General features: G+C 62.1%; 53 protein-coding genes and 1 other RNA gene (1 of these 54 cut by a window edge). 27 read left to right on the top strand and 27 right to left on the bottom strand.

Going from position 1 to position 92,001, the window contains the following annotated elements; translation table 11 throughout:
• The first annotated feature begins 160 nt into the window (after nt 1-160).
• A complete protein-coding gene (locus tag AC6R19_RS10090) occupies nt 161-418 on the top strand; it encodes a DUF6624 domain-containing protein (protein WP_500579693.1) in 258 nt (85 codons plus the stop codon).
• Between the two features lie 144 nt (nt 419-562).
• Here AC6R19_RS10090 and AC6R19_RS10085 read toward each other — a convergent pair whose 3' ends face one another.
• From AC6R19_RS10085 to AC6R19_RS10055, 7 genes are all read right to left on the bottom strand, one after another.
• Nucleotides 563-1,453 (bottom strand): SMP-30/gluconolactonase/LRE family protein, encoded by an 891-nt coding sequence (locus AC6R19_RS10085; protein ID WP_500579692.1) that lies wholly within the window; start codon nt 1,451-1,453, stop codon nt 563-565.
• Between the two features lie 143 nt (nt 1,454-1,596).
• Nucleotides 1,597-4,044 (bottom strand): GH36-type glycosyl hydrolase domain-containing protein, encoded by a 2,448-nt coding sequence (locus AC6R19_RS10080; RefSeq protein WP_500579691.1) that lies wholly within the window; start codon nt 4,042-4,044, stop codon nt 1,597-1,599.
• A gap of 114 nt (nt 4,045-4,158) precedes the next feature.
• Nucleotides 4,159-5,580, bottom strand: coding sequence for an MFS transporter (locus AC6R19_RS10075; protein ID WP_500579690.1), 1,422 nt, complete (start codon nt 5,578-5,580; stop codon nt 4,159-4,161).
• A gap of 245 nt (nt 5,581-5,825) precedes the next feature.
• Nucleotides 5,826-7,430: a lytic polysaccharide monooxygenase gene (locus tag AC6R19_RS10070; RefSeq protein ID WP_500579689.1), complete on the bottom strand. Its 1,605-nt coding sequence runs from the start codon at nt 7,428-7,430 to the stop codon at nt 5,826-5,828.
• A 272-nt stretch (nt 7,431-7,702) separates the two neighbouring features.
• The gene (locus AC6R19_RS10065) at nt 7,703-8,791 is read right to left on the bottom strand and encodes a glycoside hydrolase family 11 protein (RefSeq protein ID WP_500579688.1); all 1,089 of its coding nucleotides are present in this window, start codon (nt 8,789-8,791) and stop codon (nt 7,703-7,705) included.
• Nucleotides 8,792-9,172: 381 nt separating this feature from the next.
• Nucleotides 9,173-10,705, bottom strand: a complete 1,533-nt coding sequence (locus tag AC6R19_RS10060; RefSeq protein WP_500579687.1) for a tryptophan halogenase family protein — start codon at nt 10,703-10,705, stop codon at nt 9,173-9,175.
• A 102-nt stretch (nt 10,706-10,807) separates the two neighbouring features.
• Nucleotides 10,808-14,029, bottom strand: coding sequence for a TonB-dependent receptor (locus tag AC6R19_RS10055; protein ID WP_500579686.1), 3,222 nt, complete (start codon nt 14,027-14,029; stop codon nt 10,808-10,810).
• A gap of 537 nt (nt 14,030-14,566) precedes the next feature.
• On the opposite strand from AC6R19_RS10055, the gene AC6R19_RS10050 reads away from it, so the two are divergent.
• The 3 genes from AC6R19_RS10050 (at nt 14,567) to AC6R19_RS10040 (ending at nt 19,870) form a co-directional block, all read left to right on the top strand.
• Nucleotides 14,567-17,191: an endo-1,4-beta-xylanase gene (locus tag AC6R19_RS10050; RefSeq protein WP_500579685.1), complete on the top strand. Its 2,625-nt coding sequence runs from the start codon at nt 14,567-14,569 to the stop codon at nt 17,189-17,191.
• Between the two features lie 88 nt (nt 17,192-17,279).
• Nucleotides 17,280-19,202 carry a sialate O-acetylesterase gene (locus tag AC6R19_RS10045; RefSeq protein ID WP_500579684.1) on the top strand — a complete coding sequence of 641 codons (1,923 nt, stop codon included), beginning with the start codon at nt 17,280-17,282 and terminating at the stop codon, nt 19,200-19,202.
• A gap of 368 nt (nt 19,203-19,570) precedes the next feature.
• Nucleotides 19,571-19,870, top strand: coding sequence for a beta-xylosidase family glycoside hydrolase (locus AC6R19_RS10040; protein WP_500579696.1), 300 nt, complete (start codon nt 19,571-19,573; stop codon nt 19,868-19,870).
• Between the two features lie 172 nt (nt 19,871-20,042).
• On the opposite strand, the gene AC6R19_RS10035 is transcribed toward AC6R19_RS10040, so the two are convergent.
• Nucleotides 20,043-20,771 carry a FadR/GntR family transcriptional regulator gene (locus tag AC6R19_RS10035; protein ID WP_500579683.1) on the bottom strand — a complete coding sequence of 243 codons (729 nt, stop codon included), beginning with the start codon at nt 20,769-20,771 and terminating at the stop codon, nt 20,043-20,045.
• 347 nt (nt 20,772-21,118) lie between these two features.
• On the opposite strand from AC6R19_RS10035, the gene AC6R19_RS10030 reads away from it, so the two are divergent.
• From AC6R19_RS10030 to AC6R19_RS09975, 12 genes are all read left to right on the top strand, one after another.
• On the top strand, nt 21,119-23,545 hold the full coding sequence (locus AC6R19_RS10030) for a glycoside hydrolase family 95 protein (RefSeq protein ID WP_500579682.1): 2,427 nt from the start codon (nt 21,119-21,121) through the stop codon (nt 23,543-23,545).
• A 64-nt stretch (nt 23,546-23,609) separates the two neighbouring features.
• Nucleotides 23,610-26,582: a TonB-dependent receptor gene (locus tag AC6R19_RS10025; protein WP_500579681.1), complete on the top strand. Its 2,973-nt coding sequence runs from the start codon at nt 23,610-23,612 to the stop codon at nt 26,580-26,582.
• Between the two features lie 69 nt (nt 26,583-26,651).
• On the top strand, nt 26,652-28,181 hold the full coding sequence (locus AC6R19_RS10020) for a tryptophan halogenase family protein (RefSeq protein WP_500579680.1): 1,530 nt from the start codon (nt 26,652-26,654) through the stop codon (nt 28,179-28,181).
• Between the two features lie 278 nt (nt 28,182-28,459).
• Nucleotides 28,460-30,139 carry a DUF5597 domain-containing protein gene (locus AC6R19_RS10015; RefSeq protein ID WP_500579679.1) on the top strand — a complete coding sequence of 560 codons (1,680 nt, stop codon included), beginning with the start codon at nt 28,460-28,462 and terminating at the stop codon, nt 30,137-30,139.
• Between the two features lie 162 nt (nt 30,140-30,301).
• Nucleotides 30,302-33,214 carry a TIM-barrel domain-containing protein gene (locus AC6R19_RS10010; protein WP_500579678.1) on the top strand — a complete coding sequence of 971 codons (2,913 nt, stop codon included), beginning with the start codon at nt 30,302-30,304 and terminating at the stop codon, nt 33,212-33,214.
• 94 nt (nt 33,215-33,308) lie between these two features.
• Nucleotides 33,309-34,811, top strand: coding sequence for a tryptophan halogenase family protein (locus AC6R19_RS10005; protein ID WP_500579677.1), 1,503 nt, complete (start codon nt 33,309-33,311; stop codon nt 34,809-34,811).
• 37 nt (nt 34,812-34,848) lie between these two features.
• A complete protein-coding gene (locus AC6R19_RS10000; protein ID WP_500579676.1) occupies nt 34,849-37,032 on the top strand; it encodes a WD40/YVTN/BNR-like repeat-containing protein in 2,184 nt (727 codons plus the stop codon).
• Between the two features lie 70 nt (nt 37,033-37,102).
• Nucleotides 37,103-38,680 carry a sodium/sugar symporter gene (locus tag AC6R19_RS09995; protein WP_500579675.1) on the top strand — a complete coding sequence of 526 codons (1,578 nt, stop codon included), beginning with the start codon at nt 37,103-37,105 and terminating at the stop codon, nt 38,678-38,680.
• A gap of 129 nt (nt 38,681-38,809) precedes the next feature.
• Entirely contained in the window at nt 38,810-41,563 is a 2,754-nt protein-coding gene (locus tag AC6R19_RS09990) for a glycoside hydrolase family 2 protein (RefSeq protein ID WP_500579674.1), read from the top strand.
• A 109-nt stretch (nt 41,564-41,672) separates the two neighbouring features.
• Entirely contained in the window at nt 41,673-43,403 is a 1,731-nt protein-coding gene (locus AC6R19_RS09985) for a glycoside hydrolase family 43 protein (RefSeq protein WP_500579673.1), read from the top strand.
• Between the two features lie 43 nt (nt 43,404-43,446).
• Nucleotides 43,447-44,295: a DUF6597 domain-containing transcriptional factor gene (locus AC6R19_RS09980; protein ID WP_500579672.1), complete on the top strand. Its 849-nt coding sequence runs from the start codon at nt 43,447-43,449 to the stop codon at nt 44,293-44,295.
• 104 nt (nt 44,296-44,399) lie between these two features.
• Entirely contained in the window at nt 44,400-45,833 is a 1,434-nt protein-coding gene (locus tag AC6R19_RS09975) for a ThuA domain-containing protein (protein WP_500579670.1), read from the top strand.
• Here AC6R19_RS09975 and AC6R19_RS09970 read toward each other — a convergent pair whose 3' ends face one another.
• From AC6R19_RS09970 to AC6R19_RS09890, 17 genes are all read right to left on the bottom strand, one after another.
• A complete protein-coding gene (locus AC6R19_RS09970) occupies nt 45,834-47,804 on the bottom strand; it encodes an alpha/beta hydrolase family protein (RefSeq protein WP_500579668.1) in 1,971 nt (656 codons plus the stop codon).
• A 179-nt stretch (nt 47,805-47,983) separates the two neighbouring features.
• A complete protein-coding gene (locus AC6R19_RS09965) occupies nt 47,984-50,737 on the bottom strand; it encodes a cellulose binding domain-containing protein (RefSeq protein WP_500579666.1) in 2,754 nt (917 codons plus the stop codon).
• Nucleotides 50,738-51,070: 333 nt separating this feature from the next.
• Nucleotides 51,071-52,459 carry a methyltransferase family protein gene (locus tag AC6R19_RS09960; RefSeq protein ID WP_500579664.1) on the bottom strand — a complete coding sequence of 463 codons (1,389 nt, stop codon included), beginning with the start codon at nt 52,457-52,459 and terminating at the stop codon, nt 51,071-51,073.
• A 136-nt stretch (nt 52,460-52,595) separates the two neighbouring features.
• Nucleotides 52,596-55,403: a glycoside hydrolase family 9 protein gene (locus tag AC6R19_RS09955; RefSeq protein WP_500579662.1), complete on the bottom strand. Its 2,808-nt coding sequence runs from the start codon at nt 55,401-55,403 to the stop codon at nt 52,596-52,598.
• A gap of 71 nt (nt 55,404-55,474) precedes the next feature.
• Complete coding sequence (locus AC6R19_RS09950; protein WP_500579660.1) at nt 55,475-56,854, bottom strand: cellulase family glycosylhydrolase; 1,380 nt, start codon at nt 56,852-56,854, stop codon at nt 55,475-55,477.
• Nucleotides 56,855-57,016: 162 nt separating this feature from the next.
• Entirely contained in the window at nt 57,017-58,750 is a 1,734-nt protein-coding gene (locus AC6R19_RS09945) for a glycoside hydrolase family 6 protein (protein ID WP_500579657.1), read from the bottom strand.
• 119 nt (nt 58,751-58,869) lie between these two features.
• Nucleotides 58,870-60,792, bottom strand: a complete 1,923-nt coding sequence (locus AC6R19_RS09940; protein WP_500579656.1) for a cellulase family glycosylhydrolase — start codon at nt 60,790-60,792, stop codon at nt 58,870-58,872.
• 270 nt (nt 60,793-61,062) lie between these two features.
• Nucleotides 61,063-62,373 (bottom strand): endo-1,4-beta-xylanase, encoded by a 1,311-nt coding sequence (locus tag AC6R19_RS09935; RefSeq protein WP_500579654.1) that lies wholly within the window; start codon nt 62,371-62,373, stop codon nt 61,063-61,065.
• 209 nt (nt 62,374-62,582) lie between these two features.
• Nucleotides 62,583-64,823 carry a glycoside hydrolase family 9 protein gene (locus AC6R19_RS09930; protein WP_500579653.1) on the bottom strand — a complete coding sequence of 747 codons (2,241 nt, stop codon included), beginning with the start codon at nt 64,821-64,823 and terminating at the stop codon, nt 62,583-62,585.
• A gap of 207 nt (nt 64,824-65,030) precedes the next feature.
• Entirely contained in the window at nt 65,031-65,618 is a 588-nt protein-coding gene (locus AC6R19_RS09925; RefSeq protein ID WP_500579652.1) for a hypothetical protein, read from the bottom strand.
• Nucleotides 65,619-65,621: 3 nt separating this feature from the next.
• Entirely contained in the window at nt 65,622-66,623 is a 1,002-nt protein-coding gene (locus AC6R19_RS09920) for a TolB family protein (RefSeq protein WP_500579650.1), read from the bottom strand.
• Between the two features lie 818 nt (nt 66,624-67,441).
• Nucleotides 67,442-70,723: a TonB-dependent receptor domain-containing protein gene (locus AC6R19_RS09915; RefSeq protein ID WP_500579648.1), complete on the bottom strand. Its 3,282-nt coding sequence runs from the start codon at nt 70,721-70,723 to the stop codon at nt 67,442-67,444.
• Nucleotides 70,724-70,867: 144 nt separating this feature from the next.
• Nucleotides 70,868-71,047: a hypothetical protein gene (locus AC6R19_RS09910; RefSeq protein ID WP_500579647.1), complete on the bottom strand. Its 180-nt coding sequence runs from the start codon at nt 71,045-71,047 to the stop codon at nt 70,868-70,870.
• A 358-nt stretch (nt 71,048-71,405) separates the two neighbouring features.
• Entirely contained in the window at nt 71,406-71,978 is a 573-nt protein-coding gene (locus tag AC6R19_RS09905) for a gluconate 2-dehydrogenase subunit 3 family protein (RefSeq protein WP_500579645.1), read from the bottom strand.
• A 98-nt stretch (nt 71,979-72,076) separates the two neighbouring features.
• The gene (locus AC6R19_RS09900) at nt 72,077-72,319 is read right to left on the bottom strand and encodes an NAD(P)-binding protein (protein WP_500579644.1); all 243 of its coding nucleotides are present in this window, start codon (nt 72,317-72,319) and stop codon (nt 72,077-72,079) included.
• Nucleotides 72,320-72,412: 93 nt separating this feature from the next.
• Nucleotides 72,413-73,285, bottom strand: coding sequence for a sugar phosphate isomerase/epimerase family protein (locus AC6R19_RS09895; RefSeq protein ID WP_500579643.1), 873 nt, complete (start codon nt 73,283-73,285; stop codon nt 72,413-72,415).
• A 306-nt stretch (nt 73,286-73,591) separates the two neighbouring features.
• On the bottom strand, nt 73,592-74,605 hold the full coding sequence (locus tag AC6R19_RS09890; RefSeq protein ID WP_500579642.1) for a LacI family DNA-binding transcriptional regulator: 1,014 nt from the start codon (nt 74,603-74,605) through the stop codon (nt 73,592-73,594).
• A gap of 241 nt (nt 74,606-74,846) precedes the next feature.
• Here AC6R19_RS09890 and AC6R19_RS09885 point away from each other — a divergent pair, with 241 nt between their 5' ends.
• The 7 genes from AC6R19_RS09885 (at nt 74,847) to AC6R19_RS09855 (ending at nt 82,691) form a co-directional block, all read left to right on the top strand.
• A complete protein-coding gene (locus AC6R19_RS09885) occupies nt 74,847-76,010 on the top strand; it encodes a Gfo/Idh/MocA family protein (protein ID WP_500579641.1) in 1,164 nt (387 codons plus the stop codon).
• Nucleotides 76,007-77,077, top strand: coding sequence for a sugar phosphate isomerase/epimerase family protein (locus AC6R19_RS09880; protein WP_500579639.1), 1,071 nt, complete (start codon nt 76,007-76,009; stop codon nt 77,075-77,077). The genes AC6R19_RS09885 and AC6R19_RS09880 overlap by 4 nt, the downstream gene beginning before the upstream one ends.
• Before the next feature lie 277 nt (nt 77,078-77,354).
• On the top strand, nt 77,355-78,617 hold the full coding sequence (locus AC6R19_RS09875) for a nucleoside permease (RefSeq protein ID WP_500579638.1): 1,263 nt from the start codon (nt 77,355-77,357) through the stop codon (nt 78,615-78,617).
• 1 nt (nt 78,618) lies between these two features.
• Nucleotides 78,619-79,518, top strand: coding sequence for a hydroxypyruvate isomerase family protein (locus tag AC6R19_RS09870; RefSeq protein WP_500579637.1), 900 nt, complete (start codon nt 78,619-78,621; stop codon nt 79,516-79,518).
• A 96-nt stretch (nt 79,519-79,614) separates the two neighbouring features.
• Nucleotides 79,615-81,303: a GMC oxidoreductase gene (locus tag AC6R19_RS09865; RefSeq protein ID WP_500579636.1), complete on the top strand. Its 1,689-nt coding sequence runs from the start codon at nt 79,615-79,617 to the stop codon at nt 81,301-81,303.
• Nucleotides 81,304-81,305: 2 nt separating this feature from the next.
• Entirely contained in the window at nt 81,306-81,875 is a 570-nt protein-coding gene (locus AC6R19_RS09860) for a gluconate 2-dehydrogenase subunit 3 family protein (protein ID WP_500579635.1), read from the top strand.
• A gap of 36 nt (nt 81,876-81,911) precedes the next feature.
• Nucleotides 81,912-82,691: a 3-keto-disaccharide hydrolase gene (locus tag AC6R19_RS09855; RefSeq protein ID WP_500579634.1), complete on the top strand. Its 780-nt coding sequence runs from the start codon at nt 81,912-81,914 to the stop codon at nt 82,689-82,691.
• Nucleotides 82,692-82,744: 53 nt separating this feature from the next.
• On the opposite strand, the gene AC6R19_RS09850 is transcribed toward AC6R19_RS09855, so the two are convergent.
• Nucleotides 82,745-82,888: a hypothetical protein gene (locus AC6R19_RS09850; RefSeq protein WP_500579633.1), complete on the bottom strand. Its 144-nt coding sequence runs from the start codon at nt 82,886-82,888 to the stop codon at nt 82,745-82,747.
• Nucleotides 82,889-83,485: 597 nt separating this feature from the next.
• Between AC6R19_RS09850 and AC6R19_RS09845 the strand changes: the two genes are divergently transcribed.
• The 3 genes from AC6R19_RS09845 (at nt 83,486) to AC6R19_RS09835 (ending at nt 90,004) form a co-directional block, all read left to right on the top strand.
• On the top strand, nt 83,486-84,667 hold the full coding sequence (locus tag AC6R19_RS09845) for a helix-turn-helix domain-containing protein (RefSeq protein WP_500579632.1): 1,182 nt from the start codon (nt 83,486-83,488) through the stop codon (nt 84,665-84,667).
• A gap of 598 nt (nt 84,668-85,265) precedes the next feature.
• Nucleotides 85,266-86,834, top strand: a complete 1,569-nt coding sequence (locus AC6R19_RS09840) for a GH39 family glycosyl hydrolase (protein WP_500579631.1) — start codon at nt 85,266-85,268, stop codon at nt 86,832-86,834.
• A 257-nt stretch (nt 86,835-87,091) separates the two neighbouring features.
• Nucleotides 87,092-90,004, top strand: coding sequence for a TonB-dependent receptor (locus tag AC6R19_RS09835; protein ID WP_500579630.1), 2,913 nt, complete (start codon nt 87,092-87,094; stop codon nt 90,002-90,004).
• A gap of 129 nt (nt 90,005-90,133) precedes the next feature.
• Here AC6R19_RS09835 and AC6R19_RS09830 read toward each other — a convergent pair.
• A non-coding RNA gene (locus AC6R19_RS09830) (sX9 sRNA) lies at nt 90,134-90,211 on the bottom strand.
• 257 nt (nt 90,212-90,468) lie between these two features.
• Between AC6R19_RS09830 and AC6R19_RS09825 the strand changes: the two genes are divergently transcribed.
• Nucleotides 90,469-92,001: the 5' portion of a glycoside hydrolase family 97 protein gene (locus AC6R19_RS09825; protein WP_500579629.1), read on the top strand. It continues 441 nt past the right edge of the window; 1,533 of the gene's 1,974 nt are visible here — the first part of the coding sequence; its start codon is at nt 90,469-90,471; its stop codon lies off the right edge, out of view.

Genomic DNA, 92,001 nt, shown 5'->3' with positions numbered 1-92,001 from the left:
TGCCCTCACGCAGCGCCTTGACAGCGGCATCCATATCGAACGTAGGTTTGGTCATGAGTCATCTCTTTTTTGCGTATGGTAAAGAAATGACACAGAATTCTGAACACTACCGCTTCAGGGCGCGGCGCAGTCTGGTGAGGCTCCGCTATGGCAAGCGGCAATGCTCGAAGACCGGATAAGGATGTTCGAGGGTAAACCGCAGATCTACGGAACCCAGCTCGAAACCGACAGTGAGGGCACGGTACGTCCATACCTGCTCGAGGATCCGGAGCAGGTGGAAGAACGCCGGAGTAAAGTCGGCCTGGAGCCTCTCAGCACAAGGCTTGCTCGGGAGAAGCCGTCTCCAGGGCCCGATGACCCGGAACGCTTCGAGCGCGAGTATCAGGCATGGCTGCGTCGAGTGGGGTGGAGGTCATAAGCAGGTTGAAGAAGTGCCGGGCAGGCGGGGAAGGCTCACTCGGAGCCCAGAGCCCCCTAGATTCCGGCCTGCGCCGGAATGACGATATTTTAAGGGGCGCAGGAACGCCGGGTTTTTACCGAGCCTCGAAATCGCAGCCTGCCGCTAAAGACCGGCAACTCGCATTTCCAGGGTGTAGACGGAAGTGCCGGCGGTGATAAACAGTGCCCTGCGCTGTTCACCGCTGAAGGTGACATTGGCAGTCCAGTCCCCGGGCACTTGGATATGTTCTACCTGCCGGCCCTCGCTGTCGAACACGGTAACGCCCTTGCCGGTCAGATACAGGTTGCCCTCCGCATCCAGGGTCATGCCATCGGAGCCCATTTCCGCGAACAGCTTTTTGCCGGACAGGCGGCCGTCTTCCGCCACCGAGTAGACGTAGGTTTTGTCCGCACCTATATCGGCCACATAGAGTTTCCTGCCGTCGGCGCTGCCGATAATGCCGTTGGGTTTCACCAGATCCCCGGCGACGCGGACGGGCTGCTTGCGGCCCGGCGGGAGATAGTAGACGGCCTCGGCTTCTATCTCCTTTTCGCTCCTGTCCCAGTAGTCGCGCAGGTAGAAGGGATCGGTAAAGTAGATGCCGCCTTTGGGGTCGACCCAGAGATCATTGGGGCCGTTCAGGCGCCGTCCGTCGAAGTTGTCCAGCAGTACGCTGACATCCCCATCCGGGCCGATGCTCCATAACTGTCCCTTGTCGTCGGCGCATGCGAGCAGCCTGCCGTCGGCGGCGAAATAGAGGCCGTTGGCGCGGCCGGCGTTATCCATAAACAGGGTGAGTTTTCCGTCGACGCCGTACTTCCAGATTTTGTTGTTCGGTTGGTCGGTGAAGAATACATTGCCCTCGCTGTCCGCGGCGGGGCCTTCGGTGAAGGCAAATTTGTCCGATACCAGGGTGAGTTGCGCCCCTTCGGCAATCACTGGGCTGGCCGCGGTGGCCCCCTTTGCAAGCAAGAGCAGTCCGGCGAGCAGCGTCGCAGTTTTATTCCACATCATTTTCTTCCTCTTCTGATAACCATTCACTCTCGGGGCTCGCGGGGATTGTAGGAGCGGTTCGTGGCCGTGATCGGAGTGCGGGTTAGCCGGGGGGATCGATCGCGGCCATGGGCCGCTCCTACAAAAATACCCGGCGATAAAAACTATAACGGCGTCAATTCAGTCTCGCAGGGGTGCGCCGTGCGCGCGGCGCACCCTACGGGTGAGGGGGCGACAGCGGGCAATAGTATACGCAGCCGGTAGCTGCGCCCGGCCTCCACCGGGCTGACCAGAGGTTCGGACAGGGGCTCCCCGTCCAGCTCCACCTGCAGATCTACTGTGTCCTCCGCGCGGATAAATGTCACCTCGAAGACGGCGCCGCGGAAGCGGCGTTCCACCCGCGCCCGCTGCCAGTGCGATGGCAACTGCGGGGCTATGCGCAGGCCCGCCGGCTCCCCTTTCAATCCGAACAGCTGCTCCAGCACGCAGCGGTACAGCCAGGCGGCGGTTCCGGTATTGAAGAGTTGGCTGGAACGGCCCGCGTGCTCGGGGTACTGGTGCCAGGCGCCGCGGTAGTAGTTGGGTACGAATACCGGCAGCTGGCCGCGCCGCAACAGGTCCTGTGGATCGGGGCCGGGGATCATTTTCCGCAGCAGCTGCCAGGCTTTCTCTCCCTCGCCGCGGGCGCTATCCCCTTCACCGGTTTCGTAGAGGCTGTAGATATAAAAGACCGCCGCGTGATTGTACACGGAACCGTTTTCCGCGCTGCCCGGGTGTTTCTGGGTGAGCCGGCCCACGTCCTCGCGCATGGTGGTGTAGGCGGGCGCGAGCATCATGGGGCCGAAGGGGGTTTCCAGTTGCGCTTCCACGGCGTGCAGTATGCGTGCGCGCTGCCCGCTGTCCGCGGCGCCGGAGAGCAGTGCCCAGCTCTGCGGGTTGAGGTAGATGCGCCCCTCGCGGTCTTCACGCACGCCGAAGGCGACACCGTCGTCGGTAATGCCCCGCGCGAACCAGTCGCCGTCCCACAGGTGGCGGTTTACCGCGCGGTTGATTGCCTCCGCCGTGGAGAGATATTGCTTCGCGAGCGCGCCCTGATTCCGCTGCGCACAGATTCCGGCCCAGAGTTTCAGGGCGTAGGCCGCGGCCAGGGACAGCCAGCCGGAGACCCCCTTCCCCCGATAGCCGGCCATATTCATCGGGTCGCACCAGTCGCCCTGACCGATATAGCTGAGGCCCCGCTCGTCCCGCGCCGCCGCCAGGTGATCCAGGGCCCGGCAGACGCACTCGAAGACACTGCGACCGCCCTGCCCGGGCACGGCTTCGTCGAGCAGGGTATGGTCGCCGGTCTCGTCCAGGTAGGCATCGAGGGATACCGGCAGCCATACGCAGTGGTCCGTGTGCGGCACCTGGTTGATGTATTTCAGTTCCGCATTCGCATCGAGCAGTATGCCGTCCGGCATGGCGCCGTCCGGTTCCTGCTGGCCCAACGCGTGCAAAAACGCCGCGCGCGCGGCGTGCGGGCGGATGTAGGCCATGCCCAACTGGTCCTGCAGGTAGTTGCGGGTCTGCGGGTCGGTGGTCAGGCGGTTCACGTCGCCGTGGTAGAAAACCTGGCGCGGCAGCCAGTGGTTGACGAAATCATCCAGCGCCCTGTCCGGCGTATCGATCTGGAGGCAGCCGCGCGCCGGCTCCAGGTAGCGCCGGTAGTCCTCCGCGGCCGCGGCGAAACCGCCGGCGGACAGGTACCGCTTGCGCAGCGCGAGCATTTCCCCCTCGTCGCGCGCGGGGCCGAACAGGAAGCGCAGGGTGTGGCGTTCGCCCGGCTGCAGCTGCAGGCGGTATTGCAGCACCGCCGCCGGTACCTGGTAGCGCGCGTCGCCGCAGCCGAGCAGTGACTCCCGGATCGCATCCGGATTGTGCAGGCCGCCCTCGCCCTCGAAAACCTGCTGGCAGGCTTCCCAGGCATCCGGTGCGGTTTCGTGCAGGAAGAAGGTCTTGTCCTTGAAATCGCGGTTTTTAAAATAGTCCTCCACCTTCTGGTAGGGGGTCACGCTGGAGCAGACGATGCCGCCCAGGTCGGCCCGGTATTCGGCGGACTGGTTCATCCAGCTCATATAGCCGACGGGGAAATAGGGATAGACGGAGACTTGCCGCAGCTCTGCGGATTCGTTGGCGATTTCGCACTGCCACAGCTCGACTGCGTCATCCACCGGCAGGGTGAGCCGCATGGCCGCGCGCAGGCCGTGCTTCTGCACCTCCCAGTTGATTTCTTCCGGCGCGGCGGTGAAACAGAAGCTGTCGGGGACCGCGCGCACCGGCTCGTGGGGCGCGGAGAAGAGCGCTCCGCTCAGCTCGTCCTTGATATACAGGAAGCGGCCGGGGTGATGGGCGTAATACGGCTGTTCCGGCTGCATGAAGGTGGTGGCTTCGATGTTGGGTCCGCGGGCGTAACTGGCCGGTTCCGGTTGCATAAACCGCGCCACCGCAAAGCCGCGACAGCTGGCCTGGATCATCATGCGCCGGTTCCACAGGAAGGCGCCGGCGGCGGGCATGGCGGTGGGGCTGTGCAGCCTGCAGCGGCTGCCGTCCTCGCTGCTGGTGATAATTTGCATGGATACCTCTAAAAATGGCTATTCGGGTCTGTGCTGGATTTTTGCGCTGGAGCCTGCTTGCAGGCGAACAAAGGCGCCGCCTTGCCGCTCCACAATTCGCCTGCAAGCAGGCTCCTACGGTGTGAATTCGGCTCCGCTTCGTGCGCCTTCCCTCTCCCGGATCTGGGCCTGGATTTTTTCCAGCCTGGCGTTATTCAGGGGATAGAAACTCACCAGCAGCGCGGCCAGCAAGGCGAAGACGCCGGGCAGCACTGTCTGCAGCAGGGCGATGCCGGTCTGCGAGGCGTGCGCCTGCGCCTCGTTGGCCACATAGCCGACCGCCGCCAGTATCCATAGCATCAGCGCCGAGCCCAGGGCGCCGCCCAGTTTCTGCGCGCAGGTGGCGGCAGAAAAAGTCATGGCGGTGGCGCGCCGGCCGGTGCGCCACTCGTTGTAGTCGGCGCTGTCGGCGTACATGGACCAGGCCAGAGGTGATTTCGGTCCCAGGGCCAGGCTGATCAGTGTATTCAGGGTAAACATCAGCCCGATGGCATCTTTCGGCACGAAATAAAAGGCCATCGATAAAGTGCCCACAATCGCCATCAAGATCACCAGCAATCGCGTCTTGTCCACATAGCGGGTCAGCAGCGGCGTCAGCGCCGCGCCGGCGGCCAGCGCCAACGCCTGCACCGCCAGGTAATCGGAGATCAGTTCCGGCCGCTCCACGTAGTATTTGAAATAGTAATAGGAGGAGCCGCCGCGCAGGGTAATGGTGAGCATGATCACCATCGCCAGCCCGATCAGGATCAGCCAGGGGCGGTTGTGCAGCAGATCCCGCAGGTCGTCCCGCACGCGCGTCTTCTGTGTCGGCGGTGGCGCTATGCGCTCCCGGGTGGAGAAAAAGGTGATGGTGAATATCGCACAGGCGGCGGCACCGTAGAGCGCCATGGTCAGCTGCCAGCCCAGTTGCTGGTCGCCCCGCCCCAGCCATTCCACCAGCGACAGTGTGTATTTGTTGACGAAGGTCATGCCCGCGAAGGCGGCGATAAAACGGAAACTGATCAGGGTGTTGCGCTCCTGCGGGTGCGCGGTCATCACCCCGGACAGGGAGGAATAGGGGGTGCTCAACACCGAGTAGGCCAGCATCATGGCGCTGTAGGTGAGATAGGCGTAGACGATCTTGCCGCTGTCATCGAGGTCCGGGGTGGTGAAGGTCAGCACACCGGCGGCGGCCATCGGCAGGGCGCCCAGCAACAGCCAGGGGCGGAACTTTCCCCAGCGGCTGCGGGTGCGATCCGCCAGGGCGCCAACCACCGGATCGGTGAGCGCGTCGATGATTTTGGTCACCAGCAGCATGGTGCCGGCGACGGCGGCGGGCAGGCCGAAGACATCCGTGTAGAAAACAGCGAGAAAGGAGGCGATGCTGGTCCAGTAGAGGTTGAAGCCGAAATCGCCGATGGCGAAGCCGGCTTTTTCCCCCAGGCCCAGGCGGGCGAGGCGGGGGTTGTCCGCGATTTCCCCGTCCGGGACTGCGCTCAGTGAAGCTGTCTGTGACATGGATACTCCCGTTTTTTGTTGTTTTGTTGTTATGTAACTACTCGCCCACGGGAAACCCGCATCGATTTACGGGGAGTCCCTCTGTAGGAGCCTGCTTGCAGGCGATCATCGCCTGGAGCGATTTGACGCAGCGAAGCTGCCCGAAGGGCCGGGCACAGGGATGTGCCCGGCGAATGGCTACGGAGCTCCGTTCTTGTTCGCCTGCAGGCAGGCTCCTACAAGGGTGAGCAGTTGCGAATCCGCTTTTAGTCCGCGGAACAGGTCGGCGTGCCCACGTTGCCCGGTGCGCCCTGCATACCGAAGCTCACGCTCTGGCCCGGCTGCAGTGTGCTGTTGTGGTCCACGTTGCTACCCACAAGGGTGCTGCCGCTGCTGTTTTCCAACTCGATATTCCAGGGGTTGGTGATCTCCACCGGATTCTGGAACTGGAGCTGTATCGTCCAGCCGCTGACCGGCGCGCTGCCGTTATTGGTCACCGTGTAGTTGTTCAACACGAAACCCGCACCCCAGTCGTCCACCACTCCGACGCTGCATTCCAGGCCATCGCCACCGTTGGAATTTTCCTCGATCTGCAGGAAGGCGCTGGAGTAGGCGGCGGGCGCCTGGGCGTAGACCCGATTGTCGGTGGCGCTCTGGACCGGCTCGACATTGCCGCCGTTCAGCACGCCCACGTGCACGTCGGTGTTTTCGGCGTTCACCGCCTGGGCGAATTCGTAGGTCCAGGCGGAGGCAGCGCCGTTGTCGACCACAAACGGAGTGGACGGCAGGTAGACATCGGAGCCGCCTGTGGTCACCAGGCGCAGCTGTACCTGGTCGCCGGTGTCCAGTATCCGGGCGCTACCGGTCAGCGCACCCAGGTCCGCCCAGCTGGCGCCGCCCGCCGGGGTGTGGGTGAAGGTGAAGGCGTCGGTGCTGCTGGTGGAGCCGTCGCTCACCTGCAGGCGGACAGTGACCTCACCTTCCGACTCGGGATCGGCCAGGCTCAATACCGTATCGACCGCACTGGTGCTGCTCAGGCTGTAGAGCGCGCTGTCGGCGGCCTCCAGGCTCCAGGCATAGCTGAGGTTGTCGCCCTGGGAATTGGCCGCGCTGAGCGCTATCTCCCCAGCGCCGGTAAACACGCTGCTGTCCGGGGTCGCGGTGATATCGGCAACCACCGGATCCGGGCCGGTTCCGCCATCGAAGGCCACGTCGATACAGCCGTGGAAGCGCTCGTAGGTCCACTGGTTGCGGCCCCACTCGCCGTAGATGACATGGCGGCCGCTGCGCTCCGGAACCACGCACTGGGTGTGGAAGAGGCTGTTGTCCTTGTCCGGGGTGATATTCGGGGTCGCGCCCGGGTTGGTGTCGTCGTAGCCGGTCAGGTTGCAGAAGGGTTCACTTTCAAAGTCGTCCCAGGTGAGGGGCTGGCCCACCTGGTACTGGAAGTCGGGCTTGGTGATGTAGTAGACGAATTCCTCGGTGTCGTCGAAGTGCGGGCCCCAGGAAATATTCCAGGTGATGGTCAGGGGGCCGGAGCTGATGGAGTGGGTGGGCCAGTCGATGGATTTGTCCCAGGGGGTGGCGCCGCCGCTCCAGGTCTCGCTGTCGAAGCCGCACACATTGGTCGGCAGCGGAGTCACGCCCTTGCGGCCCACATCGTGGGTCAGCACGCTCATAAACTGGTAGCCGCCATTGAAATCGTCGGCAAAGGCCTCGGCGCAGGCGCTGCCCGGCTCCGCCGTATCGGGTTTGGTGATCGCGCCGCAAAACCAGTTGCGCGCTGCCGGCTCGGACATCAGGCCGTGGCCCATTGCTCCGGCGGATAACATCAGGGTTAACAGACCGAACCACATTTTTTGATACCGCATGACTTCTCCCTCCTATTGTTGTTGAGAAGAATGTGATGCGGTGCGAGAGAAAATTATCGTTATAGTTATTTATTAAAGGGGGCAGACGAACCGCTCCCGGGCTTTTACCGCGGAAGGTAAGCGCTCCCCCCCTACTACCAATAAGAAGAGTCCTGGGCGGCCCTGCTACCGGGGGCCAATTGGGAAAAAGCCTCATCGGCAAACATTTCCCAATTGCCCCCCGGTATCAGGGCCTTAGCATTGGACTCTGGTATTCTTTTCCGAGTTCCAACTCACGGCGTATTGCCGAAACCGATCACCCCGTCGCAGTGCATATAGGACGTATGGGAGCCACCGCCACACTCACCATTCCCCCAGGCGGCGGTGTTGTAGCTCTGGTCCGCCCCATAGCGCCGGTCGCCGTCGATCTCCACAAAATCGATCTGTGCATCCCAGCCGCCGCCCTGGTCGCCGTAGTGCTCAACGGTGACACCGCCACTGGCGCTGGTCTGGACCGTGAAGGTCTGCCAGTAGTTCTGCAGGGTCCAACTGCCCACGATATTGTTCCAGTCCACCCGCAGGCGGATGGTCTCGCCGCCGGCCGTGCCGCGGGCGCGCACCTGTATGGTGTGCTGGTCACCGCCTCCGGAGGAGCCACCGCTGGAAGAACCACCGCCGGAGGAACCGCCGCTGGAAGAGCCACTGCCCACCGTGATATTGGAGTTGCCGCTGCTCTGGTAGCCCTCGGTGGCGAGGACCATGTAATCGTGGCTGCCGAGGTTCAGGCCGTGGCTGGCCCAGGCGTCGAAGTGGTTGCCCGTGGTGATGGTGCCGCCGGTTCTCTTCTGCTGGCGGACGCTCCAGTACTGGTAGAAGGTCGCGTTGCCCTCGATGGAGGGCTGGTTGACGCGCTGGGTGCGGTAGATGTCGTAGGTACCGCCATCGGTGGTCACGGTACCGTAATAGGTGCCGCTCTGGCCGGGCCGGTAAGTGCCCCAGTTCTCGACAACGTAATATTCAACCAGCGGATTTCTCGTCCAGCCGTACAGGGCCAGGTAGCCGTTGCCGGAGGGATTGAAGGTGCCCGAGTAGGTTACGGTTCTGCGCCCGCCCGGATTCCAGCCCTTGCCGCCGACCCAGTTGCCGGTATTGCTCCAGGAGGAACTGTAGTTGCCTCCCGATCCCAGTGTCATGGAGACGGTTCCGGGGGCATCGGTCCAGAAGGTATAGAAGTAGCCGTCGTGGGTACCCGTCTGGTTCGAGGTCAGGGTCTGGGCATGGGCCGCGGCCATGCAAATGGCGGCAACCCAGAGCAGCGCCGCGACAAGCAGCCTGCCGGGAGCCCCGGTTCCGCCAGTGGTTCTTGTTGTGATTTCTTTCATCATCGTCTCCTGAGCCGGTGCCCTTCCGCGAACCGCCGGCCGGAGCTGCCCGGCATTTATTATTGGATGTTGTTTTTTGGGTAGCGCACTGCAAATCACACCGGCCGAAATCTTCTCCACGCCGTCCCGGAAAATGGTAACGCTACCATTTTCGATCCTGATGCCATTGAATGTCCCTGTCAAGACAGCGAGGGTAAAGCAGAGTCGAATTGGGCGACGGATGGAGATAAATATGATATCGGTACTATTCCAGCCCGACTGTCATTCAGGAGCCTTAACCTAGAACTTGTGTTCGCCATGTAGGTCAGGGGGAAGCGGGGAATCCGATCGCGGCCGTGGACCGCTCCTACAGGGCAGCAGAGCGAAAAGGGGATCAAGCCATTAGGCAGGGGCGGCGCAGCGGGTGCGGATAAATTCCGCATGGCTGGGCATATAGTCCACGGATCGGGCGACCACGCCGCGGATCTCTTCCAGGCGGCGGTGGATTTCCGCCTCCGGCATTACGTCCACCAGCGGGTGGTAGCCGAGCGGCTCTATGCCCTGCCCCGCCATCACCTCGAGCCAGCTCAGTTCGTTGAACAGTTCGTCGGCGTCGCGGACTATGCGCCCGCTCTGGCGGAACTGTTCGATCTTCTGCGCGAGGGTTGCGGGGATTTCCATCTCGCGGCAGTGGCGCCAGAAATCGGAGTCGTCGCGCTTGTTGGCGTGGTAGTGGAGTATCAGGAAATCGCGGATGCGGTCGTACTCGAAATGGGAGCGGCGGTTGAAAGAATCCATGTCCGCGGGGGCGAAATCCCGGTCCGGGAAATGGCTGAGCAGCCGCGCTATGGCGGACTGCACCAGGTGGATGCTGGTGGATTCCAGCGGTTCCATAAAGCCGCCGGCGAGGCCGATGGCCACGCAGTTCCTGTTCCAGAATTTCTTGCGCTTGCCGGTGGTGAATTTCAGCAGCTTCGGCTCCGCCAGGGGCCGGCCGTCCAGGTTGCCCATCAGAATATCCACGGCCTCGCCGTCGTCCATATGGGCGCTGCTGTAGACGTGGCCGTTGCCGAGCCGTTGCTGCAGCGGTATGCGCCACTGCCAGCCGGCGCGGCGCGCGGTGGCGCGGGTATAGGGAGGTATCGCGGGCGGGTATGAAGAGGGGGAAGGCTCGCCGGGGGACTCGCAGGGGACGGCCAGGGCGCGGTCGCAGGGCAGCCAGTGGGTCCAGTCCTCGAAACCGGTGTGCAGCGCCTGCTCGATCAGCAGGCCGCGGAAGCCGGAGCAGTCGATAAACAGGTCGGCGCCGAGGCGCGCGCCGTTTTCCAGCACGACTTCCTTGATAAAACCCTTTTCGTCCAGCTCGCTGCCCAGCACTTTTCCCTCGCTGCGGCGCACGCCGCGCTGCTCGGCGTAGTCGCGCAGGAAGCGCGCGTAGAGGCCGGCATCGAACTGGAAGGCGTAGGCGATATTGGAAAGGGGCGAGTTGCCGGCGTCGATGGAGCGCATGAATTTGCCGCGGTAGGCGGCGCGGGCGCCGAGGGTGTACTCGGACAGGTCCCGCGCCCTGCGAAGGGCGCGCATCTTCAGCCAGTAGTGGTGGAAGTGGATACCCTCCATATCCCGGCCCACGTCGCCGAAGGCGTGGATATAGGCACTGCCGGGGCGCAACCAGTCCACGAATTCTATGCCCAGCTTGAAGGTGGCGCGGGTGCGACGCACGAACTCGTCCTCGTCCAGCGCCAATAGTTTGTTGAACAGCAGTATCTGCGGGATGGTGGCCTCGCCCACCCCCACGGTGCCTATCTGCTCGGACTCCACCAGCTGGATTTCACAGTAGCGGTTGCGCAACACCTGCGACAGGGCGGCGGCGGTCATCCAGCCGGCGGTGCCGCCGCCGAGGATCAGGATTTTTTTTATTCTGTTGTCGGGCATGGTGCTGTGTTACCGCAAGTGATTGAATCGTGCCTGTAGGAGCCTGCTGTGACCGCCATGGATGGCAGTCACAGCAGGCTCCTACAGAGTGGCCGCGCGGCTTTAAAAATTCGCGCGGGCGATCAGCGCCAGGCGCCGGTCGTTCACGAACCAGGAGCGCGGCGCCTCGGTGCCCTCGTCGTCCAGGATCATGATGGTCTCGGTCTGGGTATCGAGCAGGTTGCTGGCCTGCAGGCCCAGGGTGAGGCCGTTGTCGAAGTTGTAGAACAGGGAGCCGTCCAGGAAGCCGGCGTCGTCGTTCCACAGCGGGTACTTGCTGATCACGTCGCGGGTGGTGAGCAGGTACCTGGAGCGCCAGTTGTAGGCCAGGCGCGCGGACCAGGGGCCCTTCTCGTACATGCCGACGATATTGAAGGTGTTTTCCGATACGCCCTTCAGCGGCAGCTTGGAAATATCCGGCAGCGGGTAGCGATCCGGGTCCGGCTCTTCGCCGGTGACCGGCGTTTCGAGTCCGGACAGGGCGCTGTTGTCCAGGCCGGAATCGATCCAGGTGTAATTCAGCTGCAGGCCCAGGCCGTCCCAGGGCGCCGGCAGCATGTCGTAGAACTGCTGGTAGGCCAGCTCCACCCCCTGCATAAAACCGTCGCCGCCGTTGATGGTGGATTCAAAGTCCACCGTCTGCACCTGGCCGGTGAGCGGGTTGGCGAAACTGCGGGGGAAGGCGCCATTGATAAAGGTATCGCTCAGGTCCCTGTAGAAGAGCGAGGAGGTGAAGGAGCCGACGTCGGCGAAATACCACTCCAGCGACACGTCGTACTGGATGGACTCCATCGGCCACAGGTAGGGGTTGCCGCCGGAGCCGGTCCAGTGGACCGGGGCCACCGATTCGATCATCTGGCCACCGTCCTCCTCCTCGTCCTGCGGTGGCGCATCGGGGGGCAGCTCCTCCTTCGGCAGGTAGGTTACCCCCACCGGGCGTGCGCCGAGTACCGCCTGATTCTTTACTTCCGACATGTCCGGCAGCGCTATGGCCTTGGATACCGCGAAGCGCGTCAGCAGGTCGTCGGTGAGTTCCACCTTGAGGTTGAGGCTGGGCAGCACAGTGCTGTATTTGCTGCGCCCCTCTTCCAGGGTGAAGGCATCGTTGCCGAAGGCCTTTTCCGCAGGGGTGAGCCAGTTCTTGGCGTCACGGGCGTAGGCGATGGCGTCCGGCAACGTCTCGAACCGCCCATCGGCCACTGCCTGCTCACCCCAGGTGATAATGGCATCCTGGTCGCTGAGATCCGTGGGCGCACCGTCCGGATAGGGCAGGCCGACAAAATCCGGGTACTGCACCGATCCCAGGGCCTCGCGTTCCAGCTCCACGTAGCGCAGGCCGATATTGCCCTGGAAGCGGTAGCGGGTCTCGTCGGAGCCGAAGTCCAGACGCAAGTAAGCCGCGCGATTGGTTTCGGTGGTTTCGTAGATCTCCGGCGACTGGAAGAGTCCTTTCGCCACCAGATCCTCGCGCGCGTAATAGGGTATCCACGGATCGCCATCCGGGTCATTGTTGAACAGCTCCCGGCGTCCGGCGAGCACATCTTTCACCAACTGCTCGGTGGGAAAGAGGAAGCCACCGCCGGGCACGCTGAGCACATCGCCGCGGTGGAAATCGCTGAAGTCTACGAATTCGTAACCTTGATCAGCCACCCGCGGATCGCTCAGGGGGACAATAGGGGCATTCCATTCGGCGCCGATGGTGCCCCAATTGTAGGAAGTAGCGCGCACCGTCTGCTCGCGCTCGGCCAGGCGCGCGCCGAACCTGGCGGTGCGCAGCAGGCCGAGGGGTTCGTCGCTGAAATGGTAGGAGCCGTCGAAGCGCCCGGCAATGGATTCACCCTCCGAGCGCTCGTAGTGATCCAGAGCGGAGCGCCACCAGTAGTTGTCCGGATTCTGGAACCAGTTGGGAGCCGCCTCCTCCCCCCGGGCGGTCCAGGGGTCGGACAGCGCAAGGGTGGGCGTGCTGCCGCTGGCATCGTAGTCCTGTACCGCGTATTGACCGAGGGCTATCTGCAGATCGTCATCGGATGTCTCGGCCTTGATGTACTGGAAGTCGAAGCCGTACTCCCAGCTGTCGTTGGGGGTGAACTGCAGATTGACAGCGTAGTCGTCCACTACCGTGTGGGTGTCCTTGTGGCGGGTGTCGGTCTGGAACTTGTTGCCGAACTGGCCCACGCCAGAATAGTCGTCCGGGGCATAGCCGTTGTCACCGTCGCGCCAGCCGGCCTCGTTAACCATCACGCCCTTTTCGAAGACGCCATCACTGGTGAAAGAGAACTGGGTGTCCTCCAATGGCCCCACGCGCCGCTCCGCGTCGTAGGCATCACCCTGGTACTTGACCGCGTTCTCGGTCCAGGAAAGGCGTGCGTCCGAGCGCATGAACTGGGCGGTGGCCAGCATCGTCTCTTCGGTATTGGCCCACTGGAAGGCGCCGGCGTAGCCCTTGCGGCTGCGGTCGTCATTCTTCATGAAGAAATTCGAGCCGTTCGGCAGCCACACGGTATCGAAACTCTCGGCGCCGGCTATTCCCTCGGCATCGTGCTGAATAAAGGCATCCGACTGTATGCCGTGGGAAGCGCCCTTCAGCTCGGAGTCGGCCAGGTTCAGCAACAGCCCGAATTCGCCGACAGGGGTTTGCCAGCGATCGCTGTAGAGGGCGGAAAGCGTCGGCGTGGTCTCCTCCGCCATGTCGCCCCAGGAGACATCCCCGGACACCGCGAAGCTCCGCTCGGCCATGTCGAACGGCTTGCGGGTGCGCAGGCTCACGGTGCCGCCGATACCGCCCTCGATCATATCCGCGGACTGGTTCTTGTAGATGTCCACGCCGCCCATCAGCTCCGGCGGCACATCCTGCCAGGAGAGGCCGCGGCCGGAGTTGGCGGTGAAGGAGTCGCGACCATTGAATTCGGAACGGGTGGCGGTCATGCCGCGGATGATGGCGCCGGAGCCCTCCACACCGAAGTGGTCCGGGTCCTCGGAGGCGGCGAAGCGCTCGATGGAGACGCCGGGCATGCGCTGCATGGCCTCCAGCACACTGCGGTCCGGCAGCGAACCCATGTCCGCGGCGGAGATGGAATCGACGAAGGTGTCGGCATTGCGCTTGATGTCCTGGGCGTTCTCCAGGTTGATGCGCGTACCGGTGACGGAGATCTCCTCGATGGCTTCGGATTTTTCCTTTTCCGTGGATTCCGCCTCCGCGGTGTCCTGGGCCAGGGCCTGCTGGGCGCCCAGTGCGGTGGCCGCCAGTGCGATGATGACTTCTGACAATTTATTTTTCTTGAACACGGGAATTCCCCCATCTCGCGTGGTCCGCGGGTTTGCCCGACTGCCCAACTCCAGGGTGTTCCCAGCGGTTGTAATTATTCGTTGGTGACTGTTTAGCTACCGATTTGTTACCGCTACCATTTATAAGAATCCGGCAACTCCCGGGACCCTGTCAAGATTTTTCCCCTCCGGTAACCGAAGGATGATTTAGGCGCAAGAGCAGCAGAAGCACGATCTCCGGTGAATCCGCCACCCTGTTGTAAACGTTTACATTAGGTGTTAGCGTTATCGAAAATATGTAGCAGCAAGTGGCGGCGCGGCAGGCGCCATTTCGCCAACAACAATAAAACTTGCGCGATATCAGCGATGACACAGCCTTCACCACCTCCCGGTGTGTGCCCGCACCCGCGCCCAGATCCTCGCAGGATGGCAGAGGTGGGTGGAGCGGCAGCCCCGCGGCTGCCGCCCACCTCACGCCTCTCCGGCCGGCGATTTCCATACCAGCGCTTTAACAACAAGAAAGTCCGGAACACCGGACAAACGGGAAGGGTATCGACCATGAAATTTGACCTGTTTCGAGCGGTTTTCCTCGCCACAGCGCTGGCCGCGGCCGGCTGCACCGACAAGGAGATAGAGGGTCCGGACGAATCGGCGCCCGACATCAACGCGCCGCCGGTGGCCGACGCCGGCGCCGACCTGACGGTGGCCGCGGGGGACGCCGTCACCCTGGCGGGCTCCGGCAACGATTCCGATGGCAGCATCGCCGGCTACAGCTGGAGCCAGGTCTCCGGCCCCTCTGTGTCCCTGTCCGCGGACGGCGCCGAGGCCGGCTTCACTGCACCGGCGGTGGAAGAGTCGGCGCAACTGGTGTTCGAGCTGCGGGTCACCGATGACAGCGGGGCCACAAGCGAGGCGGACCCGGTGACCGTGACGGTGCTGCCGAAGCAGGAGAAATTCTTCGGCACCGCGGTGGAACAGGCCGACGACTACAACCAGCTCACCGTCTACTTCGACCAGGTCACCCCCGGCAACGCCGGCAAGTGGGGCAGTGTCGAGTCCAGCCGCGATGCAATGGACTGGACGGCCCTGGACACCGCCTACCAGTTCGCCGCGGATAACGGCCTGCGCTACAAGCACCACACCCTGATCTGGGGCCAGCAGCAGCCCGCCTGGATGGATGGCCTGAGCACCGAAGAGCAGCTGGCGGAAATCGAGGAGTGGATGGCGGCGCTGAAAAACCACTACGACGGCGAGATCGACATGATCGACGTCGTCAACGAGCCCCTGCACGCCCCGCCCTCCTACAAGGAAGCCCTCGGCGGCGACGGCGACACCGGCTGGGACTGGGTGATCACCGCCTTCGAGATGGCGCGCGCCCATTTCCCCGATTCCATCCTGATCCTCAACGACTACAACATCCTGCAACTCAGGGAATTCACCGAGGATTACCTGGAAATCATCGAACTGCTGCAGGCCCGGGACCTGATCGACGGCATCGGCGTGCAGTCGCATTTCCTGGAGCAGACGCAGGCGCAGCAAGTGCGGGACAACCTGGACCGGCTGGCCGCCACCGGCCTGCCCATCTATGTGTCGGAACTGGACATCAACTTTATCGACGACGCGCGCCAGGCCAACAAAATGCGCGAATTGTTCAGCATCTTCTGGCAGCACCCGGCGGTGGCGGGCGTCACCCACTGGGGCTACCGCCAGGGCCACACCTGGCGCACGGAAGCCTGGCTGCTGAACAGCGACGGCACCGAGCGACCGGCGCTGGAATGGCTGCGCTGTTATATCGCCGAAGAAAGCGGTTGCGACGCGCTGGTGCCAGAGTATGTACCCGCCGGCTGGAGCGGCGGCGCCTCCGGCGTGAAACTGGAGGCGGAACTCCACGACCGGGGCGAGGGCGTGCTCGCCTCCGGGGACATCGTCTCCCACACCGACGTGGGCGACTGGATACTGTTCCAGGGCGTGGCATTCCAGCCGGAATGGGACAGCTTCTCGATCAACTACGCCAAGGGCAGCGGCGCGGAGGGCGGCGTCTCGGTGCGCCTCGACAGCCTGGAAAACAGCAATACCCTGATTGTGCCGCTGCCGGTCTCCGGCGGCTGGAGCGAGTTCGCCACCGCGGAAGCCGAGTGGCCGCCAATCGAGGGCAGCCGCGATGTGTACCTCCGCTTCAACGAGGTGGCCGGCGTGGGCAATATCGACTGGCTGCGCTTCGCCCCCGCCGGCACGGCGGTGGAAGTGAACCTGGTGGAAGGCGAATTCGAGCAGGGTATCGGCGACTGGTACGCCTGGGCCGGCGGCACCCTGACCTCCTCCGACGAACAGTCCCGCAGTGGCGGGCGCAGCCTGAAGGCCTCCGGGTTCAGCGGCGGCGGCTACGCCGCCCACGAGATCACCGCGCTGGTGGAGCCCGGCACCAGTTACCCGGTGAGCCTGTGGGTATGGCTCAGCCAGGCCGGCCGGGTCACCCTGACCCGCGAATTGGCGGGCTGCGAGGGCACCGACCAGTGGAGCTGGCTCGCCGACAACGCGGATATTCCGGCGCAGACCTGGACCCAGCTCAGTGGCGAACTGGCGATTCCCGAGGGCTGCACCCCGAGCAAGGTACAGATCTACCTCGAGGGCACCGCCGACGGCACCGATGTGTATATCGACGATGTGAAAGTCATCGCCACAACGCCGGCGGAGCCGGGCGACAACCTGATTCCCGACGGCGGCTTCGAGGGCGCGAGCCTCGACTCCGGCTGGGCCTCCTGGTGGGAGGCCGACAAGGCGAGCCTGTCGCTCACCACCGAGCAGGCCGCGGCGGGGCAGCAGAGCCTCAAGGTGTCCGAGCGCCAGGATGGCGGCAACCGCCCCTCCTACAACCTGGCCGGCACAGTGGAAGCCGGCAAGACCTACGCGATAAGTGCCCAGGCGCTGCACACAGGCCCGGATGCGGCGGCCATGGGCCTGGCCTTCAAGCTGCGTTGCAACGACGTCCCCGACGGCGACTCCACCTATGTGGACATACAGAACCACTGGGAAATGCCGGCCGACACCTGGACCGGCTTCAGCGGCAGCGTGCAAGTGCCCGCGGACTGCGCCGTGATCAACGAAGCCCGCATCTACTTCCAGCACACACCGCTCGAAGTCGAAACGATTTATATCGACGAGGTCTCGGTGACCGAACAGTAAGTTTCCCCGTTGTGCTTCTTCGGGCGCCGCGAGGCGCCCGCTTTTATTTAGACATTTTTATAGAGACTTTTTACAGAGGTACAGGCCGATGCGGCAAAAATCCCTTCCCGCTCTCATCTCCGTCTGCCTGCTGTCCGCTAGCGCCCTTTTTTCCGCTAATGCTTTTGCCGAAGTGCGCCTGCCGAAACTGATCGGCGACGGCATGGTGCTGCAGCGGGACACGGAGGTAAGAATCTGGGGCTGGGCGAACCCGGGCGAAAGGGTATCGGTAGATTTCCGCAACGGCAGCTACCAGGCCAAAGCCAACGGCGAAGGTGAGTGGGCGGTAAACCTGCCGGAAATGCCGGCGGGCGGCCCCTACTCGATGGAGGTCCGCGGCGACAACACCATCTCCATCGACGATATCCTGGTGGGCGATGTGTGGCTGGCCTCCGGCCAGTCAAATATGGAATATCCGATGCGGCGGATACTACCGCCCTACGGCCCATCGCTGGAGCTGGAAAATATCCCGGCCATCCGCCAGTTCCTGGTGCCCCAGCACTACAACTTCGACGCGCCGGAAACGGATTTCGAGTCGGGCCAGTGGCAAAAGGCCACCCCGGAAACCGTGCTCGACTTTTCCGCAGTGGCCTACTTTTTCGCGCAGGAAATCCACAAGAGCGAGAGCGTGCCCATAGGCCTGATCAATGCCAGCCTGGGCGGCTCCCCGGCGGAGGCCTGGCTCAGCGAGAGGACCCTGAAACAGTTTCCCGATCACTTCGCCGAAATGCAGCGCTTCAAAAGCGACAAGCTGATCGCGGAGATAGAACGGGCGGACCGCAAACGCATCGACGGCTGGTATCGGAAGGCCAACGACAGTGACTTGGCCCCCCGCGACGCGCAAACGCCCTGGCACAAGATGCAGGTCCCCGGCTACTGGGCGGATACCGAGCTGGGGGAAACCAACGGCATCGTCTGGTTCCGGCGGGAATTCGAGGTGTCCCACAGCGCCGTGGACAGGGAGGCCACCCTGGTACTCGGCCGCATCGTCGACGCGGACACCACCTACATCAACGGCGAGCAGGTGGGCAGCACCGGCTACCAGTACCCGCGGCGCAGGTACCGGCTGCCGGCGGGGCTGCTCAAGGCCGGAAAGAACACCATCGATATCCGCGTGACCAGCGAGCGAGGCCGCGGCGGTTTTGTGCCGGACAAGACCTACGCTGTCTTTGCCGGGGACGAACGCATAGACCTGACCGGCGAGTGGCAGTACCGGCTGGGTGCGAGCATGCCGCCACTCGCCGGCCAGACCTTCGTGCGCTGGAAGCCCGGCGGCCTCTACAACGGCATGATCCACCCGCTGCTGAACTACCCGATCAGGGGCGCCATCTGGTACCAGGGGGAATCCAATACCGGTCGGCCGCGGGAATATGCAAGCCTGTTCCCGGCCCTGATCCGCGACTGGCGCCGCAGCTGGAAGCTGGGGGATTTCCCCTTCCTGTACGTGCAGCTGGCCAACTTCCTGCCGGCCAAGACACAGCCCTCGGAGAGCGACTGGGCGCTGCTGCGTGAAGCGCAGTTGAAAACCCTGGCCGAGCCGAATACTGCCATGGCGGTGACCATCGATATCGGCGAGTGGAACGACGTGCACCCGCTGAACAAGAAAGACGTTGGCGCGCGGCTGGCGCTGGCGGCGCGAAGGCTCGCCTACTGCGACAAGGAAGTCGTTTTTTCCGGGCCCGCTTTCAAATCCCTGCGCCGGGAGAAAAACAGGCTCACCCTCGACTTCGCCCACACCGGCAGCGGACTCACCGCCCGCGGCGGTGAACTCCGGCAGTTTGCCGTCGCCGGCAAGGACCGGCGCTTTGTCTGGGCCGAGGCCGCCATCGAGGGCGACACAGTCGTCGTCTGGAGCGACGAGGTGCCGGAACCGGTAGCGGTGCGCTACGCCTGGGCGGACAACCCCGAGGGCGCCAACCTGTACAACCGCGAGGGGCTGCCGGCCTCGCCCTTCCGCACCGATGACTGGTAGCGGCACAGTGCCTACGGCAAGAGGGTGAACACAAGGTTCGCCCCTACGCGTCCAGCACAGAGGTTGTAGCGAGCTCGCAAATCAAATTTGTAGATACTCTGTTTCAAATCAAGCATTCATTGGCTCGTCATACCGGCGCAGGCCGGTATCCAGTTTCGGGGACGTCTGGATTCCGGCCTGCGCCGGAATGACGAGAAAACTCTTCTGTAGGGGCGAACCTTGTGTTCGCCCGAAACCAGCAGGAAATATAAAAATGCACAAAAGTTTTCTGGCAGCGCTGCTGTTATCGGCCACCGCCCACGCCAGCTTCGACTGGTTCGAATAGAGCGGCCGCGACCCGGTCTTCGAAAAACCGCTCGGCGAAAAAAATTACCGCAACCCGCGGGCCACGGCGGCCATGCGCTACCGGCCGGTGCGACCGCGCCGGGCTGGCGGCCTTCCAGGGCGACGACTATTTCTATTTCTTCGGGCTCGAGCGGGGTGAGGGGGGCAAACCGCAATTGGTGGTCAGACGCCGCGCGGGCGCCAGGGAGAGTGTGCACGGGGAGCCGGTCGCCTCAACGCCACTGGAGGCCAGCGACGACGGGCCGATCCATCTGCGCATCGAGGCCCGCGCCGACCGCTATGATTTTCTCTACAGCAGGGATGGAGATAAGTGGACGCGGTGATGGGAGTCTACGCCTACCGCGCGGCGCAATAACGCGGCAACCCGGGTTTAGGGTTTTGGGGGACCTGTAGGAGCCAGCCCTGCTGGCGAAGCGGCCGCCGCCGCTATTCCAATCGCCTGCAGGGCAGGTTCGCACAACGCGCTGCGCCACAAAGCATTTTCAGACCCGTCGCTCAGGCCGTCGCCGCCGCGGTCCGACCGGCCAGCTCGCCCTCGATCAGGGCCAGGGCCTCATTCTGCATGGCGGCGGAGGCGTCGCGCGCGGCCCGGACGTTGCCCCGGTCAATGGCATCGTAGAGTTTCTTGTGGTTCCGGTAGCTGGCCGTCTCCACGCCCTTGATGCGGTTGGTAAAGCGGATGCTCACCCGCAGCGCCGTCTCGATAAAGCTGCCCAACTGGATATAGAAGGCGTTGTTGGTGGCGTTGAGGATATTGATGTGGAAGGCAATATCCGCCTCCACCGGGTCGTCCAGCCCCTCCTCCGCGCGTTTCATGCACTCGAGGGACTCACCGATGGCCGCAATCCCATCCCTGTCCTGCTCCGCCGCCGCCAGTGCGGCCGCCTCCTTCTCGATGGCCGTGCGCAGCTGCAGGAACTCCCGCAGCATCTCCAGCGACGGGCTGGCGCGGAGTATCCAGCCGAGCACATCCGGATCGAACAGGTTCCAGCGGGCCCGCGGCTGCACGCGGATCCCCTGGCGCGGGCGCGACGTGACCAGCCCCTTGGCAGTCAGCATCTTGATGGCCTCGCGGGTGGCGCTGCGGCTGATGCCGTATTCGTCGCAGAGGCCCGCCTCCGAGGGCAACCCCTCACCACTGCGGTAGCGGCCGTCGACGATGGCCGCGCCCAGGGTGTGCACCAGTTGCTGGGTCAGGTTGTGTCCGCTGTGCTGTCTGTTCACGAGTGTTGAGTTCCTATTGTTATGAACACCGGGGCAAAGATAACCCGCATTGACTCCGATCGCAGCCCCGGAAGGCCCCAAAGGCCCGATACCGCCTGCCCCGACGCCCAATTAGCATATCATTGTGATTAATATTGTAAACGTTTACATTTGTTGGTAATGTAACCAGCAAGCTGCAGCCAAAGCCTCCCCGGAGGCGGCGTAGAAAGCCGGCCGCAGCGGTAAAACGAGAGAAAAATGAGCGGGAGCACCCCCGCCAAGCGCTCGACAATAAACAACGACTTGCGCCGACAATGATGAGAAACCCAGCCGTCACACGGGCTCCAGCGGCTCCGCGCCGCGCCCTGATGCACCTGCTGCGACCCTGCGCCGCGGCCGCCGCTTGTCTTTGCGCGCCGGTGCAGGCGCAAGGCCCCCTCAATCTCTGGTTCGACCACCCGGCACAGGACTGGGAGCGCGAGAGTCTGCCCATCGGCAACGGCGCCCTGGGCGCCGCCGTCCAGGGCGGCGTGGCGCTGGACATCCTGCAGTTCAACGAAAAGACCCTGTGGACCGGCGGCCCCGGCTCCAGCAGTGGCGACTACGACTTCGGCATCCCTGCGGAATCCCAGGCGGAGACCCTGGACCAGGTGCGCAGGGCACTGAATGAGAAAGGCAGCCTGGCCCCCGAGGGCGTCGCCGAACAGCTGGGTCGCAAGGCCGAAGCCTACGGCGACTACCAGAGCTTCGGCGAACTGCAGCTGGACTTTTCCCAAACCGAGCCGCAACCGGAAGCGGTCAGCGACTACCGGCGCGAGCTGGATATCGCCGATGCCCTGGCCCGGGTCAGCTACTCCGCTGACGGCGTGCGCTACACACGGGAATACTTCGCCAGCTATCCGGACGGCGTCATCGCCGTCCACCTGGAAGCCGACCGCGAGAAGCAGATCAGCTTCACCGCCAGGCTGAACATTCCGGACAACCGCAGCGCGCTGATCACGGTCGACAAGGGGCGCATCACCGCCAGCGGTGAACTGAACGATAACGGCCTGGGCTACGAGACCCAGCTGCAGGTGATCGCCGAGGGCGGCAGCATCGCCCGCACGAAAGACGGTGGCATCCGCGTCACCGGCGCCGACAGCGCCACCCTGCTGCTGGCCGCGGGCACCGATTACGCCCCCGAATACCCCCACTACCGGAATTCCAATCCTGCTCACAGGATGGTGCAAGGCCGCATGGACCGGGCCTGCCGCAAAGGCTACCCGGTCCTGCGCGCCGCCCATATTGCCGACTATCGCCCGCTGTTCGGCCGCGTGGCCCTAGATCTGATTGAGCCCCCTCACCTTGTAGGAGCGGCGGATGGCCGCCCCGCCGCTCCTACGGATAAACCCATAGACCTGTGGCTCCAAAGCTACGGCACCGGCAACGCCGCCGCCGACCGCGCCCTGGAGGCCCTCTACTTCCAGTACGGCCGCTACCTGCTGATCGCCAGCTCCCGCCCCGGCTCCCTGCCCGCCAACCTACAGGGGGTCTGGAACAACTCCGCCACCCCGCCGTGGAACGCCGACTACCACGCCAACATCAATCTGCAGATGAACTACTGGCCGGCGGAAGTCACCAACCTGGCCGAGACCACCGCACCACTGTTCGACTTCGTCGACAGCCTGCAGGAGCCCGGGGCCCTGGCCGCGGAAAAACTCCTCGGCACCCGCGGCTGGACCCTGTTCCTGAACACCAATATCTGGGGCTTCTCCGGCGTCATCGACTGGCCCACCGCCTTCTGGCAACCGGAGGCCGGCGCCTGGCTGGCCACCCACTACTACCAGCACTTCCTGTTTTCCGGTGACAGAGCATTCCTGCGCGATCGCGCCTACCCGGCCATGAAGGGCGCCGCCCAGCTGTGGCTGGACGCACTGGTACCCGACCCGCGCGACGGCCTGCTGGTGGTCACCCCCAGCTACTCGCCGGAGCACGGCGACTTCACTGCCGGCGCCGCCATGTCCCAGCAGATAGTGTCCGAACTGCTGCACAACACCCGCGATGCCGCCCTGCTGCTCGGCGATCGGAAATTCGCGGCAAGGCTGGACGATACCCTGGCCAACCTGGACCCGGGCCTGCGCGTCGGTGCCTGGGGACAGTTGCAGGAGTGGAAGGCGGACCTGGACGACCCGGAAAACCGGCACCGCCACGTCTCGCAACTCTTCGCCCTCTACCCCGCGCATCAGATAGACACGCCGCAGCTGCTCGAGGCCGCGCGCACCTCCCTCGAGGCCCGCGGCGACGCCGGCACCGGCTGGAGCCGCGCCTGGAAAATCAACCTGTGGGCGCGCCTGCAAAACGGCGACCGCGCCCACAAAATCCTCGCCGCCCAGCTGCGCGACAGCACCCTGCCGAACCTCTGGAGCAGCCACCCGCCCTTCCAGATAGACGGCAACTTCGGCGCTACCGCCGGTGTCGCCGAGATGCTGCTGCAGTCCCACGGCAACGAGATCCACCTGCTGCCGGCACTGCCCCGGGCCTGGAAAGAAGGCTCGGTAAAGGGCCTGCGCGCCCGCGGCAATGCCACCGTGGATATGCAGTGGAAAGACACAAAGCTGCAGAGCGCGCGCATCGCCGCCGGCAGCGACGGCAAACTGCATTTGCGCCTGCCGCAGAACAGCGAATTCACATTGCGCCGGATCGGCGATAACAAAATTCTCAACCTGCATCGAGAAGGCAAAACAGGAACCTTCGACGCGCGGGTGGGGGAGACCTACCTCCTGACCAACAGCGAACCGGCGGTCGCATGGAGATAGTTTCAAGTAGTACAAAAAATGTGTCTTTGGGTTACAAAACGACCAATGTGACGGGAGAAGAGCGATGAGAGATAAAAATAACGGTGCATTTGCCAGGAAAAAACTGCCGCACTATATCCAGCGGGCCACCGGCGTTATCCGGCTGGCCTCGGGCATTTCACTGATGGCTGTGGGTGCAGTCGCGTTCGCGCAGGAAGAGGCCGCCGAAGAGAATAACAAGTTCGATGCGGAGGCACTGGAAGAGGTTACGGTTACCGGCCAGCGCGCCAGTATCCTCTCGGCCCAGGCCATCAAGCAGGATGCGGAACAGGTAGTGGATGCCATCAGTGCCGTGGATATCGGTGCACTGCCGGACCGCTCCATTTCCGAAGCGCTGCAGCGGATTCCCGGTATCCAGCTGCAGCGCACCAATGAGGCTCGCGATCCCGCGCGACTCGCCGCCGAGGGCGGCGGTGTCTTCGTGCGCGGCCTGAGCTGGGTCCGGACCGAGCTCAACGGCCGCGATATCTTCTCCGCCTCCGGCGGCCGCAGCCTCAGCTTCGAGGATGTCTCCGCCGACCTGCTGGCGGGAATCGACGTTTACAAAAGCCCCACTGCGGATCAGGTGGAGGGGGGCCTCGGCGGCACCGTCAATCTGCGAACCCGCCTGCCACTGGAGCAGAGAGAACAGCTGCTGGCCTTCTCTGCCGACTACAATTACGCGGACCTCTACGATGAAGGTTTCACCTCCGGCAACGCCCTATACAGCAATCGCTGGGATGTCGGCGAAGGTGAGATTGGCGTGCTCTTCTCAGTCAGCCTCGCCGAGATAGGCAACCGCACCGACGCCATCCAGTCCGGCCGCTATGAGCCCCAACAACTGGAAGACGGCAGCACCGTCTACCTGCCAACCGGGCTGGGCTTCCGCCGCGTGGACTGGGAACAGGAGCGTAACGCCTATAACGGCGCCTTCCAGTGGGCGCCCAACGACCAGCTGACGTTTACCGCCCAGGCTTTCTATTCCGAGGCCAACCCGGAGGATATCGAGAGGGCCGTGGGTATCAACGGTCCCGGGGGCAGCAACCTGAACCCGGGCAACGGCGACTACCAGTACGATGGAAACGGCGTGCTGGAAAGCGGCACCCTGCACGATTCCGCCGTCGCCTACAACACCCGCTACGGCAAGCGGGAGAGCAGTGTCGGCGACTACTCGCTGAAATTTGAGTACACGCCGAGCGAGCGCTGGGCCTTCAGCGGCGACCTGCAATATGTGGAGTCCAAGGCCGAAATACTGAGCATGACCGCCTATACCGGCATACTCGCCGATGAAAACGGTGACTATCCGGATACCACTTTCGATTTCTCCGGCAGCGATCCCGCCCTGTCCGTTTCCGACCAGGCCCGACTGTCGCAGGCAGATCAATACTGGTGGGGCGCGGCCATGGATCACCTGGAGGACAACGAGGCGGATTCCCTGGCCGGGCGTTTAGACGCCGAGTACACCTTCGAGGACGACAGCTTCCTGAGATCGTTCCGCTTCGGCGCACGCGCCACTGACAAGGACACCATCACCCGCCAGACCGGCTGGAACTGGTCCCTGCTGTCCAACCAATACTGGCTGAACAACAGCGCGGACAACACCGCCTTCCTGCACGAGTCCGCCGTCGGCCAGAGCGAGCTGTACACCTACGACGACTTTATGCGCGGCGATGTCAACGTTCCCTCGGTTGGCTGGCTCCCCACTGAGAGCCTGGTGAGTAGCAATACCGGCGCCTACGAGCATTTCGAAAGCATCGTCGCCAACAACGGCCAGTTCTGGGGCTGGGCACCGCTGATAGCCCCCGATGCCTACGACCTGGACCCGCGCGGCGACAACGTCAGCGCCGGTATCAACGAGCAGAACGAAAAGACCCGGGCCATCTACGCCAGCCTGCGCTTCGGCGACGGCAGCGGCGAAATGCTGGGCTTACCCTTCGACGGCAACTTCGGCGTGCGCGTGGTGGAAACCGAAACCACCGCCTACGGCCGCTCTGTGGCCGGCGGTGTCGGCGAGAGCTGTAACGGCTCCTCGTCAGCGGATTGCGCCGGCGCCCAGGCATTCGTCGACGCCTATCTGGCTGAACTGGGCGAGTACAAGGGGTTCACAAACAGCTACACCAATGTGCTACCGAGCCTGAACCTGCGCTTTATGCTGCAGGACGATCTGCAACTGCGCTTCGGCCTGTCCCGCGGCATGGTACGCCCAAGTTTCAGCCAGACGCGCCCCTACACCAGTCTCTCATTTGACTTCGAGGGCGAGCAGTTCAACCCGAACACCAGTACCCACGGTACAGCCACTGGTGGTGCACCGAACCTGAAGCCGACCGTCGCCGACCAGTTCGACTCCAGTCTCGAGTGGTACTTCAACGACTCCGGCAGCCTGACGTTTGCCGCCTTCTACAAGGATATCCAGGACTATGTCGCCCTGGTGACCAGGGTGGAGCAGTATACCTATGGTGGGCAAACCTACGAGTTCGAAGCAACCCGCCAAACCAATGCCGCCAGCGGCAAACTGAAGGGCTTCGAAGTCGCCTACCAGCAGTTCTACGACATGCTGCCAAGCCCCTTCGACGGCCTCGGACTGCAGGCCAACTTCACCTATATCGATAACGAGGGTGGAGTCAACACTGCAATCAACCCGTTCGAGGAAGCCCAGAAGAATGGCGCTACTGACGAGACGTTGCCCATCGAGGGCATGTCCAAGACCAGCTACAACCTGGCGCTGATGTATGAGAAGTACGACATCTCCGCGCGCCTGGCCTACAACTGGCGGGAGCGCTACCTGCTGACCACCTCCGCGGCCAATATTAACCGTCCGGTGTGGTTCAACGACTTTGGCCAGTTAGATGGCTCGGTGTTCTACAACGCCACCGACAACCTGAAGTTCGGCCTGCAGGTAACCAATATTCTCAACGAGAGAACCGAGCTGGACGTGCTGTCTGAGGGTGGGCAAGACACACAGTACAGCTGGACCGACACCGACCGCAGAATCGCCTTTGTAACGCGATACAGCTTCTAGTCCTCATAGAAGTTTCCCGGCCCTTCGGGGCCGGGCTTTTTCGCATCGATAACAGCGGTAAAAAAAGTCATGCAAAGCAACCAGATACGCAGTGTAGTGATCCTCGGCGGCGGCACGGCAGGCTGGATGTCCGCTGCGTTGCTTGCGCGTTTTCTAAGCAAGCTGGACATCGATATCCAGTTGGTTGAGTCCGAGCAGATCGGCACCGTCGGCGTCGGCGAAGGCACAGTGCCAATCATGCGGGAATTCAACGGCGTACTCGGGATCGATGAGAGGGAATTCATCCACAGGACTCAAGGCAGCTTCAAGCTTGGTATCGAGTTTCGCGACTGGGGATGCAAGGGCAACCGCTTTTTCCATGCCTTCGGCGATTTCGGCGAATATATAGAAGGTATATCACCCCATCACCACTGGCTGAAACTGAGAAACCTCGGCGATACAACACCCGTCGACGACTACAGCTTTTCCCAGGTTGCGGCAAAGAAAGGCCGTTTCGCCCCGCCGCCGCAGGAAATGCGGCCAGGGCTGCCATCTTACAGCTACGCCTATCATTTCGACGCTGCTCTCTACGCGCAGTTCCTGCGTGAGTATGCCGAACAGCGAGGCGTGAAACGCCGCGAGGGCATGGTCGCAGACGTCGAGCTGCGTAGCGAGGATGGTTATATCCGCGCCCTCCAATTGGAAGACGGGACCTACCTGGAAGCGGACCTGTTTATCGATTGTTCCGGATTCCGCAGCCTGCTGCTGGGCCGGGCACTGAACACCGATTTCATTGACTGGAGCCACTGGCTTCCCTGCGATAGGGCGGTAACTGTCCCCTGCGCGAGAGCGGGAGAATTCTCCCCCTACACCACCGCCACCGCCCGGGAGGCCGGCTGGCAGTGGCGCATCCCCCTGCAACACCGCACCGGCAACGGCCATGTCTATTGCAGCCGATTTATTTCCGACGAGGCTGCGGAGCAGACCCTGCGGGACAACCTGGATGGAGAGCTGCTCGCGGAGCCCAACCTGCTGCGCTTTTCCACCGGCCACCGCGAAGTGTTCTGGAAAAACAATTGCATTGCCATCGGGCTTTCCGCCGGCTTCATGGAACCACTGGAGTCCACCAGTATCCAGCTGATCCAGACAGGTCTGGCACGCCTGATAGAGATGTTTCCGGATCGCGAATTCGACCCGGTCATCACCGCCGAGTACAACCGCGTCGGCCGCCTCGAGTTCGAGCGCATCCGCGATTTCCTGATATTGCACTACTGCGCCGGCCAGCGTGACGACGGCGATCTGTGGCGCTACTGCCGCAATATGCCGCTGCCGGATTCCCTGCAGCACAAGATCGATGTCTTCCGGAGCTGCGGCCGAGTCGCCCTGCAGGCAGAGGAGTCCTATCGGGAACCCAGCTGGCGAGCCATGTTCCTCGGTCTCGGCGTCTATCCGCGTCGCTACGATCCAATGGTGGACAAAATCCCGGAAGAGGCACTGCGCGAGAAGATGGCCAAGCGGGTGGGGAACAATTACCGCATTGCGGATACCCTGCCCAGCCACGACGAGTTTATCAACCGCCACATACTTGCAACCCACGAGAAACTTGCAGCGGTAAAATAACGATGTTGAGAGCTCCCCTATTAATTCTTGCACTGTTTTCTGAAATATTTCTGGCTGCACCCGCAACGGCCAAAGGAAAGTATCGTCGACCTGACGGGGCAGGGAGATATCGGCAATCATCACGCCTACACCCACTCCCAGGCCAGCGTCAGGATCAATTTCTAGACTCGTCTAGGTGGTGCAAATCCGATCCCCGTTGGATTGCACCACCGCATGCTTGCGGGGCTCGCAAGAGCCCCCTTTTTTCCCAATTTCTTATGTCTATGCCAATGAACAGAGTGAATTATCAAGTCATTTTGTCTGCGCTTTTCCTGCTGTTCGCCAGCTGCCTGGCATCGGCTAAAAGTGACAGACCCATCCCCCAACTTATCAATGAAAGTGGCCGCCACGCCCTGATGGTGGACGGCGCACCCTACCTGATTCTCGGTGCCCAGACCAACAACTCCGCCAACTACGTCGCGGCCCTGCCCGATGTGTGGCCGGTGGTGGAGAAGATGCAGGCCAACACCCTGGTCATTCCGGTGGCCTGGGAACAGGTGGAGCCGGAGGAAGGGGAATTCGATTTCTCCTTTGTGGATACCCTGCTGGCGCAGGCGCGGGAAAGAGATGTGCGCCTGGTGCTGCTGTGGTTCGCCACCTGGAAGAACAACGGCCCAGCCTATGCGCCGGAGTGGGTCAAGCTGGACAACAAGCGCTTCCCGCGGGTCATCACCGGGGAAGGCAAGACCCTGAACTCCCTGTCGCCGCACTTCCGCACCACCCTGGAGGCGGACAAGAAGGCTTTCGTGGCACTGATGCGGCATCTGAAGAAAGTGGATGAGCAGCGCACCGTGATCATGGTGCAGGTGGAAAACGAAGTGGGCACCTATGGCTCCGCCCGCGACTTCTCCACTGCGGCACAGAAGGTGTTTGAGCAGGCGGTACCGGAAAAACTGCTCGCGGATGTGGGTAAAAAGCCCGGCAACTGGAAATCCGTGTTCGGCAAAGACGCCGACGAGTTCTTCCACGCCTGGCATATCGCCCGCTATGTCGACGAAATCGCCGCGGCCGGCAAATCGGTCTACGCGCTGCCCATGTACGTGAACGTGGCCCTTCGCAACCCGTTCAACCCGGGCAAGCCCGGCCAGTACTCCAGCGGCGGAGCCACCGACAACGTCATCCACATCTGGAAATCCGCCGCTCCCAGTATCGACATGATCTCGCCGGACATCTATTTCCGCGACCACAAGACCGCCGCCAGGGTGATGGAGCTATACACGCGTGATGACAACCCTCTGTATATCGCCGAGATCGGCAATGACCAGCCCTACGCCCGATACTTCTTCACCGCCCTGGGCCACGGCGCCCTAGGTTTTGCGCCCTTCGGCATGGACTACACCGACTACACCAATTTTCCGCTTGGGGCGGAGAAAATGGACGATGAGACCATCGGCCATTTCGCCGAGCTGTACGGCTTCTTTGGGCCCATGGCGCGGGAGTGGGCCGATATCAGCTACCGGAAGCGCACCTGGGGCGTGTCCGAGCCGGTGGACACCTACAAGGACAATAACCTGTGGAATGCCCAGACCACTGAGGGCGAAGAAGGGGACAAGAACGGCGAGGCCTACACCCAGCGCCTGGACCTGGGGGACTGGACCGCCGAGGTCACCTACGGCCGCCCCATGTTCTGGATAGCCCCGCCCGAGGGCAATACGCCCTCTTCCGGCGGCGCCGTGATCGCGGAACTGGGCAATAACGAATACCTGGTAACCGCCTTGCGCGCGCGAGTGAGCTTCTCCCCCAAGCGCGAGCTGGAGGGCGAGCAGTTCATGATGGCCCGGGTTGAAGAGGGCCACTTTGAAAACGGCGAATGGATTTTCGAGCGGGTATGGAACGGTGACCAGACGGACTGGGGGCTGAATTTCACCAGCAGACCCCATGTGCTGAAAGTGAAGCTCGCCACTTACAAGACGGAGTAATTCGGGACTCGGGACTTGCAATTGTAGGGGCCTGCTTGCAGGCGAAAAAGAGCGGAAGTCCGTAGCTTTTCGCCTGCAAGCAGGCTCCTACAGGCACAGATTCGTAGGATGGGAAAATCCAGAATTACAGAATTTGATAACAAATTGAGTACGGACAGGACCATGAAAAAATACAAAGTTCACGCACGCCCCCTGATGGCACTGGCTCTCTTCCCCTGGCTCTACGCCTGCGACGGCGGACAGGAGCAGAGCCTGCAAACCCACGCCAGCTGGCAGCAGACCAAAGACGGTGCCGTGGTGACCCCGACTGGCGGCGACTTCAAAAAAGTCCGCCTGCAGGTCATCGACGAAGACATCATCCGCATCACCGCCACACCACAGCAGGACTTCAACAACCTGCCCGACACCCTGATGGTGGTGGCCGAGCCGCAGCAGACAGAGTTTTCCGTCACCGAGGCCGACGGGGAGCTGATCGTTAAAACCGCAGGGATTGCCGCGGAGATCTCCCTTGTGAACGGCGCGGTGGAATTCAAGGGCGCAGATGGCGAGACACTGCTGACAGAAGCGGGCCGCAGCCTGGCGCCGGTGGTCGGCGAGCCGGGCCCGGTGGACGCCGATTCCTACTCCGTGCGCCAGCGCTTCCAGCGCCTGCCCGGCGAGGCCTTCTACGGCCTGGGCCAGCAGCAGGACGGCCGCGTCAACTACGCCGGCGAGAATATCGAACTCACCACCTACAATCTGGAAATTGCCATACCCTACCTGGTTTCCAGCCGCAACTACGGCCTGCTGTGGAACAACACCGGCATCAGCCGCCTGGGCGATCCGCAGCCGCCGCAGCCGCTGGCCGCGGAGTTTGAACTCTACGATGCCGAAGGCAACAAAGGCGGCCTCACCGCCCGCTACTACGACGGCGACGAACTCAAACTCACGCGCACCGAGGCGGACCTGAACTACCAGTTCCTGTCCCACGGCAGCGTGCGCGAAGTCCCGCTGCCGGAAGAGGTGGCCGACGCAAAGGACCTGCGCATCGAGTGGAGCGGCCGCATCGAACCGAAGCACAGCGGCGAGCACGAATTCAAGATGTACTCCAGCGGCTACGCCACCCTGTCCCTGGACGGTGAGGAGCTGCTGGACCGCTGGCGCATGAACTGGAACCCCTGGTACCACAACGCCAAAGTGGAAATGCAGGCGGGCCGCAAGTACGAGCTGGACCTGGACTGGAAGGTCGGCGGCGGCTACCTGCGCCTGCTGCAGTATGCGCCGCGCCCGGCGGAGGAAGCACAACAGCTTTCCTTCAGCGCCGACACCGGCAAGGCCGTCGACTACTACTTCGTCGCCGGCGACGACAAGGACGAAGTGATTTCCGGCTACCGCCAACTCACCGGCAAGGCCACCATGCTGCCCAAGTGGGCCTTCGGCTTCTGGCAGAGCCGCGAGCGCTACAAGTCCCAGGACGAACTGGTGGACGCACTGGAGGAATACCGCGAGCGCGAGATCCCCATCGACAATATCGTGCTCGACTGGTCCTACTGGCCGGAGGACGCCTGGGGCAGCCACGATTTCGACAAGGCGCACTTCCCCGACCCGAAAGGCATGGTGGACCGGGTCCACGAGCTGGATGCCAATATCATGATCTCCGTGTGGCCCAAGTTCTATCCCACCACGGAAAACTACAAGGTGCTGAATGAAAAAGGTTGCATGTTCAACAAGAACATCGAGCAGGGAAACCTCGACTGGATAGGCTCTGGCTACCTGAACACCTTCTACGACGCCTACAGTCCCGAGTGCAGGGAGATCTACTGGGGCCAGATCAGGGACAAACTCAATGTGCTCGGCTTCGACGCCTGGTGGCTGGATGCGGTGGAGCCGGATATCCACTCCAACCTCTCCTTCGAGCACCGCAAGGACCTGATCACCCCCAATGCCCTGGGCACCGGCGCCGAGGTATTCAATGCCTACGCCCTGCCCCACGCGGAGAGTGTCTACCAGGGCGAGCGCGAAACCGATGGCCACAAGCGCAGCTTTATCCTCACCCGCTCCGGCTTCGGCGGCATACAGCGCACCGGTTCCGCCATCTGGAGCGGCGACGTGGTCTCCCGCTGGTCCAACCTGAAGGAGCAGATCGCCGCGGGCGTCGGCGTCGGCATGGCGGGCATGCCCTACTGGACCTTCGATATCGGCGGCTTCACGCCGGAGGACCGCTACCGCTACAACGGTGACACCGTCGTCGGCCACTACACGCAGATGGCGGAGAGCGAAAAGCAGGAGTGGCAGGAACTCAACCTGCGCTGGTTCCAGTTCGGCGCCTTCACCCCGCTGTTCCGCGCCCACGGCCAGAACCCCTACCGGGAAATCTACAACGTCGCCGACGAGGGCAGCGAGACCTACGACAGCATGGTCTGGTACACCAAACTGCGCTATCGCCTGATGCCCTACATCTACACCCTGGCCGGCGACGCCCATCACAAGGACGGCACCATGATGCGCGGCCTGGCGATGGACTTCGGAGCCGATCCCAACGTGCGCGACATCAACACCCAGTTCCTGTTCGGCCCATCCCTGCTGGTGAACCCGGTGTACGAATACGGTGCCCGCTCCCGCGACGTCTACCTGCCTGCGGGCAGCGACTGGTACGACTTCGACAGCGGCGAGAAATACTCCGGCGGCCAGACCATCGACACCGCCGCGCCCTACTCGCGCATGCCGCTGTTCGTCAAAGCCGGCAGCATCCTGCCCACCGGCCCGGAAATCCAGCACACCGGCGAGAGCCTGAACCTGCCGCTGACCCTGAACGTGTTCACCGGCGCGGACGGCAGCTTCGAGATCTACGAGGACGACGGTGTGAGCTACGGCTACGAGAAGGGCCAGTGGTCGCGGATTCCGGTGCGCTACGACGACGCCAGTGGCGAACTGGTAATCGGCAAGCGTATCGGCAGCTTCGAGGGCATGGCCGAGACCCGGAAGATCAGCGTGCGCTGGATCGCCGAGGGCGACAGCGCGGCGGATTTCGAGGCCGAGCCGGCACAGTCTGTGGAGTACAAGGGAGAGAAGCTGGTCCTGAAAAAGTCCGCTTGATCCCTGGGAGCGCCGAGCTCCAGCTCGGCAAGGCGGGCCGCGGGCCCGCCCCGCCGCTCCTACAGAAATGCCGGCTGTGAAATAAGAGCAAGATATGGCAGCTACACCTATAAACAAAATCACCATCGTCGGCGGGGGCACCGCCGGCTGGATGGCCGCCGCCGTTCTATCCCGCCACTACCGCAACCACCCGTTGAAAATCCAGTTGGTGGAATCGGAACAGATAGGTACCGTGGGCGTGGGCGAGGCCACCGTGCCCGGGATCATCCGCCTGAACCAGTACCTGGGCATTCACGAGCGGGACTTTGTCGCAGCCACCGGTGCCACCTTCAAGCTGGGCATCGAGTTTGCCGACTGGCACAGGCGCGGGGAGAGCTTTTTCCATCCCTTTGCGGACTTCGGCGCGCCTGTCGGCGGCCTGCCCTTTTTTCCCTGCTGGGTGAAACTGCACAAGCTGGGCCGCGCGGCGCCGTTAGAGGACTACTGCCTCTCCATTGCCATGGCCAGGGCCGGACGCTTTGCACAGCCGGACGACAATGCCAGCAATCCCCTCGCCCTCTATAGCTACGCCTACCATTTCGATGCCGCGCGCTACGCCCGCTTCCTTCGCAACTACGCGGAGGCGCGCGGCGTGGAGCGCATCGAGGGCAAAGTCGAAAATGTGTTGCTGAAAAGCCACAGCGGAGACATCGAAGAGCTGCAGTTGGCGGACGGGGGCCGGCTCGGCGGCGACCTGTTTGTCGACTGCTCCGGCTTCCGCGGCCTGCTGATCGAAGGCGCCCTGGCCACCGGCTACGAAAACTGGAATCACTGGCTGCCGGTGGACAGCGCCCTGGCGGTACAGAGCCAGCGCGAAGGCGAAGCACCGCCCTACACGCGAGCCACGGCGCTCGATGCGGGCTGGCGCTGGCGGATACCCCTGCAACACCGCAGCGGCAACGGCTACGTCTTCTCCAGTGCCCACACAAGCGAAGAAAAGGCGCGGGCGGCCCTGCTCCAAGACCTGGACGGCGATCCCCTGGGCGAGCCGCGGTTGCTGCGTTTTACCGCCGGCATGCGCAAGAAATTCTGGCACAAAAACTGTGTCGCCCTGGGTCTGGCCTCGGGCTTTATCGAGCCCCTGGAGAGCACCAGCATCTCCCTGATCCAGACCGGCGTGGAGAAACTGGTGCAGTTCCTGCCCGATCTGGTTCCCGATCCAGCGAAAACCGCCGAGGCCAATCGCCTCAACCGCGCGGAGTACGAGCGCATCCGCGATTTTATCATCCTGCACTACAAGCTCAGCGGCCGCGACGACACCGACTTCTGGCGGCAGATGCGGGAAATGTCGGTACCCGACACCCTGCAGGCAAAGCTGGACGCCTTCGCCGACGACGGCCGAATGCTCGTCTACGAGCAGGAGTCCTTCAGCGAGGCCAGCTGGCTGGCCATCTACAACGGCCTGCATTTCCGGCCCCGGCGCTACCTGGCGGACGTAGATAGCCTGGATACGGATCAGCTGGCACAGGTGCTGGAGAAAATGCGCCGCGCGGTGGCCGCGGGCGGTGCGCATGCGCCGCGCCACGAGGAATTCCTGGCGCAACTGGGCGCAAGTTAAATACTCCCGTAGGAACGGCGGGAATAGCGGATTCGAGATGTTGAAGAAACTGATTGCCACATTTCTTATGGCTGTCGCCACCAACGGTGCCGTAGCCGAAGAGAATTACCACTGGCGCAATATCACCGTTGGCGCCGGCGGCTTCGCGCCGAATATTATTTTCAGCGAGGCGGAGGAGGGCCTCGCCTATCTGCGCACGGATATGGGCGGCGCCTATCGCTGGGACAAGGATCGGCAGTACTGGATTCCGCTGCAGGACCAGATGGCGGAATCCAGCTATTTCGGCATCGAGAGCATCGCCGCGGATCCGCGGGATCCGGATGTGGTACATATGGCGGCGGGGATGTACAAGCGCAACCCGGCCGCCATGCTGCGCTCCTTCGATCGCGGTGAGCACTGGGAAACAGTACCGGTACCCTTTCGCATGGGCGGCAACGAGGATGGCCGCGGATTGGGTGAGCGGCTGGCGGTGGATCCGCGCAACACCGACATCCTGTATTTCGGCTCCCGCCACGACGGCCTCTGGCAATCGCGCGATCGCGGCGCCAGCTGGCACCGGGTAAAGTCTTTTCCGCACAAGGGCCTGGGTCTGCCGCAAAGGCGCTGGGCGACCAATGCCGGTATCAGTTTCGTGATCTTCGCGGAAAAGTCCATCTTTGCCGCCGTGGCGGACAGGGAGGGAGCCGGTCTCTATCGCTCGGGTGATGGTGGCGAGAACTGGAAAAAGATCGAAGGCGGCCCGCAGTTGCTGCCGGTCAAGGCAGCCCTCGGCGGTGACGACCTCTATATCGCCTACAGCGACAGTATCGGCCCCAACGGCATCAAAGCCGGTGCCGTGTACAAACTGGATATCCGCACCTCGACGTGGAGCGATATCACCCCGCCGCCTAAGGGCGCAGAGGGCGGTTTTATGGGAATCTCCGTCAGCCGACAGAATCCGGATATCGTCGCCGTCTCCACGGTCAACCGCTGGCGCCCCCACGACACCATCTACCTGTCCCACGACGGCGGCGACAGCTGGCGCGAGCTGGAGTCCCGCAGCCGGCGCGACGTCAGTGCAACGCCCTATCTCTACTGGGGCGACGGGGACTCGGATTTCGGCTGGTGGATCGCGGGCCTGGCGATCAACCCCTTCGATGAAAAGGAAATTGCCTACACCACCGGCGCCACCGTCTACCGCACGGAGAATGCGAGCGCGGACAGGCTGCTGTGGCGCCCCTGGGTAAAGGGCATCGAACAGACTGCGGTGATTGCACTGACCAGCCTGCCCGAAGGCCCGGAACTGCTGTCCGGCTTCGGCGATATCAGTGGCTTTGTACACGAGGATTTCGATCGCTCACCCGGGACCATGCTTACCGGCCCGCTGTTCGCCAACACCAACCAGATCGATTACGCCGGCGCGGCTCCCAATATCGTCGTGCGCAGCGGCACACCGCCGCACCGGGCAAAGGGGCCTGTGCCCACCCTGGCCTGGTCGGAGGATTACGGCAAAAGCTGGCAACCACTCACAGTGCCGCCCCTGGACTTCGGCGGCATCGCCAAGCGCTACGACCTGAGCGGCGACAACGCCATCACCGTCTCCGCCGATGGCAACACTTTTGTATTTGTGGCCCCGGTGCCGCAGATCAGCCGCGACCGCGGAAATAGCTGGCAGCCGGTAAAAGGGCTGCCGCTGCAGGCGCGGCCGGTGGCCGACAGAGTGGATGCCATGAAATTCTACGCACTGGATTTCGCCACGGGCGAAATCCATAAAAGTGTAAATGGAGGGGCCAGCTTTTCATCGGTGGGAAGCCGAGGACTCCCGGAAGACCTGCACGCGGATGAACCCACCAATCGCGAACAGCCCTGGCCCCTGCTGGCGACGCCGGGTAGCGAGGGGGAGCTGTGGCTGGTATCGCGGAAGGGGCTCTATCGCTCCACCGACAGCGGCCGCAATTTCAAACGCGTGGAAAGCGATATCGCCGTGGAACAGATGGCCTTCGGCAAAGTACCCCCGGGGAGAAACGAGCCGGCGCTCTTCGCCATCGGCAACCGCGAAGGTGTCCGCGCCATCTGGCGCTCCGACGACGGCGGCCACCGCTGGCTGCGGATCAACGATGAGCGACACGAGTACGGCCGGCGCTTTCGTACCATTGCCGGCGACCCGCGCCATTTCGGCCGCGTCTATGTGGCCACCGACGGGCGCGGCATCGTTATGGGCGAACCGCAGACTCCGGGATAGAAAGATCGAAAGCCGTAGCGCTTATCCGCCCTACAGAACCAAATAATAAATTGCAGAAAAGGTGAGAACCATGCAACTAGCAACCGTCGACCTGCTGATCTTTATCGCCTATGTGGCGATGCTGGTCTCCATAGGCTACCTGGTTTCCCGGGAGAAAAGCGGCCACCAGAAAAACACCCAGGACTACTTCCTCGCCGGCAAGGGCCTGCCCTGGTGGGCGGTGGGGGCCTCGCTGATCGCGGCCAATATCTCCGCGGAGCAGATTATCGGCATGTCCGGTTCCGGCTATGCTATCGGCCTGGGCATCGCTTCCTACGAATGGATGGCGGCGATCACGCTCATACTCGTCGGCAAATATTTCCTGCCGGTGTTCGTGCGCAAGGGCATCTACACCATGCCCCAGTTCCTTGAACAGCGCTACGACCATCGTGTGAAACTGGTAATGGCCATTTTCTGGCTGGGCGTCTATGTCTTTGTAAACCTGACCTCGGTGCTGTGGCTGGGAGCCCTGGCCGTCAACGCCATCGCCGGCGTCGAGCTGCTGTTCGGGCTGCTGTTCCTGGGCCTGTTTTCCGCGGCCTACTCCCTCTACGGTGGCCTCAAGGCGGTGGCACTCACCGATATCATCCAGGTGGTGCTGCTGGTGATGGGCGGGCTGATGCTCTCCTACCTGTCGCTGGATTTGATTTCGGAAGGGCAAGGGATTCTCGCCGGCTTTGCGGAGCTCACCCAGAGGGCTCCGGAGAAGTTCGATATGATCCTCTCGGAAGACAACCCCCATTATATGAGCCTGCCGGGTATCTCGGTGCTGCTCGGCGGCATGTGGATTGTGAACTTCGCCTACTGGGGTTTCAACCAGTACATTATCCAGCGGGCGCTCGCCGCGAAGTCCATAGAAGAGGGCCAGAAGGGTATCGCCTTCGCCGCCTACCTGAAACTGCTGATGCCTGTAATCGTGGTGCTGCCGGGCATCGCCGCAGTGTTGTTGATTCCCGACCTTGAGCGCCCGGACCAGGCCTACCCCCAGCTGATGAACCTGATGCCGGTGGGCTTCAAGGGGCTGGTATTTGCGGCACTGGTGGCGGCCATCGTCTCCTCGCTGGCCTCCATGACCAACAGTATCTCCACCATCTTCACCATGGACATCTATTCCCGCTACCAGCCGCAAAAAAGTGAGCGGCATTATGTGAAAGTGGGGCGCATCGCCAGCCTGGTGTCGCTGGCCCTGGGCATGCTCTGCGCGCAGCCGCTGCTGGGTCAGTTCGAGCAGGCTTTCCAGTATATCCAGGAATTCACCGGCTTCTTTACTCCGGGCATCGCGGTGCTGTTCGCACTCGGTGTCTTCTGGCCGCGCGCCACCGCCAACTCGGCACTGGTGGTCGCCATTGGTTCGGCGGCCTTGTCGCTGGCACTGAAACTCGGATGGCCGGCGCTGCCGTTTATGGACCGCATGGGCCTGGTATTCCTGATCTGCCTGGCGCTGGCGGTGGTTATCTCGCTACTGGAAAACCGCGATCGCACTGCCGTTGGCAGCGGTGGCGATGTGATATCCCTGGGTGAAGTCAGTTTCGCCACCAGTCAGAGTTTCAACCTGGCCGCCATCGGCGTCACCCTGATACTGGTTGCACTCTATACGACCTGGTGGTGATTTTGGGGACCCGTGACTCACAACATTGTGCCTTAGGGGCCTGATTGCAGGCTCCTACAGAAAATCTCCTGCAAATAGAAAAATATGAGGCAAGCCGTGACCTGCCGGGCGACATCCACGTTATTCCTTTTGATTTTCTCCGCGATGGCCTTTGCCGTTTCGACGGAAATCCAATACCTAAGCGGCACCGACAAGGACCATACCGTCGACTGGCAGTTCAAGATCAGCGGCGGCCGCAACAGCGGGCACTGGACCACTATTCCGGTACCCTCCAACTGGGAGACGCAGGGCTTCGGCAGCTATCACTACTGGAGCGACTGGGAGGAACCGGCGGCACCGGACCGGGAGGGGCAGTACCGCCACACCTTTAGCGTGCCCGCCGACTGGCGGGACAAGGATATTGAAATCGTCTTCGGCGGCGCCATGACCGACACCGAAGTGCGTGTCAATGGCTCTCTGGCCAGCCCGGTCCACCGGGGCGGATTTTATGAATTCCGCTACGATATCGGCGAACACCTGAAATACGGCGAAGACAACCTGCTGGAAGTCAGGGTCACCCGCTATTCCGACGACGAGTCCGTCAATCTCGCCGAGCGCCGCGCGGATTTCTGGATGTTCAGCGGCATCTACCGGCCGGTGTGGCTGGAGGCCAGGCCGGCGGAGCATATCCAACGCGCGGCCCTGGACGCCGGGCATAGCGGCGATTTTCGCGGCTCGGTTTTCCTGGGCGGCATCGACAGCGCCGATTCACTGCGTGCGGAGATCACCACCCTCGACGGCAAGCGCATAGGCCGGCCGTTTTCGGCAAAAATCTCTCCGGGACAAAAGCAGGTTTCCGTGGAAACCCGGGCGAAAGGCATCCTTCCCTGGAGCGCGGAAAAACCCCACCGCTACAAAGCCATCTTCGAACTCCGCAGCCGCAACAAGACTCTGCACCGGGTGGAGGAGATTTTTGGTTTCCGCACCATCGAAGTCCGCCCGCGGGACGGACTCTATGTCAACGGCCGCAAGGTGCGCCTGAAAGGCGCCAACCGCCACTCCTTCTGGCCCGATTCCGGGCGCACCACCAGCCCGGAAATCAGCCGCCGGGACGTGGAGCTGATGAAGGAGATGAACATGAACGCCGTGCGCGTGGGGCACTCCCCGCCAGACAGGCATTTCCTGGAAATGACCGACGAGCTGGGACTCTACGTGATCAATGAACTCACAGGCTGGCAGAATGCCTACAGCACCCAGGCGGGCCGGCCGCTGGTGAAGGAACTGATCCTGCGCGACCACAACCACCCCTCGGTAATTATCTGGGCCAACGGCAACGAGGGCGGCTGGAATACCGAGCTGGACGGGGACTACCACCACTGGGATATCCAGCGCCGCCCGGTGATCCACCCCTGGGAATTGTTTGGCGGCATCAATACCGCCCACTACGAGCGCTACGACTGCTGCACCGGCAGCCTGTTCGGCGGCAACGAGGTATTTATGCCCACCGAATTCCTGCACAGCCTCTACGACGGCGGCGCCGGTGCGGGCCTGGACGACTGGTGGAAACGCATGCTGCAAAACCCCCTGTCCGCCGGCGGCTTTATCTGGGCCCTGCTCGACGAGGGCCTGGTGCGCGACGACTGGGACGGAGCCATCGACACCGCGGGCAATTCCGCCCCCGACGGTATCCTCGGGCCCTACCGGGAAAAAGAGGGCAGCTTCTTTGCCATCCGAGAAATCTGGTCACCGGTGTATTTTCCGCAGAGCGAGCAGAGCCGCCTGTCGGCCGCTTTTGACGGCGTGCTGCAGGTCGAAAACCGCTACGACTTCACCAACCTGCGCGAGCTGGATTTCCGCTGGGCACTGATCGATTTTCCCGGCCCGGCTCAAACCACGGTGGCTCACAAAGTGGCAGAGCGGGGCAGCGCCAAAGCGCCCGATGTGGCCCCGGGTCGCTCCGGCAGCCTGCGGCTGGCACTGCCAGAAGACTGGCAATCCCGGGACGCACTGGCCCTGTCGGCGACGGACGCCAGCGGCCGGGAGATCTATACCTGGACCTGGATGATCATCTCGCCTGCGGCCATGGCCGGGCGCCTGGTGCAAATCAGTGAGGGCGCGGTAACCGCAGAGGAAACCGAATCGCAGATCCGCCTCGGCACCGGCGACCTGCAGCTGACGATCGACAAGAATAACGGGCGCCTGGCCGGAGTCAGCCGGAATGGCAAAAAACTCTCCCTGGGCAATGGCCCGCGGCTGGTTTCCGGCGGTGGCAAGCTGTCGACTATTTCCCTGCGGCAGGAGAACGGTGCTCAGGTAGTCAGCGCCCAATACGAGGGCGAACTGCGCCGGGTCGAGTGGCGCCTGCACCCGGGCGGCTGGCTGCAGCTCGGTTACGCCTATCAATTCCCCGGACAGGTGGAAAAGGACTACCTGGGCGTAACCTTTGATTACCCGGAGGAAAAGGTCACCGGTGTCCGCTGGCTGGGCCGCGGCCCCTACCGGGTGTGGAAAAACCGCCTCAAGGGCGTGACCTTCGATACCTGGCACAAGAACTACAACGACACGGTCACCGGGCAGTCCTGGGAATACCCGGAGTTCAAGGGCTTCCACCGCGATCTCTACTGGGCGCAACTGGAAACCCAGGAAATGCCCATCGCCCTGGTCACTACCGCGGAAGATACATTCCTGCGACTGTTCACCCCGAAGGAGGCCAAGGACCCGATGCAGACGAGTGTCGCGTTCCCCGCCGGGGATATCTCACTGCTCAGCGGCATAGCCCCCACAGGCACCAAGTTTCACCCGCCGGAGGCGCACGGTCCCCAGGGCGGCCCCAACCGGGTGCGCAGGCTGGGGCAGTGGTACCAGGGCGAGGTTTATCTGTTCTTCGGGGCCGTCCCCGAGTAGACAACCGTTCATGAACACCAGCTGGTCGGTAACCGAGAACGCGAACGGATACCAGATGGCTTATATCCAGCTTCTTGCGCGCTACGTGCAGTAATAAAGGTACAAGAATATGAAAGCAAAACTTTTGATCGGCGCCGCATGTATGGCGCTACTCCTGTCCTGTGCGCAGGACGACAGCCAGAAAGCGCCAGCCGATGGCTCGGCCAGCTTTTCGTGGTTTGAATATGCGGGGGACGACGAGGTGTTCAAGACACCCCTGGCGGACGACGAGTACCGCAACCCAATCCTGGCCGGCTATCACCCGGACCCGAGTGTCGTTCGCGTGGGGGAGGACTATTACCTGGTCAATTCGACTTTCGGCTTCTTTCCCGGCATTCCCGTATTCCACAGTCGCGACCTGGTCAACTGGACCCAGATAGGCAACGCCCTGCACCGACCGGAGCAGGTGTCGTTCGACGGACTTGCACTGCCCAACAACGGTGTCTATGCGCCGGCGATCGAGTATCGCGACGGCACCTTCTATGTGATCAACACCTGTGTCGGCTGCGGCGGAAACTTTGTCGTCACGGCGAAAGACCCGGCGGGCCCCTGGTCGGATCCCATCTGGATACCGTACATGGGTGGCATAGACCCCTCCATCTTTTTCGATGACGACGGCAAAACCTATGTGGTGCACCACGGTGAGCCGGCGAACAAGCGCTACCCCGCCCACACCGACATTCGCGTCGTGGAGGTGGACCCGCGCACTTTTGAGCCGCTGTCCGAAGACGTGCAGCTGGTGGACGGCGGCGAAGTGCCCCAGTGGAATACGGATTACCTGGAAGGGCCACACATCTACAAGGTGAACGGCACCTATTACCTGTCTGCTCCGGGCGGCGGCACAGGCTATTACCACCAGCAGCTGCTGTTCAAATCCGAAAATATTTTCGGGCCCTACACCGCCAATCCCGATAACCCGGTGCTGACCCAGTACGGCCTGCCCGATGACCGGGAGCACCCGGTGACCGCCACCGGCCATGCCGATATGTTCCAGGATACCAACGGGGACTGGTGGGCCGTGTTCCTGGGCACGCGGGTCTACGACCTGGCTACACCGCCCCAGGACCCGGGCAACTTCCATACGGGCCGGGAGACCTTCATGTTGCCGGTAAGCTGGAAAGACGGCTGGCCGGTGATCCTGGAAAAAGGCCGCGCACTGCCCTATGCGGTGAAAAAGCCCAACCTCCCGCAAGGCAAGCCCGCCGCACGCGCAATGACCGGAAACTTTTCCGTGCGCGAAGAGTTCACTGAAAATGCTCTCGGCCCACACTGGCTCTTTGTCCGCACGCCGCATTCGCAGTGGTGGAGCACAGGGAACGGCTCGCTGAATCTGGAGGCGAGAGAAGACCGCATCGGCAACCGCGTACAACCCTCATTTGTCGGCCGTCGGCTGGCCCATATGAAGGCCTCATTCGGGACAGAGATGCGCTTTAGTCCCCGCACCGAGGGGGAGGAAGCCGGATTGCTTGCCCTGCAAAGTGACGACTACTTCTACGCCTTCGGCGTGGGCAGGAATGCCTCCGGCGATACTGTGCTCCGGGTGCGCAAGAAGGCCGGGAAAGACAACGCGGCCAGGGGCGAGACCATTGCCGAAACCAAAGTCTCGCTTGCCCCCGGTGCGCCCATCTACCTGCGCATGGACGTGGACAAGGCCGAGTTGGACTTTGCCTACAGCCTGGACGGCAAGAAGTATTCAACCGTCGTCGATGATGCAGACTCGAAAGTCCTGACTTCCGCTGTGGCCGGCGGCTTCGTGGGTGCGGTCGTGGGTATGTACGCAGAGGGAGGAGCCGAAAAGTAGCCGCAAAGCGGTTCGGCGACGAGTCGGCGGAACTTATGGAAGAATGTCCGTGATCAACTACCGCGAACAGGCACCCAGGACGGAACTGCGCCCCTATATCAACTGCTTCTGGGAGATAGACGCCGCCCGGCCGGGAAGCCTCTGCGACCGCACCCTGCCGGACGGCTGCCAGGAGATCATCTTCAATGTGGAAACGCGGGTACTGCGCGACGACGGCCGCGGGCCCAGCACCAATCCCGCGGCGGAGCTGGTGGGACAGATGACCCGGTCCTACGAGGTTTTCACCCAGGGGCGGCAGCGCTACTTCGGGATCAAGTTCTATCCCCACAGTTTTTCCCCCTTTACCCGCGAATCCATTGACGACCTGAGGGACCAGTCGATCGACCTGTGCGCGCTGTTTGGCGGCGATCTCGGGCGGATTGTCGACGGCGTCTTCGAGCAGCCGCTGTTTTGCCGCTTTGTGCAACAGATGGAAGGCTTCCTGCTGCAAAGGCTGCAATTCCCGGCCGCACAGGGGCGCGGCTACCGGCTGGTGGAGCGGGCGGTGCGCGAACTGTTTATGCCGGAACCGCCGAACATCGACAGCCTCTGCGCGCAACTCGGCGTGAGCGACCGCCACCTGCAGTCCCAATTCCGGCGGCACACGGGCCTGACGCCAAAGCAGCTGGCAAAGATGATCCGCTTCCAGAAGAGCTTCCAGTACCTGGGCGATCCCCGCCTCTCGTTGACGGAGGTGGCACAGCGCTGCGGCTACTACGACCACGCCCACTTCGACCGGGACTTCAAGTCCCTCGCCGGTGTCAGCCCCTCACAGTACTGGAGCATGGACAAACCCCTGACCGGCTTTTTCCTAGACGAGGAAAGCCGCGCCTATCTCTGCAATCTGCGTTAAACCCTTCGGATTTTTACAAGACCGGATCAGGCTCCGCCGTTAGTTTCTCCTCTCACTGTACCGACTCAGCCAAAACCATTGTCCCGATCACAGAGGGGGAAACCGTGAAATATCTTGTATGCCTATTACTGATTGGCCTGTCTGCCGCGGCCCAGGCGTCGGCGCCGCGGGTGCTGCTGATTACCGGCAACGGCAACAGCGAAGAGCGCAACCCTGCCTATCCGCCCTGGATACACGAATTCCACAACGACAGGATTGTGGAAATACTGGCCGGCATCGCCGAAGTCACCGTGACCGAGGATCTGTCATTGCTCAACGACCGGGACCTCGCGCACTACCAGCTGATCCTTAACAACTCCATGTTCCTGACTCCCACGAAAAGACAGCTGGACGCCTTCTACCGCTTTGTCGGCGAAGGAAAGACCTACCTGGCGATGCATTCCGGCCTGGTAACCTTCCTCAATTCGGAGCGCTACCCGCAGATGATGGGCGGCCGCTTTCTCGGCGGCGACGACCTGAGCGAGCGGATGGTGTTCACATTCGACGCCTGGTACGGCTATGACTACAACGACCAGGCACAGCATCCCATCGTGCGCGGTCTGGCGAATTTTTCCATTCGCGACGAACTCTATTTCGTGCAGACCAATACCGATGACCTGGAGGTAATCGCCCGCTCCGAACACCACCCGGTGCTCTGGCAGCGCCGCTGGGGAAAAGGCAGGGTGATGGGCCTGGCCCTGGGGCACGGCCGGGAGGCGGTGGACAACTCCGGTTACCGGGCGCTGTTGCAAAACAGCGTGCGCTGGCTGCTGGGCTATCCGCTGCTGGAGAGGATCAGCGACGGCGTCTTTGCCGCCGGTAGCGAGACCGCGGTGCACTACGTCGACCTGGATGAAATCGGCCACCACCCATCCGGGGCATCGCTCCGCTATCGTATAGCCGGGAATTCCAATGCCGATCTGGTCAGCGCCAGCATCGACGGGGAAAACCGCATCCGCCTGGATTTCGATGCCGGAGAAACCGGCTCGACGGCGATCCGGGTCAGCGCCGAGGGTCCCGGAGGCCTGGCGGACACAGCGGAATTCAATGTTTCCGTACGTGAGAAAGGCAGCGGCGACCTGGCGCGCTACCACGGGGTTTCCGTGCACACTTCCTCCAACGAGGAACGCAAGTTCACCGCCGACCCCAATTACGTGCGAGACGGCGACCCGGGCAGCCGCTGGTCCAGCGACTACCGGGACCCCAGCTGGATAGCCCTGGACCTGGGCGAGCCCTACCGCATAGACAGGGTGAAACTCTCCTGGGAAGCCGCCCACGGCCGCGACTACGAAATCCAGGTATCCATGGACGGGGAGAACTGGAACACCGTGTACGCCCGGAATGACGGCGAGGGCGGCATGGAAACCATAAATTTCGATCCGGTTGACGCCCGCCATGTCAGGCTCTACGGCAGGGAGCGCGCCACCCGCTGGGGCTACTCCCTGTACCAGTTTGAGGTCTATGGAGAGGATGCGGCGCTGCACGCCATGAACGAATGATTACCGTTGCAAGTGCTTGTCCACAAACGTCACCATGGCCTCCATCGCCTGCAGGCGAGTCTCCCCCTGCAGCAGGTGGTGGTTCTCGTCGTCCAGCTTGATGAACTCTACCGTTTTTTTCGCGCGCTTGAGCTTTTTGTACATGGTTTTCGACTGCCCGATGGCCACAGTCTTGTCATGTTCGCCGTGAATCAGCAGCACCGGTGCGCGGAAGTTTTCCGCGTGTTGCGCCGGAGACATATCATCCAGCTTGTCTTTGGAGGTTTCCCCCTTGGCAATGGCGTTCTCCCAGAATGCCACCGCCCAGTGGTCCCTGCCGTGTTCTCTCTCCTCGTATTTGAGCATGTCGCGCAGGTCGGCCACGCCATTGATGGAGACCACGCAGCGGTAGAGTTCCGGCGTGAAGGCACCGCCGGCCAGGGCCGCGTAGCCGCCGTAACTGGCGCCGGCGATGCAGACCCGCCCGGGGTCGACCATACCCTTTTCAACCAGGAAGTGCACCGCGTCGGTGACGTCGTCCTGCATCTTCCGCCCCCACTCGCCCTGGCCCGCCCTGTAGTGGGCCTGGCCAAAGCCGCGGGAGCCGCGGAACTGCGGCTGGATCACCAGGTAGCCGCGGTTCGCCAGCGCCTGTGCCATCCAGTTGAAGCCGATATGGTCGTAGGCGCCCGGGCCGCCGTGGGGCATCATCACCGCAGGCAGGTTCTTCATGTCGCCCAGCTTGCCCCGCGGAATGGTCAGCAGGGTAGGAATCTGCAATCCGTCCCGGGCGCGATAGGTGACCTTGCCGATGGGGTGGATATCCGCCTCGCTGATCTGCGGCCGCGCCGCCGCCAGTTGCACCGGCTCCGCACCCCTGCTGAATTTGTAATAGTTGCCGGAAAAGTTGGGCCCCTCGACGTAGACGACAAGGTCCCTCCAGCCGTCACTCCAGTCGTGCAGCCACACGGATTGTTCGGGAAAAATCGCCTGGATCTCCGCCATGCGCCTGTCCAGCTTCGCATCGAAGAACTTGTAGCTGGGTGAGAAGCCGGAATAGCGCACGCCCCACACGACCCGGTCGAGACCGGTAATGACCTCTTCGATATCCGCATCGGCGCGCCCGAAGCCGGCATTGCTGATTTCGCCATCCACCAGCGACAGGGTGAAGTAGTCCTCGCGGCCGGTAGCGCCGTTGTTGCCCAGTATTACCAGGGATTCCCAGTCCGGGGAAATTCCCACGATGGAAATTTCCGGCACCTCGGTGTCCCGCTGATAGATTTCCTTCCAGTCGTCACCCTGCCTGGCCAGCAAGGTGTGCCTGTTCCTGCGGTTGTCGAAAATCTCGTGGGCGATCACTTCCCCCTGCCTGTCGAGAAAGAAATCCAGCGACTGTTTTTTTCCGTCGAAGTGGACCCTGGGTCGGCGCGGGGAATCCAGTTTCACCCGCAGCACCGACATATCCGGGTTCTGGTCGTAGGACTCCCCGACATAGGCCGGCATATAGACATATTTACGGTCCGGGGAAAGACCGAGAATGCGCCCCAGCCCGGTCTGGCCCTTGTATATCACGTCCCCCGGCGTCAACAGCTGGCGGAGCTCGCGCTCGCGCAGGTTGTAGGCGTAGGCGGTACTCAGGTCCAGGGTGCCGCGGTAACCGCGCACGCTGCGTACCTCAGAGACCACCAGGATCAGCTCGTCTTCGGTGGCGAAATAGAGGTTGCGCGGCGTTATCTCGCTGATATCCAACGCCGCCACACTTTTCCTGTCTTTCAGGGAGACGACAAGGACGAGATCGCGGTGCCCGCCCGCCTTGCGGAAGGCGACCATATCGCCGTTCGGCGAGATGCTCATCATACTGATGGTGGGCAAGGCGCCGTAGTCGCGCGCGCTGAGCGGTTTCTCTGCGGCGGCAGTAGATGTGGAAATCCAGCAAAACCCGAGTAAAAAGACAAGGCAGGTCTTCAGCGATCGGAATACAAATTTGGCCATCGGATAACTTTCCCTATTGTCATTGCCGTGTCTCTTCGTGTGTATACGGCCTCCGGTCACTGAGGATACCCAATCGGGATACCAGTGTCCCGCCAAAGCAGGAAAAGAGAGGGAATCACAATGGCAAAACCGGGGCCGGCATTGCGCCGGCCCCGGACTGCTTTATTGCGGTTACAAGCTCACTGGGCGGTGCAAGTCACCGCACCCAGGTTGCCCGGTTCGCCCTGCATGCCGAAACCGGTACTGGCGCCCGGCTGCAGGTTGCCGTTGTAGTCCACATTGCCGCCGCTCAACAGGCTGCCGTTGGTGGAGTCCAGGCTGACGCTCCAGGAGTTGGTGATGGTCACGGCCTGGCCGAAATCCAGCTGCACCGTCCAGCTGCTCACCGGCGCGCTGCCGTTGTTGGTGACGGTAAAGTTCTGCACAAAGCCGCCACCCCAGTCGTTCAGCGAGTCGACGGTGCAGGTGAGGTCGCCGGATCCGCCGGAGCTGGAAGACGAGGAGGAGCTGCTACTCGATGAACTGCTGGAGCTGCTCGAAGAGGAACTACTCGAGGAACTCGAACTGGAGGAACTGCTGGACGAACTCGAGCTGGAAGAGGAACTGCCCGACGAACCGGAGCTGCTGGACGAGGAGCTGGAACCACCGCCCACCGGGTCCGCGTACAGCAGGCCGCGGCCGTTGGTGCCGAGATAGACGCGGCCGAAAATGCGCGGATCGCCGGTGATGGCCTCGCCCATATTGCCGTACTGGTGCTGGTCGTCGTTGATGCGCGCCCAACTGGCCCCCTCGTCGGTGGAACGGAATACGCCGGTGACGCCGTCCACGGTGCCGACCAGGTAGAGCGTCTGGTAATCCGCACCCGGCGCCGGGGCGCCCAGGCCGATATTCACGCCCTCCTCCACGCTGGCAATTTTACTGAAGCCGGCACCGCCGTCGGTGGAGCTCCACAGGCCGGTGACCGCACTGCCATCTCCACCGACACCGCCACCGGCGAGCCATAGGTGTCCCTCGCGGCCGGACGCGGCGAGGAATTTGCCGGACTCCGGCAGGCCGCTGGCGGCAGTGGCCGCAAAATTCGCGCCGCCGTCAGTGGAAATATAAAAGCTGCCGCTGCTGAAGGCGTAGAAGGTCTGCGGGTTGACCCTGTCGCTCTCCACCCGCGCGCCCTGGGGCACGCCGCCGGACTGGCTCCAGGAACTGCCGAGAGTAGTGGAGTAATGCACCGCGGCGCCTTCCGGGCTCCAGACGATGGTGCCGCCGTTCGCGCTCATGGCCACATTGCCGCCGCCGGTAACGCCGCCCGGTTCCTGCGGTTGCCACCAGCTGTCACCGGCGGAAGTGGAGACGCCGATATGGACCTCGTCGGCATTGCCCACCCGCACCATGGTGTTGGGATCCAGTTCGGCGAAGTCGATGCCGGTGGTGCTGGTCAGATAGGGCGCGGTGTACATCAGGTCCGGCACCGCATCCGGGTCCAGGTGTTTGAAGCCGCCGATATCTCCCAGTGCGGAAAAAATATTCGCGGCGCCGCTGGGGGGACTGGCCAGGTCGAGCACCGCGGTCTCCTCCAGGCCCTCGATCATCGGGCGGATGGTGACAGTGCCGCCGCTGTCCCAGTTGGTGAGGTCGGTGGCCCCGTAAATGGTGGCGCCGGTGCCGTACATAAAGCGGTTGGAATCGTGCGGATCGATTTCCACCGACTCGTTCATCCAGCCCAGCTTCGGTGTCTCCTCCGGGAGTTGCGGATTCTGGCCGAAGGTGAGCCAGGGCACGCTGCTGATATCCATCGCGTAGCGCTTGCTGCGGTTCGGGTAGCCGTCCCAGTCCCAGATGCGGGTCCAGTTGGCACCGCCGTCGGTGGAGCGGAACAGGATCATGTCCGGCCACCAGGAATTCAGTGAGGCCACCATGATGGTGTCCGGGTCCTGGCGGTCGATGGTGAGGCCGGAGAAGCCGAAGTAGAGATCGTCGCCGCTGACCGGGGTGATATCGGTCCAGGTCTCGGTTGCGGCGTCGAATTTCCACACCGCGCCTGTGCCGCCGTCGTAGGGGCCGCCGGTATCGCTGGTGGCCACGTAGAGGACGCCGTTCACTTCGTCATAGACGCCCTTGTGGGGAATGGTTCCGCCGGGCGCGCCGGGAATGGTCTCCCAGGTGGCGCCGCCGTCGGTGGAGCGGTAGAGGGATTCATTCAGGTCCGCCACCCCCACGTAGATGACGTCGCTGCCCTGGCCCGGCGTGCCGGACGACGGATCGAAAGTGACCCAGACAACCCCCTGTAGCTGGTTGAGGTAGTTGTTGGGATCGTTCGGGTCCTGGGCGTAGGTGCCGGGGTTGGGGAAGTTGCTCACCTCCAACCAGGTGACACCATAGTCGGTACTGCGCCAGAGTCCGTTGCCGCCCTCCGCACCGAAGTAAATGGTGCTGTTGTCATTGGGGTCTATGCGCAGCCGCTCGCCCATGCCGCGCCCGGGCATATTGCCGCCGATATGGAACGGCAGCTCGGTAACGGCCCAGGTTTCACCGCGATCCGCGGAGCGCGCAATGCCGCCGTTGTTCGGATCCCAGCCGTTGGTGTACATGCCCAGGGCTGCATAGACGCGGTCGGGGTCCACCGGATCCGTGGCCAGGCTCATGACGCCGTTCCAGCCCCACTTGTCCCAGCCGACCCAGTCGAGCAGCGGAATCCATTTCTGCGCGCCCTGGTCCCAGCGGTAGGCGCCGCCGATATCGGTGCGCGCGTAGATCAGGTTGGGCTCGGCTCGGTTGAAGATGATTCCCGGCACAAAGCCGCCGCCGTCGATGCGCACGTTTTTCCACACGTACTGCTCGCTGGGTGCGGCCATTGCCGACGACGAAAGGCTCAGGGCCAGCAGGCCGGCCGCCATTCCCGTCGCCACTCTTGCCATCGATAGTTTTCTGAGGTCCATCGTTTTCTCCTCTCGCTGATTTTCAGTTTTGTAGCCGTGGAGGAGGGGTAACTCTGCGGCGCGCTTCCACGGGGCGCGGCGCAACTGCGAAAATCAATTTCCTGAGATAAATATGATTATTTTTTTCGTTTCAAAAAAAATTCCCCGTGTGAGGAAACTTTTAAAGCCATGTAGGGTGGATAAGCGTCCAGCGCATCCACCGACCGGCGCGGCGGATGCGCTGGACGTTATCCGCCCTGCATACTGTTGGGCTTCGCAGAGCTCAGCCCAACCTACGTGGGCCTGATCGAGTCCCTGTAGGTTGGAGTGAGCCCCGCGAACTCCAACAATTCACTACCAGAGCCCCGGCACGAAGCGGTAGCGCACCTGCTGGCAGTATTCGCGGTAGTCCGGGTCCGCACTCAAATGCCGCTCCTCGGTGATCGCCCGCCAGTAGTAAATCCAGGTCATCAGCAGCAGGCCCAGCACCTGCGCCAACGCCAGTTCCCAGTCGCCGTTGAAGCCCCGGTACGCGATCACCGGGAACATCACGCACCACCAGGCGAAATTCTTCGCCGCGTAGGCCGGGTGGCGCACCAGGCCGTAGAGGCCAGTGCGGATGATTCCCCGGTGGGTCAGGTTCGAGAAGCGCACGCCGAAGTGGGCGGTCGCGGCCATATACACCAGGTAGCTGGCGAGCATCATCGCCGTGAACAGGGTCGCCACCCAGGGCTCGCCCAGTTGCAGCACCTCCCGCTCCCCGGGCGCGCCGTAGTAGAGGCCCAGGAACATCTGGAAGGGCGGGTAGCACACCAGGCACACCAACCAGCCGAGCAGCGTCGGCTCCGCGGAAACCGTCTGGTTGCCGAACCAGCGGCTGGACACCATATAGCCGCACCAGGCCAGGGCCACGTCGATGGAAAACACCAGGGCCACTGAAAGGTTGAAGAAATCCAGGTTGAACTGCCGGTGGCTGTAGCGGTTCTCGGCGATGGCCGCGGGCAGGCCGTCGAACAGGTAGCCGATATTGTTCACCAGGTGCGGGAACTGGTCGGCGAAGAAGACCGTCATCAGCGGGGCAAAAAACAGCTTTACCAGCAGCGCGCGCAGGTTCTTGCGATCGGCGTCGTCAAAGGCCGGGCGCCTGAATACCAGCAGCGGCGACAGTTTCAGCAGCGTGTGCGCCAGATCCAGCCGGTCCGCCTCCCGCGAATACTTGAGGGCGCGGGTCAGCAGCACATAGGGCAGGCCACCCCAGAGCCAGGCGCTCCAGGCCAGTTCCAGCAGGCGGAACCAGGGCTGGTAGTAGGGGTGCTTGCGCGCGAAGCCGTACTCGCCGGCACTGTGGAAGAAAAAGACCACCAGTCCCAGCAGGGCCAGGTAGACGCCGTAGTGCAGCAGTGAGGCCAACAGGAATTTCAGCCAGTCGCCGCGCCGCAGTGCCGGATCGACGCAAAAGAACTGCCGGCCATACCAGAGGCGCAGGCGCATAAACTCGACCAGCAGCATTATCGCGGTGCAGAAAACCAGCGCCGCCAGTATGCTGTCCAACCGGTTGTCCGCGACTTGCCAGCCGCCGATGGAGACCCCGCGGCTCAACACCTGGCGGCTGTTGAACCAGGCCGCGCACAGGACCACCGCCAGCGCGCCGGCGAGGCCGGAGAGCCAGGCGCGGTCGGTAATCCATCCCCCTGCCCTCTCTGCGGCGGCCAGCGCCGCCGGATCCGCTACGCGACCGTACACGGAAAGTCTCCCCATTCTCGAAAAAGCGCTGGTGTGTACACTCTGAATTTCCTCTTCTTATTGCTCTGGTAGTGAAATATCTGGCTGAGCCAAATGATACCTGTAGGAGCCTGCCTGCAGGCAGGCTCCTACAGAGCTACTCAGCGATGCAAGTCACCGTTCCCAGATTGCCCGGCGAGCCCTGCATACCGAAGCTGGCGCTCTCACCCGGCTGCAGCAGGCCATTGTAACCGGCGTCGCCGCCGCTCAGCTGGCTGCCGCTGGTGGACGACAGGCTCAAGTTCCAGTAATTGCTGATACTCACCGGCTGGCCGAAGTCCAGCAGCACCGACCAGCCGTTTACCGGTTCACTGCCGTCGTTGGTGACGGTCACGTTGTTGAGCACAAAGCCCGCGCCCCAGTCGTCCACCTGGCCGACACTGCAGCTTAGGCTGCCCGCCGGCGCCTCGTAGACTTCCACGGTGACGCTGTCGCTCGCACCCAGCTCCTGGCCGCCCTCGGTGGCGATGATTTCCAGCTGGTAGAAGCCGGGTTGCGCGGGTGCCGGTGCCGTCAGGGTTCCGGAGCCGCTGCCACTCGCCACCAGCGCGCCATCCAGGTACAGATTGACGCCCTCGGCGTTCTGCAGGCTGTACTGCACCGGAATGTCCGCCCCCAGGGTAAAGCGCGCTCCGTCCGCGGGACTGGAAATATTGACCGCGGGAATTTCCGGCGCTTCCACCTCGATGGAAACCGTGGCCGGCGACGAAGTCGCGCCCTGGTCGTCGGTGACGGTGAAGGTGAAGCTGTCGCTGCCGAAGAAACCCGCCGCCGGCGTGTACAGGCGGCTGGCGCCGCTGCCGTCGAGGCTGCCGTTGGCCGGGCCGCTGGCCAGGGTGTAGCCGGCGATGGTGCCGTCGCTGTCGCTGCCGCTCAAAGTAATGGACAGGGCCGTCTCAAAGGGGGTGGACAGGCTCTGGCCATTGGCGCTGGGTGCGCAGTTGACCCCGGTGTCGCCGCCGCAGCCGCCGCCCGGCTCCTGGCCCCACACCAGTTGCCCCTTGTCGTAGAGGGCGATCAGCGGCGCCTGTTTGTGGCTGCCGGTGTAGTCGTCCCAGGAGGGATCGTTGTCCGGATTCCAGGGCGCGCCCTCGGGTACGGCGACGCGGTACTGGGTTTCCTTTTTCGACGCGGACTGACCGCCGGGATAGATGTCCACGCCGGCGAAGGACACTTCCACGTAGAAAATATTGTCTGCCGGATCGCCCCAGGGATGAGGGCCTGTGTAATCGGTGCCCTGGCTGTAGGCGCTGGTGAGGATCAGGTCTTCGGCGCCGTAGCCGGCATCCACCAGTTCGGAAATATCAATCCAGTAGCGCAGGCTCAGGTTGTCGGTGACCCGCGCCGGCCAGGCGGTGTGGTTGTGCACATAGGAGCTGATCTCGGTGTGGCGCGGACCGCTGGAATTCAGCTTGGCATCCGCGAAGAGTTCCAGGTCCCGGGTTTCCGGTGCCGGGAACTGCGCCTCCGGAATGGGGCTGCCGCCGAAATCCAGCCACAGGCGCGCGAGCGCGGAAGTAAATCCGGCGTTGTAGTCGGTGGCCACTTCGTTCAGCACATAGTCGCCGCGGTCGTTCTGGAAATTGTCATTGGCATCGGGCCCGCCGACCAGGGCGCCGACCAGTGTGTGGCGGTTGTCCACTGGGTCCTGCAGGCTGTCGTTCCAGGAGCCGTGGGCGGTGCGGTGGTGCGGCGATAGCGGATAGACGCTGCCGTAGCCGATCTGGTAGCTCATGTTCATCGGGTTGTCGCCGAGCAGGTATTCCATCTGGCTGACGGCAAAGTCGTAGTAGGTCTGCGCGCGCGCATTGCCGGGATCCGCCGAGGCCAGGTAATCGGAATACACCAGCGCGATAAAGGCGGTGTTGGACGCGTAGCGGGCAGCGCCCCACTGGTCCAGGTGGGCGAGGCCGCCAGGGGTGTAGGTCACGCGGTTGCCCTCGTAGCCGCTGGTCCAGAAATCCAGCCAGCGCTCGGCGTCGGCGCGGTACTCGGCGTCGCCGGTGAGCTGGGCCATCAGCACATAGCTGCCGTAGCTCTTGTCGTCCCAGGCGTGGGTCCAGCGGTAGGATTTGATCGACTGCTGGGGTTCAGTGGACAGGTTCGCGTAGTAGCTCTGCGCCTTATTTAAATAACCCTGGTCGCCGGTGGCGCGGTAGAGCCAGGCGGCGCCCCACACCAGTTCGTCGTTGTAGCCACTCCAGGAGTTGTAGTAGCTGCCGGCATCGGTGATGCAGTCGCTGTATTTGCCGCGGTAGTTGTCGGCAAAACTGTACAGCTGCTCGGCGTGATTGAGCAGACTGGCCGCGTAGGCAGCGTCGGTGGATTCGAACACCATGGCAATGGCGGCCAGCGCCGCGGCGGTTTCGCCGGCCAGGTCGGAGCCGGGGCAGTTGGCGTCGACCTTGTACGAGGGCCGCGCCATGGGCATGACTTCCGCCGCGCCCCACCAGGCGTGGTCGGTTCCGCCGTTGCCCACCTGGCCCCAGAGTTCATTCGGCGCGGTGTGCGCCTTGACGAAATAGTCAGCCACGAAACGCAGGTTGTTCTGGATGTGCGGCAGCTGGTCGGTCTGCTCGTAGGCCTCGCGGTTTTCCAGAAGACCCCAGGCGAGCATGGTCGCAGTGGCGGCCATCGGGAAACCGAATTTCACATGGTCGCCGGCATCGTACCAGCCGCCCAGCAGATCGACATTGTTGTCGGCGCCGTCGCTCATGCCGGAATCGCCGCGCCACTCGTTGCGATTCCACCCCGGGATGGGGCCTGACTGCTGGGCCTCGTAGAAATAAATGGATTTCTGCAGCGCCTCGCCGTAATTCGGCGCGGCCTGTAATTCTGTCGCCAGGGTCGCAACCGCGAGCAGCGCGCACCCTGATTGGAGTATTTTCGCTGTTGTTTTTTTCATACCGCCCTCTCTTTTCGTGATTGGGATGCCCCTTCCCCGCAATCGGGAGAGGGGAGCAGGATGGGGAATGGCTACTGCACAGTGCAGGTGACAGTGTCGAGGCTGCCCGGTGCGCCCTGCATGCCGAAGCTGGCGCTCTGGCCCGGTTGCAGCTGGCCGTTGTAGTCGACGTTGCTGCCGGTCAACTGGCTGCCGCTGGTGGACGACAGGTTGATGCTCCAGGCGTTGGTGATGGCCACCGGCTGGCCGAAGTCCAGCTGCACCGTCCAGCCGTCAACCGCGGCACTGCCGTTGTTGGTGACGGTGACGTTGTTGAGCACGAAGCCGGAATCCCAGTCGTCCAGGCTGCCGGCACTGCAGCTGAGACCGCCGCTGCCCCCGGAGCTGGAAGAACTGCTGGAGCTCGAAGAACTGGAGCTGGAGGATGAGCTGCTGCTCGATGAACTGCTGCTGGACGAGGAGCCGGTGCCGCTGCAGCCGGGAAAAACAGTGGCGCACTGGGCGGTTTCGGCGATGCCGTTTTCACCGTTGATCAGGCGGTCTCCCCAGGAAGACAAGTTGTTCCGGTCCCAGTTGATGACCATATCCAGGTTGGTGCAGCAGCCGCCGTTGCCGGACCAGGACCAGCCCAGGTAGCCGATACCGCGGGCCTCGGCCTCGGCGAGAATGGAGTCCTCGTCCACCGGGTTGCCGTTGTGGTCCGGCCCGAACTCGCCGATGATCAGCGGCAGGTTCATGTCCTGGAAGGCCTGCATATAGCTGGCCACCGCATTGCGGTCCGGGTAGACCTCGTACATATGCACCGAAAACAGCAGGTTGCCGAGAGGATCGGCGGCGGCCAGCGTCCCGGCGTTGTCGCGCATAAAGCCCTGCCAGTCCTGTCCCCAGTTGGCCGCGTCCACGACGATGGTGTGGGTGAGGCCGGCGTCGCGCAGGGCCTGGATCGCCGCGCTGGTGTCGTCCACGTAGCTGTTTTCCGGCACATTGTTGCCGAAGGGCTCGTTGGCGATATTGATCAGCACATAATCCTCTTCACCGCTGATGGCCTCGAGGATATCCGGGCTGGTCCAGTACTGCGCGGCCTCGGAAATGTGAATCGCCGCACTCTCCTCGCCCCAACCTGTGGCATCGTGCACTTCCAGCATGCAGATGAGCGCCAGGGATTTGCAGTGGGCGATCACATCGGCCACATCGGCGCCGTCATTGCGGCTCCAGCGGCCACCGGTGGCGAGCACTATGCGCACCGCGTTGACGCCGGTGGCGGCGATATCCTGCAGCGCCTGCGGGGTTCTGTCGCGGTACCAGGTGTGGGCGTGGTTGACGCCGCGCATCACAAACGGGTTGCCGTTGGCGTCGAGCAGCTGGCCGTTTTCTATCGTGAAGCCGGCCCAGGTGTTGGTTCCGGCCAGCAGCAAGCCGGCAGCGCATAGTCGGCGGAAAAATTTTTTCACTTTTCTATCCTTCATCTTTCGTATCCCTGTAGGAGCGGCGGGACGGCCATCCGCCCCGCCGCTCCTACAAGGGAAAATTGAATGGCTCCGCGAGGAGCCCCCTCCCCCGGCCCCTCCCCCGCAAGCGGGGGAGGGGAGAAACGAGGGCTCCGTGCTTTCAGGTCAATCCAGCGGCGGGTAGGCATTTTCCACCAGCACCTGGAAGGCCTCCGGGAACCAGCGGCCCGCGTGGGGGGCATTGGGCAGGGCGCCGGTAGCGCTGTTGCCGTTACGCTCGTTGCCGCCGTAGTTCGGGTCACACATGGGATCGTGCTTCTTGTTGGGATCATTGGGATCCTGCTCGAAGTTGGGATCCGAGATGCCGTCCGACTCGCCCTGGGGCTTGACCCACACGTAGGCGTCCACGCCCGGGTGCGGATTGGCCTGGGGCCGGAAGCCGACGCCGCCGGGCTGGTTGCACCAGTTGCCGCGGTGGAAGCGCCGGTCGATGCGCGACTCGTTGACGTAGGTGTTGAGGTCGCTGCTGGTGGAGGTTCCGGTGGGCCTGTCGGCGCCGCCCCAGCCGTTGCGGCCGGTGTCGATCAGCATGCCGAGGGTGCTGGGCGCTCCGCGGTTGATCATGGCCTGGCGCCAGTCCTGCACGAAGTCCAGTTCCTCGAGGTAGTCGTTCCACTCGTAGAAATCCGCCGAGCGCACCGGCTGCCCGCCCACGTTCAGGGTGGGATCAGGCAGGTAGGGTTCCTCAACCGGGGTGTAGTTGGCGGAGTTGGAGACAAAGCCGTTTACGCTGTCCCAACCGGCGTTGGTGCTTTCCACCACATCGGCGATCAGGTCCACCGCGGGACCGAAGTTGCTGCTCCAGCCGAGCCAGCCGGAGTGCGCGATGTCCACGTAGGAATGCACATGGGGCAGTACGGACAACTGGTTCAGCGCGTAGCGGATGCCGTCGCGGTAACCGCCGGGGCCGTTGGCCTCCTGACACTCGGGAATGCTCAGGTTGGTCACCAGGTTGGGCAGCGAGTCCACTTCGATGATGGCGACGATATTGATGTCGCTGAAATCGGCGAGGATATCCGCGATCGGATCGATGTACTCCTCCTGGTAGCGCTGGAAGCCGTTCTCGGCGATCAGCAATTCGCCGTTGGAGGCCAGCGCCGAACAGTCGCGGTTGGGCAGGTCGTAGACCACGAACATGAACAGGTCGTCGCCGTTGGCCCGCGCCTGCTCCAGGTGGCCGCGCAGGCCCACGCCGTCGGTGATGGCGCCGATGCGGTCCATCCACACCGCGGAGCTCTCATTGGCAATGGCGCTGCCGCCGGGCTCGGCGGCCGCATTGGCGGACCACTCGGGGTTGACGTACCAGCTGCTGGAGGCGGCGAAGGGGTTGTCGTGATGCTCACCGGGGTTGCCGCTGGAGCTGGAGCTACTGCTGGAGGAAGAACTCGAAGCACCACTGCTCGAGGAGCTGGACGAACTGGAGCTGCTGCTCGAAGAGCTGGAACTCGAACTGGAAGAACTGCTTGACGAGCTGCTGGACGAACTCGAGGAGCTTCCGCCATCGCCGTATTCAAACATTACCGTCACCGGCGCTGGAGATACGCTGCCCGGCGTCGCGGTAAAGCCGAAACTCACCTGGCCGCCGGGGGCGATGACGCCATTGTAGTTCGCGGCCTCGACCACATAGTGGTCGCCCACATGGGACACAATGGTGCCGTTCCACAGGTTGTTGATATCCACCGCCATATCGAACTCGACAGTCCAGCTGGTGGTCGCGGTACTTTCATCGTTGACCACCAGTACCTCACCCTGGAATCCGCTGCCCCAGTCGTTGACGATATTCATCGTGGCCTGGGCGGCTAAGGCCGCCGGCGCACACAGCAATAGAATTGGAAGCACAAGGCTTCGCTTGATTAACCGGTACATGATCTTCCCCTCATCACAATTTGAAATTTATTAGTAATGGAAAACACACGTTGTAGGAGCGGCCCACGGCCGCTCCTACAAAATCGGCGCCTTTATTGGTTGTTCCACAGCTGGTTCAGCAGGTTGGTCTTGCGCTGGTCGAAGTCCTGCCACTCGCCCCAGCCGGTGGTGTTGGTGATGGGGTCGTAGGCGTGGCCATACCAGCCGCCGGTGTCGCCGGACTCGGGGTTGATGGACCAGTAACAGCCCTGGATATTTTTCTCCACCATGTAGTCGACGAAGGCCTGCTGCCACTGGCCATCCACCACACCCGGCTGGATGTGATCCCAGCGGTTCTGGTCGCGCACAGCGCCCTTGTCGGGCCAGTCCAGGTTGCCGCCGAACTCGCCGACTACCATCGCGTAGCCCATATCGCGCAGGTAACCGAAGTGCTCTTCCCAACCCTGGCGCAACAGGTCCGCATCGATCACGATATTGCAGTCGGCATCGCCGGCGGCGTCGCCCTCCAGTCCCTCACACTCGGGCTGCGCCGGGTCCATAAACATCTTCTGCACGAACACGGACGGGCCGTAGGTGTGGGGCGAGTAGACCAGCCGCTCCTTGGGAATATTGGGCGGATTGCTGCCAGCCTCGTAGAGGTTCTCGCCCCAGTTGGGGTTGGTGAACTCGTCGCCGTGGGGCACCTGGGTCACCGTCTCCGGCGTGCCATCCTGATTGTCCGCGGTGGCGGAAATGCCCTGTACGAACAGCAGCAGGTTGGGGTTCACTTCGTCGATGGCCGCGTAGGCATCCTCGATATGGGTCTTCCACTCGTCCCAGGTGTAGTCCCAGGGCTCGTTAAAGATGTCGATGCCGATGATGTTGTCCACACCCAACTGCTGCTCCAGCCCGGCCAGCTCGCGCAGGTTGTCGAGCCACTGGGCCTTGTCGTAGGCCTGGACGCGGGTCACACCGGCAGGGTTGTTGGTGGCCGCGCAGGAGCTGTCCTCACGGTAGAAGTCGTAGTTGTCCCGGTCCGCATCCGCGTAGGGTGGGCGAGCATCGAAGCGACCGGCCCGCCAGCCTATGTAATTGGAGCAGGAGTGGATATCCAGCATCACCTCGATATTGTTCGCGTCCGCGGCGAGGATGAATTCCTCCAGCGCCTGGCGCGAGTTGGGCACGCGCACCGACTCGTGGTTCTTCAGGTAGGGGGCCTGACCCTGCGGGTCGCTGGCATCCAGGGTCTGCGGCACCACCGGGAAGCGCACCACGTTGATGCCCATGCCGGTGATCTCGGTCATCGTCTGCTGGATGGTGCGGCCGGTACCCTGGTTGTTGTTGGCCCAGAAAGTGTTGCCGATGTACAGCTCCATCGGTGCGCCGCTGGGGTTGGTGGGGTCGTCGGACGGCTCGTGCCGACCCTCGAGCCCGAACCAGGAACCGCACTGCACAGGGAATACCTCGCCGTTCTTGGTGATATTGCCGCTGGCGTCCACGCGGAAACGGCCTCCGCCACTGGATGAGCTGGAGGACGAACTGCCGCTCGAGGAGCCGGACGAACTGGAGCTGGACGAACTTGATGAACTGGAACTGCTGCTCGAAGAACTGGACGAGCTGGAGCTGCTGCCCGAAGAGCTGGAACTGGACGAACTGGAACTGCTGCTAGAGGAACTGGAACTGCCGCCGTCACCGTTCACCGTTACCGGCACAGCCACCAGGCCGCCCGGGTTGCCGAGAAAACCGATATTCACGGTACTGTTCGGTGGGATCACCTGGTTATAGTCCTCCGGCCCCATCACATAGTGGTCGCCCTGGTGGGAAATCACCACCGCGTTCCAGTCGTTGTAAATATCCGTGGGCAGGTCGAACTCCAGGGTCCAGTTGGACAGGGTCTCGCCCGGCCCGGTGCTGAGGACAATCTCCCCCTGGAAGCCTGCGCCCCAGTCATTGGTGATATTCATGGTCGCGTCCGCCGCATAGGCGCCGGGTACTGCCAGAGAAATCCACAGCGGCAGAAGTTTCGGTTTAAACATTCGGTACATTATTTTTTCTCCCTCATCGCAGAGTGATTGAATGAAAAGCCATTCCGTCGGCTCGGCCACTGCTTCAATGCCGGAATACTCCTGTTCCTGGGTGCGAGGGCTGTGGATAGCCTCGCGGGGCTGTCCTTTTTTATTTTTTGTAACATAACTACATATTCCTGTAGGTTGGGTTGAGCGCAGCGAAGCCCAACGAGTCCGAGCCCCGGATGTTGGGTTTCGTGAGACTCACCCCAACCTACACGCTTGCCGAGTGCCCAATTTTCACGGTGCGGCGGTACACACCGGTGTGCCCACGGAACCGGGCGAACCCTGCATGCCGAAGCTGGCGCTCTGCCCCGGAGCCAGGTTGCCGTTGTAGGGCATATTGGTGCCACTGATGGCACTGCCGCTGCCCGATGCCAGTTCCAGGTTCCAGGCGTTGCTGACGGATACCGAATGCGGGAAGTCCAGCTGTACCGCCCAGCCGTTCACCGCCTGGGTGCCGTTGTTGGTCACGCGGTAATTCACCACGAAACCTTCTCCCCAGTCGTCGATGCTGTCCGTCGTGCAGCCGAGCGGACCGCCGCCCCCGGAACTGGATGAAGAACTGGAAGAGCTGCTGCTCGAGGAGGAGCTGGAGGAACTGCTAGAGGAACTGGAAGAGGAGCCCGCCCCCAGGTAGTCGCGCAGCCACACCATTGCCGCGCGCTCATTGGCGCTGTCCAACAGCCAGGCGTCCTCCTGCCACATGATGCCGCGCAGGTAGCCCCAGAGGGTCACGCCGGCCACCGCGGGATGTTCCCACAGCACCGGAAACTTCTGCTGGTATTCCGCCAGCTGTGCCTGGTCGTCGGCGTTGTTGATATCCAGTTCGGAGACGTAGATCGGCAGGCCGGTGGCGGCGAGGCGGTCCAGGTTCTGCCGGATGGTCTGCGGCGAAGCGGGCACCACGTTGAAGGTGTGCGCCTGCACCCCTATGCCGTCGATCAGTCCTCGGGCCTGCAACAGCTCGATGATTTCCAGGTACTGGGTGGTGGCGTTGCCGTCGTTGACGATGCCGTACTCATTGATCAGCAGCATGCCGCTCACGTGCTGGCGCGCCAGCTCGAAGGACCTGATCACCCAGTCCCAGCCGGTCGCCCCGGCGCCACCCAGGGCCGCGGCGTAGGAGGGTGGAGCGTGCAGCGGCTCGTTGACCACGTCCCACATGTCCGACTGCGGGTAGCGGGCACCGATTTCCGCTATCCACTCGGTCACCTCCTCCAGCTGCTCCTGCTGGCTGAGGCCGGAGATCCAGCCCGGCTCCTGGTTGCCCCACACGAGGGTGTGCTGCTTGAAGGGGATGCCGTTGTCCAGCGCGTAGTTGTAGGCGGCGTCGAGACCGCTCCAGTTCATGCTGTCGCGGCTCCCCTCCACCGAGCCCCACTTGCCGGCGTTTTCCGGTGTGACTTGGTTCCAGTAGTTGCCGAAACCGCCCGGTACGCTGTTTTGCGAAACATTGCCGAGGAATTTGTTGTGGTTCTCCGCCAGCTGCGCGCTGGCGCAGAGCGGTGCCAGCAGCAGAGCCGCGGCGATTGTTTTTACGAGTTTCATGGGTTTCTCCCGAATTGGCTTTTTATTTTTTTACGCCCTTCTCTCTCCATTTTTCCCCTCTCCCCCCCTCACCCCGGAGGGGCGAGGGGTCGGGGAGAACTGCGTAGGTTGGGCTGAGTGCAACGAAGCCCAGCGGACCCGGCGCCGTGGTGTTGGGCTTCGCGGAGCTCAGCCCAACCTCCGAAAATTTTCCGGGTTCCGGACCCCGCTCAGGGCAGCACCGTACAGTCCGGCGTGCCCACACCGCCCTGCTGCCCCTGCATGCCGAAGCTGGCGCTCTGCCCCGGCTGCAGGCTGCCGTTGTAGCCCACGTCGCTGCCGGTGAGCTGGCTGCCGCTGGTGCCCTGCAGGGAAATATTCCAGGGGTTGGTGATAGTGACCTCGTGGGGAAAATCCAGCCGCACCGTCCAGCCGCTTACCGCCTGGCTGCCGCCGTTGCTCACCGTGTAGTTGTTGAGCACGAAGCCCCCGCCCCAGTCGTCCACCGGTCCCGGCGTACAGGTGAGTCCGCCGGTGCCGCCGGAACTCGACGAACTGCTGCTGGAAGAGGAACTGCTGGAAGACGAGCTGCTGGAGGACGAACTGGAAGAACTGCTCGACGAGGAACTGCTGGAAGAAGAACTGGAGGAACTGCTCGACGAAGAGCCGGAACCGGCGCCAGCATAGTCGTCGTAAAAGGCCAGCGCCCAGGCCAGGGCGCCGTTCCAGTTGATGGTGACCTCGTTGGTGGACCAGGAATCGATATGGTCGATAAAACAGCTCTGCGGCCGGCTGACACAGCCCCCCAGTTGCTGCTGCGCCACCGGGTCCTGCAACTCCGCGTTGGGACCGCCGGCCAGGGCGCCCGGCGGCGCCCAGGGGAAGCTGCCGTTAATGGCGCCGGCCCAGAAGCGGTGGTGCGGCTGCGCAACGGCGTTGCTGCCGTGACCGGTGACATAGGAAAGCGACAGCACGTTGCGCCCGAAGATGTAGTCCAGCGCCTGGCCGAAGGCCTGCGCATAGCTGTCGTCACCGGTGAAGTCGTAGGCCAGGCCGACGATGGAGAGCTGGTTCAGCAACTGGTTGTTGGAACCCCAGAAATATTCCTCGCTGTCCATCGGCACCCGGTAGCCATTGGCCCCTATGTCCGCCACATGGATATCGGCGATGTCCACCAGCGCCTGGCGCGCGGCGGCGCGGCGAGAACCCGTGTGCCCGGCGGGCACCGTGGCCATGGAGATCAGCCCCGGCAGTTCCGTGTCCGGCCAGCCGTAGTCGGTGCGGGTGATGCTGTAATTGTCCAGCGTGGACAGGTACTTGTCGTCGCCGGTGGTGATATGGAGTTCGGACGCTGCCCAGTAAAACTCGTCCGCCGCCTCGTCGTCACCGTAACCGCCGCCGCCGTTGTCACAGCAGCCGTCGTAGAGCATGTTCGGGTTGGCCGTCGCCGCCTCCCAGGCGCTCTCCGCCGCCTCCAGGCAGCGGTCGGCGAAAGCCGCATCCACGCCCGCCCAGATACGCGCGCACTGGGCGCCCACCGCCGCCAGGTTCAGGGTGGCGGTGACGCTGGGCGGCACCAGGTTGCGCTGGCGGTCGTCCTGGTGCGGTGCCAGCGGCAGGCCTGTCCAGCCGTTGTCGTGCATCTTGTGGTGGACCATGCCCGCCAGCGGCTGCCCCGCGGGCACCTGCATGGTGAGCATGAACTCCAGCTGCCAACGCACCTCGTCGAGAAGATCCGGCACACCGTTACCGCTCTCGGGAATATTCAGCGCACCGTCGGAAAAATCCCCGGCGCCACCGCTGAGGTGTTCCAGGCGCTCGTAGAGATTCAACAGTTTCCACACGGAAATACCGCCGTTGACGACGTATTTGCCGTGGTCGCCGGCGTCGTACCAGCCCTTGGTCACGTCGAGGGAATAATTGCAGCTGCCCGGCCAGCAGGGCACCTGGAAGTCGCCCTTGTTCACTCCCTGGTTCAGGTGCCCGGCGGGACGCGCCAACTGCGCGCTCGCCGGGTAGCTGCCGTTGCCACTGCCGCTGTACTGCTGCGCTATCTCTATGCCGGAACGGTTGTGGTAGAAGTAGCGCAGCGCGTCATATTTGGGCGCGCGGAACAGGTCGGCGCCTATGGCGAAGGGGTAGCTCATGTCGCCGCCCACGTGCAGGCGGTAGCCGCTGCCGGGCTGGTCGAAAGCCGAGAAGTCGATCAGGTGCAGGCTCTCCCCGGAGGCGGCGTCGAAGCCCAGGGGCTGGCTGCTGCCGGAGGCCAGCAGATTTCCCCCCTGGCGCAACTCCCAGTTCATCGGCGAGCCCGTATCGCTGGCCAGCGTCGCCACCTTGCCCGCCCCCGGCAGGTAACCGATCTGGTTGACCCGAGGGTTACCCTCCTCCGCGCAGGCCGCGCCCGCGCCAAGCAACAGCGCGAGGGCGCCGCCGCGCCAGGCCGTTTTCGCTCTCGAAAAAAAATTCATGGGATTCTCCATCATCTTTTATTCATTATTTTTCGTAACCGCTCTCCCCTCCCCTGTTACCAGTAAGAGAGGCCTGGGCGGCCCTGATGCCGGGGGCCATTTGGGAAGCCTCATCGGCAAACATTTCCCAAATGGCCCCCGGCATCAGGGCCTTCGCATCAGGTCCAGCATTCTTTTCCAAGTCCCGAGTCCCGAGGAGAAGAGCAGTTACCTGGACGGCAGCGAATAGACTTCACTGACGGCGCGTCCGCTCCGCCGCACTTCAACCTCGAGCGCGTTTTCCGCGGGGAAATGCTCGAAAGCGAAAACCGCCTGCAAGCCGCTCCCCAACACCTGGTAGTCGCTGCCATCCGGGCGGCTCACCGCCACTTCTATGCCGTCTTCGGATGCGACCTGGTATAACATCCACGCGGTCGACGCGCCGTAGCCGACGCTGTTGCGGTGCAACTCGTCGTAGCGCAGTATGCGGCGCCCGTCCGCAAACAACCGCCGCGGCAATATTCCCTGCCGGAACACGAACTCCAGGTTTTGCAGTTCACCGCTGTCCGCGTCGCGGATCTCGCGCAGGCGGACCTTCTGCCCGAGGATGGGTAGCTCCTCGCCGCTGACCATCTGCGGCGCGGATTCCCCGGGTACCGCTTCGGGTGGCACCGCCGTTGCGGGCGGCTCGGGTGCCGCCGCCCGCGGGGGTAATTGGGTTGCCGCCGCAGCGGCGGAATCCGGTTGGAGATCGCGCGCTGTCAGCAGCGCGATTGCCAGCAGCAGTGCTGCGCCGATTGCCATCCAGCTGCGCATTGCCTATTTCCCGCCGCCGTCTCGAAACCAGCGCAGCCCGGAGCGCTGCGCCACCGCCCCGTAAAGCTCGCGCTGGTCGCCGCCATCGGGATTCGCGATGCGCAGCGCCAGGGTGCGCGCGTCCAGCTCTGGGGCGTAGAGGTAGGCGATGCGACTTCCATCCGGCGAGTAGACCGGCGCCCGGTGCTGGCCGTCGCCGCTGGTGATCTGCCGGGTGTCGCCGCCGGGCGCCGACTCGAACAGCTGCATGGCCCCCCGGTAGACTTTTTTGTGCACGCGCTCGTCGTAGAAAAATTCGTAACCCACCAGCCCCGCGTACAACAGGCGCACGCCGTCCGCGGACCAGTCCGGGGGGCCCTGCACCTGGACGCCGGGTGGCGACAGTCGCCGCTCGTGCCCGCTTTCCAGTTCCAGCAGTGTCAGCCTGCGCTCCCCGTTTTGCTGCGGGTGTCGGATCAGGGCGATATGGCGGCCATCGGGCGACCAGCGCGCGGCGACGATCCAGTCGCCGCCGCGCGCAAGCACCTCTTCCCCCCCTACGCCCACGCCCCCTTCCCCGCCATCGATACCCACTGACAGCAGTACTGACTCGCCGCCGCGGCGCGTCGCCAGGCACAGGCGCTTGCCATCTGGTGCCCAGGAGAAGTCGAGGATTTCCTCTGTTGAATAGATGGACCGCTCGCCGCCCCACGCTGACAGCACCAGATGCTGGCGATGGCCGTTGCGGCGGATAAAGGCGACGGTTTCGCTATCGGGAGAGAAGCGCGGCATGCGCTCGTCACCCTCGCCAGAAGTCAGCGGCGCTATTTCGCCGTTGCCATCGGTGAGATAGATATGGAAGTTTTCCGCGCGCCGGCCCAGATCGATTTTCGCATCCGGCTCGCGGTTGGAACTGAAAACGATGCGTCCGTCGGGGGCGATATCCGCATCCATGTCCCGCCAGCGGATATTGTCGGTAACCTTGCGCAGGCTGCCGGCGGAGTCCATCGAATAGAGATTGGTCACGGGACCCGCGACCTTGGCACTGAACAGAAGCTCCGCATTTGCCGCGGACGCGGGTCCGAGCAAGACCAGAGCCGCGCTCAGGACGCGAAGAAGGCCACGCGCTACCTGTTGCGCTGCAAGAGTTATTCCGACGATCTTTTTCGGCACACACACCTCACTATTTGTCCACAAGGAAAACCAGGGAACGGAACCCCTAAACCAGGTCGCGCGGCGACAGCCGACAGCACTGAAACTGCTCGAGGTGGTGCGAAAAAAATCTTTATGGCCGGGTTTCAAACTACATCGGGACAGCCTGGACCACTGTGGAATCCGAACCCGTTTTTATTATTTGTGCGGGATAGCTCCCCGCTGCGCCCCGCTCTCAATCCAACCGGGAGGAATAAGGCCGGCGCCCGGGCAAAAAGCCCCCGAGCACCGGCGAAGAGAGAGAACGCTCGGTAACGCTACCAACAAATGTAAACGTTTACAATACGAATACGAATCAGGTAAGAAATACGACGCCAAATAAATTAAAAATTAATACCTGGTTCTCAAAAATCATGCCGCGTTAATCCAGTTTCGGAGTTCACATCGAGGCAGGAAGCCTCCGGGCAGCGGGACCTTAAGAAGCCATGCCAGCAGGCACTTCCTGACAGATAGAAACATTCCTGTTTCTTCCATCACCGCGAGTTTTATTTTTCTACCGCAATGTTTCGCCCGATAAATTCGGACCCTACTGGCGCGCCCAAATGCTCCTGTAACAACCTCTCCAGGTTCAAACAAAAAACTGGCGGGAGCACAGCTCCCGCCCAAGCTCGCACCACATTTTCAAAAGACGATTACATCCGATACAAAAGTCCGAGCACTACACGAGGTTCGGACATGCTGTAAGTCATGGGGTTGCTCTCGAACTCCAGATAACTGGTCTGCTCCTCACCGGTGATGTTGATGGCCTCCGCCGTGAAAGACAGATTGTCCAGCGCGTTCCAGGTGATATTGGCATCCCACTGGCCGTAGGCGTCATAGAATTCCGACATCGCCGGAGTTTCCACCGTGCCCAGCACGTGGTTTACCAGGCCGAAGCTGGCACGGTAGGGGGACAGGTATTCGTCCCGCCAGGTGTAGGCCAGGCGCGCGCTCAAGAACTCATTCTCGAAAAAGCCCATCAGGTTGAAGGCGTTTTCCGAGACGCCCGGCAGGCCCAGCTCGTCGTGGGTCATGGAAGTGAGCGAGGTCTTGCTGTCGGAGTAGGTGTAGTTGAAGGCGTAGCCGAGGCCGTTGTCGAAAGCCTGCTGTAAAGCGAACTCCAGGCCCTTGACGCTGCCGCCGTCGCCATTGATCGGCCGGGTCACACCGCCGGTGCCGGAACCGTCCGGACTGAAGTCCGGATGGGTTTCGGTGAGCGTCTCGACGATGATGAAGGAGTCCACCGCCTTGACGAAGGCACCGATGGAAATGAAGCCCAGATCACCGAAATACCAGTCGTGGGCTATGTCCGCCTGGGTCGCACGGAAGGGTTCCAGCTCCGGGTTGCCGGAGCTTCCGCCGGTGAAGGCGAAGAAGTCCTCACCACCGGTTTCGGTGCGGGTGTAATTCTTGGAGAATCCGTGGCCCAGATCCTGCAGATTGGGCCGCGCTATCACCCGCGCCGCGGAGAAGCGCAGCTTGGTGTCGTCGCCGGTGTCCAGTGCGAAGTTGGCGCTGGGCAGGAAGTCCCAGTAGTCCTGCTTCACTTTCTCCCTGGTGTAGGTGCCGTCCAGCAGCACGCCCTGGCCGTTCCAACCGTCGGTAGCCAGTGAGTAGAGGTTCGCCTCGGGGCTGGTGACCACGGCCGTGGTTTCCACTTTGGTGTTCACCACGCGCAGCCCCAGGTTCAGGCTGTAGGGCACTGTCTCGCCGACGAAATCCGCCTCGGTGTAGAAGGCAGTGGTCTCCTGCTCCACGTCCCAGGACTCCAGCGGCACCTCCATCAGCACCGAGGGGGTATTGGGGGCGAGACTGTCGTGCCAGGCGGCCACATCGCGGGTGATGAGACCGGCATCCGGCATGATCACGCTACCGAGGTAACCACCGGAGGGAAAGAAGTCGCTGATTGAGCGGTAGGCGCCCGGGTTCATACTGAAGTTCTGCCACGGAATTACGCCCGGGGATCCGGAGGCTGCACCGGGCCAGCGGCCGAACTCCACGCCGTAGAGCGCGAGCGACATGGGAGTGCCATCGGAGGTGGTGAGGTCACCAGCCTTGGAGCCGATGGCGGCATCGTGGAAGTAACCGAAGGGGCCGAAGGGCTGGTTGTCGTCCAGGCCGTCGCCGTCGATGTCACAGCTGTTGCCCGCGGGAATACCACCGTTGCCGCACAGATCGTAGTAGACCGCTTCCTGGATACCGGGGTTGCCGGCACCGGGGTCGGCTGCGGGGTCGAAAGTGCTTCCAGCAATCAAATTGCCATCCTCGTCGAACTGCGCCGGGCTGGCGGCACCCGCGGTTTGGGAGAAGTCGCTGAGGAACCGCTGCTCGATAAAGCTCACCTTCTCCCCGGCGGCGCGCAGGCCGAACTTCAGGGTGCGCAGGTCACCGAAGGCGAGGTCGTACTCGAAATCCGCTCGCGCGGACCAGGTCTCCGATTCCACTTCGGAGCCCAGCGCCCAGGCGGACTTGTAGTTGCGCAGCGCCGGGTCCTGCAGCCAGTTCGCGTTGTGCATGGCCAGGCCCGGCTGGCCGCCGGCGCTGTAGGTGTAGCCGAAGCCGCCGGCGCCGGTGTCGTTGTTGGGTATGCCGAGCCAGCCACTGTCGCTCTCGTCCGTGCCCACGTAGCCGGTCACGTTGTAGGGGGTGAAGCGCGAATCCATGTAGCCGGCGCGCTGTGTCTGGCCGGCCTGGGTGAAGTTGAGTCCGCCGCTGGCCCGGAAGCTTCCGCCGTTGTCGAAGCTGGCGCGCAGGCTGAAGTTGTCGGCCACCGCTTCGCTCACTTCGCCAGCAGTGTTGGTCTCCATACCCGCGCCGCCAGCAGTGAAGGCGGCGGACTCGATCACGCCGACTTTGCCACCGGTATCCAGGCTGTAGGCCTGGCTCTCATCGAAGCCGGCGAAACCATCGGTGGCCATCGGGTGCTTGACCACATACTGCTCGTTGGCTATTTCCAGCTCGTTGCGGAACCAGTCCAAGCCGACTTCCACCGCATCGGTGGGCCGCCACTGCAGGGTGACGGAACCGCCGATGCGCTCGCGCTCCTGCTCGGTGTCCATCACATAGAACATGCCCGGAGCCACGTAGGGGGTACCCCCGGCGCTGCGCACCGTCTGCAGGAATTCGTCGAAGGTCATGGACGCACCTAGCTGATCCACGCTGACACCCCGCTCAGCTGCCGTATCCGCGAACGCCGATTGCACATCGGCGGTATTGGTGGTGAGGATGCCGGTGTTTTCCCGCGAGAAATTCTGGATAAAGTCCGTATGCTGCGTCTTGTTGGTGGTGCTCAGGGTGACGATCGCGGCGAACTTTTCGTTCCAGTTGTTGCCGAGCACCAGAAAGCCGGAGGGCTGAGCGTCCGCGGAGTCCTGCCCGTAATCGCCCTTGATATTGACAGCCACCAGCGGCGCGTCGAGCGCGAAGGCGTTGCGGGTCTTCAGGTTGACCACGCCGCCCATGCCCCCTTCCACCATGGATGCGACCGGTGTCTTGTACACTTCGACCCCACCCAGTAGTTCCGCAGGCACACCTTCGAGAGAGCCGTCGAACTCCTGCTTCCACTCGTTCAGCTGGAAGTATTCCATGCCCGAAGTGAAACGTTCTCCATTCAGCAGGGTAATATTCTGGTCCAGGCCGCGGATGCGCACCTTGGTACCCTCGCCGTCGCGGCGGTCTATCTGCACACCGGGCAGCCGCTGCAGGGTTTCGGCGATATTCTGGTCCGGCATCTTGCCGATATCCTCGGCCGTGACCGCTTCCACAAACTGCGTTGAGTCGCGACGGATATCAATGGAGCGCTGCAGCGAACTGCGCAGACCGATCACCGTTACTTCTTCCAGTGTCGCGTCGTCACTTTCCTGCGCCCATACCGGCACTGCGACACCTGCGCCGATCAGGCCTATGGCTATCGCCAGTGGCTTCACTCTGTTCATCATCTCTCTCCCAAGGTCCTTATTGGTTGTGCCGCTGCTTACCGCGCGTCGACTAGGGCAATGGGTACACCTGCAGTGCGGGTGATGTGGTTGCGAGAGATACTGCTTTTTATCGTTATGTTTTTATCGTTTCTGTGTTGCCGCTTATCCGCGGCCCCAGGCGCGCGCGGCGCCCAGGCTTGCGGTCACCGTCTGCAGTGGGCTCCGCGGCTGGTCGCGTTCGATAAGCCCGTATTCCAGGCCAGCCGTATCCACGCTGGCGAGAATACTGCCGGAATCGATCACTCCGGCGTCCACATCCACCATACTTCCGGATGTGTGCATATCTTTGACGTGCCAGAGTGGAAATCGGCCCCCATGTTTTGAAAAATATTTCAAAGATCGCGCGCTTCCTTGCGGATCCAGGAGAGATTCATCTCGAAACTCACCGGTGATGGGTCGGTGTGGAAATGGTAGGGGCCGGGAGCACGGAACTGCGCCTTGAAGTCGGCGCCGAATGTCGCAGTCTTTGGGATACGCCATCTCCGGGCCGCTCCCGGTAAGCTCCTTCGCAGCCCGACCTCCGGCGACACCGGCGCCGGTCACTGTGGCGCCGTAGAGAGTCTTTTCCGCAGCTGATTTTTATTGCGCCGGTCGCAAACTCTCCGGCGGGACTATCGCCAGCGTATCTACTGCAAACAGGTTATTCCATTGCCCAGGGACGCTCGTCCGGTTCCGCCAGCGGCGCGCAGTAGTCTCCCGGAACCGGCAGGCAGGCCAGATCCCGACCGGCGCCCTCCTGCGAGGCGTAGTAACCGATCAGGGCCAGCTCCTTGAACTCGCGGAAGAAGGTGTTCCTGCCGGCGCTACCGAAGGCCTCGCGGTCCAGCTGTGCCACTACGCGCTCTCGGGTGGCGGCGTCGGCGCGCAGGAAGCCGTTGCTGACCTCGACACTCGCGCGCGCGTTGACCTCCTCCAGGCCGCGCACGAAGCGCGCGCGGTGGGTGTCGGTGAAGCGGCCGACGGTGGCGTCGATAAAGTGGTGCACACCGGCGGCGATGGCGCCGGGGGCGTCGATGGCGGGAATGATCATCTCCGCCAGCTCACCCGCCAGCTCCAGGTGTGCGGAGGAAAAACGCCGCGGCGCGGGCTTGCCGCCGGCGTCCAGGACCGCGGCGCTGACCGCAGGGGAAATGGCCGCCAACCCCAGGGTCAATGCGGCACGGCGCAGCAAATGCCGCCGATCCATGGCGGGAACATCGCCCATATCGTCCATTTCTCTCTCCTTTCCATTTTTCTGTTGCTGTTTTTTATTATTCTTCCGGCTTTTTATTCTCCGACTTGTTCTGTCGGCGCCAACTGTCCCTGTGGCTTTTATAGCCTTGCGCCTTGCGGGCATTCACCTCGCGGCGATTCTGCCGCCGTATGTCTTCGGGGATTTCCCCCGTGGTGCTTGAACTCCCAGGGCATCATGTTGGTGGTGGGGTAGTCCCGGTTGTGGATGACACTCCTGCCCCGCTCCAGCACCAGGGTTTTCACCCCTTTTTCACACAGTTCCTTTGCCGCGTAGCCGCCGCTCATGCCGGAGCCGATCACAATGGACCAAAGCTGTTCCAATGGACGCTTCGGCCAGCGGCAGAATCGCGAGGCCGCCGGCGGCGAGCATCAGCTGTTTCAACGCGGTCCTTCTGTCCATGGCCGCTTTCCCTCTCAGCCCCTACCCCAGGCCCGCGCCGCGCCGAGGCTGGCGGTGACGGACTTGAGCGGGTCTTTGGGTTGGTCGTGCTCCACGAAGCCGAAGCGGTAACCGGACTGCTCCGCCGCCGCGAGAATCCGCGGGAAGTCGATGACCCCGGCACCCACGTCCACCATATTTCCCGCGGTATCCATGTCCTTGACGTGCCAGAGCGGGAAGCGGCCCGGGTATTTGCGGAAATACTCCAGCGGGTCCCGCTGCGCCTTGCGCACCCAGAATAGATCCATCTCGAAGCTGACCAGCGCTGGATCGGTGTTATCCAGCAGCCAGTGGTAGGGCAGGAAATCACCGCTGGGCGCAAATTCGAATTCGTGGTTGTGATAGGCCATCACCAGGCCGGCATCGCGGCAGGCTTCGCCCCAGTGGTTGAGATCGTCCGCCAGGCGGCGGTAGCCATCCTCGCTGCGCTCGCTCTCGTCGATCCATGGCAGCACCAGGTAGCGGTGTCCCACTTCCACCGCCGCCTCCAGGTGTCGGGGGAACTCCTCGCGCAGCTGCGACAACTGCAGGTGCGCCGCCGGCGCGGCGAGTCCTTCATCGGCGAGGATTTTGCGCAGCTGCGCGGGTCGCTTGCCGAAATAGCCGGCGAACTCCACCTGTCGGTAACCGATTTTCGCCAGGGCCTCCAGGGTGGCGGAGACGCTCTGTTGCATCAGCGAGCGCACCGTGTACAACTGCACCCCGCGCACGGTGGGCACTTCCAAGGCGCCCCCCCTGCCGGTCTCCCCTTCCGTGGCGTCTGTAGCGAGCGGCCGGCCGCAGGCACTGACGGCGAGGGCGGCGGCAGTCATGGTGAGAAATTCCCGGCGGTTGATGGATCTGCTCATGATTTATCTCCTGCACAGAGGCGTGCACTGGACGCCCGCGGGCGCAACGGATTGGGGGAAACGGGGAATACGGCGGAGCGCGGCGGCCCGCCCGCAAACAGGGGGAGGATGAAGTTGGCGGTACGGCACAGGCCGGCACCGCGGGCAGGGTTTGCGCTTATGTTGATCATCCCTGGTCGTTTTTATTGTCTTTGTCTTGCCACCGAGCTTCGCAGGGGCCGGCTGTGATTCCCGGCCTCATTCACCCCGGAAAATGTAACCGGTTTCAAGCAGACCCACAACCCTCCAGGGGATGCATGCTGCGCCTCAAGGCGCGGGGCCGGTGCTGTCGCGCACTTTCAGGTCGTAGGGCAATACCACCCGCGCGGGCTCCGCGCCAGGCCCCGTCTCCAGCAGATCAATCAGCAGCTGCGCGGCGGCGGCTCCGAATTCTTCCGCCGGCTGGGCAATAGTGGTCAGGGGCGGGTCGCTGTAGGACGCAAAGGCGATATCGTCGAAGCCTGCCACCGAAATATCCTCCGGCACCCGCAGCCCCGCCTGCTTGATACGCTGGATGGCGCCGATGGCCATCTCGTCGTTCTCACAGAAAATCGCGGTGGGCGGGTTGTCGCGAGTAATCAGGGTGCCCGCGGCCCGGTGCCCGGACTGCAGCGAGAAATCCCCCGGGCACAGCAGCGATTCCTCGAAGTCTATCCCCGCCGCCTCCAGCGCCTCGCGGTAACCGGCAACGCGATCCCGCGTCAGCGGACTGCGCTGCGGCCCCTTGATCAGGCCGATACGCCGGTGCCCCAGGCGCACCAGATGGTCCGTCATCGCCCGCGCCGCGGCGCGGTTGTCCAGCTGCACCGACGGATAGCGGCAATCGCTCATCACTTCACAGGCATTCACCAGCGGCGGCAACCCGGCGGTGCCGGACTCCTCATCCTGCCCTGCCGCAAAGGGATCGAAGGCGCGCAGCTGGATCACCCCGTCCGCCTGGAAGTTCTGCACCATACGCGCGTAATCCCGCTCCGTATCCTCGCGCCCCAGGGTATTGCACAACAACACCTGGTAACCCGCCTCCCGGGCACGCTGCTGGATACCGGTAATCACCCGCGAGAAAAACGGGTTGGCAATGGTGGGCACCAGTACCACCAGATTGTGGGTGCGGCGGGAGCGGAACTGCACAGCCATCAGATTCGGCTTGTAACCGGCCTCATCCACCGCGGCGAGTACTTTCTTGCGCGTGCGCGGAGATACCAGGTCCGGCTTGGCCAGCGCGCGGGAAACCGTGGCGACGGATACGCCGGCCAACCTGGCCACGGTACGAATATTCGACATAGACGGGAGCCCCTCCTTCAACTTCTCCGGCCACACTATCCGCCTGTAGAGTGACACCGGGCAGATTTTCACCTCTTGATAACACAGGCGCAGTGAGCCTCCTAGGGCCAATCCGGCGCCGAATGCATCCGTGTATACCTTGACAGGGGAAAATGTAACCCGTTACATTGACTAACACAAACCCTGCTCCAGTCCGGAAGCGGACCGGCCGCAGCGGTCGGACGACAATAAGGAGAACAATGTGAAGCAGCCCGACAACAAACTGCGCCTGGGAATGATCGGCGGCGGCGAAGGGGCCTTTATCGGCGCGGTGCACCGGGCTGCAGCCAACCTCGACGGGCGCATCCAACTGGTGTGCGGCAGTTTCAGCCGCGACCGGGGCAACAACCGACGCACCGGCAGCGGCCTGGACCTGCCCGCCAGCCGCGTCTACCCGGACTGGCAGAGCCTGCTCGAATCCGAGGCTGCATTGCCGGAGTCCGAGCGCATGCACGCGCTCACCATCGCCACCCCCAACCAGCTGCACGTACCCGTCGCCGAGGCGGCTCTCAGCGCCGGCTTCCACGTCTTCTGCGAAAAACCCGCGGGCATTTCACTGGCGGAGGTACAGCGCCTGCAAAGCGTGCTCGCCGCCGGCAACTGCCGCTACGCCCTGGCCCACACCTACCTCGGCTATCCGCTGGTGCGCCAGGCGCGGCAGATGGTGCGCGCCGGCGAACTGGGCCGCCTGCGCAAGATCTACGTGGAGTACTGCCAGGGCTGGCTCGCCGGCGATCTGGAGGCCAGCGGCAACAAGCAGGCCGGTTGGCGCACCGATCCCGCACAGGCGGGCACCAGCGGCTGCATGGCGGATATCGGCACCCACGCCTTCGGCCTGGCGGAATTCATCGCCGGCCAGCGGATCACGCATTTGAACGCGGAACTGCGTACCCACATCCAGGGCCGCCGGTTGGACGACGACGGCGCAGCCCTGTTCCGCACCGACGGCGGCGCCAGCGGCGTGCTGATGGCGAGCCAGGTGTGTGCCGGCGAGGAAAACGGCCTGAGTATCCGCCTCTACGGGGAGAAAGGCGGGCTGGAGTGGCGGCAGATGGAGCCCAACAGCCTGCTCCACCGCGAGGCCGACGGCAGCCTGCATATCCTGCGCGCAGGCAGCGACCGCGGGCAACTGCACCCCCGCGCCCTGAGCGGCCTGCGCCTGCCCGCCGGGCATCCGGAGGGCTACCTGGAGGCCATGGCCAACCTGTACCGGGATTTCGCCGCGGCGATACAAGACAACAGCCCCGGCGACCTGCCGGGTATAGAAGAAGGGGTGCGCGGCATGGCGTTTATCGAGGCCATGCTGGCGAGCAACGGCAATTGGGTCGCGCTGGCAGATACGGCGGCAGAGGAAGCAGTGGCATGAGCACAACCGATTCCGGAATCAAGGGCCCGGCCCTGTTCCTGGCCCAATTCATGGGCGACCAGCCGCCGTTCAACAACCTCAGGGACATCTGCCACTGGGCCGCCTCCCTCGGTTATCGCGGTGTACAGGTGCCCAGCAACGATCCCCGCTGCCTGGACCTGGAGCTCGCCGCGGAGAGCCAGGACTATTGCGACGACCTCAAGGGCCTGGTGGCCGAAGCCGGGATGGAGGTCACCGAACTGTCCACCCATTTGCAGGGCCAACTGGTGGCGGTGCACCCGGCCTACGACGAACTGTTCGACAACTTCGCGCCGCCCGCGGTGCACGGCAACCCCCGCGCGCGCACCGACTGGGCGGTGAAGCAACTGCTGCTTGCCGCCAAAGCCAGCGCGCGCCTCGGGCTGAAAGCCCACGCCACTTTTTCCGGCGCCCTGCTCTGGCATCTGGTGTACCCCTGGCCCCAGCGCCCGGCGGGGTTGGTGGAGCAGGGGTTCGCGGAACTGGCGCGGCGCTGGCGGCCGATCCTCGACGCCTTCGATGACGCCGGCATCGATCTCTGCTACGAGATCCACCCGGGCGAAGACCTGCACGACGGCGCCTCTTTTGAGCGCTTCCTGGACGCGGTGGATCACCACCCCCGGGCCAACATCCTTTTCGATCCCAGCCACTTCGTCCTGCAGCAGCTCGATTACCTGGATTTCATCGATCGCTACCACGAGCGCATCCGTATGTTCCATGTCAAGGATGCGGAGTTCAACCCCAACGGCCGCGCCGGCGTTTATGGCGGCTATCAGGACTGGGTCAACCGCCCCGGCCGCTTTCGCTCCCTGGGCGACGGCCAGGTGGACTTCAAGAGTATTTTCAGCAAACTGACCCAGTACAATTTCGAGGGCTGGGCGGTGCTCGAGTGGGAGTGCTGCCTGAAGGACGCGGAACAGGGGGCGGCCGAGGGAGCGACGTTCATCAAGGAACAGATGATCAACCGGGCCGCGCACTCCTTTGACGACTTTGCCGGTGGCAACACCAGTGAGCAGCGGAATCGACGGATATTGGGTTTGGTAGATTAGCGGTAACTACTCACTCCCTCGGGACTCGGGACTCGGGACTCGGGACTCGGGACTCGGGACTCGGGACTCGGGACTCGGAACAGAATACCTGAGCCAGATGCGAAGGCCCTGATGCCGGGGGCCGTCCGGGAAAAGCGTCTGCGGCTGGCAAACAGACCGATGAGGCTTTGTCCCGGACGGCCACCGGCAGCAGGGCCGCCCAGGCCTCGGCTCAGTGCCACAGGGGTGATTAGTTACACGAAAACAACATCTCCGACAAACAGCGTAGGCAGTCATCATGAATATTATAAAAATACGCCTCAGCACCATGATGTTCCTCCAGTTCTTTATCTGGGGGGGATGGTTCGTCACCCTGGGCACCTTCCTGGCCCACAACCTCAACGCCACTGGCAGCCAGACCGGCATGGCCTTTGCGACGCAATCCTGGGGCGCGATCATCGCCCCCTTTATTGTCGGGCTGATCGCGGATCGCTATTTCAATGCCGAGCGGATACTCGGCATTCTCCACCTGGCCGGCGCGGCCCTGATGTACCAGCTCCATCGCGCCGGGGATTTCGCCAGCTTCTACCCCTTCGTGCTGGCCTATATGATCCTGTATATGCCCACCCTGGCGCTGGTCAACTCCGTCGCCTTCCGGCAAATGGATGACCCCGCCAGGGACTTTGCCAAAATCCGGGTTTGGGGCACCATAGGCTGGATTGTCGCGGGACTGGCCATCAGCTATGGATTCTCCTGGGATTCCCAGCAGGCGATTGCCGCAGGCCTGCTGAAAAACACCTTCCTTATGTGTGCACTGGCATCCCTGGCGCTGGGGATATTCAGCTTCACCCTGCCCCGGACACCGCCCGCCGCGGCACAGGGTGGAAAACCGGCGCTTCGCGATGCGCTGGGGCTGGACGCCCTGGGCCTGCTGAAGGACCGCAACTTTGCACTCTTCTTTTTCTCGTCAGTCCTGATCTGTATCCCCCTCGCCTTCTACTACCAGAACGCCAATCCGTTCCTGACGGAAATCGGGGTTGAAAACGCCACCGGGAAAATGACCATCGGCCAGGTCTCCGAAGTCCTGTTCATGCTGGCGCTGCCGATATTTCTCAAGCGCTACGGCATCAAACTGACGCTGCTTATCGGCATGCTCGCCTGGGCCCTGCGGTACGCCCTGTTCGCCTTTGGCGATGCCGACAACCTCACCTTCATGCTGATCCTCGGCATCGCCCTGCACGGCATCTGCTACGACTTTTTCTTTGTGTCGGGCCAGATCTACACCGACTCCAAAGCCGGAGAACAATTCAAGAGTTCCGCCCAGGGCATGATCACCCTGGCCACCTATGGCGTGGGTATGCTTATCGGCTTTTGGGTAGCGGGACAGATTACCGAACACTTTACCCTGGCGGACGGCCACTTGTGGAAAAACATCTGGATATTCCCCGCGGCATTCTCCCTGGCCGTCTTTGCGATCTTCACCTTGACGTTCAATAGAGAAAAGGGGTCGGAGGGGGAAGAAGCAACCTCTGAGCTGGCTCTCCCGAAGGAGACCGATTGAAATGTCCTTCAATCCGACCAGGCGCACCCTGCTGCGCAACCTTGCCGCGGGCACACTGGGCGCGGGTGCCGCCGGCACTTTAAGCCTGAACGCACTGGCCAGCTCAAGCAGCCCGCCGCCGGCGAAGCTGAAAGGCAATATCAACCACTCCGTCTCCCGCTGGACCTACGGTGACCTCTCGCTCGAAGATCTGTGTGCGGTGGTCAAGCAACTGGGCTTCGCCGCCATTGATCTTGTTGGACCGAAGGATTGGCCAGTGCTCAAGCGCGCAGGGGTTGACTCCTCCATGTGCAATGGTGCCGAAATCAATCTGGAGAACGGCTGGGGGAACAAGCAATTTCACGGCCGGCTGATTGACAGCTATCAAAAGCATATTGACCTGGTGGCGGAGGCCGGCTACCGCAACCTGATCTGCTTCAGCGGCAATGCCCGCGGGATGGACCCGGAAACCGGGCTGGAGAATGCCGCCAGGGGCCTCAAGAGAATTCTTGCACAGGCGGAAAGACGCGGCGTCATCCTGCAGATGGAGTTGTTCAACAGCAAGATCGACCACCCCGACTACCTTTGCGACAACTCGGCCTGGGGAATCGAATTGTGCAAACGGCTGGATTCCCCCAACTTCAAGCTGCTCTACGATATCTACCATATGCAGATCAGCGAAGGCGATATCATCCGCACCATTCGCGATCACCACCAATACTTCGGGCACTACCACACCGCCGGCGTTCCGGGTCGCCATGAAATAGATGAAACCCAGGAGCTCAACTACCCGGCCATTGTCCGCGCAATCAGGGAAACCGGCTTCGGCGGCTACATTGCCCAGGAATTTATCCCGACACGGGAGAATATGGAGGGGAATATCGCATCATTGAAATCAGCGATACAAATCTGTGATGTCTAAAGCCTTGATTAGTGTCATTCATATCCGATTGCGATAGCTGTATTCCCGGCTTTCCAGGATCGCTTTCATGGATAGCACGATAAAGGAGATATAACAATGGCGATGAACAATCATTACGACGCTATCGTCGTCGGCTCCGGAATCAGCGGTGGATGGGCGGCAAAAGAACTTACCGAAAAGGGTCTCAAGGTTCTGTTGCTCGAGCGCGGGCGCAATATAGAGCACGTCAAAGACTACAAAAACGCCCACAAGGAAGCCTGGGATTACCCGCACCGGGACACACCCACCCAGAAAATGAAGGAAGACCACCCGGTACTGAAGCGCGAGTACACGCTGAACGAATCCACCTACGGCATGTGGGCCGACGAGAAGGAGTCTCCCTATGTGGAGGATAAGCGTTTTGACTGGTTCCGCAGCTACCATGTCGGCGGCCGCTCACTGCTGTGGGGGCGCCAGAGCTATCGCTTTAACCGGTTGGATTTCGAAGCCAACCTGCGCGAAGGCATCGCTGTAGACTGGCCTATTCGCTACGATGACCTGGCGCCCTGGTACGACCATGTGGAACGCTTTGCCGGTATCAGTGGAAACCGCGACGGCCTGGATGTTTTGCCGGATGGCCAGTTCCAGCCCGCCTTCGAAATGAACTGCGTGGAGAAGGATGTCGCCGCGCGAATCCGCAAGGCTTTCAAGGGCCAGCGCCACCTGATCATGGGCCGCACCGCCAACCTCACCCGGTCCAAACCGGAAGAGAGCAGGGTACACTGCCAGGCCCGGGACAAGTGCTGGCTGGGCTGCCCTTTCGGCGCCTATTTCAGTACCCAGTCTTCCACCCTTCCGGCGGCCATGAAGACCGGAAACCTGACCCTTCGCCCCTTTTCGATCGTGAGCCGGATACTCTATGACAAGGACAAAAAACGTGCGCGAGGTGTGGAGATACTCGATGCGGAAACCAATCTGACCTATGAATTTACCAGCAACGTCGTGTTCCTCAACGCCTCCAGCTTCAACTCGACCTGGGTGTTGATGAACTCCGCCACGGACATTTGGCCCGACGGCCTGGGCAGCAGCAGCGGCGAGCTGGGTCACAATGTCATGGACCATCACCTGCACGTAGGCGCCAACGGCGAGGTGGAGGGCTACCTGGACAAGTACTACTTCGGCCGCCGCCCCACCGGCTTCTATATACCCAGGTTCCGCAACTGGAACGGCGACAAGCGTGATTACCTGCGCGGCTTTGGCTACCAGGGTGCGGCCAGCAGGCAGGGTTGGCGCAGGGATGTGGCCGAAATGAACATCGGCGCCGACCTGAAGAATGCCCTGAGCGAGCCGGGCAGCTGGCAGATCGGCATGGGCGGCTTTGGTGAGATGCTGCCCCACCACGAAAACCGTATTTACCTGAATCGCGACGTCAAGGACAAGTGGGGGTTACCGGTACTGGCAATGGATGTGGAAATACGCGAGAACGAAATCGCCATGCGCAGGGACATGATGCAGGACGCCGTGGAGATGCTCGAAGCCGCGGGCATCAAGAAGGTGCGCGGATTTAACGGCGACTATGCGCCGGGCAAGGGCATCCACGAGATGGGAACCGCGCGCATGGGGCGCGATCCCAGGACTTCCGTACTCAACGCCTATAACCAGGTCTGGGATGCGCCCAACGTTTTCGTTACCGACGGCGCCTGCATGACCTCCGCATCCTGCGTGAACCCCTCCCTGACCTATAAGGCAATAACCGCCCGCGCAGCCAACTACGCGGTGGAAGAACTTAAAAGAGGCAACCTGTGACCATGAACAGACGTGAACTGTTGAAAATGATCGCTGCCGCCACTGGCACCGCATTTATCGGTGGAACTGCGCTGTTGTCAGGCTGTGCACGCAGGGAACCATCCCGAAGCGAGCCCAAAAGTGAGTACTTTGACCCGGCCGATATCGCGCTCCTGGATGAGGTGGCCGAAACCATCATTCCGCGGACGGATACACCCGGCGCGAAGGATGCCCAGGTAGGAACGTTTATGGCAACCATGGTGAACGACTGTTACAGCGAGCAGGACCGGGCCATTTTCCATCGCGGCATTACCCAGCTGCAGACCAGCAGCCGGGAAACCTACGGTGCCGCCTTTATGGAACTGAGCCGCGAAGACAGACAGGGTCTGCTCACGGAACTGGACCGCGAGGCCCGGCGGCACAATACCAATCAATCCGACCCGCACTACTTCACCATGATCAAACAGCTCACCCTGTTCGGTTTCTTCACATCGCAGGTCGGTGCCACCCAGGTGCTTCGTTACTCGGCGATACCAGGCCACTATGACGGCTGCATACCCTACGCCGAGGGTGATCGAGCCTGGGCCACCTGATTGAAATAGCAACCAAAAGATAATCAACAAATTCCCGTGAGAAATCATCCAGTCCGCGTCTTCAGTTCAATGGCAGTATCCCTGGCCGCCCCGCTAATTTTCGCAGTGTCGGGCTGCCACGCCGATTCAGCGGACGAGGCGCTGGAGCCCTGGCAACTGGCGCAGAAATCCGAAGTGTGGGCGCCGGTACCGGCTATCGTCAAGGCGCCAGCGGATGCCCCACCCTCGGATGCGCGGGTATTGTTCGACGGCAAGGATCTGTCGCAGTGGGAATCCGCCGCCGGCGGCGGGGTGGAGTGGACTCTCGAGGAAGGAATTCTCACGGTAGCGCCGGGGAAGGGCAATATACGGACCAAACGCGAATTCTGTGATGTGCAACTGCACCTCGAGTGGCGGACACCCACCGGATTTGGCGACCGCAAAGGCCAGCAGCGCAATAACAGTGGCGTGTTCCTGCAGGAGCGCTATGAAGTCCAGATCCTGGACTCCTATGAGAACCCGACTTATGCCAACGGCCAGGCGGCCTCCGTTTACAAGCAGCATATTCCCCTGGTGAATGCCATGCGCCCGCCGGGCGAATGGCAGACTTACGATATCATTTTCAAAGCGCCCCGGTTTGAGGGAGGGAAGCTTGTGGAGCCGGCAGTTGTCACGGTCCTGCACAATGGTGTCCTTGTCCAGAACCATGTGGAAATACTCGGCAAGACCGAGTGGATAGGCGAGCCCGAGTATGAAGCCCACGGCTGCGCGCCCATCGCACTGCAGGACCACAACGACTATGTGAGTTTCCGCAATATCTGGGTGAGAGAGCTGTAAGCGGTACTGGCACCGCGTCAGCGGTTGAATCTGGCGTTCGCCCGGCAATCGAATCAGGCTTCCGCGACATATTGCTGCTGGTCTCTGTGCACGGCATAGCGCGCCAGCGCCTGCTCCTGTTTTTTGCAGGGCACACACCAGTCGGCGTAGAACCCGATAAACACGCTCCAGCCCTTCGGCAGGGCCTGCAGGGACAAGCCGTCTCCGTCCTGACTCTCGAAGCGCTCGGCGTAGTTGTCGAGTCCGTGTTACACGCGGCGGCGGGTTCAGAGACTGCTCCAGCGAGATGCGGATCACCTCTTCCTCCGCCGGAATGGATGCGTTTTCGTTGACGGGCTTGTGTATCTCCTGCTCCAGGTTATCCGGGACAATCCGCAACATCTTTCGCTCGATACGCTCACCGGCCAGTGCCTGGTCCAGGCTGTCGAGTGCCCGCGCCAGCTCACCATCGCAACAGCGCCACGGACAATGAACAAGCCATCCTTCACCTTGACCACGCCCTATTCAATAGTCACAAAATGCAATAGCATTTTATATGACAATATGGTTTTATCACCATTAAAATAAACATTTACAGGGATAACGAGACTGGCTAACTGATGCCGGTCCCGCAAGTAGAATGGATAAGTACAGCCATCGCAGCTCCAATGATGACCCATCCCAGATACTCAATTGACGGATCTCCTTCTCTGCTTGGTTACAACCCAACAGTGGCATCATCAGGGCGGCTGCCTAGTGCGCCGGTCGAATCGCTGGCTCCTCGCCCTACCCTTGGTAACCCGTGATCCCCCGACATGCTGAATTTCTATAATAAAGCGTCCTTGGGCCTGCTGGGTTTACTGTTGACCAGCGCCCTGGTGACTTACCTGTGTGTGCAGCGCACTTTCCTGCATGTTCCACTCCTGCCAGCGGAAGCAAGTGAACTCTCCTGGGTTGCCGAGCCCTACACAGATATTTATCAGGGCGGGCTTTCCACAGTAAAAATCAACGATGCACACTACAGCCTGGATTTCGAACTAAACCTTTCCCAACAGGCGCAGTATCCTTACGCGTCGGTATCATTGTTGTTCAAGGACCGGGCGGGGCAGCCGAGGTTTGCGGATTTGTCCGCATTTTCTAGCCTATCGTTTTCGGCCAAGTGCTCACCCTCCAATGTGCTTGTCTTCATCGCTTCGACCGTGGAGGAGGAGACCACCAATCCCGATGATTTATTGAGCTATCGTTCTCCTATAGCGTTTTTTTCCTGCGATGAAGACTGGAACCGAGTGGAGCTGGACCTGACCCGCCTTGAAACACCGCAATGGTGGCTGGACAGGTACCAGCTCAAGCTGTCGATGACGGAATACAAACTTGACCAGGTACGCCAAATTCAGTTCGGTTCCAGTTATCAAAGCCCCATGGAAGCACCATCCAGGGTGCAGCTGCATGAGTTGGAACTACACGGACGCGATTGGAGTTATATGTATTCCCTGGGGGCCTTTCTGCTCCTGGCCTGGAGTTCCTATGGAGTCTGGTTTTTTCGCCAGCACACACAGGCTTTGATTCACGACCTGAGAAGCAAAATCCAGAAGGATCGGCCCCTGGTGGCCTACCAGCAGCTCTCGGTGGAACCCCTGCGCGATAGGGAGAGAGAGGATATCCTGCGTTTTATGGGCACAGAGTACGCCAACGCCGAGTTGAATCTGGATACCATGGTCGCGGCTATTGGCGTGAATCGAACCAAGATCAACGACATACTGAAGACAGAGCTGGGGTTTACCTTTACCGGCTACCTGAACAAGCTGCGCCTGACCGAGGCCGCACGCCTGCTGGCGGAAAAGGAGAAGGCGAGCATTGCCGAGATCGCCTATTCGGTGGGTTACAAGAACGTCTCCTACTTCAACAAGCTGTTCAAGGAAGAGTACGGCTGCACCCCCAAGAACTTCAAAAGCCTCTATGACCAAACCCCTGTGGCGGCAGGGGACAGGACGCACTGATCTCCCGGAAGCCGTTTCACAACGACTGCGCGCCTGGTGGCGGCAGCATCTATTCGGTGAGTTACAGGAACGCCTCCCACCTCAATAAGCTGTTCAAGGAAGAGTACGGCTGCCCCCCAGAACTTCAAAAGCCTTTATGACCTGACTCCTGCGGCGGCAGGGGTCAGACACACTGATTTCCCGGAAGCCGTTTCACAACGACTGCGCGAGCCTGGCGGCGGCAGTATCGCCCACAACGCCTGTGACAAAACGCCTGTGGCAAACTTCAACTTATACAGGAAAAACTGCAACTTTCTGCAATTTGATAAGCTTTCTTGGAATAGCATTACCGGTTAAGTCCCTGTTTTCAATAGGTTTATTACTGGCAGTGGCCCAAACCCCCTGTGGGTTACAGGTCCATATCCAACATAACAATAAGCCTTCAGAGAGCGATCATGAGCAGAGCCGGCGCCTTGGCCCATTGCGGCCGTCCAATCCTAGTGAGCAGCAGCGGTGGCGGGTCAGCCGCCCCCCTTTGCCCCAGCCACAACACCAGCCCGTTCGAGTCAGATAGCCCGGGGACGCAGGGTACAGCATTGGCGGAGCAGGAGCCTTGCTCATGAGAATCGGAATCGTTTCCAAACTCTGCTTGCTTTATGTCTTATTACCGGCCATCAACACTTTGGCGCAAGAGCGCACCATCACCGTCGATGTCAATGAGGCACTGGGAAACCTGAACCAATTCTTCAATGCCAGCATAGGGGCCGGTCGGGCCAATGAGGGGTTGCGTGCGGACTGGCAGCAGCAGCTGGCACAAGTCAGGCGGGATGCCGGTTTCCGTTACATCCGCATGCACGGCTTGCTCACCGATGATATGGCGGTATACCGCATAGACGGCCAGGGCAAGGAGCAATACAACTTTCAGTATATAGACGCCCTCTACGATTATATCCTCAGCATCGGTATGAAGCCCTTCGTAGAACTGGGCTTTATGCCTTCGGCCCTGGCCAGTGGCGATCAAACCGTTTTCTGGTGGCGCGGCAATGTCACACCGCCACGCAGTTACGAAAAATGGGAAAACCTGGTCAGAAAACTCGCCGAACACTGGACTGAGCGCTATGGCGCCGAGGAAGTGGCCAGCTGGTATTTTGAGGTGTGGAACGAGCCCAACCTGGACGGTTTCTGGGCAGGGTCACAGGCGGAGTACTTCAAGCTTTACGCCCATGCCGCGCACGCCATCAAAAGTGTAAACAGTCGCTACCGCGTAGGCGGCCCCGCAACGGCGGGCGCGGCCTGGATTCCGGAAATCATTACCTACGCCGATGAAAACAAGGTACCGCTGGACTTCGTCAGCTCTCACGCCTATGGCGTGCAACAGGGGTTTCTCGATGAATTTGGCACCACCGGCACCGTGCTCGCCAAGGATGAATGGGCTGTAAGCGGCGATGTATTGAAAAACCGCCGGGAAATCTCCGAGTCAAGCATGCCCGATTTGGAGCTCCATTACACCGAGTGGAGTTCATCCTACACCCCCGCCGACCCGATTCACGACAGCTATCACCAAGCGGCTTACATACTGCAGAAACTGAAGCAGGTGGGCGACGCGGCACAGTCCATGTCCTACTGGGTTTTCACCGATATCTTCGAAGAGGCGGGGCCGCGCTTTGAAGCCTTCCACGGCGGATTCGGCCTGATGAATACCCAGGGTATAAAGAAACCCGCCTACTTTGCCTATCAGTTTTTGAACCAACTCGGAACGCAAGAGCTGCTGAATAGCGATCCGCAGTCCTTTGCGACCACAGACGAACAGGGCAACGTACAGTTGTTGCTGTGGGATTTCACTTACACCCTTTCCGAGGACATCAACAATCAGCAGTACTACGTTCAGGACCTGCCAGCCAAAGATAAGGGCGATGTTGATATCCGGGTAAAAGGAGTGAAGGAAGGCCATTACACCCTCAGCATTTCCCAGGTCGGCTATAGACAGAATGACGCTTACACCGCCTACATTGACATGGGATCTCCTGCACAGCTTACCGGGGCACAGGTGGAGGCACTCAAGGCGCAGGCCACGGGCAATCCCGCCCAGCAAAAGAATATTCGCATTGACAAAGAGCGCGTGTTCAACCTGAACCTGCCACTGCGTGAAAACGACGTATACCTGGTTGAACTCATCCGGCGCAAATAGAAGCTGATTCGCTATTCCTTTTTTTGGGTCTTTTGCTCATGCCGGGTACGGATAAGTACCGGGCAACTTCCGGCCCCCCAACGATAACGTTCATGCTGACAGCAACCTGCGCCAGAAAGGAAAACAAACGGTTTCGACGCGCAGATGGGAATGTCCGCCCTGACCGATCATTAATCAACAGTCAAACGGAGGTCGATTTAGCACCAGTAGAAGAGTCTTGGGGTAACTTGATTAACCTGCAGATGAGAGAAAACAAAATGAAATTTAAAAATAATGACGCATTCACAAAGAAAAAGTTGCCGCACTATATCCGCCTGGCTTCCGGCATTTCGCTGATGGCCGTGGGAGCAATGGCGGTGGCGCAGGAGGACGTCGCTGAGGAGAACAGCAAGTACGATGCGGAGCAACTGGAAGAGGTAGTGGTTACCGGCCAGCGCGCCAGTATCCTGTCCGCACAGGAAATCAAGCGCGACTCCAACCAGATCGTGGACTCGATCGTCGCCACCGATATCGGCAAGCTGCCGGACCGCAGCATCGCTGAAGCGCTGCAGCGGGTCCCCGGCGTCACCGTAACCCGCTACGACAATATGGGCGACCCCGAGCACTTCGCCGGCGAGGGATCGGGCGTGGCCGTACGTGGCCTGGGTCAGGTACGTGGAGAACTGAACGGTCGCGATATATTCTCCGCCAGTAATGGTCGCAGCCTCAGCTTCGGCGACGTGCCGGCAGAGCTCATGGCCGGTGTCGACACTTTCAAGAGCCCGACTGCGGACATGATTGAGGGGGGCTTGGGCGGCATCGTAAACCTGCGCACCCGCATGCCCTTCGACAGCGACGACCAGCTGATCAGTTTCACCGCAAAGGGCAACTACGGAGACCAGATCGAAGAGGCGAACGGCGAGTACTCAGCTCTCTATAGCAACCGCTGGGCAACCGACCTTGGCGAATTCGGCCTGTTGGTGGATGTCTCCTTTTCCGAGCTGTCCAGCCGCGCCGACAATATCTACACCCGCCCCTATATGGCCCGCGATGATATCGAGGCGGGACAAACCGTTTGGGTCCCCCGCGGCGTAGACTGGCGCCGCAACGACTACCAGCGCGAGCGCAGCGGCCAATACCTGGCTCTGCAGTGGGCGCCCAGCGACGACATCGAGACCTATTTCACCGCCTTCCATTCCAAGCATGAGCAACACTGGGACGAAGCCGCCTTCTTCGCCGACGCCGCCGACCCGGCTACCTTCCTCAGCGTCAAGGGCGCAGACGATTGGGTTTATGACGACCAGGGGGTATTGCAGTCCGGTACCATCACCACCGCCCAGGGCAACGGCATAGGTTTCGGTACCAGCACGCGCTTTTCGGAGAACACCTCCGAGACCAGCGACTTCTCATTCGGTGCCGAATGGCAGGCCACCGAGCGCCTGAGCGTGAAAACCGATCTTCAATATGTAACATCCACCGGGGAAACCGTTGACTACACCCTGGGCCTGGTGACATACCCGCAGTCCGTGACCGTGGACAACCTGGGCGGCGCTCCGTCGATCTTCGTGGCCCCGGATTTTCTCACCGACTTCGCCAACTATAGCTACGGCCAGATGATGGTCATGGCCGCAGACAACGAAGCCGAATCCAAGGCCGCGCGCCTGGACCTGGAATACGATTTCGAAAACAGCATAGTGCGCTCGGTGCAGGCCGGCGCCCGCTTCAGTGAAAAAACCGCCGACAACCACGAAAGCTCCAGTTGGGCCGCGCGCTACCAATCCTGGCAGGTAGGCAATAGCTGGCAACCCTACCCCTCCACCAGTGCGTTGCCAAAGATCAGCGACCCCTCCGACCTGACACTCTTCTCCTACGGCGGCTTCCAGCGTGGCGATATCAGCGTCCCCGGCTCGGCTTACTTGATAGACCCGGCCCTGTTGCGCGACTTCCGCACCACAACCGATCGTATCAGCAACAATACGCCCGGCGGTGCGTCAACTATCGATTGGGACAACGCGCTGGACCTGGACGCGGTGGATAATACCAACACCCAGAAGGAGACCACCCAGGCCATCTACGCCAAAGTGAACTTCGCCTTCGACGATCTGGCCATGCCGCTGGACGGCAACATTGGGGTACGCTATGTGCGTACAGAAAACAACGCCAGCGGCCAGCTGAGTTTTCCGACCTTTACCCTTGACGACGGTACACAGCCCTTCTGGCAGCCAGATATCCCTCTGGTAGGAGAAACTGACTACAGCCATGTGTTGCCCAGCCTGAACCTGCGCCTGCACGCCGCCGACGACCTGATATTCCGCTTCGCAGCCTCCAAGGCCATCTGGCGTCCCAACTTCAGTGACCTGAAGGCGCTGCTGTCTTTGGGGGCAGATTGGAAGGAAGGTGTGGAACAGGTCGAAGATGCGAGCGAGTTCGATCCCAGCCTGGTCGATCTCACACTGACTGCAAACGGCAACCCCTTCCTGGAGCCAATGAGGGCCAACCAGTACGACCTGGCCGCCGAGTGGTATTTCGACGACAACGGGGGAATGGCACACCTGACCCTGTTCCACAAGGATGTATCCGATTTCTTCCGCACAGTAATCGAGATAACGACCGTCGACGACTTCGATTACCCGGTAGTGAGCACCTGGACCGGAAATGTGGGCACTGCTGATATCCAGGGTGCAGAACTGGGCCTCACCAAGTTCTTCGACTTCCTACCGGAACCCTGGAACGGGCTCGGCGTACAGGCCAACTACACCTATATCGACAGTACAACCGATGTGCCGGAGAACGTGGAGCCGATCAACACCGATGGCTCCACCTATGACGATCTTCCCTTCGAAGGGCTATCCAAGCATGCCTACAACCTGGTGGGCATGTACGAGAAGTACGGCTTCTACGCCCGCCTGGCCTGGAACTGGCGTAGCGAGTACCTGGTATCGGCAAACGCTCACGGCTGGAAGGATGATGGCGCCGGCTGGAGAGTGCCCATCTACAACGACGACTACGGCCAGTTGGACCTCTCCATGGGCTACAACATCACCGACAACGTCTCGGTCAACTTCGAAGCTGCCAACATCACCAGGGAAGAGACCATCGGCCTGATGGACCAGGGTGACATCGGCAAGCGGCACGCCTACACCTACTCCCAGGATGTGCGTTACGCGGCCAGCGTCAGGGTGACTTTCTAATCTCCCGTCCAGGTGGTGCAAACCAAATACCCCTTTGGCTTTGCCCCACCAGGTGTTTGCGGGGCTCACTGGAGCCCCTTTTTTTCATTTTTGCAAGACTGTCCCGGTGAACAGAGTGCAAGACCTAGAAGCTGTTTCATAACGTAGCGAGCGGGTGGCTGGCGGTGGTCGCCGGAGCGGAGGCACCGGAGTGTACAAGTAGTACATGAGGATGCCGACCGGGCTGGCGCACCAGCACCGCCGAACGCCGTCAGGCGCCCGCGCAGTAGTTATGAAGCAGCTTCTACATTGCGCGCAGCCGCAAGGTCTGCCTGGTCGCGGGCAGCGACTGGTACAACTTCTACAGCGGCGAAAAGCATCGGCGTCGACGCGGCGCAATCGGTGGAATACAAGGGAGAAAAACTGGTACAGAAAATACCCGCCTGAGCCCGACAGTATTTGGACTAACAACTAGTGGAAAAATGATGAAAAGATCTTTCTCGACAACTTTGTTCCTGGCGCTAAGCACACCGGCACTTTCCGCCGACTGGTCCCTGCAATCCCCAGACAGCAGCCGGGAGATACAGGTCCGGCAGAACAAAGCCGAAGCGCTCGAATACCGCATGCTGCTGCACAGCGGAGAGGGCACTACCGAACTGCTCGGCTGGTCGTCCCTGGGCCCGGTAATTCACAGCTACAATTTCCGGGACATACCACTCGATCCCATCGTCAGTGATTTCTCTCGCACGGTGAAGTTTCACCGGCAGGGAAAGCGCAGTGGCGAGGACAACTACACGCTGGTAGCCGGCAAGCGCCGGGAAAACCACGCCGAATACCGTGAACTGGCACTGGAATTCACCGACAGTGAAACCAAGCTGGCCATGACCCTGGAACTGCGCGCCTACGACGACGGGCTCGCGTTCCGCTACGTATTTCCCGAAAAAAGCGATCAATTCTACCGGCTCGTAGAAGAGAAAACCGCGTTCAACGTGGGAGAGGGTCCGAGCTTTTGGGGACAACCCTACGACTTCACCACCATCTACCACCCCTCCTATGAAACCCGCTGGCAGCAGGTGAAAAGCGGCACCGCGGTGCTCGCGGACCAGGGCGTGGGCTGGGGCTTCCCCTCGCTGGTACAGAAGGGCGACTCCTGGCTGCTGATCCACGAAGCGGGTCTGGACGAGCACTTCCACGGCTCCCACCTGCGGCCGAAGGCCGAAGACGGCATCTACCGCATAGCGTCACCGTCACAGGATTCCGCGCTGGGATTCGGCAGCAACATCGCCGCCTCCACCCTGCCCTGGCAAATGCCCTGGCGCTTTGTGATCGCCGGTGAAGACCTCGCCGATATTGTCGAGAGCAACCTGGTCTTCCACCTGTCGCAACCGAGCCGTGTCGAGGACACCGACTGGATAGAGCCAGGCGTCTCCTCTTGGAGCTGGCTGACGGACCACGACAGCAGCCGGAATATGCAGACCCTGAAGAAATTTATCGACCTGGCTGCGGAGATGGGCTGGGACTACTCGCTCATCGACACCAATTGGAACACCATCGCCGACGATGCCATGGAGCAATTGGTGGCCTATGGCAAGCAGAAGAAGGTCCGGCTGATCTTCTGGTACAACTCCGGCGGCCGCCACAATTTTATTGGCGAACAGCCGCGCAACCGCATGGACGAACGCAGCATACGCCGCGCCGAATTTTCCAAGCTGCACAAGCTTGGCGTTGCCGGCATCAAGGTGGATTTCTTCCAGAGCGATAAGCAGGACATGATCCGCCTGTACCAGGAAATCCTCGAGGACGCCGCGGATTTCCAGTTGCTGGTCAACTTCCACGGCAGCACCATCCCCCGCGGCTGGCAGCGCACCTGGCCCAACCTGATGAGCATGGAGGCGGTACCCGGTGCCGAGTTTTACACCTTCTCCGCCGATACCGATTACGACGAAAATGCGCCCCGCTACAACACCATTCTGCCCTTCGCACGCAACGTGATCGGCTCCATGGACTACACGCCGTCG

This window comes from Microbulbifer sp. SE14 (assembly GCF_059834885.1).
The sequence above is the reverse complement of the archived record's forward strand: the minus strand, read 5'-3'. Positions and strand labels throughout refer to the sequence as shown.

What these genes read in the sequence shown, in the direction of transcription:
- AC6R19_RS10090 (WP_500579693.1), top strand. Translation starts at nt 161, where the DNA reads ATGCTCGAAGACCGGATAAGGATGTTCGAGGGTAAACCGCAGATCTAC.
- AC6R19_RS10085 (WP_500579692.1), bottom strand. Translation starts at nt 1,453, where the DNA reads ATGATGTGGAATAAAACTGCGACGCTGCTCGCCGGACTGCTCTTGCTT.
- AC6R19_RS10080 (WP_500579691.1), bottom strand. Translation starts at nt 4,044, where the DNA reads ATGCAAATTATCACCAGCAGCGAGGACGGCAGCCGCTGCAGGCTGCAC.
- AC6R19_RS10075 (WP_500579690.1), bottom strand. Translation starts at nt 5,580, where the DNA reads ATGTCACAGACAGCTTCACTGAGCGCAGTCCCGGACGGGGAAATCGCG.
- AC6R19_RS10070 (WP_500579689.1), bottom strand. Translation starts at nt 7,430, where the DNA reads ATGCGGTATCAAAAAATGTGGTTCGGTCTGTTAACCCTGATGTTATCC.
- AC6R19_RS10065 (WP_500579688.1), bottom strand. Translation starts at nt 8,791, where the DNA reads ATGAAAGAAATCACAACAAGAACCACTGGCGGAACCGGGGCTCCCGGC.
- AC6R19_RS10060 (WP_500579687.1), bottom strand. Translation starts at nt 10,705, where the DNA reads ATGCCCGACAACAGAATAAAAAAAATCCTGATCCTCGGCGGCGGCACC.
- AC6R19_RS10050 (WP_500579685.1), top strand. Translation starts at nt 14,567, where the DNA reads ATGAAATTTGACCTGTTTCGAGCGGTTTTCCTCGCCACAGCGCTGGCC.
- AC6R19_RS10045 (WP_500579684.1), top strand. Translation starts at nt 17,280, where the DNA reads ATGCGGCAAAAATCCCTTCCCGCTCTCATCTCCGTCTGCCTGCTGTCC.
- AC6R19_RS10030 (WP_500579682.1), top strand. Translation starts at nt 21,119, where the DNA reads ATGCACCTGCTGCGACCCTGCGCCGCGGCCGCCGCTTGTCTTTGCGCG.
- AC6R19_RS10025 (WP_500579681.1), top strand. Translation starts at nt 23,610, where the DNA reads ATGAGAGATAAAAATAACGGTGCATTTGCCAGGAAAAAACTGCCGCAC.
- AC6R19_RS10020 (WP_500579680.1), top strand. Translation starts at nt 26,652, where the DNA reads ATGCAAAGCAACCAGATACGCAGTGTAGTGATCCTCGGCGGCGGCACG.
- AC6R19_RS10010 (WP_500579678.1), top strand. Translation starts at nt 30,302, where the DNA reads ATGAAAAAATACAAAGTTCACGCACGCCCCCTGATGGCACTGGCTCTC.
- AC6R19_RS10005 (WP_500579677.1), top strand. Translation starts at nt 33,309, where the DNA reads ATGGCAGCTACACCTATAAACAAAATCACCATCGTCGGCGGGGGCACC.
- AC6R19_RS10000 (WP_500579676.1), top strand. Translation starts at nt 34,849, where the DNA reads ATGTTGAAGAAACTGATTGCCACATTTCTTATGGCTGTCGCCACCAAC.
- AC6R19_RS09995 (WP_500579675.1), top strand. Translation starts at nt 37,103, where the DNA reads ATGCAACTAGCAACCGTCGACCTGCTGATCTTTATCGCCTATGTGGCG.
- AC6R19_RS09985 (WP_500579673.1), top strand. Translation starts at nt 41,673, where the DNA reads ATGAAAGCAAAACTTTTGATCGGCGCCGCATGTATGGCGCTACTCCTG.
- AC6R19_RS09980 (WP_500579672.1), top strand. Translation starts at nt 43,447, where the DNA reads ATGTCCGTGATCAACTACCGCGAACAGGCACCCAGGACGGAACTGCGC.
- AC6R19_RS09970 (WP_500579668.1), bottom strand. Translation starts at nt 47,804, where the DNA reads ATGGCCAAATTTGTATTCCGATCGCTGAAGACCTGCCTTGTCTTTTTA.
- AC6R19_RS09965 (WP_500579666.1), bottom strand. Translation starts at nt 50,737, where the DNA reads ATGGACCTCAGAAAACTATCGATGGCAAGAGTGGCGACGGGAATGGCG.
- AC6R19_RS09955 (WP_500579662.1), bottom strand. Translation starts at nt 55,403, where the DNA reads ATGAAAAAAACAACAGCGAAAATACTCCAATCAGGGTGCGCGCTGCTC.
- AC6R19_RS09940 (WP_500579656.1), bottom strand. Translation starts at nt 60,792, where the DNA reads ATGTTTAAACCGAAACTTCTGCCGCTGTGGATTTCTCTGGCAGTACCC.
- AC6R19_RS09935 (WP_500579654.1), bottom strand. Translation starts at nt 62,373, where the DNA reads ATGAAACTCGTAAAAACAATCGCCGCGGCTCTGCTGCTGGCACCGCTC.
- AC6R19_RS09930 (WP_500579653.1), bottom strand. Translation starts at nt 64,823, where the DNA reads ATGAATTTTTTTTCGAGAGCGAAAACGGCCTGGCGCGGCGGCGCCCTC.
- AC6R19_RS09925 (WP_500579652.1), bottom strand. Translation starts at nt 65,618, where the DNA reads ATGCGCAGCTGGATGGCAATCGGCGCAGCACTGCTGCTGGCAATCGCG.
- AC6R19_RS09915 (WP_500579648.1), bottom strand. Translation starts at nt 70,723, where the DNA reads ATGAACAGAGTGAAGCCACTGGCGATAGCCATAGGCCTGATCGGCGCA.
- AC6R19_RS09910 (WP_500579647.1), bottom strand. Translation starts at nt 71,047, where the DNA reads ATGCACACATCCGGAAGTATGGTGGATGTGGACGCCGGAGTGATCGAT.
- AC6R19_RS09905 (WP_500579645.1), bottom strand. Translation starts at nt 71,978, where the DNA reads ATGGACGATATGGGCGATGTTCCCGCCATGGATCGGCGGCATTTGCTG.
- AC6R19_RS09895 (WP_500579643.1), bottom strand. Translation starts at nt 73,285, where the DNA reads ATGAGCAGATCCATCAACCGCCGGGAATTTCTCACCATGACTGCCGCC.
- AC6R19_RS09890 (WP_500579642.1), bottom strand. Translation starts at nt 74,605, where the DNA reads ATGTCGAATATTCGTACCGTGGCCAGGTTGGCCGGCGTATCCGTCGCC.
- AC6R19_RS09880 (WP_500579639.1), top strand. Translation starts at nt 76,007, where the DNA reads ATGAGCACAACCGATTCCGGAATCAAGGGCCCGGCCCTGTTCCTGGCC.
- AC6R19_RS09875 (WP_500579638.1), top strand. Translation starts at nt 77,355, where the DNA reads ATGAATATTATAAAAATACGCCTCAGCACCATGATGTTCCTCCAGTTC.
- AC6R19_RS09870 (WP_500579637.1), top strand. Translation starts at nt 78,619, where the DNA reads ATGTCCTTCAATCCGACCAGGCGCACCCTGCTGCGCAACCTTGCCGCG.
- AC6R19_RS09865 (WP_500579636.1), top strand. Translation starts at nt 79,615, where the DNA reads ATGGCGATGAACAATCATTACGACGCTATCGTCGTCGGCTCCGGAATC.
- AC6R19_RS09860 (WP_500579635.1), top strand. Translation starts at nt 81,306, where the DNA reads ATGAACAGACGTGAACTGTTGAAAATGATCGCTGCCGCCACTGGCACC.
- AC6R19_RS09845 (WP_500579632.1), top strand. Translation starts at nt 83,486, where the DNA reads ATGCTGAATTTCTATAATAAAGCGTCCTTGGGCCTGCTGGGTTTACTG.
- AC6R19_RS09840 (WP_500579631.1), top strand. Translation starts at nt 85,266, where the DNA reads ATGAGAATCGGAATCGTTTCCAAACTCTGCTTGCTTTATGTCTTATTA.
- AC6R19_RS09835 (WP_500579630.1), top strand. Translation starts at nt 87,092, where the DNA reads ATGAAATTTAAAAATAATGACGCATTCACAAAGAAAAAGTTGCCGCAC.